The sequence below is a fragment of the Stenotrophomonas ginsengisoli genome, from assembly GCF_001431485.1.
In the GTDB taxonomy this organism is placed as follows: Bacteria; Pseudomonadota; Gammaproteobacteria; order Xanthomonadales; family Xanthomonadaceae; genus Stenotrophomonas; species Stenotrophomonas ginsengisoli.
The window spans coordinates 54,399-163,769 of the sequence record NZ_LDJM01000012.1 but is presented as its reverse complement, the minus strand read 5'-3'; the positions used below and the strand labels follow the sequence as shown (position 1 = coordinate 163,769).

General features: G+C 66.9%; 102 protein-coding genes, 4 tRNA genes and 2 pseudogenes (1 of these 108 cut by a window edge). 55 read left to right on the top strand and 53 right to left on the bottom strand.

From position 1 onward, the window contains the following. Positions 1–143: 143 nt before the first annotated feature. Complete coding sequence (locus ABB30_RS05675; protein ID WP_057637332.1) at positions 144–869, bottom strand: hypothetical protein; 726 nt, start codon at positions 867–869, stop codon at positions 144–146. 56 nt (positions 870–925) lie between these two features. Then, on the bottom strand, positions 926–1,582 hold the full coding sequence (locus ABB30_RS05670; protein WP_152980592.1) for a hypothetical protein: 657 nt from the start codon (positions 1,580–1,582) through the stop codon (positions 926–928). Between the two features lie 408 nt (positions 1,583–1,990). On the opposite strand from ABB30_RS05670, the gene proB reads away from it, so the two are divergent. Together proB and ABB30_RS05660 are read left to right on the top strand one after the other, a co-directional pair. Beyond that, positions 1,991–3,130: a glutamate 5-kinase gene (proB, locus tag ABB30_RS05665; RefSeq protein ID WP_057637330.1), complete on the top strand. Its 1,140-nt coding sequence runs from the start codon at positions 1,991–1,993 to the stop codon at positions 3,128–3,130. A 26-nt stretch (positions 3,131–3,156) separates the two neighbouring features. Further along, a complete protein-coding gene (locus tag ABB30_RS05660) occupies positions 3,157–4,404 on the top strand; it encodes a glutamate-5-semialdehyde dehydrogenase (RefSeq protein ID WP_057637329.1) in 1,248 nt (415 codons plus the stop codon). A gap of 50 nt (positions 4,405–4,454) precedes the next feature. Here the strand turns inward: ABB30_RS05660 and ABB30_RS05655 are convergent, their stop codons facing one another. From ABB30_RS05655 to hsdR, 7 genes and pseudogenes are all read right to left on the bottom strand, one after another. Next, positions 4,455–5,849 (bottom strand): hypothetical protein, encoded by a 1,395-nt coding sequence (locus tag ABB30_RS05655; protein ID WP_057637328.1) that lies wholly within the window; start codon positions 5,847–5,849, stop codon positions 4,455–4,457. A gap of 54 nt (positions 5,850–5,903) precedes the next feature. Further along, positions 5,904–6,089, bottom strand: coding sequence for a hypothetical protein (locus ABB30_RS16160; RefSeq protein ID WP_152980591.1), 186 nt, complete (start codon positions 6,087–6,089; stop codon positions 5,904–5,906). Between the two features lie 358 nt (positions 6,090–6,447). Then, a pseudogene (locus ABB30_RS16955) lies at positions 6,448–6,564 on the bottom strand (restriction endonuclease subunit S); the annotation flags it as partial. Positions 6,565–6,695: 131 nt separating this feature from the next. Further along, positions 6,696–8,234, bottom strand: coding sequence for a restriction endonuclease subunit S (locus ABB30_RS16155; RefSeq protein WP_152980590.1), 1,539 nt, complete (start codon positions 8,232–8,234; stop codon positions 6,696–6,698). Continuing rightward, positions 8,155–9,699, bottom strand: coding sequence for a class I SAM-dependent DNA methyltransferase (locus ABB30_RS05635; protein WP_057637324.1), 1,545 nt, complete (start codon positions 9,697–9,699; stop codon positions 8,155–8,157). The genes ABB30_RS16155 and ABB30_RS05635 overlap by 80 nt, the downstream gene beginning before the upstream one ends. Beyond that, a complete protein-coding gene (locus tag ABB30_RS05630; RefSeq protein WP_057637323.1) occupies positions 9,696–10,880 on the bottom strand; it encodes a Fic family protein in 1,185 nt (394 codons plus the stop codon). The genes ABB30_RS05635 and ABB30_RS05630 overlap by 4 nt, the downstream gene beginning before the upstream one ends. Positions 10,881–10,980: 100 nt before the next feature. After that, on the bottom strand, positions 10,981–14,460 hold the full coding sequence (hsdR, locus tag ABB30_RS05625) for a type I restriction-modification system endonuclease (RefSeq protein ID WP_057637322.1): 3,480 nt from the start codon (positions 14,458–14,460) through the stop codon (positions 10,981–10,983). A gap of 169 nt (positions 14,461–14,629) precedes the next feature. On the opposite strand from hsdR, the gene ABB30_RS05620 reads away from it, so the two are divergent. Then, entirely contained in the window at positions 14,630–14,836 is a 207-nt protein-coding gene (locus ABB30_RS05620) for a DUF3565 domain-containing protein (RefSeq protein WP_057637321.1), read from the top strand. A gap of 113 nt (positions 14,837–14,949) precedes the next feature. Continuing rightward, positions 14,950–15,540: a hypothetical protein gene (locus ABB30_RS05615; RefSeq protein WP_152980589.1), complete on the top strand. Its 591-nt coding sequence runs from the start codon at positions 14,950–14,952 to the stop codon at positions 15,538–15,540. Positions 15,541–15,612: 72 nt separating this feature from the next. On the opposite strand, the gene ABB30_RS05610 is transcribed toward ABB30_RS05615, so the two are convergent. Continuing rightward, the gene (locus tag ABB30_RS05610) at positions 15,613–16,908 is read right to left on the bottom strand and encodes a solute carrier family 23 protein (RefSeq protein WP_057637319.1); all 1,296 of its coding nucleotides are present in this window, start codon (positions 16,906–16,908) and stop codon (positions 15,613–15,615) included. Between the two features lie 397 nt (positions 16,909–17,305). Between ABB30_RS05610 and ABB30_RS05605 the strand changes: the two genes are divergently transcribed. Further along, positions 17,306–17,725 (top strand): hypothetical protein, encoded by a 420-nt coding sequence (locus ABB30_RS05605; RefSeq protein WP_152980588.1) that lies wholly within the window; start codon positions 17,306–17,308, stop codon positions 17,723–17,725. A 103-nt stretch (positions 17,726–17,828) separates the two neighbouring features. Here ABB30_RS05605 and ABB30_RS05600 read toward each other — a convergent pair whose 3' ends face one another. Together ABB30_RS05600 and ABB30_RS05595 are read right to left on the bottom strand one after the other, a co-directional pair. Further along, positions 17,829–18,194 carry a YajD family HNH nuclease gene (locus ABB30_RS05600; RefSeq protein ID WP_057637317.1) on the bottom strand — a complete coding sequence of 122 codons (366 nt, stop codon included), beginning with the start codon at positions 18,192–18,194 and terminating at the stop codon, positions 17,829–17,831. A 117-nt stretch (positions 18,195–18,311) separates the two neighbouring features. Then, positions 18,312–19,514: an MFS transporter gene (locus ABB30_RS05595; RefSeq protein ID WP_211263454.1), complete on the bottom strand. Its 1,203-nt coding sequence runs from the start codon at positions 19,512–19,514 to the stop codon at positions 18,312–18,314. Here ABB30_RS05595 and ABB30_RS05590 point away from each other — a divergent pair. Beyond that, a complete protein-coding gene (locus tag ABB30_RS05590) occupies positions 19,499–20,167 on the top strand; it encodes a TetR/AcrR family transcriptional regulator (protein WP_338062340.1) in 669 nt (222 codons plus the stop codon). The two genes, ABB30_RS05595 and ABB30_RS05590, sit on opposite strands and share 16 nt — an antisense overlap. 68 nt (positions 20,168–20,235) lie before the next feature. Continuing rightward, positions 20,236–21,333, top strand: coding sequence for a DNA glycosylase AlkZ-like family protein (locus ABB30_RS05585; RefSeq protein WP_057637314.1), 1,098 nt, complete (start codon positions 20,236–20,238; stop codon positions 21,331–21,333). A 104-nt stretch (positions 21,334–21,437) separates the two neighbouring features. On the opposite strand, the gene ABB30_RS05580 is transcribed toward ABB30_RS05585, so the two are convergent. The 8 genes from ABB30_RS05580 to ABB30_RS05545 form a co-directional block, all read right to left on the bottom strand. Next, positions 21,438–22,643 (bottom strand): MFS transporter, encoded by a 1,206-nt coding sequence (locus ABB30_RS05580; protein ID WP_057637313.1) that lies wholly within the window; start codon positions 22,641–22,643, stop codon positions 21,438–21,440. Positions 22,644–22,729: 86 nt separating this feature from the next. Further along, positions 22,730–22,806: transfer RNA gene (locus ABB30_RS05575), tRNA-Pro, on the bottom strand. 137 nt (positions 22,807–22,943) lie between these two features. After that, positions 22,944–23,020, bottom strand: a tRNA-Pro gene (locus tag ABB30_RS05570). Between the two features lie 60 nt (positions 23,021–23,080). Continuing rightward, positions 23,081–23,157, bottom strand: a tRNA-Pro gene (locus tag ABB30_RS05565). A gap of 128 nt (positions 23,158–23,285) precedes the next feature. Continuing rightward, a tRNA-Pro gene (locus ABB30_RS05560) sits at positions 23,286–23,362 on the bottom strand. 53 nt (positions 23,363–23,415) lie between these two features. After that, positions 23,416–23,517 (bottom strand): cytochrome bd-I oxidase subunit CydX, encoded by a 102-nt coding sequence (gene cydX / locus ABB30_RS05555; protein WP_057637312.1) that lies wholly within the window; start codon positions 23,515–23,517, stop codon positions 23,416–23,418. A gap of 24 nt (positions 23,518–23,541) precedes the next feature. Further along, positions 23,542–24,687, bottom strand: a complete 1,146-nt coding sequence (gene cydB, locus ABB30_RS05550; RefSeq protein ID WP_057637311.1) for a cytochrome d ubiquinol oxidase subunit II — start codon at positions 24,685–24,687, stop codon at positions 23,542–23,544. A 16-nt stretch (positions 24,688–24,703) separates the two neighbouring features. Then, positions 24,704–26,278: a cytochrome ubiquinol oxidase subunit I gene (locus tag ABB30_RS05545; RefSeq protein ID WP_057637310.1), complete on the bottom strand. Its 1,575-nt coding sequence runs from the start codon at positions 26,276–26,278 to the stop codon at positions 24,704–24,706. A gap of 175 nt (positions 26,279–26,453) precedes the next feature. Here ABB30_RS05545 and cydD point away from each other — a divergent pair, with 175 nt between their 5' ends. Next, complete coding sequence (gene cydD / locus ABB30_RS05540) at positions 26,454–28,184, top strand: thiol reductant ABC exporter subunit CydD (RefSeq protein ID WP_425477378.1); 1,731 nt, start codon at positions 26,454–26,456, stop codon at positions 28,182–28,184. Then, positions 28,181–29,881: a thiol reductant ABC exporter subunit CydC gene (cydC, locus tag ABB30_RS05535; RefSeq protein WP_057637308.1), complete on the top strand. Its 1,701-nt coding sequence runs from the start codon at positions 28,181–28,183 to the stop codon at positions 29,879–29,881. The genes cydD and cydC overlap by 4 nt, the downstream gene beginning before the upstream one ends. Here the strand turns inward: cydC and ABB30_RS05530 are convergent, their stop codons facing one another. The 12 genes from ABB30_RS05530 to ccmA form a co-directional block, all read right to left on the bottom strand. Next, entirely contained in the window at positions 29,882–30,499 is a 618-nt protein-coding gene (locus ABB30_RS05530) for a DUF1294 domain-containing protein (protein ID WP_057637307.1), read from the bottom strand. It abuts the gene before it with no gap. Between the two features lie 60 nt (positions 30,500–30,559). Next, a complete protein-coding gene (locus ABB30_RS05525; RefSeq protein ID WP_083489707.1) occupies positions 30,560–31,429 on the bottom strand; it encodes a DNA ligase in 870 nt (289 codons plus the stop codon). Between the two features lie 143 nt (positions 31,430–31,572). Next, on the bottom strand, positions 31,573–32,685 hold the full coding sequence (gene metX / locus ABB30_RS05520) for a homoserine O-acetyltransferase MetX (protein WP_057637306.1): 1,113 nt from the start codon (positions 32,683–32,685) through the stop codon (positions 31,573–31,575). Positions 32,686–32,748: 63 nt separating this feature from the next. After that, complete coding sequence (locus ABB30_RS05515; RefSeq protein WP_057637305.1) at positions 32,749–33,759, bottom strand: tetratricopeptide repeat protein; 1,011 nt, start codon at positions 33,757–33,759, stop codon at positions 32,749–32,751. Next, on the bottom strand, positions 33,756–34,190 hold the full coding sequence (locus ABB30_RS05510; protein WP_425477379.1) for a cytochrome c-type biogenesis protein: 435 nt from the start codon (positions 34,188–34,190) through the stop codon (positions 33,756–33,758). Before ABB30_RS05510 ends, ABB30_RS05515 begins: the two co-directional genes overlap by 4 nt. 5 nt (positions 34,191–34,195) lie before the next feature. After that, entirely contained in the window at positions 34,196–34,825 is a 630-nt protein-coding gene (locus ABB30_RS05505) for a DsbE family thiol:disulfide interchange protein (protein ID WP_057637303.1), read from the bottom strand. Then, positions 34,822–36,753, bottom strand: coding sequence for a heme lyase CcmF/NrfE family subunit (locus tag ABB30_RS05500; RefSeq protein ID WP_057637302.1), 1,932 nt, complete (start codon positions 36,751–36,753; stop codon positions 34,822–34,824). The genes ABB30_RS05505 and ABB30_RS05500 overlap by 4 nt, the downstream gene beginning before the upstream one ends. Next, positions 36,754–37,221 carry a cytochrome c maturation protein CcmE gene (gene ccmE, locus ABB30_RS05495; RefSeq protein WP_057637301.1) on the bottom strand — a complete coding sequence of 156 codons (468 nt, stop codon included), beginning with the start codon at positions 37,219–37,221 and terminating at the stop codon, positions 36,754–36,756. Beyond that, entirely contained in the window at positions 37,218–37,388 is a 171-nt protein-coding gene (gene ccmD, locus ABB30_RS15685; protein ID WP_083489706.1) for a heme exporter protein CcmD, read from the bottom strand. Before ccmD ends, ccmE begins: the two co-directional genes overlap by 4 nt. Then, positions 37,385–38,134 (bottom strand): heme ABC transporter permease CcmC, encoded by a 750-nt coding sequence (gene ccmC, locus ABB30_RS05490; protein ID WP_057637300.1) that lies wholly within the window; start codon positions 38,132–38,134, stop codon positions 37,385–37,387. The genes ccmD and ccmC overlap by 4 nt, the downstream gene beginning before the upstream one ends. Positions 38,135–38,203: 69 nt before the next feature. Then, complete coding sequence (gene ccmB / locus ABB30_RS05485; protein WP_057637299.1) at positions 38,204–38,899, bottom strand: heme exporter protein CcmB; 696 nt, start codon at positions 38,897–38,899, stop codon at positions 38,204–38,206. Then, positions 38,896–39,549 (bottom strand): heme ABC exporter ATP-binding protein CcmA, encoded by a 654-nt coding sequence (ccmA, locus tag ABB30_RS05480; RefSeq protein WP_057637298.1) that lies wholly within the window; start codon positions 39,547–39,549, stop codon positions 38,896–38,898. The genes ccmB and ccmA overlap by 4 nt, the downstream gene beginning before the upstream one ends. 110 nt (positions 39,550–39,659) lie before the next feature. Between ccmA and ABB30_RS05475 the strand changes: the two genes are divergently transcribed. Genes ABB30_RS05475 through ABB30_RS05465 form a run of 3 tightly spaced genes read left to right on the top strand, consistent with a single transcriptional unit; the run spans position 39,660 to position 42,096 of the window. Further along, positions 39,660–40,808: a pyridoxal phosphate-dependent aminotransferase gene (locus ABB30_RS05475; RefSeq protein ID WP_057637343.1), complete on the top strand. Its 1,149-nt coding sequence runs from the start codon at positions 39,660–39,662 to the stop codon at positions 40,806–40,808. Positions 40,809–40,818: 10 nt separating this feature from the next. Beyond that, the gene (locus ABB30_RS05470; protein WP_057637297.1) at positions 40,819–41,643 is read left to right on the top strand and encodes an amidohydrolase; all 825 of its coding nucleotides are present in this window, start codon (positions 40,819–40,821) and stop codon (positions 41,641–41,643) included. Between the two features lie 12 nt (positions 41,644–41,655). After that, positions 41,656–42,096 (top strand): hypothetical protein, encoded by a 441-nt coding sequence (locus ABB30_RS05465; protein WP_161808839.1) that lies wholly within the window; start codon positions 41,656–41,658, stop codon positions 42,094–42,096. Between the two features lie 109 nt (positions 42,097–42,205). On the opposite strand, the gene ABB30_RS05460 is transcribed toward ABB30_RS05465, so the two are convergent. From ABB30_RS05460 to ABB30_RS05450, 3 genes and pseudogenes are all read right to left on the bottom strand, one after another. Beyond that, a complete protein-coding gene (locus ABB30_RS05460) occupies positions 42,206–43,840 on the bottom strand; it encodes a pseudouridine synthase (RefSeq protein WP_057637296.1) in 1,635 nt (544 codons plus the stop codon). After that, positions 43,833–44,576, bottom strand: a complete 744-nt coding sequence (gene scpB, locus ABB30_RS05455; protein WP_057637295.1) for an SMC-Scp complex subunit ScpB — start codon at positions 44,574–44,576, stop codon at positions 43,833–43,835. The genes ABB30_RS05460 and scpB overlap by 8 nt, the downstream gene beginning before the upstream one ends. A gap of 5 nt (positions 44,577–44,581) precedes the next feature. Continuing rightward, positions 44,582–45,433, bottom strand: a pseudogene (locus ABB30_RS05450) (segregation and condensation protein A); the annotation flags it as partial. 318 nt (positions 45,434–45,751) lie between these two features. Between ABB30_RS05450 and ABB30_RS05445 the strand changes: the two are divergent. The 4 genes from ABB30_RS05445 (at position 45,752) to ABB30_RS05430 (ending at position 52,301) form a co-directional block, all read left to right on the top strand. After that, positions 45,752–46,051 (top strand): YciI family protein, encoded by a 300-nt coding sequence (locus ABB30_RS05445; RefSeq protein WP_057637341.1) that lies wholly within the window; start codon positions 45,752–45,754, stop codon positions 46,049–46,051. Next, entirely contained in the window at positions 46,048–46,329 is a 282-nt protein-coding gene (locus tag ABB30_RS05440; protein WP_057637293.1) for a BolA family protein, read from the top strand. Before ABB30_RS05445 ends, ABB30_RS05440 begins: the two co-directional genes overlap by 4 nt. Before the next feature lie 153 nt (positions 46,330–46,482). After that, positions 46,483–49,440 carry a TonB-dependent receptor gene (locus ABB30_RS05435; protein WP_057637340.1) on the top strand — a complete coding sequence of 986 codons (2,958 nt, stop codon included), beginning with the start codon at positions 46,483–46,485 and terminating at the stop codon, positions 49,438–49,440. Between the two features lie 101 nt (positions 49,441–49,541). Beyond that, positions 49,542–52,301: a discoidin domain-containing protein gene (locus tag ABB30_RS05430; RefSeq protein WP_152980585.1), complete on the top strand. Its 2,760-nt coding sequence runs from the start codon at positions 49,542–49,544 to the stop codon at positions 52,299–52,301. A gap of 21 nt (positions 52,302–52,322) precedes the next feature. Here the strand turns inward: ABB30_RS05430 and edd are convergent, their stop codons facing one another. From edd to ygfZ, 4 genes are all read right to left on the bottom strand, one after another. Further along, complete coding sequence (gene edd, locus ABB30_RS05425; protein ID WP_057637291.1) at positions 52,323–54,203, bottom strand: phosphogluconate dehydratase; 1,881 nt, start codon at positions 54,201–54,203, stop codon at positions 52,323–52,325. Between the two features lie 57 nt (positions 54,204–54,260). Then, positions 54,261–54,953: a 6-phosphogluconolactonase gene (gene pgl, locus ABB30_RS05420; protein ID WP_057637290.1), complete on the bottom strand. Its 693-nt coding sequence runs from the start codon at positions 54,951–54,953 to the stop codon at positions 54,261–54,263. Beyond that, positions 54,950–56,398 (bottom strand): glucose-6-phosphate dehydrogenase, encoded by a 1,449-nt coding sequence (zwf, locus tag ABB30_RS05415; RefSeq protein WP_057637289.1) that lies wholly within the window; start codon positions 56,396–56,398, stop codon positions 54,950–54,952. Before zwf ends, pgl begins: the two co-directional genes overlap by 4 nt. A gap of 81 nt (positions 56,399–56,479) precedes the next feature. After that, positions 56,480–57,331, bottom strand: a complete 852-nt coding sequence (gene ygfZ / locus ABB30_RS05410; protein ID WP_057637339.1) for a CAF17-like 4Fe-4S cluster assembly/insertion protein YgfZ — start codon at positions 57,329–57,331, stop codon at positions 56,480–56,482. Positions 57,332–57,442: 111 nt separating this feature from the next. Here ygfZ and ABB30_RS16950 point away from each other — a divergent pair, with 111 nt between their 5' ends. The 10 genes from ABB30_RS16950 to ABB30_RS05365 all read left to right on the top strand — a co-directional run bounded on the left by ABB30_RS16950 (position 57,443) and on the right by ABB30_RS05365 (position 64,265). Next, positions 57,443–57,544, top strand: a complete 102-nt coding sequence (locus ABB30_RS16950) for a DUF1674 domain-containing protein (RefSeq protein WP_245626427.1) — start codon at positions 57,443–57,445, stop codon at positions 57,542–57,544. 66 nt (positions 57,545–57,610) lie between these two features. Next, positions 57,611–57,997, top strand: a complete 387-nt coding sequence (gene sdhC / locus ABB30_RS05405) for a succinate dehydrogenase, cytochrome b556 subunit (protein WP_057637288.1) — start codon at positions 57,611–57,613, stop codon at positions 57,995–57,997. A 2-nt stretch (positions 57,998–57,999) separates the two neighbouring features. Continuing rightward, on the top strand, positions 58,000–58,383 hold the full coding sequence (gene sdhD, locus ABB30_RS05400) for a succinate dehydrogenase, hydrophobic membrane anchor protein (protein WP_057637287.1): 384 nt from the start codon (positions 58,000–58,002) through the stop codon (positions 58,381–58,383). Positions 58,384–58,388: 5 nt separating this feature from the next. Next, positions 58,389–60,179 (top strand): succinate dehydrogenase flavoprotein subunit, encoded by a 1,791-nt coding sequence (sdhA, locus tag ABB30_RS05395; protein ID WP_057637286.1) that lies wholly within the window; start codon positions 58,389–58,391, stop codon positions 60,177–60,179. 18 nt (positions 60,180–60,197) lie between these two features. Continuing rightward, positions 60,198–60,983 carry a succinate dehydrogenase iron-sulfur subunit gene (locus ABB30_RS05390; protein ID WP_057637285.1) on the top strand — a complete coding sequence of 262 codons (786 nt, stop codon included), beginning with the start codon at positions 60,198–60,200 and terminating at the stop codon, positions 60,981–60,983. A gap of 139 nt (positions 60,984–61,122) precedes the next feature. Beyond that, positions 61,123–61,371, top strand: coding sequence for an FAD assembly factor SdhE (locus tag ABB30_RS05385; RefSeq protein ID WP_057637284.1), 249 nt, complete (start codon positions 61,123–61,125; stop codon positions 61,369–61,371). 49 nt (positions 61,372–61,420) lie between these two features. Next, a complete protein-coding gene (locus ABB30_RS05380; protein ID WP_152980583.1) occupies positions 61,421–61,783 on the top strand; it encodes a hypothetical protein in 363 nt (120 codons plus the stop codon). A 19-nt stretch (positions 61,784–61,802) separates the two neighbouring features. Further along, positions 61,803–63,044 (top strand): lipoprotein-releasing ABC transporter permease subunit, encoded by a 1,242-nt coding sequence (locus tag ABB30_RS05375; RefSeq protein WP_057637282.1) that lies wholly within the window; start codon positions 61,803–61,805, stop codon positions 63,042–63,044. A 4-nt stretch (positions 63,045–63,048) separates the two neighbouring features. Next, entirely contained in the window at positions 63,049–63,744 is a 696-nt protein-coding gene (gene lolD, locus ABB30_RS05370) for a lipoprotein-releasing ABC transporter ATP-binding protein LolD (RefSeq protein ID WP_425477377.1), read from the top strand. Positions 63,745–63,803: 59 nt separating this feature from the next. Then, the gene (locus ABB30_RS05365) at positions 63,804–64,265 is read left to right on the top strand and encodes a DUF6491 family protein (RefSeq protein ID WP_152980582.1); all 462 of its coding nucleotides are present in this window, start codon (positions 63,804–63,806) and stop codon (positions 64,263–64,265) included. Between the two features lie 48 nt (positions 64,266–64,313). On the opposite strand, the gene ABB30_RS05360 is transcribed toward ABB30_RS05365, so the two are convergent. The 4 genes from ABB30_RS05360 to htpG form a co-directional block, all read right to left on the bottom strand. Then, positions 64,314–64,592 (bottom strand): oxidative damage protection protein, encoded by a 279-nt coding sequence (locus ABB30_RS05360; RefSeq protein WP_057637280.1) that lies wholly within the window; start codon positions 64,590–64,592, stop codon positions 64,314–64,316. Between the two features lie 40 nt (positions 64,593–64,632). Next, complete coding sequence (gene mutY, locus ABB30_RS05355; RefSeq protein ID WP_057637279.1) at positions 64,633–65,691, bottom strand: A/G-specific adenine glycosylase; 1,059 nt, start codon at positions 65,689–65,691, stop codon at positions 64,633–64,635. A 113-nt stretch (positions 65,692–65,804) separates the two neighbouring features. Beyond that, entirely contained in the window at positions 65,805–67,148 is a 1,344-nt protein-coding gene (gene ftsY, locus ABB30_RS05350) for a signal recognition particle-docking protein FtsY (protein WP_057637278.1), read from the bottom strand. Between the two features lie 129 nt (positions 67,149–67,277). Next, positions 67,278–69,191, bottom strand: a complete 1,914-nt coding sequence (gene htpG / locus ABB30_RS05345) for a molecular chaperone HtpG (protein ID WP_057637277.1) — start codon at positions 69,189–69,191, stop codon at positions 67,278–67,280. A gap of 156 nt (positions 69,192–69,347) precedes the next feature. Between htpG and rsmD the strand changes: the two genes are divergently transcribed. The 5 genes from rsmD (at position 69,348) to ggt (ending at position 73,179) form a co-directional block, all read left to right on the top strand. Next, positions 69,348–69,977 carry a 16S rRNA (guanine(966)-N(2))-methyltransferase RsmD gene (gene rsmD / locus ABB30_RS05340; protein WP_057637276.1) on the top strand — a complete coding sequence of 210 codons (630 nt, stop codon included), beginning with the start codon at positions 69,348–69,350 and terminating at the stop codon, positions 69,975–69,977. Between the two features lie 7 nt (positions 69,978–69,984). Beyond that, entirely contained in the window at positions 69,985–70,491 is a 507-nt protein-coding gene (gene coaD / locus ABB30_RS05335; protein ID WP_057637275.1) for a pantetheine-phosphate adenylyltransferase, read from the top strand. A gap of 49 nt (positions 70,492–70,540) precedes the next feature. Beyond that, positions 70,541–71,032 carry a hypothetical protein gene (locus ABB30_RS05330; protein WP_057637274.1) on the top strand — a complete coding sequence of 164 codons (492 nt, stop codon included), beginning with the start codon at positions 70,541–70,543 and terminating at the stop codon, positions 71,030–71,032. 94 nt (positions 71,033–71,126) lie between these two features. Next, positions 71,127–71,402 carry a YfhL family 4Fe-4S dicluster ferredoxin gene (locus ABB30_RS05325; protein WP_057637273.1) on the top strand — a complete coding sequence of 92 codons (276 nt, stop codon included), beginning with the start codon at positions 71,127–71,129 and terminating at the stop codon, positions 71,400–71,402. A 4-nt stretch (positions 71,403–71,406) separates the two neighbouring features. Further along, on the top strand, positions 71,407–73,179 hold the full coding sequence (gene ggt / locus ABB30_RS05320) for a gamma-glutamyltransferase (RefSeq protein WP_057637272.1): 1,773 nt from the start codon (positions 71,407–71,409) through the stop codon (positions 73,177–73,179). Between the two features lie 70 nt (positions 73,180–73,249). Here ggt and upp read toward each other — a convergent pair whose 3' ends face one another. Further along, positions 73,250–73,882, bottom strand: coding sequence for a uracil phosphoribosyltransferase (gene upp / locus ABB30_RS05315; protein ID WP_057637271.1), 633 nt, complete (start codon positions 73,880–73,882; stop codon positions 73,250–73,252). 225 nt (positions 73,883–74,107) lie between these two features. Here upp and ABB30_RS05310 point away from each other — a divergent pair, with 225 nt between their 5' ends. The 6 genes from ABB30_RS05310 (at position 74,108) to ABB30_RS05285 (ending at position 80,823) form a co-directional block, all read left to right on the top strand. Next, positions 74,108–76,606, top strand: coding sequence for a TonB-dependent receptor (locus tag ABB30_RS05310; RefSeq protein ID WP_057637337.1), 2,499 nt, complete (start codon positions 74,108–74,110; stop codon positions 76,604–76,606). Next, positions 76,606–77,724 carry an NHL repeat-containing protein gene (locus ABB30_RS05305; protein WP_057637270.1) on the top strand — a complete coding sequence of 373 codons (1,119 nt, stop codon included), beginning with the start codon at positions 76,606–76,608 and terminating at the stop codon, positions 77,722–77,724. Before ABB30_RS05310 ends, ABB30_RS05305 begins: the two co-directional genes overlap by 1 nt. Before the next feature lie 47 nt (positions 77,725–77,771). Further along, a complete protein-coding gene (locus ABB30_RS05300; protein ID WP_083489711.1) occupies positions 77,772–79,103 on the top strand; it encodes a purple acid phosphatase family protein in 1,332 nt (443 codons plus the stop codon). Positions 79,104–79,216: 113 nt separating this feature from the next. Next, the gene (locus tag ABB30_RS05295) at positions 79,217–79,717 is read left to right on the top strand and encodes an inorganic diphosphatase (protein ID WP_245626426.1); all 501 of its coding nucleotides are present in this window, start codon (positions 79,217–79,219) and stop codon (positions 79,715–79,717) included. A 129-nt stretch (positions 79,718–79,846) separates the two neighbouring features. Then, positions 79,847–80,185 carry a hypothetical protein gene (locus ABB30_RS05290; RefSeq protein ID WP_057637267.1) on the top strand — a complete coding sequence of 113 codons (339 nt, stop codon included), beginning with the start codon at positions 79,847–79,849 and terminating at the stop codon, positions 80,183–80,185. A gap of 290 nt (positions 80,186–80,475) precedes the next feature. Continuing rightward, positions 80,476–80,823, top strand: coding sequence for a hypothetical protein (locus ABB30_RS05285; protein WP_057637266.1), 348 nt, complete (start codon positions 80,476–80,478; stop codon positions 80,821–80,823). A gap of 82 nt (positions 80,824–80,905) precedes the next feature. On the opposite strand, the gene ABB30_RS05280 is transcribed toward ABB30_RS05285, so the two are convergent. Further along, entirely contained in the window at positions 80,906–81,328 is a 423-nt protein-coding gene (locus tag ABB30_RS05280) for a hypothetical protein (protein ID WP_057637265.1), read from the bottom strand. Between the two features lie 108 nt (positions 81,329–81,436). Continuing rightward, positions 81,437–82,918: an aminotransferase class III-fold pyridoxal phosphate-dependent enzyme gene (locus ABB30_RS05275; RefSeq protein WP_057637264.1), complete on the bottom strand. Its 1,482-nt coding sequence runs from the start codon at positions 82,916–82,918 to the stop codon at positions 81,437–81,439. A 121-nt stretch (positions 82,919–83,039) separates the two neighbouring features. On the opposite strand from ABB30_RS05275, the gene ABB30_RS05270 reads away from it, so the two are divergent. From ABB30_RS05270 to fabV, 10 genes are all read left to right on the top strand, one after another. After that, complete coding sequence (locus tag ABB30_RS05270; protein ID WP_057637263.1) at positions 83,040–83,471, top strand: Lrp/AsnC family transcriptional regulator; 432 nt, start codon at positions 83,040–83,042, stop codon at positions 83,469–83,471. Between the two features lie 58 nt (positions 83,472–83,529). Beyond that, positions 83,530–84,576 (top strand): tRNA preQ1(34) S-adenosylmethionine ribosyltransferase-isomerase QueA, encoded by a 1,047-nt coding sequence (gene queA / locus ABB30_RS05265; protein WP_083489703.1) that lies wholly within the window; start codon positions 83,530–83,532, stop codon positions 84,574–84,576. Between the two features lie 95 nt (positions 84,577–84,671). After that, complete coding sequence (locus ABB30_RS05260; protein WP_211263453.1) at positions 84,672–85,748, top strand: Fe(3+) ABC transporter substrate-binding protein; 1,077 nt, start codon at positions 84,672–84,674, stop codon at positions 85,746–85,748. Positions 85,749–85,806: 58 nt separating this feature from the next. Then, positions 85,807–87,480, top strand: coding sequence for an ABC transporter permease (locus tag ABB30_RS05255; RefSeq protein WP_211263452.1), 1,674 nt, complete (start codon positions 85,807–85,809; stop codon positions 87,478–87,480). Further along, positions 87,477–88,469: an ABC transporter ATP-binding protein gene (locus ABB30_RS05250; RefSeq protein WP_083489701.1), complete on the top strand. Its 993-nt coding sequence runs from the start codon at positions 87,477–87,479 to the stop codon at positions 88,467–88,469. The genes ABB30_RS05255 and ABB30_RS05250 overlap by 4 nt, the downstream gene beginning before the upstream one ends. A gap of 73 nt (positions 88,470–88,542) precedes the next feature. Then, the gene (tgt, locus tag ABB30_RS05245; protein WP_057637260.1) at positions 88,543–89,676 is read left to right on the top strand and encodes a tRNA guanosine(34) transglycosylase Tgt; all 1,134 of its coding nucleotides are present in this window, start codon (positions 88,543–88,545) and stop codon (positions 89,674–89,676) included. Positions 89,677–89,800: 124 nt separating this feature from the next. After that, complete coding sequence (gene yajC, locus ABB30_RS05240; protein WP_057637259.1) at positions 89,801–90,136, top strand: preprotein translocase subunit YajC; 336 nt, start codon at positions 89,801–89,803, stop codon at positions 90,134–90,136. A 61-nt stretch (positions 90,137–90,197) separates the two neighbouring features. Further along, positions 90,198–92,048 carry a protein translocase subunit SecD gene (secD, locus tag ABB30_RS05235; protein WP_057637258.1) on the top strand — a complete coding sequence of 617 codons (1,851 nt, stop codon included), beginning with the start codon at positions 90,198–90,200 and terminating at the stop codon, positions 92,046–92,048. A 13-nt stretch (positions 92,049–92,061) separates the two neighbouring features. Continuing rightward, positions 92,062–93,036: a protein translocase subunit SecF gene (secF, locus tag ABB30_RS05230; protein WP_057637257.1), complete on the top strand. Its 975-nt coding sequence runs from the start codon at positions 92,062–92,064 to the stop codon at positions 93,034–93,036. Between the two features lie 194 nt (positions 93,037–93,230). Continuing rightward, complete coding sequence (gene fabV, locus ABB30_RS05225) at positions 93,231–94,490, top strand: enoyl-ACP reductase FabV (protein ID WP_057637256.1); 1,260 nt, start codon at positions 93,231–93,233, stop codon at positions 94,488–94,490. 87 nt (positions 94,491–94,577) lie between these two features. On the opposite strand, the gene ABB30_RS05220 is transcribed toward fabV, so the two are convergent. From ABB30_RS05220 to ABB30_RS05210, 3 genes are all read right to left on the bottom strand, one after another. Continuing rightward, the gene (locus tag ABB30_RS05220; protein ID WP_057637255.1) at positions 94,578–96,653 is read right to left on the bottom strand and encodes an EAL domain-containing response regulator; all 2,076 of its coding nucleotides are present in this window, start codon (positions 96,651–96,653) and stop codon (positions 94,578–94,580) included. Positions 96,654–96,732: 79 nt separating this feature from the next. Continuing rightward, on the bottom strand, positions 96,733–97,917 hold the full coding sequence (locus ABB30_RS05215; RefSeq protein WP_057637254.1) for a BaiN/RdsA family NAD(P)/FAD-dependent oxidoreductase: 1,185 nt from the start codon (positions 97,915–97,917) through the stop codon (positions 96,733–96,735). Position 97,918: 1 nt separating this feature from the next. After that, positions 97,919–98,473, bottom strand: coding sequence for a YaeQ family protein (locus tag ABB30_RS05210; RefSeq protein ID WP_057637253.1), 555 nt, complete (start codon positions 98,471–98,473; stop codon positions 97,919–97,921). 290 nt (positions 98,474–98,763) lie between these two features. On the opposite strand from ABB30_RS05210, the gene ABB30_RS05205 reads away from it, so the two are divergent. The 5 genes from ABB30_RS05205 to ABB30_RS05185 all read left to right on the top strand — a co-directional run bounded on the left by ABB30_RS05205 (position 98,764) and on the right by ABB30_RS05185 (position 102,503). Then, positions 98,764–98,973 (top strand): cold-shock protein, encoded by a 210-nt coding sequence (locus ABB30_RS05205; protein ID WP_057637252.1) that lies wholly within the window; start codon positions 98,764–98,766, stop codon positions 98,971–98,973. Positions 98,974–99,104: 131 nt separating this feature from the next. Then, complete coding sequence (locus ABB30_RS05200; protein WP_057637251.1) at positions 99,105–100,664, top strand: protein adenylyltransferase SelO; 1,560 nt, start codon at positions 99,105–99,107, stop codon at positions 100,662–100,664. Between the two features lie 61 nt (positions 100,665–100,725). Beyond that, positions 100,726–101,262, top strand: a complete 537-nt coding sequence (locus ABB30_RS05195; protein ID WP_057637250.1) for an adenine phosphoribosyltransferase — start codon at positions 100,726–100,728, stop codon at positions 101,260–101,262. A 54-nt stretch (positions 101,263–101,316) separates the two neighbouring features. After that, positions 101,317–102,144, top strand: a complete 828-nt coding sequence (locus tag ABB30_RS05190) for a thioesterase family protein (protein ID WP_083489700.1) — start codon at positions 101,317–101,319, stop codon at positions 102,142–102,144. A gap of 47 nt (positions 102,145–102,191) precedes the next feature. Next, positions 102,192–102,503: a hypothetical protein gene (locus tag ABB30_RS05185; protein ID WP_152980581.1), complete on the top strand. Its 312-nt coding sequence runs from the start codon at positions 102,192–102,194 to the stop codon at positions 102,501–102,503. Positions 102,504–102,550: 47 nt separating this feature from the next. Here the strand turns inward: ABB30_RS05185 and dbpA are convergent, their stop codons facing one another. Next, complete coding sequence (gene dbpA, locus ABB30_RS05180; protein WP_057637247.1) at positions 102,551–103,927, bottom strand: ATP-dependent RNA helicase DbpA; 1,377 nt, start codon at positions 103,925–103,927, stop codon at positions 102,551–102,553. Between the two features lie 33 nt (positions 103,928–103,960). Next, positions 103,961–105,034, bottom strand: a complete 1,074-nt coding sequence (locus ABB30_RS05175) for a YeiH family protein (protein WP_057637246.1) — start codon at positions 105,032–105,034, stop codon at positions 103,961–103,963. Between the two features lie 101 nt (positions 105,035–105,135). Here ABB30_RS05175 and ABB30_RS05170 point away from each other — a divergent pair, with 101 nt between their 5' ends. Further along, on the top strand, positions 105,136–105,993 hold the full coding sequence (locus ABB30_RS05170) for a LysR substrate-binding domain-containing protein (protein ID WP_057637245.1): 858 nt from the start codon (positions 105,136–105,138) through the stop codon (positions 105,991–105,993). 44 nt (positions 105,994–106,037) lie between these two features. After that, positions 106,038–107,918 carry an ATP-binding cassette domain-containing protein gene (locus ABB30_RS05165; protein ID WP_057637244.1) on the top strand — a complete coding sequence of 627 codons (1,881 nt, stop codon included), beginning with the start codon at positions 106,038–106,040 and terminating at the stop codon, positions 107,916–107,918. 103 nt (positions 107,919–108,021) lie between these two features. Here ABB30_RS05165 and ABB30_RS05160 read toward each other — a convergent pair whose 3' ends face one another. Together ABB30_RS05160 and ABB30_RS05155 are read right to left on the bottom strand one after the other, a co-directional pair. Next, on the bottom strand, positions 108,022–108,459 hold the full coding sequence (locus ABB30_RS05160; protein ID WP_057637243.1) for a barstar family protein: 438 nt from the start codon (positions 108,457–108,459) through the stop codon (positions 108,022–108,024). Then, positions 108,459–108,992 (bottom strand): guanyl-specific ribonuclease, encoded by a 534-nt coding sequence (locus tag ABB30_RS05155; RefSeq protein ID WP_057637242.1) that lies wholly within the window; start codon positions 108,990–108,992, stop codon positions 108,459–108,461. The genes ABB30_RS05160 and ABB30_RS05155 overlap by 1 nt, the downstream gene beginning before the upstream one ends. A 183-nt stretch (positions 108,993–109,175) precedes the next feature. On the opposite strand from ABB30_RS05155, the gene ABB30_RS05150 reads away from it, so the two are divergent. Next, positions 109,176–109,371 carry the beginning of a superoxide dismutase gene (locus ABB30_RS05150; RefSeq protein ID WP_057637241.1) on the top strand. The gene runs 416 nt beyond the window's last position, so 196 of the gene's 612 nt are visible here — the first part of the coding sequence; it begins with the start codon at positions 109,176–109,178; its stop codon lies off the right edge, out of view.

Below are 109,371 nucleotides of genomic sequence, written 5' to 3'. Positions count from 1 at the left end.
GGACGTGTGGGCCACCTGTGGGGGGTGAGGGGGCTCAGGTCAATGGGTGACGAACGGGGGTAGGGCTGGCAAAACAATCGGGCGCATGGTTGAAGGCCTCCGGCAAGAAGTCATGGAAACTACGCGTCGGGTGTTGTTGAGGCTCAATCCAGCTCGTCCATGAAACCACCCTCGTACTCACGCATGCTGCGGCACTGGTCGGGCCATTGGCAGCCTTCAAATGGATCCAGTGTCCAGTCGTGTGTCAGGTACCAGCAATCGGCGCGTTTGCTGAAGGTGGTGATACGGTCGCGCGTATGCATTGCATACTCGGTCTGCGATACCTGGCGAATTTCTAGTTGTGTTGGCGAGTTGTCCGTGGATCTGCCGAAAGCATCGATCCCTGTCCACTTCTGTCCGGGCAAAAGCCAAGAGTCGCTGACATAGAGTTGCCGCTGTGCGTCATAGCGGTAGCGGTCATGCATGGGTCGATGGACTTCCACCGTCTCCCACTGTGGATTGGCCGGATCACCGGGCTCGGTGTTGTGCTGCAGGTAGTACGGGCCTTTGAGGACATAAGGCTTGGCGGTGTAAGCCACCTGCAGGTCGCCGTTGTTGAGGAAGGCGTGGAAGAATGCTTCGAACTCCTGCGAGGGGCAGGTGATCGGTCCTTCGGCCGGTGCGTAGATACGCCCTGGCATCATCGGGCCGGGGCTGTTGCCGCGGGTCTCGCCTGGAATCAAGGGCCATCGCTGCAGTGACGGGTTCTCACCGGCATCTGGCTGACGGGGTGAGGCACTGGCGGACTGGTCGGCCACCGTCTGCGGTGCAGGGGGCTCGGTGCAATGGGCGACGAACGGGAGCAGGGCGAGCAAAACAATCGGGCGCATGGTTGAAGGCCTCCGGCAAGAAGTCATGGAAACTACGCGTCGGGTGTTGTTGAGGCTCAATCCAGCTCGTCCATGAAACCACCCTCGTACTCACGCATGCTGCGGCACTGGTCGGGCCATTGGCAGCCTTCAAATGGATCCAGTGTCCAGTCATGCCTCAGGTACCAGCAGTCGGCGCGCTTGCTGAAGGTGGTCATACGGTCGCGTGTATGCATTGCATACTCGGCCTGCGATACCTGGCGAATTTCTAGTTGTGTTGGCGGGTTGTCCGTGGATCTGCCAAAGGCATCGACCCCTGTCCACTGCTGACCAGGCAGTAGCCTGGTGCTGTCCGAAACATAGGATGTCTGACGTTCGTTGTAACGCTGGTAACCGTGGATGGGCGTATAGATTTCAACCGTCTCCCACTGTGGATTGGCCGGATCACCGGGCTCGGTGTTGTGCTGCAGGTAGTACGGGCCTTTGAGGACATAAGGCTTGGCTGTATAAGCCACCTGCAGGTCGCCGTTGTTGAGGAAGGCGTGGAAAAATTCTTCGAACTGCTGCGAGGGGCAGGTGACCGGTGCTTTGCTGGGTGAGTAGATGCGCCCGGGCATCATCGGGCCGGGGCTGTCGCCGCGGGTCTCGCCGGGAATCAAGGGCCATCGCTGCAGTGACGGGTTCTCAGCGGCATCTGGCTGACGGGGGGAGGCACTGGCGGACTGGTCGGCCACCGTCTGCGCTGCAGCGGGCTCGGCGCAGCTGGCAAACAGGGCGAGCAAGCCAACAAAGGGGGCAAGGATGGGAGAGCGCATGCTTGACTACCTCCGGCAAGGACCGTGGATACAACCGTGGCGATCGTGTGGCTGGTGTGGATGCTGTGGTGGTGCCGGTACGCAGTCAGAATGGCGACATGGCGACTGCGGAGCCATCGGAATCATTCCACGTCACGGCAGGGGATTTTCTGACCCAGTGCCCATCTGCTGCCTTGTGATGCCGGCTGTCCCTCTGGATCGCCAGTCAGCGCCGGCTTTGCTGCAGCTGCGTTTGCCCGGGGCACGGTGGGTCTTGTATGTGCTGATTACTGCAGCGCAGGTGCAAATATCCGCATAATGGCTGTTCCCCACCAGAGTCGATGGATCATGACGCCGCCTGTTGCTTCCGCCTTTACCGAGCAACCCCTGCCCAGCTGGCGTCGTGCCGTGCTCAAGGTGGGGTCCAGCCTGCTGGCCGCTGATGGCGGGGGGCTGAGCCCGCGCTTTGCGCTGGGCCTGGCGCAGTTCGTGTCGGCCAATGTGCAGCAGGGCAGGGAGGTGGTGATCGTCTCCTCCGGCGCGGTGGCGGCCGGCCGCGCGATCCTGCCGCGGCATGTGGAGGCCGATGCCGCGCTGGCCGCCCGCCAGGCGCTGGCCGCGCTGGGCCAGGCACAGCTGATCGGCCTGTGGCAGCGCTTTTTCGAGCGACCCGTCGCCCAGGTCCTGCTCACCCATGATGACCTGCGCAACCGCCGCCGCTATCTCAATGCCCGCGCCACCCTCAACGAGCTGCTGGCCCTGGGTGCGCTGCCGGTGGTCAACGAGAACGACACCGTGTCGGTGGACGAGCTCAAGCTGGGCGACAACGACAACCTGGCCGCGATTGTGGCCGCGCTGGTGGATGCCGATGTGCTGTTCATCGCCACCGATATCGATGGCCTGTTCACTGCCGACCCACGCCGTGACCCGGCCGCGCAGCCGCTCAACCAGGTGGTCGAGCTGACCGATGCAGTGATGGCCATGGCCGGAGGCAGTGGCTCGGCGGTGGGCACCGGTGGCATGCGGACCAAGCTGGAAGCGGCGCGCCGCGCCGGTGCGGCCGGCATCGACACCGTGCTGTTCAACGGCCGCGATGGCGAGGTGGTGCGGGCGCTGGCCCAGGGGCGCCTGTTCGGCACCCGCGTGCATGCCGGGCAGAACAAGCTGGCCGCGCGCAAGTACTGGTTGCGCAATGCGCCGCTGGCCGATGGGGCGATCTGTGTGGATGCCGGCGCGGCCACCGCTCTGGTCAGCAAGGGCGCCTCGTTGTTGCCCGGCGGCATCACCGCGGTCAGCGGTGGCTTCCGTCGCGGCGACATGGTGGAGGTGCATGGCAGCGATGGTGCCGTGCTGGCCAAGGGCGTGAGCCAGTATGCCGCGGTGGACATCGCCCGCATCGCCGGCCACCACACCCGTGACATCCATACCGTGCTGGGCTACCACTATGGCCACAGCGTGATCCATCGCGATGACCTGGTGCTGCTGTGAGCGCGCCATCTGACAAGGAAGCAAGCATGACCGATATCCGTACCCAGGCCCTGGCCTGCCGCGAAGCTTCGCGCGCGATTGCCGCACTGGACAGCACCGCCAAGGCCGCGCTGCTGGAGGCCATGGCCGAGCAGTTGCTGGCTGATGAGGCCGCGATCCTGGCCGCCAATGTGCAGGACCTGGACAACGCCCGCGCTGCCGGTATTGGCAACGCGATGCTGGACCGCTTGATGCTCAACCCGGCGCGTATCACCGGTATTGCCGATGCCCTGCGCGAGGTGGCCGGCCTGCCGGACCCGGTCGGGCAGAAGACCCGCAGCGAAGTGCGCCCCAACGGCATTGTGGTGGAGCGTGTGCGGGTGCCGCTGGGCGTGATTGCGATGATCTACGAGGCGCGTCCGAACGTGACCGCCGATGCCGCCGCGCTGTGCATCAAGGCCGGCAACGGGGTGATCCTGCGTGGCGGCAAGGAGGCGATCGCCTCCAACCAGGCCATTGCCGCCAGCCTGCATACGGCCATGGCCCGCTTCGGCGTGCCGGCCGCTGCCCTGACCATCGTGGCCGACCTGCGCCGCGAAGCCATGCTGGAACTGTTGCAGCTGACAGATATCGTGGACCTGGCCATCCCGCGCGGTGGCGAGGGGCTGATCCGCTTCGTTGCCGAACATGCGCGGGTGCCGGTGATCAAGCACTACAAGGGCGTATGCCATCTGTTTGTGGATGCGGTGGCCGACACCGCCAAGGCACTGGACCTGCTGATTGACGGCAAATGCAGCCGGCCCAGCGCCTGCAATGCGATCGAAACCCTGCTGGTGCACCACGACATTGCCGCCGCCTTCCTGCCGCAGGCTGCCGAAGCCCTGCGCGCACGAGGTGTGGAGCTGCGCGGCTGCCCTGCCTCGCGCGCCATCGTCGCCGATCTGCTGCCCGCAACCGAGGCCGACTGGGATGCCGAATACCTGGACCTGATCCTGGCCGTTCGTGTGGTCGATGACCTTCAGGCGGCCATTGCCCATATCCAGTGCCACACCTCCGACCACACCGAGGTCATCGTCACCGAGGACGCCGCCAACGCGGAGACGTTCGTCGCAGCCCTGCGCAGTGCGGTGGTGATGGTCAACGCCTCCTCGCGCTTCTCAGACGGCGGCCAGCTCGGCCTCGGCGCGGAGATCGGCATCTCCACCACCCGCCTGCATTCCTATGGCCCGATGGGCCTGGAGGCGCTCACCGTCGAGCGCTTTGTGGTGCGTGGGGAAGGGCAGGTGCGGACGTAAGGTTCACCACGAACCGCGCGGACAAGGCCCGCATTGCGGGCCTTGTCCGTTCACGCCTGATGCGGCAGCAGCAGGATGTCATCATCGGCGTAGCGGTCACGCAGGATATCTACTGCTTCGCGCAGGGCCTGGTATTGCTCGCGGCGGGCGCGCCCCTTGCCGGCCAGCCAGTGCGAACCAACACCGGCCACCAGACCGATCCACCAGGTCTGGGTGGCCACCATCGCCACCTTGGCTGCAGCACCGGCAGCGCCGACGCGTGCGCTGCGTGAGCCGAATTCGCTGGCGCGTTCGGCCCAGCTCATGTTTTTGTCCAGCAACAGCGACAGGCTGATCACCGCCATGCCCAGAACCGAAGGCACCAGGTCACTGGCACTGAAGCCGATCTGTGCGCCACTGGCGGCCTGTGTCACCACGGCTTCCAGCGCGGCCTCGCTGATGCCGCTGTTGCTCACACCCTCGGCCATGCCCAGAGCCAGCAGCTGGGCGTGGACTTCGCTGGTAGTGACCACATCGATGCCCGGGTAGCGTTCCAGTGCCTGCTGGATGTACTGCACCGATTCGGTAGCCTTGGCCTGGAGCACATCCACCACCTGGTCGTTTTCATCCAGGATACGGATATCCCAGCCGGACTGGGTGGCCGAGCCGGCCAGGTCGGCATGCAGGCCGTCGGGCAGGCCGCCGTTGTTGAAATGCTCCACCAGTTCCAGCTCGAACAGCTTGCCTTTTACCCCGGAGACAAAACCGGGCAGTTGCTCGGTACTCAGGCGGCTGACCACATCGCTGAAGCTTTCGCTGGCAGCCAGGCCGGGGTAGGCCAGCTCAAAAGCCTGTTCGACCTCGGCCGGTACCTGGCGAGGATGGTCGACCACAAAGGCCAGCGAAACCCCGCCAACCACCAGCAGGTCGAGCATTTGCGCGCGGCGGCGCCCTTTGGCTGCGGCGGCTATGCGTCGTTGCAGTGCTTCCGATTCGTTGCGTACCTGCTCCCCGTAGTGGAGGAGCTCTTTGCGCAGGGCATCAATGTCGTGTTGGCTCAGGGCCACGCTGTCGATGATTTCCGAGGTGATGGAAGCACCGCCAAGCACAAAACCGCCGGTTGCCGCGCCGATGGCCGGGCCGGCCCTGTTGGTGAGCTCACCGCTTTTTTGCAGGCCGCTGCCGGTCAGCGCCAGGCCCTTGCCGAGCAGGGCTGCGGCCCTGGCACTGCCACGGTAAAGCGGCGCCTCGCTGCGTGTGGCGTGTTGCTGCATGCTGTGGGCGGCGGCATTGCCGGCCTTGGTGGTGGCTTTGCCGGCGGCGGCCAGGGTGCTGCCGGTGGCTTGCACGGCAACGCGGGTAGCGTTGGCAATGCTGTCCTGGTGTTTGCCGACAAAGCGCGCGGCGCCATAGGTGGCGTCAGCGGTGCCCTTGACCAGTTTCTTGCCGAGTTTGAGCCAGCTCATTGCCTTTCCCCTTGAGGCAGTTTGCGCAGTGCTGCCCAATTTAGCGCAAGGCGGTCAGGTAGTGGTCTGCGCCGGTTTGTTCCATGTGCTGGAAAAGGCGGCTTTCCGTTGCGGTTTTCTGGCCAGTTGGTCTTTTGTGCGTTTGAGCAAGGTTTGCCGCTCCTCCTTCATTTCCAGCAGGCGTTCGGCAATGGCTTCGGCAATGGTTGGGGGGACGTCGCGAGCTCGCTGCGACCCCATCGTCGGGAGCGATGGGGGACAGCCGCAGGCTGGGCCGGCAGGCCGCGCCCCAGGGAGGGGGCGCGCCAAGGCCTTGGCAGCTTGAGGTGATGGTCATGGCTGCCGCTTGCCGACGAATCAAGCGCTTTTACGGCCGCGCTTGGGCTTGGGGGCCGCAGCGCGTTGGGCCTTGATGCGCTCGAGCAGAGCGCTGGCCGGTTCGTCGGCCGGGTCCTGGGGCACGAGCTCGCCACGACCACATCGCCGGGAGCGATGGGGGACAGCCGCAGGCTGGGCCGGTAGGCCGCGCCCCAGGGATGGGGCGCGCCAAGGCCTTGGCTGCTTGATGCGATGGTCATGGCTGCCGCTTGCCGACGAATCAAACGCTTTTACGGCCGCGCTTGGGTTTGGGGGTGGCAGCGCGCTGGGCCTTGATGCGCTCGAGCAGTTCGCTGGCCGGTTCGTCGGCCGGGTCCTGGGGTACAAGCTCGCCACGACCACATCGCCGGGAGCGATGTGGGACAGCCGCAGGCTGGGCCGGCAGGCCGCGCCCCAGGGATGGGGCGCACCAAGGCCTTGGCTGCTTGATGCGATGGTCATGGCTGCGGCTCGGTCGTGAATCAAACGCTATTTACGGCCGCGTTTCGGTTTGGGCGCGGCAGCGCGTTGGGCCTTGATGCGCTCGAGCAGGACGCTGGCGGGTTCGTCGGCCGGGTCCTGGGGTACGAGCTCGCCACGGAACGCCTTGGCCAGGATGCTCTGGGTCAGGGCATGGACGCGGGCGCGGGCATCGCTTAGGCGGGTGTTCAGGATGTCAGCAAACTTGAGCAACTCATCAACACGTTGAGCAATGAATCGCTGTTCCTCAATATGGGGAAGAGCTACGTGTAGAGAAAGCCATTCTGGGAAATAAATTGTTGTGTGCGTTGTGCCTTTGCCGAATCTGTAAAGCGATTCCTTTTCGGCGACGAAAAGCCACTTTAGCCATTCGGCATCAACGTAATCAGTGGGTACCCAGTTGACGAAGTCTTGGCTCGTAGACATGGGTTTCCCCATCTTTACGACGTATCCAACAGAAGCGGTTCGACTTACGCAAATCGTTCCTTCTGGAAGAAGACGTGCTGCTGAGTTGTCTAGCCCCGATTGGTTGGTTTGCTGAAGGGTTTTGAAGATTGTTTTCTCGTGATTCGCATTGGCATCTTTGATGCCAATCCATGGGATGTCGCCATTCCAGTAGTTCGGGCTGGACTTGCTGGGCGTGTGCCCTGATTCCATCCGTGCAACCTGGATCAAAGGCAGCCATGTCCAGCTTTCAACGATTCGTTGTTCTGGTTTTCCGACGGCAGTTGCACATACGCCTGCAATGAAAGCATCCGAACGAGTTTTATAACGAGGAGGATCGGGCAGTGGCACGAAATCAACGAGCATCGCATCTGCTGTCAGCGTTGGATTTTTTTCGCGCCACTTCTTGGACAGATCACCCGACACAGCGGCACTCAACACCGACTGCCGGAAGCGCTTGATCAGGGCGGGCAGGGCGTCGAGGCGGGCCTTGAGGGTGTCGACCTGGGCGAGCAGGCCGTCGAGGGCCTGGGCGATGCGGGCTTGCTCGGCTAGCGGTGGGACGGGAATATCGATCTCACTGAAATTCGATGGTTTGAGATTGTTGATATTGACGCCAGCCGCCAGCTCCGTTGTCTTGTCCCGATAGGCCTTGCTGCGGCAAAAGTGTCCGATGAAACCCGCATGCACATCGGAAACAGGCCGAAGCACGCCGCAGAATGCGCCAAACGAGCCAGTCCACTGGTTAACAGACTGTGCTGCCTTGCCGACGACCGACCGACTTCCGCTAGACATGGCGATGACGATGTCACCTGCAGCGATCATCTGATCCGGAGAAACGCAACTTTCTGGCACATAGACCAAGTCCTCGTGGACTAATGCGGGAGGCTGGATATTGTTGGCCCGTAGGACAGGAATGTACCCAGGCTCTGGGGCGTCCGAAGCCTGTGCTTTGTTGTAGGTCACGCCTCTGACAATCCGACACACCTCAGCAAGTTGTGTGATTTCCCACCCCTTCGGCAACTCACTCACGGCCCACCTCGTCACCTTCAGCCTCCAGCCCCAGCACCTGGGCCAGCAACTGCTTCTGCTGGTTGGCCTCATCGCCGGCGCCCAGTGCCTGCATCAGGGCATCGAGCTCGCGCAGGGCTTCGCTCAGTTCGGCCATGGCCTGGCCGGCCAGCTCTTCCGGTGGGGGCAGGCTGGCGGCGTCGACGGCGTCGGCATCCTTGAGCCAGCTGATGTCCAGTGAGTCGCCGCGCTCGGCGATCTGGGCGCGGCTGAAGCAGCGGAAACGGCCTTGCTCACCTTCGTCCACGCGCGGGCTGGCACCGTTGGGGTCGGCGCCGTAGGCGGCCTCGAAGGCGGCCAGGTGGCTGGGCCCGAACGGGGTGCGCTTGCCGAAGGAGGGCATATTCGAGCGCAGGTCATACACCCACACGGCCTGGGTGCAGGCCTTGTCCTGGCGCGGGTTGGCGGCGCTGCCCTTGCGCAGGAACAGCACGTTGGTCTTGACGCCCTGGGCGTAGAAGATGCCGGTGGGCAGGCGCAGGATGGTGTGCAGCTCGCACTTGTCCATCAGGTCGCGGCGCACTTCGGTGCCGACGCCGGCCTCGAACAAGACGTTGTCCGGCAGCACCACGGCAGCACGGCCGCCGGGCTTGAGGTTGCGGTAGATGTGCTGCAAAAAGGCCAGCTGCTTGTTGCTGGTGGCAAAGGGCAGGTCATCACGGGTGGGCCCGCCGCCGCCCTTGGCGGTGCCAAACGGCGGGTTGGAGAGGATGACATCGGCCGCCGGCAGCTGCGCGCCGAGGCTGCCCAGGCTGCTGCCCAGGCGCACCACGCCTTCGCCGCTGCCCTGCATGCCGTGCAGCAGGCAGTTCATCAAGGCCAGGCGGCGGGTGGCCGGCACCAGCTCCACGCCCACATAGGCTTTGATGCGCTGGAACTCGCGCAGCTTGTCGGTCACGGCCGGGCCGTAGAGGTCATCGTGCTGGGCCTTGATCCAGGTATCGGCGGCAATGAGGAAGCCGGCGGTGCCGGCGGCCGGGTCCTGAATGGTCTCGCCCAGCTGCGGCTGCAGGCAGCGCACGATGGCGTCGATCAGCGGGCGCGGGGTGAAGTACTGGCCGGCGCCGGACTTGGTCTCGGTGGCGTTTTTCTGCAGCAGGCCTTCGTAGAGGTCGCCCAGGCCGTCCTGGCGGGCCGAGAACCAGTCAATGGCATCGAGGTTGCGCACCAGCTGGTCCAGGTGGCGCGGTTCCTTGAGGCGGGTCTGCGCATCGGCATAGATGGCCGCGACCAACGGGTTGGTGCTGTTGCCCAGGTCCAGCAGCAGCTGCCGGTAGTACTTGTGCAGGGTCAGGCCGGATTTGCCGGTGATATCCGGCCATCGCGCACCGGCGGGCAGGTGGCGCTGGTAGTTGGGGTCGGCCTCGGCCTGCTCGTGCTCCATCTTGATGAACAGCAGCAGCACCAGCTCGGCGACGTAATCGCTGTAGTTGATGCCGTCATCGCGCAGGATGTCGCACAGGTTCCAGAGCTTGCTGACAATGTCGTTGTTGGTCATGCGGTGCCGTCTCCTGACGGTGTGGCGTGCCCGGCGCTGCCGGGCAACAGAAGGTGGTAACGGGTGCTGCGGCCGCCGCCGGGCAGGCGCTGGATGCAGCGCTTTTCCAGCAGGTCGGCCAGGTGGCGGGTGGCGGTGGCCTTGGAGACCTTGGCCACGGCCTGGTATTGCGATGCGCTGATGCCGTCGGCAAAGCCGCGTGGCCCGCCGTCGAGCAGGCGGTTGAGTACCTTGCGCTGGCTTTCGTGCAGCTGATGGCCGGCGTGGACCTGCCAGAAGCGGGCCTTGTCCAGCACCCGGGCGATGCGGCCCTGGGCTTGCTGCAGGGCATTGAGCAGGGTGTGCAGGAACCAGTGCAGCCAGGCGGTGATGTCCAGGCTGCCGCGCTGGCTGCTTTCCAGAATGCGGTAGTAGCCGCTGCGGTCATCCAGGATGCTGGCGGACATGGCATACAGGCGGGCGATGTCCGGCGCGGCCTGGGCCAGGGCCAGGTCGGTGAGGGCGCGGGTGAGGCGGCCGTTGCCGTCATCAAACGGGTGCAGGGTGACAAACCAGAAATGGGCGATGCCGGCACGCAGCAGCGGGTCCAGTGCCGGGTCGTGGCGGCTGCTGGCAAACCAGGCCAGAAAGGCGTCCAGCTCGCGTTCCAGCCCTTCTCGTGGCGGGGCCTGGAAATGCACCACGGGGCGGTCGATGAGGCCGGACACCACCTGCATGGGTTCATCGCCACGCAGGGCGCCGATATGGATGCGCGGGCCGAGCAGGTCATTGCCTTGGGCAAACAACAGGCGGTGCCAGTGCAGCAGGCGTGGCAGGTCCAGTGGGCGCAGCACATCGCCGGTGGCATCGAGCATCAGCTCGGCCACGCCTTCGCTGCGCTCACTGCGGCCGGCTACCGGCGCCGGGTCGGGCAGGCCCAGGCGGCGGGCCAGCGAGGAGCGCACCGAGCCGGCGTTGAGGTTTTCCCCTTCGATGGCCGAGGAGGTGATGATGTTCTGCAGCAGGGTGTCCAGCGCCTGTTCGCCGGCCGGCACCGCGCCGGCTGCGCCAAGCAGCTGGGCCTGGGCCTGGTGACACTGGCGCAACGGTTCGGACAGGGCGCTGCTGTCGTGGCAAAACTCTGGCCAGGCGGGCTGTTGCCAGATCCAGTACGCAGGCTGCGGGGTATTTGTGGCGCTCATGAGCCGAATAATAGCCTTATTCGGCTCATTGGGCGAGCCGAATGGCGGGCTTATTCGGCTCAATGGCCACCTGAACAGGGATCGCTGGCACGCTGTCGGCTCAGGCCACCTGTTCCCAGACGGCGGTCCGGAGCTGGCTGACGACCTCATCCAGCTGCTGGTTGAACACCGCCTCGAGCAGCTTCAGGCCGCCGCTGGGTGCGGCGGCACGCTGCAGGAAATCACGGTCGATCACCACTTCATGCACCAGCTGGTTGCCCAGGCGCTCGATCCATTTGCGCTGGGCCGGGGTCCATGGTTGGCGTGCGAGGATGCGCTCCACCGCCGCATCAACGCGTTTGCCGTAGGGCATCAGCGCCTCACCCAGGGCGGCGCGACGGATATGGCCGATGATGCTGGCGGCAATATCGCGGTTGGAGCAATTGCGCTCGGCACTTTGCAGGGTGACTTCGTTGTAGCCGTGGCGGTCCAGCAGCAGGCGGATCTCGCGCAACTGCTCGCGGGTGAGGTCATGCGGACGGGTGGCAATGGCCAGCAGGGCGGCTGACTGGTTGATCTGCTCCTTGATGAAGGTGCTGAAGCTTTCCAGGTAGTCGCCCGGCGCCGGGTGGTTGCCGTAGTTCTGGTGGATGTCGCGGATGGCATCCGGGGCGGTGGAGATGATCGGGTGGTGCTCGGTTGCCAGCAGCTGGCGTACGCCCTGCAGCTGGTCCTCCAGACGTGGCAGCTGGCTGGCAATGAAGCTGGCCGCCTGGGCCGGGCCCAGGGCCTGCAGGTGCTGGTGCAGCTGGGCCGGGGCGATGCCCCACTGGGTTTGCAGCTGCTCCAGTTGCTCGGCGATGGCGGGGCGGTAACCGGCCTTGTGTTCGGCCCGGCGCAACACCCGCATGATCTTCTGGCTGATCTGGTCGAGCACATCCTGCGCATGCACGGTGTCTGGCGCAGTACCGGGTACTTGATGGCTGCGCGGGTCGTGCAGCTCGCTGATCAGCTCGCCCAAGGAAATGGCCGGGTTCTTGACCAGAGGCTGCATGGTGTCCACTTTTTCCAGTGCCTGGTACAGGCCGACCGGGTCGTGGATGTGGAACACGGTCTTGCCGATGTCATCGCAGCGGCGGGTGGCGCGGCCCTTCATCTGCTCATACAGGATGCGCGAGCGCACCCTGCGCATGAACACCAGGTGGCAGATCCGGGGCACGTCGATACCGGTGGTAAGCAGGTCCACGGTGATGGCGATGTTGGGCATCCGCTCGTACTTGTAGTGGCGGATGGCGGTATCGACCTTGTCGGTTTGCCCGGTAATGACGGCAATGCTGGCCTGGTTCCATGCCTGGCCGTAAATGTCGCAGAAGGCTTGGTCAAGCAGGCGGTGCACCCGTTCGGCATGCTTCTGGTTGACGCAGAAAATCAGCGTTTTCTCGTCCCCGAACGGGTCCAGCACCTTGGCCAGCTCGGTGCAGATGACCTGGTCGAAGGCTTCGGTGATGACGCGGCGGTTGAACGACTCGATATCGAAATGCAGCTCATCGGCCAGCTCGGCCGGGTTGACCTCGCCGGTGTGGATGTCCAGCACGTCCACCACCTCGCCCTTGTCGAAATGGATGCCTTGCTGGCTCAGTTCGGTTTCGTAGCGAATGGGCGGCTCATGGTCGATCAGCCAGTCATCGGCCACCGCTTCGCGGTAACTGTAGGTGTAGACCGGGTGGCCGAAGATCTGGCTGGTCTGCAGGGCGGGCGTGGCGGTGAGGCCGATGCGGCAGGCGTCAAACCAATCCAGCACACGCCGGTACTGGGACAGGTACAGGTTGTAGTCGCGCAGGCCCAGCTCGCCTTCGCTCATCTCCTGGTCCAGGGTGTAGCCGCGATGGGCTTCATCGACAATGATGCAGTCGAACTGGTCGATTGGTGGCGGGGTGTCGGACTGGAAGATGCGCCGCACCATCGCCTGCACGGTGGCGACCTGGACGCGGGTTTCGGCCTCGGTGGCCATGTCCCCCAGCTCGTTGATGTTGTAGATCTGGGCCAGGGTGAGGTTCTGTTCCAGGTGCATTTCGGCGAAGGCATCCAGTGCCTGGTTGCCCAGGCTGGTGCGGTCGACCAGGAACAGGATGCGGGTGAAACGTTCGGCCTTGAGCAGACGGTAGATCAGGCCGATGGTGGTGCGGGTCTTGCCGGTGCCGGTGGCCATGGCCAGCAGGCAGTGGCGCTGGCCGTTGGCCAGGGCATTTTCTACGGCGCTGATGGCTTTTTGCTGGTAATCGCGCAGGCCCAGGTAGGCAAGCGGTTCGTTGTGCAGCTGTTGCTGGGCCAGCGCCTGGTCGCGGGCGAGCAGCTCGAGCAGGCCTTGAGGCGAGTGGAAGCCCTGCAGCGGCCGGCGGCTGTTGGCAGGCGAGCGCAGGTCGCGGTACCAGATGCCGGATTGCTCGGCCAGCTGGGCAATATAGGGGCGGCCATTGCAGGCATAAGCGAACGGCACGATGAAATGCCCGTTCTGGCCGTCATCCCAAGGGCCGGCAGCGGCACCTTCGCCGGCGATGCGCAGGGGCGCTTGCAGGCGGAAATCGCGGGCATAGCGCTCGGCCTGGGGCAGATGGCTGGGGACATTGACCCGGCGGCGCTTGGCTTCGACGATGGCGACGGCCTGCAACCCGCAAAACAGCACGTAATCGGCGCAGGCGCGCGGGCTGGCAGTGGGCCATTCGGCAATGGCCTGGTTGCGGCCCTTGGCCGGGCGGCTGCCCTTGGCCCAGGTGAGCTGCAGTGAATCGGTTTCCCAGCCGGCATCACGCAGCTGCTGGTCGATCAGGATGCGGGTCAGCTCCTCGTCCGGATCAAACGCTGCGGCTGCCTGCCGGCTGCGACGGGCGAGCTGTTCGCCGCTGTTGGTATCAGCGTTGGCGTTGTCCTGCAGGGCCTTGAGCTGGGCCTGGAAGTGGTTGCGCTCGGTTTCCAGCTGGCTTTCCAGTTGTTCCAGCTGCGCCTTGAACTGGCGACTTTCCAGGTCCATTGCCGTAGCCAGCTCAAGCACCAGCGCGCTTTCGTCTGACTTGAGCTCAGCCAGTTTCTGGCTGTCTTGCAATGCCTGGTTGCGCTGCTGCAGCTCAGCTTCCAGCTGCGCAATCTGCAGCTGCAGGTTGCGCAGACTGGCACTGGGATCGACCGGGGCAATGAAGGGGCCGGGCTTGAAGCCTGCGGCCGCCTTGCCGGATGCGCGGTGATACCAGATGGCCAGTTCGCGGGCCACGCGCAGGCCGTCCATCGCCTCGCGGTGCTGGGTGACGAAACCATGGGTGGCACGGTTGCCTTCCACGCGCAGGGTGTGGAACAGGTTGCGGATGTCGGCATCCAGGTCCAGCTGGCGGCTGAGCTGCTGGATCAGCTCCAACTGGGTAATGGTGCCATCAACGGCAATGCCGGCTCGAGCGGCCAGGCCCTGGGCGATGGCCTCGCCGAGCTGGCGCAGCTTGATCAGGGTGGTGTTGGGATCAGCAGCAAAGACCTGCTCGGCGGTGCTGGCCAGGCGCAGCAATACCGGATCATGCGCAGTGAGAAAACTGAAATTCCCCATCAACTTCGACATCCCCTGTCTGTGCTGCCAGCGTGAGGCAGTGATTGGCCGATGTTACTGAATTCGCTGATGCCCTTCCATGCAACGGACGGGCCTGTGCTGGTGAGCCGTGAGCATGCACAAGCCACCTGCCGAGGGCATCATTGCCGGGATTTGTGGTTCAACTTAGCGGCGGGCCGTCATGCAACAACCCATCACCGGGTTCCATCAGGATGAGGAAGGGCACTGGGTGGCCGAGCTGGCATGCGGGCATTGCCGGCATGTGCGGCACAACCCGCCGTGGACCAACCGGCCATGGACGCAGACCCAGGCGGGGCGGGTCGGCATGCTGGGGCAGTGGGTGGATTGCCGCTTGTGCGAGCAACAAGCAACCGATGCGCAGGCCTGATGACCTGCAGTGGCGTTGCCCGGTATTGATGCCTTATCCCCCCGATGGTGGACTGTCTGCAAACGGTGGCGCCTGCCATCCTGCCGGCTGTTGATCATCAGTGGAGCAGGGCGATGGCAGGGATGCGCAATGTGGCAATGCTGGCGGCACTAGTACTGGGCACTGTGGCGTGCGGCAGCCCGGCCGTGGACGCAGCAGCGGCGGTATCGGCCATGCCGGATACGGCTGTGGCGGGCACGGATGCAGGCAAGGATGTGGCCGGCGCGGCGGTACGCCTGCTCGACGGGCAGGCCTCGGTGGACACCCGCTTCGGCACCGTGGGAGTGTTGCGCAACGAGGATGAGGGCATCAGTTACCTCACCTACAACGGCGATGCCAGCACCTTGGGAGTGGAGATGGACCACGTCAGCCTGATCGCCCTGGTGCGCCGGGCTGACCGGGATACGGTGATGTTCCAGACCGATTGCAGTGGCTCATCGTGCGGCTGGCCCAGCTATGGCCTGCTGGAGTTGCGCGCTGGTGCCGCCCCGCAGTTGCTGCCGGCCGACGATATCGGCTTCATGGCCCAGGACATGCGCTCCGGGCGCGATGAGGCGATGTCACCGGTGCTCAGCGTGCAGGGCGATGGCAGTGTGCTGATCGGCACCGCCGGCGATGAGCGTGCGTGGTTTGTTTATCGCCCGGGGCAGCTGGTTCCGCGCTGAGCCTGACGCAGCGTTTGTCGCGCCGGGAGGCGCTCCCTCGGGAGAGCCGCCGGGCTGGGGCAAGCCCGGATTTCAGCGCCGCTTGCCCAGCCCGAGCAGGGCATACAGGCCGATGGCGCCGAAGGTGGCGGTGCCGATGCCGCCCAGCGAGAACTCGCCAAAGCGCAGGGTGAACTCGCCGGTGCCCAGGATCAGGGTGATGCCGGCCACCATCAGGTTGCGCAGGTCGGAGAAATCGACCTTGTTGTCGACCCAGATGCGGGCCCCGGCAATGGCGATCAGGCCGAACACCACAATCGACACGCCGCCCATCACCGGCAACGGGATGGCCTGGATCAGGGCGCCGAACTTGGGCGAGAAGCCCAGCAGCACGGCCAGCAGGGCGGCGATCAGGAACACGGCGGTGGAGTAGATGCGGGTGGCGGCCATCACCCCGATGTTCTCGGCATAGGTGGTCACACCGGTGCCGCCGGCCGCGCCGGAGACCATGGTGGCCACGCCGTCGCCGATGAAGGCCCGGCCCATGTAACGGTCCATGTCCTTGCCGGTCATCGCGGTCACCGCCTTGATGTGGCCCAGGTTCTCGGCCACCAGGATCAGCACCACCGGCACGATCAGCAGCATGGCCTGGCTGTTGAACACCGGTGCATGCAGGCTGGGCAGGCCGAACCACGGCGCGTTGGCAATGCCGGACACATCAAACGGCTTGCCCAGGCCCAGGCCGTTGGTCAGGGCCACGTAGATCAGGCTGGCGATGAGCAGGCCGACCAGGATCAACAGGCGCTGCACCATGCCGCGCGTGTATACCGCCACCAGGGCCACGGCCAGGAAGGTGACCGCCTGCATCCAGGCATCGAAATTGTTGGCAGCCATGTTCTTGACCGGGATCGCGGCCAGGTTCAGGCCGATCACTGCCACCACCGCGCCGGTCACCACCGGCGGCATCAGACGTTCGATCCAGCCGGTGCCGATGAGCTGCACCAATACGCCGATGGCCGCATACAGCGCGCCGCAGGCGATGATGCCGCCCAGGGCCAGGCCGATGTTGGCGTTGGCGCCGTGGCTGGCGACGTAACCGGTGGCCACGTTGACCACGCCGATGAAGGCAAACGAGGAGCCCAGGTAGCTGGGCACCCGGCCGCCGGTGATGGCAAAGAAGATCAGGGTGCCGATGCCGCTCATCAGCACCGCCAGGTTGGGGTCAAAGCCCATCAGGATCGGTGCCAGCACGGTGGAGCCGAACATCGCCACCACGTGCTGGATGCCCATCAGCCCGGTCTGCGCCCAGGGCAGGCGCTCGTCCGGGCCGATGACCCCGCCGTTGGCCAGGGCAGAGGCAGGCTTGGGGATCCAGGACAGCAGGCCCATGGCAGGGGTTCCGGCAAATGAAGATGGCTGATTTTACGGCCTTGCCGGGGCGGCGTCCTGTCCGCTGCTGTCGGCAGACCGCGTAATCGATGCCAAGCGGTGTTGCGCAGGCTCAGGCAGTGGCTGCTTGTATGGCATCTGGCATCGGTGCCGCTATTGGCGCAGTGCCCCAAGGCAGGTTTCCTACCCATTGCGGATCACGTTCGGCCAACGTGGGCTGATAGCGGGGGGGCATGCAACTGGCGCAGCCGTACCGACACATGCACCCAAGGGCGCTCATCCAGCGCCCGCTGCATTGCCTGTCTGCCCTGTGAGCCGCTGGCGATGGTGCCTGCGCCTGTTGTCACTGCACCCGGCTCTGGGGAGTGTGTTGAGCGTATGCACTCCCCGTGGCACCGTGTCCGTCAAGCCGGTGCTGGAGCCAGCCATGGATGTCTCATCTGCACGTTTGTGTTTGTGCCTGCTGTGCGTGGCGGTTCTGGCTGCCTGTGTTCCGAGCAGTAGGCGCCAGGTTTCCTTGCCGCGTGGCTTGGCCACTGCGCAGCTGTTTGCCTGTACCGAAGAGGTACTCACCCATCTGCGGGCAGGCAATCAGGCGTGGCAGCCCGTCAGTCTTCGCGACGATGGTGCCGGGGTGCTGGAAAGTGGTGATTACCCGCAGCGCAACCGGATCGGCTTGCGTATCCGCCTGCAACACCGCTCCGGCAGCGACCGCGCGCAACTGTTGCTCAGGGGAGCAGGGCCTTACTTCATTGATCTGGGTGTGGATGCGGCGGCCGATGAGCTTGCCGCTGCCATCGCGGGCTGTGTGCGCTGAAGCCTGCGCACGTTCACAGCCATGTGTGCGCAAGAGATGGCGCCGCCGCCGGCGTACCGGCCTGCGGCAACCGATCCTGCGCCTGTGCTGCGCCCGGTCGGGCTCAGCGCTTGAGCAGGCTCTTAAGGTCGGCGAAGGGGTTGGAGGTGGCGGCGGCCACCGCGTCCTCGGCACGGTTGGCGGCCACACCGGTGTGGTCACCGTAGCGGCTGTGCTCGTTGTCGTGGCAATAGATGCACAGCAGCTCCCAGTTGCTGCCGTCGGCCGGGTTGTCGTCGTGGTTGTGGTTGCGGTGGTGCACGGTGAGTTCGGTGAGGTTGGCACGGGTGAACTCACGCGTGCAGCGGCCACAGATCCACGGGTACATCTTCAGGGCACGGTCGCGGTAGCCGTGGCCACGCTGTTCGGCCTCCTTGCGGGCCTGGGCAACGATGCGGTCCAGGGTGTTGGAAGCGGCGGGCTTGGACATGGGGCGGGCAATCAAGGAAAAAGATGGCGCCAGTCTGCGCTACGCAGCCGGTCACTGTCAGCAGGTATGCGGGCAAGCCGCTGGCGGCCGTTTGGGGCGGCCGCCAGACAATGCCGCTCAGTGCCTCGCAGGTTGCTGGCCGGGCCGGCTGCGCGGTACCGCCGGGGTGGCCAGCAGGGCCAGCAGGACCAGGCCCAGGACCACGGCAAAGGCGCCGCGCAGGCCCACGGCATTGGCCACGAAACCGAGCATCGGAGGGCCGACCAGCAGGGCCAGGTAACCCCCGGTGGCCACCAGCTTGACCCGCGCATTGCTGTCATCGCCGGAGACGGCGGCTGCCGACAGGGCCAGCGGAAATGCCACCGAAGCGCCCAGGCCCCAGAACACCACCCCGGCCACGGCCAGCAGCAGGTGCTGGCTGGTCACCACCACAGCCATGCCGGCGGCGGCCATCAGCATGCTGGCCACCAGCACGCTGCGGCGGTCCATGCGCTGCAGCAGCACGCCGCTGCCAAGGCGGCCGATGGCCATGGTGGTGGCAAAGCCGAGGAAGACCAGGGTGCCGGTCATCTCGCCGGTGGCGTAGGCATCGGCCATCAGCAGCGGCAGCCAGTCATAGGCCGAACCTTCGGACAGGGTCATGCTCAGGGTGATGGCGGCAATCATCAGCAGTGCCGGTTCACGCCACAGGCGTGGGCGCGGGGCGGCATCGGCCGTGGCCCCGGGCTGTGTGTCGCTGCGCCCAAAACCCGGCGCCAGGCCATTGATGAAGGGGCTGATCGCCAGTGCGCCGAGTACACACATCGCCAGCAGATGCCAGACCACCGGCACCTGAAGCTTGATCAGCAGCAGGCTGGTCAGCGCGCCGATCACCGTGCCGACGCTGAAACAGCCGTGCAGGGTCGGCAGGACGATCTTGCAACTGATCCGTTCCACCTCGGCGCCTTCCATGTTGATCGCCAGTTCCGCCCCGCCCATGCCCAGGCCGAACAGCAGCAGGGCCACGCTGGCCAGTGGCAGGACCTGCAGCACCGTGGCCAGGGCCAGGGTGAACATCGAGCTGATGATCAGGACCATGCCCAGCTGGGTCACCGGACGGGTGCCGAAGCGGGCGATCAGCGGCCCGGAGGCCAGCAGGCCGATCATCGAGCCGACCGACAGCCCAGCCAGGACCAGGCCCATCTCGGCCAGCGATGCGCCCAGGGTGTCGCGGATGGCTGGGGTGCGGGTGATCCAGGCGGCGAGCAGGGCGCCGGGAAGCAGGAAGAAGGCAAACAGGGTGCGTCGCCGGCGGGCGAGCAGGGCTGCGGGGGAAGACACAGGGAAATTCCAAGGATGCGTACGTTTGTACACTTGCGGCATACGCTACACTTCAAGCGTACATTTGTACACAAGAGCTGATTCAGGAGACTGCCATCGCCACCCGCCGCCACGACCCCGAACGCCGCCAGCGCATCATCCAGGCGGCGCTGGAGGTGATCACCGACAGCGGCATGGCCGCCTGCACCCATCGTTCGGTGGCGGCGCGGGCCGATGTGCCGCTGGGCTCGATGACCTACCACTTCGACAGCCGCGAGGCCTTGCTGGAAGAAGCCTTCGGCCTGCTCTCCGCCTACATGCTGGACAAGTGGCGTGAACAGCTGGAAGGCGTGGACAGCCCGGCGCAGGCCTGTGCGGCGATCGTGGACTGGGTCTGTGGTGACCAGCCGATGGCTGCCGATACCCTGATCCCGATGATGGAGCTGTACGTCTACGCCGCACGCAATGCGCCGGCCCGGCGCTTGATCGGTGACTGGGCAGCGCAGGTGCAGCAGACCCTGGGCCAGTATTTCGAGCCGGCCACGGTGCGGGCGCTGGATGCGGTGATCGAAGGCATCACCCTGCACAACATCTACAGCGGCGGCACCATTGCCCGCGCCGAGGTGGAGGCGATCGTGGCGCGCATCAGTGCCGGCGGTGAACTGCCGGGTTGAGGCGGCCGCTGGCCTGCGCAGGCGCAAGTACGGCGCGGGCGTGAAACGGTGCAGGTAAGCTGGCGCCGATGAGCCTGCACCTTGATGACCTGCGCCGTTACGCCATCGCCCGTTCGCTGTTCAAGCCGACCACCCTGATGCGGGCGATCACCCGCATGGGCTTTGTCCAGGCTGACCCGATCCGGGCTCCGGCGCGTGCCCAGGACCTGACCCTGCGCCACCGCGTCAGCGGCTACCGCGCCGGTGAGCTGGAGCGACGTTATCCGAGGTTGGCGCTGGAAGAGGATTTCTTCGTCAATTACGGCTTCCTGCCGCGGGCGACCCAGGCCTTGTTGCACCCACGCCAGGCGCGGCTGCAATGGCCAGCGCAAAGGCAGCAACAGGCCCTGCAGTTGCGTGCGCATGTGGCGGCCCAGGGGGTGGTGCATCCTCGCGATGTGGCCGCCGCGTTCGACCACGGCAAGGTGGTGACCTGGTTTGGCGGCAATGCGCACGCCACCACCGAGTTGCTCGATGGCATGCATTACCGCGGCATGCTGCGGGTGGCCGGGCGCGAGGGTGGTACCCGTCTGTATGCGTTGCACCTGGATGAGCTTGCGGCCAATGCGATGGCACTGGAGCAGCGCCTGGAGGCGCTGGTGCAGTTGATCGCCCAGGTCTACGCGCCCTTGCCCCTGGCCAGCTTCACCCAGCTGGTGGGCTATCTGGCCAATGGCGGGCCGCAGTGGAAGGCGGCCTGCCGTGTTGCCGGCAAGCGCGTTTGGTCACAGCTGGGCCAGGCCACGGTCGACGGTGTGAGCTGGGGTTGGCCGGCCGACGAGGCACCGGCCAGCAAGCGCTGGCAGCACGATGGGCAGGTGCGGCTGCTGGCGCCCTTCGACCCGGTGGTCTGGGACCGGCGGCGTTTCGAGCTGTTCTGGGGCTGGCGCTACCGTTTCGAGGCCTACACCCCCGCAGCCAAACGCCAGCTGGGTTACTACGCCATGCCCCTGCTCTGGCGTGGGCAGGTGATCGGCTGGGGCAACCTGACGGTGCGCGATGGCCAACTGCAGGCGCAGCTGCAGTACGTGGCCGGCAAGGCACCGGCCGATGCGGCGTATGCGCAGGCATTGGCGGCCGAGCTGGCGGCGATGGGCGATTTCCTCGGCCTGGGCGCAGCGGCCTGAGCGACTCAGGGCGTGATCGCAAATGCCAGACTGAACGAGCAACGAGGAACGAGGAACGAGGAACGAGGAACGAGTGTTTTACCACCCGTATCGCTGCTGGTTGTTCAAGACTGCCATTGGTCTTCCAGTTGCTGTGGCCGGCAGGCATGCCAGCCGGCCAGCAGGATGCAGGTGCTGGCCACCGCGAGCAGGGCAAACGGCGCGCCCCAGCTGCCGGTGGCCTGGAAGAGCAGGCCGAACAGCAAGGGGCCGAGGCAGGCCAGGGCATAGCCGGTGCCCTGCATGAAGCCGGACAGCGCGGCCGAGCCGGCCGGGCTGCGGGTGCGCAGGTTGATCAGGGTCAGGCTCAACGGGAAGGTGCTCGGGCCCAGGCCCATCAGCACTGCCCACAGGATCGGCGCCTTCATCGGCGCCAGCCACAGGCCGGCAAAGGCGGCCAGGCACAGCAGCCAGCAGGCCGCGACCAGGATGAAAGGGTTGCGCAGGCGGCTGGCAATGGCCGGTACCGCCAACGAGGCGATCAGGCCCATGGCCGAGAACACCGCCACCACCACCCCGCCAAAGGCGGCGTCGGCGCCGGCCTCGGTCATCAGCCGCGGCAGCCAGGTGAACATGGCATAGGAAATCAGCGAGGTCATGCCGAACATCAAGGTCATCGACCAGCCCAGCGGGGTGCGCCAGACCTTGCCGGGCCTGGCCATCGTGGTGGTTGACGCGCTGGCCTGGCCCGGAGCGGCCTGGCGCTGCAGCAGCCACAGCGGCAGCACGGCAGCGGCGGCCAGCAACGACCAGATGCCCAGCGAGACGCGCCAGCCGGCGGCGTCGGCCAGCGGTACCGCGGCCAGGGCCGGGCCCATGGTGCCCAGCTGCAGGGTGGTCAGGTACAAGGCGCTGACCGCGCCGATGCGCTGCGGGAAATAGGTCTTCACCAATGGCGGAATCACCACATTGCCGCAGCCCATGCCGGCCAGGGCCAGCAGCGAACCGAGCAGCAGCATCGTGGTGGAGCCGGCCCCGGCGCGCAGCAGCAGGCCCGCGCAGCTGATGGCCATGGCCAGCAGGGCGGTACGCTCGGCGCCGAGGCGGCCGATCAGGCGTGGGGTCAGCACGCCGGCCACGGCAAAGGCCGCGGTGGGCAGCATGCCGAACACCCCGGTCATGCCGGTGCCAAAGCCGAACTGCTCGCCCAGCCGGGCCAGCAACGGGGTGATCGAGGTGACGGCGGTACGCAGGTTGACCGCGGTGAGCACGATGGCGGCCAGGGCCAGCCAGTGGCCGTGGTGGGTAAGCGGGCGGGGGCTGCCGGGCATGACGTTCCTTGTAGACGGCTGCACAGGGCAGGGCCGCAGTGTAAGCCGGCAAACGCAAAAAACCGGCCAGAAGGCCGGTTTCTTGATGGTCGGGGAGACAGGATTCGAACCTGCGACCTCTACGTCCCGAACGTAGCGCTCTACCAGACTGAGCTACACCCCGAATAAGCTGCAAATTATAGGCTTGCAGGGCCTGTGTGGCAAGTACGGCAGCCGTTGTCGGGCTTGCCGAATCTGCCTGTTCAGTGTCTCCGCCGCGAGGCGTTGGCTGAACAAAAAACCGACCAGCGGCCGGTGTGATGGTCGGGGAGACAGGATTCGAACCTGCGACCTCTACGTCCCGAACGTAGCGCTCTACCAGACTGAGCTACACCCCGAAGGTGTGCCTCCACAAGGGAAGCGATGCGTGATTGCCATGACGATCCTGACCAGCAGGATGGTCGGGGAGACAGGATTCGAACCTGCGACCTCTACGTCCCGAACGTAGCGCTCTACCAGACTGAGCTACACCCCGAAGTTGGCATTCCCGCAAGGGAATTGTTGCAATCCTTGGCAGGCTTCGGACCTGACACGGACATCGGTTGGAAAACCGACCTTTCCACAAAAAAGCCCGGGAGATACAGCTTCCCAGGCTCTCTTGGATGGTCGGGGAGACAGGATTCGAACCTGCGACCTCTACGTCCCGAACGTAGCGCTCTACCAGACTGAGCTACACCCCGAAGGAGCTGCAAATGATACGTGGCAAATTCACTTGCAGCAAGCCTTTTTCACATCATTTTTCGGTTTGTGCGCTGCGCGCTTCAAACCACATGCCGTTGAGGATGGCGACCGTGCAGGCCAGGCCGGCACCGAGGATCCAGGCGAAATACCACATGTTGTTTCTCCTTGTTGATGCCGATCAGTAGGCGTTGGGGTTGTCGCCCATTTCATCGCTGGTGACCTTGCCCTTGAGGACGCGGTAGACCCAGGTGGTGTAGGCGATGATGATCGGCAGGAAGATGATCGTGCACAGCAGCATGATCCACAGGGTCAGGTGGCTGGAGGAGGCATCCCACACCGTCAGGCTGGAGTCCGGCGAGATCGAGGACGGCAGCAGGAACGGGAAGATGGCAAAGCCCACCGTCAGGATGATGCCGGCAATACCGGCGCCGGAGGCGATGAAGGCCTTGCCGCCGGCACGGGCACGCAGGAACAGTGCACTGAGCAGCATGCCGACAAAGCCCAGTACCGGAGCGGCGATGGTGGCCGGCATCTCACGGTAGTTGGCCATCCAGCCGCCACCGATTTGCGCCGACTTCAGCAGCGGGTTGGACGGGCCATCAACGCCGGCGCTCATGGTGATCTGGTAACCCGGCAGGCCGAAGGCCACCCAGGCACCGGCCACGGCGAACAGGGCCACGGTGACCAGGGCTGCGACCGAACCGATGCGCGCTGCGCGCTCAGCCACCGGGCCGTCCAGCTTGATCACCAGCATGGCCGCGCCATGGGCGATCAGCATGGCCACCGAGACCAGGCCGGCGACCAGGGCAAACGGGGTCAGCAGGCCGATCAGATGGCCGTGGTAGCTGATGCGGGCGGTGTCATCGATCTGGAACGGCACGCCCAGCAGCACGTTGCCCACCGCCACACCCATGATCAGGGCGGGGATGAAGCCGCCGACGAACAGGGCGCGGTCCCAGTTGTTGCGCCAGGTCTGCGAGGGCATCTTGCCGCGGTACTTGAAGCCGACCGGGCGCAGGATCAGGGCGAACAGGATCAGGAACATGGCCAGGTAGAAGCCGGAGAAGCTCACCGCGTACAGCGGCGGCCAGGCAGCGAAGATCGCACCGCCACCGAGCACCAGCCACACCTGGTTGCCTTCCCACACCGGGCCGATGGTGTTGAGCACCAGGCGGCGCTCCTCATCGGTCTTGGCCACGAACGGGAGCAGGGTGCCCACGCCGAGGTCGAAACCGTCCATCACCGCAAAACCGATCAGCAGGATGCCGAGCAGCAGCCACCAGATCACGCGCAGCGTCTGGTAATCAAGAAAAATGAAGTCCATGGTCGTTATCTCCTGCTCAGGACTTGCTGGCAGCGTTGGCGGGGACGTTCATGCTGGCCTGCAGGGCCGGCAGAACCTGTTCCGGACCCTTGCCGATGGCTTTGAGCATCAGCTTGATCTCGATGACCATCAGCACCGTGTAGATCAGCACGAAGCCGATCAGCGAGGCCAGGATTTCATACAGGGCCAGGCCCGAGGCAGCGTAGAAGGTCGGCAGCACACCATCCACGGCCCACGGCTGACGGCCGTACTCGGCGATGAACCAGCCACATTCGATGGCAATCCACGGCAGAGGCAGCGAGAACAGGGCGATCTTGAGGAAGGTGGTCTTGGACTCGAAGCTGTCCTTGCACGAGTACCAGAAGGCCAGGGCGAAGAAGCCGATCAGGTAGAAGCCGATGGCCACCATGATGCGGAAGGTCCAGAACAGCGGGCCGACCATCGGCACGGTGTCCACCGCGGCCTGGGCAATTTGTTCGACCGTGGCGTTTTCGATGTCATCGCGGTAACGCTTCAGCAGCAGAGCGTGGCCCAGATCCTGCCAATGGCGGTCGAACACGGCACGGGCTTCGGCATCGTCCTTGTTGGCCTTGATGCGTTCCAGGGCGGCGTAGGCGATCTGGCCGGTCTGGATGCGTTCTTCGGCGCGGGCCACCAGTTCCAGGATGCCCGGGATCTGCGTGTCCAGCGAACGGGTGCCGATCAGGCCCATCACATACGGGATGTGCACGGCGTAATCGTTGCGCTGTTCGGCCTGGTTGGGGATGCCGAAGGCGGTGAAGGCGGCCGGGGCCTCTTCGGTCTGCCACATGCCTTCGATCGCGGCCAGCTTCATCTTCTGGTTTTCCGCAGCGGCGTAGCCGGATTCATCACCCAGCACGGCCACCGAGATCGAGGCCAGCAGGCCGAAGGCCGCGGCCACGGCGAAGGAACGACGGGCCATCTCGCGGTGCTTGCCGCGCAGCAGGTAGAAGGCGGAGATCGACATCACGAACATCGCGCCAGTCACATAGCCAGCCGACACGGTGTGCACGAACTTGGCCTGGGCCACCGGGTTGAGCAGCACGGCGGCAAAATCCACCACTTCCATGCGCATGGTGTCCGGGTTGAACACCGCACCGACCGGGTACTGCATCCAGCCGTTGGCGATCAGGATCCACAGCGCCGACAGGTTGGTGCCCAGGGCCATCAACCAGGTCACGGTCAGGTGCTGCACCTTGGACAGGCGGTTCCAGCCGAAGAAGAACAGGCCGATGAAGGTGGCTTCCAGGAAGAAGGCCATCAGGCCCTCGATGGCCAGCGGCGCACCGAAGATGTCGCCCACGTAATGGCTGTAGTAGGACCAGTTCATGCCGAACTGGAACTCCATCACGATGCCGGTACCCACGCCCATGGCGAAGTTGATACCGAACAGCACGCCCCAGAACAGGGTCATCCGGCGCCAGACCTCCTTGCCGGTCATGACGTAGACGCTCTCCATGATCGCGATCATGAAGGAGAGCCCCAGCGTGAGGGGGACGAAGAGGAAGTGGTACATGGCGGTCAGCGCAAATTGCAACCGCGACAGTTCCACGACGGTTTGGTCGATCATGGCTGTGCTACCTCGTAGGGCATGGCAACGTTGTTGGGTGGGGGGAACGGTACGGCTGCACATTAGCGAACTGTTAAACCGGTCACCTTGATCTGGATCAAGGTTACCCCAAGGCCATTGGGTCACCGTGCAGACCCCGGGGCGATTACACTTCCGAGCCCTGTAATGCGCTTATTTGTCCACTGTGTCCAGTTCCAGCGTTGACAATCCTTCCCCGCAACAGCGCAAGGCGCGCCAGCAATGGCTCGATGCGCTGGCCGCACCTGCGCGCACCCAGCAACGCCTGGCGGCGGCCCTGGCCTGCCTGTCCGGGATCGGCCTGATTGCCCAGGCCGGTGCCATTGCCTGGTTGATCCAGCAGGTGCTGGTGGAAGGTGCCGGGCTGCAGGCGTGCTGGCCGGTATTGCTGGCCCTGGCGGCGATCCTGGCCCTGCGTGCGTTGCTGTCCACCGCGGCCACGGCGGCGGCCGGGCGGGTCGCCGATGCGGCCAAGCTGGGCCTGCGCCAGCGCATCTACCGCAGCCTGCAGGGCAACGGCCCGTTGTGGTTGCGCGGCCAGCGCAGTGGTGAGCTGGGTGAGCTGATGCTGGCCCATGGCGATGCAGTGGAAGGCTATTTCAGCGGCTTCCAGCCGGTGCGCAGCGAGATGGTGGTGGTGCCGCTGGCCATTGCCGTGGCCGTGGCCAGCGTGAACTGGGTGGTGGCCTTGATTCTGCTGTTCACCGGGCCGCTGGTGCCGGTGTTCATGATGCTGGTGGGCTGGGGCGCCGAAGCGGCCAGCCGTGGTCAACTCAGCGAAATGGCGCGGCTGGGGGGGCATTTTGCCGACCGCATCAAGGGCCTGGGCCTGTTGCGGGTGTATGGCCGTGGCCAGGCCGAGCTGGAGCGGGTGGGGCAGGCCTCCGAACAGCTGCGCGAGCGCTCGATGCGGGTGCTTCGCATCGCCTTCCTGTCCTCCACCACGCTGGAATTCTTCGCCTCGGTCAGTGTGGCCATGGTCGCGCTGTATTTCGGCCTGAGCTATCTGGGCCTGATGGAGCTGGGCCCGGGCCTGCCCAGCTTGGGGATAGGCATGTTCTGCCTGCTGCTGGCCCCGGAGTTCTATGCGCCGCTGCGCAAGCTGGCCGCGCATTACCACGACCGTGCCAATGCACTGGCGGCGGTGGCCGAGATCGAGCGCCTGCTCGGCAGCCTGCCGGCCGCCGATGCCGGCAATGCCCCGGCCGAAGCCGTTGGCCCGGTGCTGGCCCAGACCGAGTTCGGTATGGCCGCCGCACTGGATGCCCAGCAACTGAGCCTGCGCCCGCTGGGGGCGCCGGCCGATGTGGTCAGTGATTTTTCCCTGCAGCTGCAGCCCGGCGAGCGGGTCGCCCTGGTCGGGCCCAGCGGCAGTGGCAAGAGCACCGTGCTCGAAGCACTGGCTGGTTGGCTGCCGCCGCGCCAGGGCCGGCTGCAGTGGGCACCGGGCCTGCGCGTGGTGCATGCCAGCCAGCGCCCCTACCTGTTCCACGGCAGCATTGCCGACAACCTGCGCCTGGGTGAGCCCACTGCCAGTGCAGCGCGTCTGCAACAGGCAGCCCGTGCCGGCCAGGTGATGCGTTTTGCTGCCCAGCTGCCGCAAGGCCTGGATACCCTGGTCGGCGAGCGCGGGCTGGGGCTGTCCGGCGGCGAGGCGCGCCGGGTCGGCCTGGCCCGGGCCCTGCTGATGGAGGCTGATGTGCTGCTGCTCGATGAACCCACCGCTTTCCTCGATGCCGAGACCGAGGCCGACCTGCTGCAGGCGCTGAACGTGCATGCGCGTGGCCGCAGCGTGGTGGTGGCCACCCACAGCCCGGCCGTGATGGCCTGGGCCGACCGGGTGATCACCCTGCCGGCGCGGCCGCAGCAGCGGGAGGACCAGGCATGAGCCAGCAGGACATCAACCGTTGGCAGGGCCAGCCGCTGTCCGCTGTGTTTGCCGCCCATCGTGCGCGCCTGCTGGGTGCGGTCGTGCTGTTCAGTGTGACCATGGTGGCCGGCACCGCCTTGCTTGGCCTGTCCGGTGGCTTCCTCACTGCCTCGGCTTTGGCCGGCCTGGCCGGGCTGGGCGCCACCTTCAATTTCTTCAGCCCCTCGGCCGGGATCCGGGCGCTGACCATGGCCCGTATCGTCAGCCGCTACTTTGAAAAGCTGCTCGGCCACGATGCCACCCTGCGCATCGCCCGCGACCTGCGGGTGTGGTTCTTCGCCCGCGCCCTGCCGCTGGCCCCGGGCAAGCTGGGCAATACCCGCACCGGTGAGCTGCTGGCCCGCCTGATGGGCGACATCGGCGAGGTGGATGGCCTGTTCGTGCGGGCCATCGGCCCATTGCTGGCGATGGGCGTGGTCAGTGTTGCCGCCTTGCTGGCCGCAGTGCTGGTGTATCCGCCGGCCGCCGCCCTGCTGGCGCTGATGGCGCTGCTGATCGGCACGGCGATTCCGTTGCTGGCGGTGCGTGGTGGCAAGGCGGGGGAAACCGAGCGCGCGCAGCGTCGGGCCAGCCTGCGCACCCTGGCCTTCGAGGGTCTGGAAGGGGCGGCTGACCTGCTCGCCCAGCAGGCCCAGGGGCGCTGGATCGTGCAGGTGGACGAAGCCGCGCGCAAGGTCGCCGCCAGTGACCGCCGCCGCCGTCGCCGCCTGCTCAGCGCACAGTTGCTGCACGGCCTGTGTGCCGGTGCCGGGCTGGTGGCGATGCTGGCCCTGGCCCTGCATGGCCATGCCAGTGCCGGTCTGGCACCGGCGCTGGCGGCCAGCCTGGTGTTCATGACCGTGGCCTTGCTCGAGTTGTGGGCCGGTGCCGGCCTGGCCTGGCAGGCGCTGGTGGCCGGGCGGGTATCGGCCGGCCGCCTGCAGGCCATCGTCGAACAGGCACCTGCCGTGGCCGAGCCGGCCACTGCAACGGTGCTGGCCAATGCCGGCCAGGCCGCTACGCTGCGCCTGCACGACATCGTCTTTTCCTGGCCGGGGCAGCAGCGTCGGGTGTTGGACGGGCTGGACCTGGACATCGCGCCCGGGCAGCGGGTGGCCATTGGCGGGGACAGCGGCAGCGGCAAGAGCACGCTGTCGCTGCTGATCCTGCGCCAGGCCGATCCGCAGGCCGGCCAGATCCAGTTCAATGGCCAGGACATCGCCAGCCTGTCGCTGGCCCAATGGCACCAGCAACTGGCCTGGATGCCGCAGGGCGCACCGATCTTCGCCGGCACCCTGGCCGAAAACCTGCGCCTGGGCGATGCCGGGGCCAGTGACGCGCAGCTGTGGCAGGTGCTGCAGCGTGTGCGTCTGGATGGCTGGGCGCAGGACAACGGTGGCCTGGAAACCTGGGTCGGCGAGAACGGGGCGACCCTGTCCGGCGGCCAGGCCCGTCGCCTGGCCCTGGCCCGCGCCCTGTTGCGGCCCGGTCCGCTGGTGCTGCTGGACGAGCCCACCGAAGGACTGGATGTGGACACCGCGCATGCCTTGCTGCTGGATTTGCCCGCCGCACTGGCCGGGCGCAGCCTGCTGATGATCAGCCACGACGTGCTGCCGCCCGGCGTGGTGGATGTGCAGTACCGGCTGCGCGAAGGCCGCCTGCAGCCGCTGGGCTGATCAACCGGGCGCGAAGCGCTGCAGCAGCGCCGGCCCGGCCAGTACGGCCAGTACGTTGACCACCACACAGACCCAGAACTGGGCCTGGAAGCGGAATTTGGCCGTCTTGTGGCGGAACTGGCCCTGGGCGATCAGGGCCCCCGGCCAGCCGCCGAGCAGACCGAGCAACTGCAAGGTGGCCTCGGGGGTGCGGCGCTGGTCTTGTTGCGCGGCGCGTTTGTCCAGGCCATAGGCCGCCCAGGTCAGGGCGCTCAAGGCCAGGGCGGCGCCGACCAGCCACCACGGCAGCAGGGACAGGGCGCCAACCGAGACCTGGGCGCTGAGCACGAACAAGCCGATCAGGATCCGCCAGGCCTGGCTGCCCTTGCCCGGTTGCCCCTTGTGCACGCTGTTGCGCGGGCGCGCGGTGCTGCGCGCCGGTTTGACCGCCTCGGCGGTGGGCCGGCCCTTGGGGTTGGTCTTGACCTGGTAGGTGAGCTGGTCGCCATTGGCCGGCCGGCTGCCGCGCCCTTGCCAGGCGCTGATGTGCATCCAGGCACGCTCGCCGCCGCCATTGGGGATGATGTAGCCAAAACCGCGTTTGTCGTCCCAGTCACTCAGGCGTCCTTGCAGGCGCATCGTTGTCGTCCATCCAGGGCAGGGCGGTCATTGAAACAGATTGGCCGGCCGTTGCCAGCCTCACTGGCCGCTGGCTGGCGGTTCGTCATCGCGCACCCGTACAAAGCGCGGGAAACGTGGCAGGCCACGGCTGGTGCGTTCGGTATAGCGGTAGGTGATGCGGCTGCCGATGGCCGGCGGTGCGCGGCGTTGGGCATCGCTCAGGCCACTGCCCACGGCAAAGACCCGGCCCTGGGCATCGCGCACCTGCAGCGCCCCGGTGTGGCCGGCATGCCGGCCGCGCCCGGGCAGATGGGCGATCACGCTGGCCTCGGCATCGTGCCAGGGCTTGATCTTGTACAGCAGGGCACTGCGCCCCGGCACATAACGGGCATGGAGGTGATGGGCAATCAGGCCCTCGCCGCCGTCTGCCAGGACCTGCCCCAGCCAGCGCTGCAGGGCGGCGTGGTCAGCGAGCCGGCGTTGCTGCACCAGGCGCAGATGCGGCGCTGGCCGCGCCAGCAAGGTCTGCAGGGCGGCGTGGCGCTGGGCAAAATCGCCAGCATGGGCGGGCAGGTCGAAGACATGCAGGTGTACCTGGCGCCAACGCGGATCGGCGGGGTTGCGGGCGCGCACCAGGGTGCTGGTCAACTCGAACTGGCCGCGGCCGATCCACAGTTCGCCGTCCAGCGGCTGCACCGGCCAGCCGGCAGTGAAGCCGGGCGGAACCGCAATCGGGTTGCCATTGCGGGTGCTCAGGCGCTGGCCGTCCCAGCGGGCGCGCACGCCGTCGAGTTTTTCGCTGAACAGATAAGCGCCCGGGTCCGGCGCTGGCTGCGGCCAGGGGCTGGCCAGCATCGGTGCGGGGAGGGCCACGCTCATGCCGGTCGCAGCCAGCACCGGTGGCCAGAGCAGGGCAGTCAACAACACGGACAACAGGCAGGTACGCATGGCCGCAGCCTTGGGCGGTGGAACTGCCAGCTTGGCCGCGGCCCTGACGGTGGCGCTGTCAGGGATTGCCGGCCTGGCAGATGCGCCAGCGCCGCTGGCCGCTGTCTGTGTGCAGTGGCCGGCGGTGTGGCGGAGCCGTCGCGTTACAGGCTGTCGAGGAAGGCGCGGATCGGCGGGCAGAAACGCTCGAAATCGACCAGGAAGGCGTCATGGCCCTGTGGCGAATCCAGACCAACGAACTGTGCATCGCAGCCACCGGCGGCCAGGCCCTGGGCGATCTGCTCCTGCTGCTGCACCGGGAACAGGATGTCGGTGTTGGCACCGATGGCCAGGGCCTTGTCCAGCGACAGCGCGGCCAGTGCCGCATCCACGTTGCCGCCGGCATATTCGCCCAGGTCGAACCAGTCCATGGCCCGGCCCAGGTAGAGGTAGCAGTTGGGGTCGAAGCGGCGCACGAAGCGGCGGGCGTGGCCTTCCAGATAGCTTTCCACCTGGAATTCCATGCCGAACGGGTCATCGTCACCGGCTTCCGAATCCAGCCGCACGCGGCCGAAGCGGCCATCCCATTCCAGCGCCGAGCGGTAGGTGATCACCCCCAGCTTGCGGGCGATGCGCATGCCCGCTTCCGGGTACAGCGCATCGTCGTAATCGCCGTTGTTCCAGGCCGGATCCAGACGGATGGCCTCGCGTTGCAACGAGCGGATGGCAATGGAGAACGGCAGGGCCTGGGCCGAACCGGAAATGTTGATGTGGCTGCGGCTGATGCCGGGGTGGCGCTGCAGCACCGCCAGCGCGGTCATGCCGCCCATCGAGTTGCCGATCAGGCAGGCCAGTTGGTCGACGCCCAACCCGCGCACCGCGTCCACGGCGGCATCGGCGATGTCCTCGATGGACAGCGCCGGGAAGTCCAGCCGCCAGGGCTTGCCGCTGAGCGGGTTGATCGAGGCCGGGCCGGTGGAGCCCTTGCAGCTGCCCAGCGAGTTGACGCAGACCACGAACCAGCGGTCGGTGTCGATGGCCTTGCCCGGGCCGAGCATCTTTTCCCACCAGCCGGGGTCGGGGTTGCCCGGGTGGCTGGCGGCATGGGCGTCGGGCGAGAGCCCGGTGACGATCAGGATCGCATTGCTGGCAGCGGTGTCCAGCGTGCCCCAGGTTTCATAGGCCACGCGTGCGCCGTGCAGCTGGCCACCGCGCTTGAGCGGCAGTGGCGAGGGCAGCGCATGGAACCGGCTGCCGGGCGGGATGAATTCGGTCATGGCGGTATTTTACCCGGGGCCGGCATGCTGATCGTCGGCAGATCGGCCCACACAGTGTGCTGTTTACGGCTGCAAATGCAGGCGCAGCGGCGTGCTGCTGCCGACCTCGATGCTGCTTGCCGCCGTTTCGATGTCGCCCTCGCTGCGGCTGGCCGAGCCGGACACGGCGATGCGCGCGCTCACCCGCACCTGGGTGTGGCTGGACAGTGGCTGGCCGGGCATCACGCTGTTGCCGTCATCCAGGTGCACCGTCAGCGGCAGCTGCTCCAGGCGCAGGCGCAGGGCGGCCACCGGCATCGGGCTGCCGGCCAGATCGCGCACCTGTACGAACACCGGGGTATCGGCGGGCAGACGCGCGGCCAGGGCCGGGTCCACGCTCAGGCTGACTTTGACCTGGGCCGCAACCTCATTGGCGGGCGCGGCCTGGTCGGCCTGCAGTGGTGGCAGCCCGGCCTGGGCACGGGCGATGTCGATCTGCTCGCGCACGCTGCCGGCGGTGCTGCCATCAAGCAGGGCCAGCAGCTGCTGCCAGGTCTGCGCGGCGGCGGCCGGCTGCCCGCGCTGGCGCTGGGCAATGCCGATCAGCCACAGCGCCCGCTGTGCCTGTGGATCCAGGCGTCGGGCCTGCTCCAGCCAGGCCAGGCCGGTGTCATCGATGTGCCGCTGCGGGTCGGCATCGGCGCGCGCCTGGGCGGCCTCGACCAGCAGGGCCGGCTCGTCCGGGGCCTGGGTCAGGGCCTGCTGCCAGGCCGCTTCGGCCGCCGTTGTGTTGCCGAGCAGGGCTTCGGCACGGGCCAGCAGGATCCAACCTTCGGTCTGGCTCGGGTCGGCCTGCAGGGCCTGGCGCAGTTGCGCGGCATTGCTGGCCAGGTCCTGCGCGGCGCTCTGCGCCGGGCTGCCGGCCTGCACTGCGGCCGGGGTGCCGAGCAGGGCATACAGGCCCGCGCACGCCAGGGCCAGCACGCCGGCCAGCAGGCCGCTGCTGGCATAGCGCTGCTGACGCCACAGCGGCAGGGCAATCAACAGGCCGGACAGCGCGCCGGTGAGGGCGGCCAGGAGCAGGGCAAGGCTCACCAGTCATCTCCGTGGGAGGGGGTGGTAGGGCCGTGGTCCAACAGGGCCTGGCGACGGCGCACCAAGGGCACGGCCACGCCGGCAGCCAGCAACAGCAGGCCGGCCGGAATCAGCCACAGGGCGATGGTGCTGGCGTTGACGGCCGGCTTGTACAGCACGAACTGGCCATAGCGCTGGACCAGCCACTGGCGGATCTGCGCATCCGATTGCCCCTGCTGCATCAGGCTCAGCACCTGGCGGCGCATGTCCTGGGCGATCAGCGCATCGGAGTCGGCCAGCGACTGGTTCTGGCACTGCACGCAACGCAGCTGCGCGGTCAGGGTGTGGAAGCGGGCTTCCTCGGCGGCATCGGCGAAGGCCAGCGGCGCGGCCGCCAGGGCCATGCCCGTCATGCCCAGCAGCAGGGCGGTGGCGAGGAGGTGCCGGCGCAGGCCGGTCATGGCTGGACGCTGGCCGGGGCGGGGGCCGGGGTGTGGCCGGCGGCGACCGGGTCGGCATTGCCGTAGGTGGCCAGCAGCGGGCGCAGCTGCTGCTCGATCACCGCATCGGTCAGCGCACCGCTGTGCTTCCAGCGCACGATGCCTTCGGCATCGATCAGGAAGGTCTCCGGGGCGGCGGTGATGCCCCAGTCCAGCGCGATGTTGCCTTCGTAATCGGTGAGCACCACGAAATACGGGTTGCCCAGGCGTTCCAGCCAGGCCTTGGCATCGGCCGGCTCGTCCTTCCAGTTGTAGCCGACCACGCGCACGCTGCGCTGCAGGGCAAAGCGGCTGAGTACGGCATGTTCGGCCGCGCAGGCCGGGCACCAGCTGCCCCAGACATTGAGCACATAAGGCGCGCCGGCCAGCTCGCTGCTGCTGACGCTGATGGCCGGATCGTGCAGCACCGGCAGGCTGAAGGCCGGGGCCGGCTGGCCGATCAACGGCGAGGGCAGGGCATCGCGTTGGCTGTCGCCACTGCGCATCACCCCGAACAGCATCAGCCCGATCAGGCCGAGGAAGAACAGCACGCCGATGACGATGGCCACCGGCGGAATGGGTTTGCGGGTATCGGGGGAGGGGGTCATTGTGCAGTCTCCTTGCGCCGGCGCAGGCGCCCGGCAGTAGCAGTGAACAGCGCGCCAAGTGCCATCAGGATGGCACCGGACCAGATCCAGCGCACCATGGGTTTGTAGTGCAGGCGCAGCGCCCAGGCGCCATCGCCGAGCGGCTCGCCCAGGGCGGTGTAGAGGTCACCGTGCCAGCGCCGGGCAATGCCGGCCTCGGTCATCAGTTGGCCGCGCAGGTACAGGCGGCGCTCCGGATGCAGGCTGCCCTGGCTCTGGCCATCGCGCTGCAGCAGCACGGTGGCGCGCTGCGCCTGGTAGTTCGGGCCCTGGAAGGGCGTCACCTCGACCAGGGTCAGGCGGTAACCGCCCAGCTCGGCGTGTTGGCCCGGACGCAGGGCCAGTTCGCGTTGGACGTTGAGCGCCTCCACCAGCAGGGCGCCGACCAGGAATACGGCAATGCCCGCATGGCCCAGCCACATGCCGATGGTTTCGGCATCCGGGCGGCCATTGCCACGCAGGCGCTGGATGATGTGCACGGAGGTACCGCCGGCCACCCACAGCGCGGCGATGATGCCGGCGGCAGTCTTCAGCCGGCCCTGCGGGGCCAGCCAGAACGCCAGGGCGCCGGCCACCAGGGCCAGCACCGCCCACGGCAGCAGCAGGCGCAGGGCGCCGCTGCCACGCTGGCGCTGCCAGGCGGTGAGCGGGCCGAACGGGACCAGCAGCACCAGTGGCGTCATCAACACTACAAACAGGCTGCCGAAATACGGCGGGCCGACCGAGATCTTGCCCAGGCCCAGGGCATCGGCCAGCAGCGGGTACAGGGTGCCGAGCAGGACCATCGCCGCAGCCGCGGTGAGCAGCAGGTTGTTGGCCAGCAGCAGGGTCTCGCGCGAGTTGGCGGCAAAACCGCGCCGCGCATCGGTTGGGTCGGGAGTGATGCGCGGTGCGCGCAGGGCGTACAGCAGCAGGGCGCCGCCCATCACCAGGGCCAGGAAGGCGAGGATGAACATGCCGCGCGAGGGGTCGGCGGCAAACGAGTGCACGCTGGTCAGCACGCCCGAGCGCACCAGGAAGGCGCCGAGCAGGGACAGCGAGAAGGCGGCAATGGCCAGCAGCAGGGTCCAGCGCACGAACACGCCGCGCTTTTCGCTCACCGCCTGGCTGTGCAGCAGGGCCGCACCGACCAGCCACGGCAGGAAGCTGGCGTTCTCCACCGGGTCCCAGAACCACCAGCCGCCCCAGCCCAGTTCGTAATACGCCCACCAGCTGCCCAGGGCGATGCCGGCGGTGAGGAAGGCCCAGGCCACATTGGTCCATGGACGGCTGGCGCGCAGCCAGGTGCTGTCGACCCGGCCTTCGAGCAGGGCGGCGATGGCAAAGGCGAACGGCACCGAGAAGCCGACGTAGCCCACGTACAGCATCGGCGGGTGGAAGATCAGCCCCGGGTCCTGCAGCAGCGGGTTGAGGTCATGGCCATCGGCCACGGCCGGCAGCAAGCGCTCGAACGGGTTGGAGGTGAACACACAGAAGGCGGCAAAACCCAGCCCGACCAGGCCGAGCACACCCAGCACCCGGGCCTGGAAGGCAGCCGGCAGCTGGCTGCTGCGCCAGGCCACCGCCGCGCTCCAGCAGGCCTGGACCAGCAGCCACAGCAGCAGCGACCCCTCATGTGCACCCCATACCGCACTCAGGCGATAGACCAGCGGCAGGGCCAGGTTGGCGTTGTCGGCCACATAGCGCAGGGAAAAATCCAGCTGCACGAAGGCGGCTGTAAGCACGCCGAAGGCGGCGGCGACCAGCAGCAGGTGCACAAAGGCGGCGCTGCGCCCGATCTGCATCAAGGCGTGGTTGCCGCGCGCCGCGCCGAGCAGGGGCAGGCTGGCCTGCACGGCCACCGCCAGCAAGGCGGCAATCAGCAGCAGTTGACCGATCTCACCCAGCACTCAGGGCGTCTCCTGGGTGCTTGGGCCATCGATGACCTCGTGCTTGCGATGGGCCTGGCCCATCTTGTCGGCCACTTCCTTGGGCATGTAGGTCTCGTCATGCCGGGCCAGCACGTCATCAGCGACGAACACCCCGTCGGCCATGCGCCCGGTGGCGATCACCGCCTGGCCTTCGCGGAACAGGTCCGGCAGCAGGCGGTCGTAGTGCACGGTCAGCAGGGCATCGCCATCGCTGACATCAAAGCGCGCGCTCAGGCTGCCGCTCTCGCGCACGAAGCTGTCCTTGGCCACCATGCCGCCGAGGCGGAAACGCTGCTGCGCCGTGGTCTGCCCGGCCAGCACTTCGGACGGGGTGTACAGGTAGGTCAGGTTGCGCTGCAGGGCCAGGGTCAGCAGGCCGATGGCCACGGCAGCGGCCACGGCAATCAGGGCGATCCAGCCCAGGCGACGGCGACGGGTCGGGTTCATCGTTCCAGCTCCGTCGGCAGCGTGGGGCGGGCGCTGCGCCGGGCTGGTGGCCGCTGGCGGGCCTGGCGCAGGGCGCGGCGTACGGCCAGCAGACCGGCCAGCCAGTCGGCCAGCAGGACCAACGCAAACACAGCGTAGGCGGCAATCACATAACCCAGGTAGCTCATTGCTGGCCTCCGGCGCGCTCGCGCACCCAGTCACGCCCGGTCTCGCGGGCCAGGTTGTCGGCACGCGCGCGCATCAGCAGCGAACCGGCAAACACGAACTTGGTGGCAATCACGATCCACCACAGTGGCGGCAGCATCGCCGCATCCATCTTGCTGGTGCCGAACACCGAAATGGTCTGGCCCTGGTGCAGGGTGTCCCACCACACCACCGAATAGCGGATCACCGGCAGCAGGGCGACGCCGACGATGGCCAGCAGGCCGGCGGCACGGGCGGCGTTGCGGCGGTCATCGATGGCCCGGTACAGGGCGATCACGCCCAGGTACAGCAGCAGCAGGATCAATTCGGTGGTCAGGCGCGGGTCCCAGTCCCACCAGGTGCCCCACATCGGCTTGCCCCAGATCGAACCGGTGAGCAGGGTGATCAGGGTGAAGGCCGCACCGATCGGGGCGCAGGCCATGGCCAGGATCTCGCACAGCTTGATCCGCCAGACATGGGCAATGGCCGCGTACAGGGCCATCAGGGCAAACACCAGCAGGCTCATCCAGGCACTGGGCACATGGATGTAGAGGATGCGGAAGCTGTCGCCCTGCTGGTAATCGGCCGGCACCACGAACAGGGCCTGCCAGATGCCGATGCCCAGCAGGGGCAGGGCGATGAGCCAGCACAGCGGTGCCCAACGGGCGGCGAAGCGGTCAAAACTCGGCGGTGAACCCAATTGGTGGAACCAGCGCAGCAGGGGATTCATCAGGGTTGGATGCTCATCGTTGGCTTGCTTGTCGGCGTGCTCGTGCGTTGAAACTCACTGCCAGGGCGCTCATTCCAGGCTGATGCGCAAGGCGGCGGCGGTGGCCAGCGGTGCCAGCACCAGGCCGCCGACCAGCATCGCTGCCAGCATCAGCAGGGCGCCACCGGTATCGCTGCCGTTGCCGGCCGCCACCAATACCCCGGCGCCGAACACCAGCACTGGAACGTACAACGGCAGCGACAACAGCGCCACCAGGATGCCGGCCCGACCCAGACGCACGGTCAGCGCGGCCACCACGCCACCGATCAGGCTCAGCAACGGGGTCCCCAGTGCCAACGATGCCAGCAACAGGCCGATGCGGTCATGCGGCAGATGCAGCATGAGGGCCAGCAGCGGGGACAGCAGCAGCAAGGGCAGGCAGGTCACCAGCCAGTGCCCTGCCACCCGTACCAGGCACAGCCAGGCCAGTGGCACCGGTGCCAGCAGCCACTGCTCCAGGCTGCCGTCCTCGGCATCGGCGCGGAACAGGCCTTCGATGGACAGCTGCCCGGACAGCAGCACCGCCAGCCACAGTACCGCGCCGGCAACACCGGCCAGGGCCTGTGGTTCACGGCCTTGGGCCAGGGCAAACAGGGTCACCACCAGCAGGGCAAACAGCATCGGCTGGAGCGCATCGCTGCGCCGGCGCCAGGCCAGGCGCAGGTCACGCAGCAACAGGGCCTGCGCCGCCTGCAGGGGCGTGGGGCGGATGTCGGCCGGGCTCATGCGTGCTCTCCGTCGACCACCGCCATGTCGCTGTCCAGCGCGAGCAGCTGGTGCGGCAGGCGGCAACGGTTGAAATCACCGTGGCAGGTCAGCATCGCCGCGCCACCGCTGCGCAGGTGGGCGGCCAGCATGCGGTCGACCAGGTCCATGCCTTCGCCATCCAGGTTGGCGTAAGGCTCGTCCAGCAGCCACACCGGTGCCGGCGACAGCCACAAACGGGCCAGGGCCAGACGCCGGCGCTGGCCGGCACTGAGGCGGCCGGCGGCCACGTCCTCGTAGCCGGCAAGGCCGACGATGCCCAGCGCCCCGTGCGGGGTCTGGCGGGCGCGGCGGCCGAGCAGGCCGCAGGCGGCCTGCAGGTTGTGCAGGCAGCCCAGTTCGGCCTTGATCGCGCCCAGGTGGCCGAGGTAGGCCACATAGCGGCTGCGCGCATCATTGCTGGCCGGCTGCCCATCAAACTGCAGCTGGCCGCTGCTGGCCCGGGCCAGGCCGGCCAGTACCCGCAGCAGGCTGGTCTTGCCGGCGCCATTGCTGCCGCTGGCCTGGATCAGGCCGCCGGCAGTGAGGGAAAAACTCAGCGGCCCGAACACCGTCTGCCCCTGGCGTTGGAAACACAGGGCATCGGCAGCCAGCAACGGGGTCAGGTTCAAGGCGGCAGTGGCGCAGGAAAAGGTGGCTGATTGTAGCCTGCCGTTGGCGGTGTGCCAGCGGCGGTTGTGATTGCGTACACTGCCAGCCTTTGTCGATTTTGGAGCCGGCCATGCAGCCGCAGACCAAGCTGCCCAAGGTGGGCACCACCATCTTTACCGTGATGTCGCAACTGGCCGCCGAGCACAAGGCGGTCAATCTGGGCCAGGGTTTCCCGGACTTCCCGGCCCCGCAGCGTCTGCTCGATGCCACCGCCGCGGCAATGGCCGCCGGCCACAACCAGTACGCGCCGATGCAGGGTGCGGCCATCCTGCGCCAGGCCATCGCGGCCAAGGCCGCCGAGTGCTACGACGCGGTGGTGGATGCGGAAACCGAAATCACCGTGACCAGTGGCGGCACCGAGGCCATCTTCAATGCGATCCATGCGGTGGTGCGCCCGGGCGAGGAAGTGATCGTGCTCGACCCTGCCTATGACTGCTACGTGCCGGCCATCGACCTGGCCGGTGCGCGCTCGGTGCATGTGGCCCTGGACCCGGTGGATTTCTCGGTGCCGTGGGATGCGGTGCGTGCGGCAATCACCCCGGCCACCCGGATGATCATCGTCAACACCCCGCACAACCCGTCCGGGGCAATGATGAGTGCGGCCGACATGCAGACGCTGTCGGACATCCTGGACGGCACCGACATCTACCTGCTGGCCGATGAGGTCTACGAGCACATCATCTATGACGGGGCCCGGCATGAATCGGCCCTGCGCTGGCCGGCCCTGCGCGAACGCGCCTTCGTGGTGTCCAGCTTCGGCAAGACCTACCACTGCACCGGCTGGAAGCTGGGCTATGCGATTGCCCCGCCGGCGCTGACCGCCGAGTTCCGCAAGGTCCACCAGTACAACACCTTCACCAGCTTCGGCCCGGCCCAGTACGGGTTTGCGGCGATGATCAATGACGAGCCGGAGCATCACCGGCAACTCGGGGCGTTCTACCAGGCCAAGCGTGATGCCTTCCGCGCCAAGCTGGCGCAGACCCGCTTCAAGCCGCTGGCTGTGCCGGGCGGTTATTTCCAGCTGGCCGACTACTCGGCCATCAGCGACATGAACGACATGGACTTCTGCCGCTGGTTGACCGTGGAGAAGGGCGTGACCGCCATTCCGCTGTCGCCGCTGTATGCCAACCCGCCGGCCGGCCAGCGCCTGATCCGCCTGTGCTTTGCCAAGAGCGATGCCACCGTGGATGCGGCGATGCAACGCCTGCGTGCGCTGTAAGGAGCCTGCAATGAGCCAACCGCAACACGACCTGCGCATCTCCCTGGTCCAGGGCGATACCCGCTGGCATGACCCGGCCGGCAACCGTGAGCACTACGCGGCGCTGATCGCGCCGCTGGCCGGGCGCACCGATGTGGTGATCCTGCCGGAAACCTTCACCAGCGGCTTTTCCAACGAGGCCGGTGACGGCGCCGAAGGCATGGACGGGCCGTCGGTGGCCTGGATGCGGCAGCAGGCCGCGGCCCTGGATGCGGTGCTCACCGGCTCGCTGCAGCTGCGCGTGGACGGCAAGGTGTTCAACCGCCTGCTCTGGGTCTACCCGGATGGGCGCATCGCCCATTACGACAAGCGTCACCTGTTCCGTTACGGCGGCGAGCACGAGCGCTATGCCGCCGGCGGCACCCGCCTGAGCGTGGAGTGGAAGGGCTGGCGGATCAATCCGCAGGTCTGCTACGACCTGCGCTTCCCGGTGTTTTGCCGCAACCGTTACAACGTCGAGCGTGCCGATGCGCTGGACTTTGACCTGCAGATCTTCGTGGCCAACTGGCCGCAGCAGCGCGCCTACGCCTGGAACACCCTGGCCCGTGCACGGGCGATCGAAAACCTGTGCTACGTGGCCGTGGTCAACCGCGTCGGCACCGATGGCAACAAGCTCAGCTATGCCGGCGACAGTGCGCTGATCGACTTCCTCGGCCAGCCGCAGCTGTCCCTGCACGGTACTGAACAGGTCGCCACCAGCACGATCAGCGCGGCCGCACTGGCCGCGCACCGGGCACGTTTTCCGGCCATGCTGGATGCCGATCCGTTCACTGTGGACGGTATGGACGCGCTTTGAAGGAGAACTGACATGCGCAACACGCATGCGATGTACCTGTCGGCGGTGTTGATGGCCGCAGCCTTCGCGGCACCGGCACAGGCCGCCGGCAATGTGGACTGCGAGCTGCACTACCAGTTGTCGGGCTGGTCGGCGTTCTACAAGACGGCCAGCGGCAGTGGCACGGTCAGTTGCGATGACGGCAGCCGCTTTGGCGTGAGCATCCAGGCCAAGGGCGGCGGGCTGACCTTCGGCCGCACCCGTATTACCGATGGCCGCGGCCGTTTCAGCGGTGCCACCTCGGCCTCGGCCATCACCGGTACCTATGCCGCCGCCGAAGCCCATGCCGGTGCCGGCCGTGCCGGCAATGCCCAGGTGCTGACCAAGGGCAATGTGTCGCTGGCCCTGGCCGGATCGGGCGAGGGCTGGAGCCTGGGGGTGGGGTTTGGCAAGTTCGTGCTGACCCGCAACTGATCTGGCTGGAGTCTGCTGCACGCTGCGCCCGGCGCTGGCAGATACAAAAAACGCCCCGCAATGCGGGGCGTTTTTTTGTCAGCGCGTCATGCAGTCAGCGCTGGCTGGCTCAGAAGCCGCCGCGCGGGCCGCGGTTGCCGCCACCCGGGCCGCGACCGCCGCCACCCGGACGACCCGGACCACGGTTGCCACCCGGACGGTCACCGCCCGGACGCGGGCCACGGTTGCCGGCCGGGCGGTCATTGCCGCCACGGGCCGGACGGGCCGCGCCGTACGGGCTGTAACCCGGGTTGGCATGGTCGGACGGGAAGCTCGGGGCATTGCCCGGATGGCCGTACGGGTGACGCGGCGCGGCCGGCCGGCCTTCGCCGCCACCACGCGACTCACCGTAGGCCGGCTTGCCACCGGCGTAACCGCCCGGCTTGCCGCCACGGTTGCCACCCGGCTTGCCGGCGCCGCCCGGACCACGTGCGCCCGGGCCACCCGGACCGCGTGCACCCGGACCACCCGGGCCACGGGCACCTGGACCACGACCAGTACCCGGGCCGGCGTTGCGGTGGCCGCTCGGGCCGGTGCTCACGCCGTCCGGCACATACCAGGAGCGGAACGCGGCCGGGTTGCCTTCCGGCAGGGCACGGTCATTGCGCGGGGCGCGGGCCTTGAGCGGCTTGTTGATCTGCTTGGCAGCGGCATCACCGGTGACGGTCAGGCCACCCTTGAAGCCGCCCGGCTTGCCGCCGCGGCCACGACCACGATCTTCGCGCGGGTTGTCGAAGCGGCGCAGTTCACGGCCTTCGTCGGCGGTGGTGTTGCCGTTGATGTAGGCATTGCGCGGCTGGCCATCGCGGCCCACACGGACCGGGGCCTTCAGGGCGCGACGCTGGCCGATCACCGGCTGCAGGGTCAACGCCGGGGTGGCGCCGTCTTCCAGCTTCAGTTCCTTGCGCAGGGCGTCGACCTGGGCCGAAGCCAGTTCGCTGCTCTGGCCACGGGCCAGTTCGCGCGGCAGGGTGATCTTGCCGTAGCGGGCGCGCTTCAGGCGCGAGACCTGGCAGCCCTGGGATTCCCACAGGCGGCGCACTTCGCGGTTGCGGCCTTCCTTGACCACGACGCGGAACCAGTCGTGGGAGTCGGTGCCGCCGATGCGCTCGATCTCGTCGAACTTGGCCGGGCCGTCTTCCAGGGCCACGCCACGGGCGAGACGGTCAACGATGTTGTCCGGCACCTTCTCTTCGCCTTCCGGGGCGCGCACGCGCACCACGTACTCGCGCTCGACCTCGAAGGACGGGTGCATCATGGCGTTGGCCAGTTCACCGTCGGTGGTCAGCAGCAGCAGGCCGGTGGTGTTGATGTCCAGGCGGCCGATGCTGATCCAGCGCGCGCCCTTGAGCGGCGGCAGCGCTTCGAACACGGTCGGACGGCCTTCCGGATCCTCGCGGGTGGTCACTTCGCCTTCCGGCTTGTTGTAGACCAGCACGCGGGCCGGTTCGGTCAGGGCGCTGGCCACGAACTGGCGGCCGTCCAGCTCGACCTTGTCGCCGCTGCGGATGGACTGGCCGGTCTTGGCCACTTCGCCGTTGACCTTGACCAGGCCGTCGGCAATGCGCTGTTCCAGCGCGCGGCGCGAGCCCAGCCCGGCCTGGGCCAGAACCTTGTGCAGGCGTTCTTCGGTCTTGCTGGCATCGCCGGCTTCGCGGTTGAGCGAAAGCTTGTTCAACGACATCTTGGTTTTGGTGTCACTCATCTATTTGGCTCCGGCCGACCTGTATGGGGTGGCCTTCTGATTCGGAATCGGTTTGATCAACCGCCACGGACGTCATCTCGACGGCGTTGAATGGATTGGGGTCTTGCTCTGCCGCACGGGTTCCCGGCGCAGCCTCGGGTGCCTGCTGGACAGGCGTTGTTCGGGGGTAAAGCGGTGACGCATCTGCCTCGGCCAGGGCCTGGGCACTTTGTTGCAGGGTCTGCAGCGCTGGCAGTTGCTCCAGTGCCCTCAGGCCGAAATGGTCCAGGAACGCCTTGGTCGTTCCCAGCAGGGCGGGGCGTCCGGCAATCTCGCGATGGCCGACCACTTCCACCCAGCCACGCTCTTCCAGGGTCTGGATGATCTGGCTGGACACGGCCACGCCGCGTATCTGCTCGATCTCGCCGCGGGTGATTGGTTGCCGGTAGGCAATCAAGGCCAGCGTTTCCAGGGTGGCCCGCGAATAGCGCGTGCGTCGTTCGTTGAACAGCTTGGCCACCCACGGATGGAAGGCCGGTTTGACCTGGTAGCGCCAGCCACTGGCCACTTCCACCAGGTCCACGCCGCCATCGGCGCAGCTTTTCTGCAGCTCCTGCAGTGCCTGCTGCAGCTGCTGCCGGCTGACCGGCTCTTGATCGCCGAACAGCTCCAGCAACTGGCGCAGTGACAGCGGCTGCGGTGCGGCCATGATGGCTGCCTGGACAATGCTGCGCAGCTGCTCCGGGGCCATCGACATGCTCAGTGCAGCCTGCCGGCGGCAGACACGTCAATCGGGCCCAGTGGCACGGGCTGATTGATTTCCAGCAGCTGTTCCTTGGCCAGTTCCAGCACTGCCAGCAGGGTCACCAGAATGCCCTGGCGGCCTTCGGCAGGATCGAACAGGGCCACAAAGTCATGTACCTGGCCGTCGCCGATGGTGGCCAGTACCTGGCTCATGCGCTGGCGCACGCTCAGGGCCTCGCGGCTGACCAGGTGGCTGGACTGCAGCTGCGCCCGTTGCATGACCTGCTGCAGGGCCTGCAGCATCTGGGCCAGCTCCACCTGTGGCGGTGCCTGCACCAGTTCGCCCAGTGCCGCATCGGCATGGGCCAGGTCGGTGTCGCGTTCGAGCCGGGGCAGCGCATCCAGATCGCCCGCTGCCTGACGGTAGCGTTCGTATTCCTGCAGCCGGCGCACCAGCTCGGCACGCGGATCATCGTTGAAGGTGTCCTGGCCGTCGAAGGGTTCATCACCCGGCGGCGGGGGCAGCAACATCTGCGATTTGATCTGCGCCAGCATCGCGCCCATGACCAGGTAATCGGCGGCCAGGCCCAGGCGCAGTTGCTGCATCAGATCGATGTAATGCATGTATTGACGGGTGATCTCGGCCACCGGGATGTCCATCACATCCAGGTTCTGGCGCCGGATCAGGTACAGCAGCAGGTCCAGCGGCCCCTCGAACGCCTCCAGGATGACTTCCAGTGCATCCGGCGGGATGTACAGGTCACTGGGCAGTTGCAGCAGCGGCTGACCATGCAGCATCGCCAATGGCGGCTGCTGCCCGGATTCGGGCAGGTGGTGCAGGTTCGCGTCAGGCGCGGCTTGGGCTGTCATCAGTTCCAGATACGGAGGCTGCGCCCCTGGTTCGCGGCGCTGGCAGGCAGCGTTGCGACGTCGGGTACACACGGTTTGCACCGCCGTTGCGGTGCCGCCACACATCAAACATCAAGGCCATGCGCCGGGCGGTGCATGGTGGAGCAAGGGAAGGTGGTCATCACGGCGTTGCGCGGTGCGTCCCGGGGCAGGCCTGTGGGCGGCCGGGTGGCAGGTCACCAACGCGTGCAGGTGCCAAGACTAACGCTGTGGCGTGGCCCGTGTCCAGTACTGGCGGGCTACACTGGCCGCCTGTTCAACGTTTGTGTGGGGTTGGCCGTGTGGTATGTGATCGAGGGCTTTGACGGGGCCGATGTGCTGGCCGCACGGCTGCAGGCACGCAGCGCGCATCTGGCGCGCTTGCAGGCACTGGCTGATGCGGGGCGTCTGCTGCTGGCCGGACCTTGCCCGGCCATCGATGGCGAGGACCCGGGTCCGGCCGGTTTCAGTGGCTCGGTGGTGATTGCGCAGTTCGATGCGCTGGAACAGGCCCAGGTCTGGGCCGAGGCTGACCCGTATGTGGCTGCCGGTGTCTACCAGCGCGTGCTGGTGCGTCCGTTCAAGAAGGTGCTGCCATGAACGCGGCACGGGTGGCGAGGATGGAGCAGTTGCTGCAGGCAGCGTTGTCGCCGGTGCAGCTGGAGGTGGTCGATGACAGCGCGCGCCATGCCGGCCATGCCGGTGCCCGCGATGGCCGCGGTCATTTCAATGTGCGCATTGTCAGTACCGCCTTTGCCGGTCTGCGCCCGTTGGCCCGGCACCGGGCGGTGTACGCGGCGCTGGGGGACATGATGCAGACCGACATCCATGCCCTGGGCGTGCAGGCGCAGACCCCGGAAGAGGCCGGATTGGCTTAATTCGGGCTGACCAGGTGCCCTGATCGGCAAGGTTTCTGTCACAGGCTGTGATTGGGTACGCAATCTGTTCACGTTTGTTTGCGAACAATGCGCAGCGTACCGGGGGCCTGCGCCCCCGTGCTTCTTTCTTTCATGACCTTGATGGAGCGGCCGATGTCGCAGCGTAGCCTTACCCGATTGCCTTCCCGTCGTTTGTTGGTGCTGGCACTGGCTGCCGGTTTGAGTGTGGCTGCGCCGGCCATGGCCCAGAGCACCGCGGCCACCCTGCGTGGCCAGGTGCATGCCGATTCGGCGCCGGCCGCCGGCAGTCAGGTCACTGCCACCAACGTGGCCACCGGTGCGGTGCGCACCGCCCAGGTCGGTGCCAACGGCAGTTATGTGCTGCCGGGCCTGGTGCCCGGGCAGTACCGGGTCAGCGTGCAGGCCAATGGCCAGACCCAGGAGCGGCTGGTCAGTGTGGCGGTCGGCCAGGTCGCCACCCTGGACCTGGGCGTGGGTGGCGAGCGCGAAACTGCGGTCGCCGGCCCGGCGCAGGAGCTGGATGCTGTGCAGGTCACCGCCACCGCGATGGTGGAGACCAAGACCTCGGAAATGGCCACCTATGTCAGCAACCGCCAGATCGAGGCGCTGCCGCAGGGTACGCGCAACTTCCTGGCCTTTGCCGACACCGTGCCGGGCATGATCTTTGAGCAGAACCCGGGCAATGGCGCCACCAAGCTGCGCGCCGGCGCGCAGAGCGCCAACAACATCAATGTCTACATCGATGGCGTGGGGCAGAAGAACTACGTCATCAAGGGCGGCATCACCGGCCAGGACTCCAGTCGCGGCAACCCGTTCCCGCAGCTGGCCATTGGCGAGTACAAGGTCATCACCTCCAACTACAAGGCCGAGTACGACCAGATCAGCTCGGCGGCAGTGACTGCGGTGACCAAGTCGGGCACCAATGATTTTTCCGGCTCCTTCTTCTGGGATTACACCAACCAGGATTGGCGCACGCAGCGGCAGGACGAGCGCGGCGGGGACAAGACCCGCTCCAACGAAACCCAGTACGGCATGAGCCTGGGCGGGCCGCTCATCCGCGACCGCCTGCACTTTTTCACCAGCTACGAGGCCAAGGAATACAACTCGCCCAAGGACCTGGTTCCGGGCGAGGGCCTGAGCGTGGCCGACATGCCGGCCTGGCTGGCCGACCAGTTCGGCTCGGTCAGCGTGCCGTTCAAGGAAGACCTGTACTTCGGCAAGCTCAGCTGGACGGTGGATGAGTCCAACCTGGTCGAGCTGACCTTCAAGCGCCGCGAAGAGCTGGGCGTGGGCAATGTCGGCGCCCAGAGCGCAGCCAGCTTCGGCACCGATACCGGGGTGGACGAGGACCGCTATGACCTGCGTTGGCAGTACAGCAGCATGGACTGGCTCAACGATGCCCATCTGACCCGCGAAGAGGCCTACTGGTCGATGGCGCCGGTCAACTACGGCAATGGCTACCAGCTCACCGATGGCAGCCGCAACAATGGCAGGACCTTGTTCCGTACCGGTGCCGGCAGTGGCGGCCTGCAGGACAAGGGCCAGGAAGGCTGGTCCTTCCAGAATGACACCACTTACTTCGGTTTTGCCGGCCACACCCTCAAGTTCGGTGTGAAGTACAAGCAGGTGGACCTGAACACCACCGAGCAGCAGCCCTACAACCCGCAGTTCTACTACGACATCAATCAGGGCGGGCAGGTGCCGTATTACGTGTCCTTCGGCAGCCCGGCCGCCGGCACAGGCGGCGGCATCGCCCGTTCGTCCAACAAGCAGTTCGGTATCTATGTCCAGGACGACTGGGACGTGACCGACCGCCTGACCCTGAACCTGGGCCTGCGTTGGGACTACGAAAAGACCCCGGCCTGGTCGGACTTTGTGACCGGTGACGACGTGCTGGCCGCGCTGGCAGCGCAGGACCCGCAGGCCGGTGTGCCGGCCGGGCAGAGCTATGCCCAGACCTTGGCCGCCGGTGGCATCAACGTGGCCGACTTCATCAGCACCGGTTCCAACCGCAAGGCCTTCAAGAATGCCTGGCAGCCGCGCATCGGCTTTTCCTATGACCTGAGCGGTGACGAGCGCCACGTGCTGTTTGGCGGCATCGGCCGCGCCTATGACCGCAACCTGTTCGATTACCAGCAGCTGGAGCGGACCAAGGCGACGTTCCCCAACCGCCAGCTGGCGATCAACTCGCCCGGCCATGCCTGCGATACCAGCCAGCCCAGCTGCGTGGACTGGAGCGAACAGCTGCTCGACCGCGACTACCTGATGAGCCTGGTCAGCAGTGGCCAGGCCGGGCGCGAGGTGTGGATGTTTGCCAACGACCTGAAGGTGCCGTATTCGGACCAGTTCAGCCTGGGCATCCGCAACAGTTTCGATCTGGCCGGGCAGGCCTGGAACACCTCGCTGGCCTACCAGTTCATCGACTACAACGATGGCCTGCTGATGCAGCTGGGCAACCGACGCGCGGATGGCAGCTATTTCAGTGCCAGCGGCAGCCCGTGGGGTGGTGGTGGCGTGCCGGGGATGGGCAACCTGATCCTGGCCAGCAACAACCTGGAAAGCCGCAGCCACTCGCTGCTGCTCGGTGCCGACAAGCCCTACAGTGAGACCAGCCCGTGGAGCCTCAACCTGGCCTATACCTATACGGCCGCCGAGCAGAATGTGCATGAGCAGGACCCGGAATATGGCTGGTATTTCCCGGCCGGCGGCAGCTTCGGTGGGGCCTATACGCCGCGTCACCGCCTGGTGCTCAGTGGCTTTGGTGACATCGGCTATGGCATGAGCCTGTCGGGCAAGTTGACCCTGGCCAGCCACCTGCGCCGCTGGGGTGTGGACGGCACCGGTGGCTATGAAACCATCCGCAGCTATCAGCCTGACGGCAACATCGGCTTCAAGCAGTTCGACCTGTCGCTGGCCAAGACCTGGGACACCGGCAGCGACGTCAAGCTGAAGGTGCGTGCCGATGTGCTCAACGTATTCGACTGGCAGAACTGGGGCGGCTACGGCATGAACTGGGAGACCGGGGCCATCAATTCCTGGGACCAGTACGCCACCCGCACCTTCAAGCTGTCTTTCGGCCTGGATTGGTAAGGCGCATGCGCCGGCACCGTCGTCGATGACGGTGCTGGCCTTGCCTGCCGGCAATCGGGCAGGATGGGTTCCATGGATGTGATTGCGCTGGAGCAAGGCTTGTGAGGTCAGTGCTGGTGATGTTGCTGGGCAGCGCACTGTTGGGTGTGGCGGCCGGAGCGGCCGCGCAATCGGCAGTGCGGGTGGTGGAGGGCTTTGATGATCCGGGCCGCTGGCGCCTGCAGGTGTCCGAAGGTGCCCAGGCCCGTTTGAACCGGGTCGGCGGTGCTGACGGTGGCCGGGCCTTGTGCCTGCAGGCCGACTTTGGCGACCTGCCGGGCAGTGCCCGGTTCAGTGCGCCGCTGCCGCTGAGCCTTGCCGCAGGTGCACGCCTGATCAGCTCCAGCCGCGGCGAGGCCGCCCAGGCGCAGCTTTCGTTGCAACTGGTCGATGGCCAGGGCCGGCGCATCGGTGGTCATCGTCATGGCCGCGAGCTGGGCTCGCGCTGGCAACCGCAGTACTGGGCACTGGCCGATTTCAGTGATGCGGCCGGCAATGTCGCGGTGCTGCCGCAGGCCATCAGCCGTGTCGAGCTGCATCTGGCCGCACCTGCCGGTGGCAAGGCGCAGTGGTGCCTGGACAACCTGGCCGTGCAGGCCGGGGATGATGATGCGGACGAGCCGTTCAAGCCGGTGGCCCTGGCCGATACAGCCACCGCCCTGCAGCAGCGCATGGTGGATGGTCGCAGTGACACCCTGTGGGTCAGCAGCGGGGTCAAGCAGCAGACGGTGAGCCTGGACCTGGGCCGTGAGCGTGATGTGGGTGGCCTGCTGGTGCAGTGGGCGGCCGGCCTGCGTGCGGACCGTTACCGGGTGCAGGCTTCCAGCGATGGCCGGCGCTGGCAGCAGCTGCGGCGCATCGAGGGGGCCTCGGGCAATACCGACCGCCTGCGCCTGGGGCCGTTGCAGGCACGCTACCTGCGCCTGGACCTGGAGGACGGGCCGAACTGGCGCTACGGCATTGTCGACCTGCTGCCGCAGCCGGCGGCCTTTGGACGTTCCACCGAGGTCTTCCTGGCCGAGGTCGGCAAGCAGTGGCCGGCCGGCATCCTGCCACCGAGCCTGTCCGGTGGCCCGCTGGAATGGACCGTGCTGGGGGCGCAAGGGGCGGTTGCCCCGGCCTGGTTCAGTGCCCAGGGCAGTGTGGAGACCCTGCCGGGCAGTTTCTCGCTGGAGCCGCTGCTGCAGATCGACGGGCAGTGGCTGTCGGCCAGCCAGATGGAGCTGAGCCCGCAGTGGCAGGCCGGTGCGGCGCGCAGCCACTGGCTGCATGGCCAGGCGCGGCTGGAGATCGCCGCCAGCAGCGGCAATGATGGCCACGGCCGGCCGTGGCTGCGCCTGCGCTACCGCCTGTCCAACCCGGACCGGGCCAGCCATCGCTACGCATTGGCACTGGCGCTGCGTCCGTTCCAGCTGCATCCGGCCGGGCGTCTGGGCGATCTGGCCGGTGGTGCCGGCTGGATTGCCTCCATTGATGCTGCCCCGGGCCGGGTGGAGGTCAATGGCCGCACCGCGCTGCTGGCGATCACCCCGGCCGATGCGCAGTTTGCCAGCCACTTTGATGCCGGGCTGGCGATGAACCTGCTGCGTGGCGCGCAACTGCCTGCCACCCGACAGGCCGAGGACGAGCAGGGGCTGGCCTCGGCTGCCCTGATCTGGCGCAAGGAGCTGGCGGCCAATGGCAACCAGGAATGGGAGGTGTGGCTGCCGATGGCAGCAGCGGGTCAGGTGTCGGACAAGGTGCCCGGGCAGTTCCAGGCCAGCACGCTGGCCGGTGAAGGCTGGGTGCTGCCCGGCAGCCAGGGCCAGGCCCTGGTGATGGCATGGCAGGCCGCCGTGGGGCGGATGCGCGCCGAGCGCGCCGGGCCGTGGTTGCGGCGTGACAGCCGGCGCGCGATCGGTGCCGGCAACCGCGATGCCATGGCCATTGCCGATGCGCTGCTGCAGGCCGACCAGGTCGATGCGGTGGTGCCGTGGTTGCTGGCCCGTATCGGCTCGGGCAGTACCGGCAATTGCGACCTGCTGGCGCATTGGGCGCAGGCCGCGGCCCGGGTCCAGGCTGCGCACGGCTGGACGATTGACCAGCAGGCAGCGCTGCAGCCCTGGCTGCACGACTCGCTGGCCCGCTACCAGCCGGCCGGCGCGTGTGCGGCGCAGGCGCAGGCGCCTGCCGCGGCGGTGGCTCTGGGACGATTGTTGCCGGCGGCCGAACCGGCCGTGGAGGCCGTCGCCGATGAGCCGCCTGTACTGGCTGCCGTCAGCGATACCGGGAAAGAAGCGGTGCCGGCTCCGGTCACTGTCACGCCGGCAGCCACCGCGCTGGCCGTGATGGTGCCGGGCGAACCGGTGTCGCTGGTCCAGCGCCAGCAGATCTGGGAAGGGGCCCTGGCCCAGCTCGATGACCAATTGCCGGCAGGCTGGCAGCGCTGGGTGCGCGGGCAGTCACGCGGCCTGCTCGATGCCCGCCAGGCCGCGGCCCAGGTGCAGGCCATCGCCGCCATCGTGGCCGAAGAACAGGACGACCACCTGCGCCTGCTGCCCGGTTTGCCGGCCACGGCCTGGCGCGATGGCCGGCTGCAGGTGCCCGGCCTGCTGACCCGCTGGGGACGGCTGGGCGTGCAGGGGCGGCGTGAGGGTGATGACTGGGTGCTGCAGTTTGCCCCGGGCCTGCAGGCACCGCCGGCAGGGCTGGTGCTGGACTGGCCGTTCAACACCCCGCCGACGCCGGCCATGGCTGATGGCCAAGCGGTGGCATGGCAGGCTGGCCGCCTGCATCTGGCCACGCTGCCGGCCGAACTGCGCCTGCACCTGCCGGCACACTGAGATGCCGGCAGGTCGCGGTACTCAGCCGGCGCTGGCCGGATAAACCTCGCCGAACGGCCACGGCGCACCGTCGGCCAGCAGGGGGCCGGCATGGATGGACAGCGCGCCCTGGTCGGCACGTCCGACCACGGCCCGGTTCAGTGCGAACAGGTTGCGTCCCAGGCTCTGGCCTGCCGGCGTGGTGTCACGCGCCAGCGGGCGGGCGTCCAGCTCGGCCGGGTCCACATGCACGTGCAGCTGGCCGTTGTTGCCATCCACGCTGATCACATCGCCATCGTGCAGGCGGGCCAGGGCGCCGCCGCGTGCCGCCTCCGGGGTGACATGGATGGCGGCCGGAATCTTGCCCGAGGCGCCGGACAGGCGGCCGTCGGTGACCAGGGCCACCTTGCGCCCCTGGTTCTGCAGCATGCCCAACAGGGGCGCCAATGAATGCAGTTCGGGCATGCCGTTGGCCTGTGGCCCCTGGAAGCGGACCACGGCGATGAAGTCCTGCGGCAGGGCGCCGGCCGCATGCAGGGCACCCAGTGCGGCCGGGTTGTCCACCACCACGGCCGGCGCGGTGACGCTGCGGTGTTCGGGTTTGACTGCCGACAGCTTGATCAGGGCCTGGCCGAGGTTGCCATCGAGCAGGCGCAGCCCGCCCTGGGGCTCGAAGGGGGCGGCCACTGGGCGCACCACACTGGTATCGGCGCTGGTTACCGCGCCCTCCACCCAGTGCAGGCGCTGCCCGTCCAGGCGCGGCTCGCGGGTGTAATCGCCCATGCCACCGGGGGCAATGGTGGTGATGTCGGCATGCATCAGCCCGGCGCGCAGCAGCTCGCCGAACACCAGCTGGGTGCCGCCGGCGGCAGCAAAGTGGTTCACATCGGCCTGGCCATTGGGATAGACATGGGCCAGGGTCGGCACCACCGCCGAGATCGCGTCCATGTCCTGCCAGTCCAGCACGATGCCGGCGGCGCGGGCCACCGCGATCCAGTGGATGGTGTGGTTGGTCGAGCCGCCGGTGGCCATCAGGGCAACGATGGCGTTGACGATGGCATGTTCGTTAACCAGCTCGCCGATCGGCCGGTAATCCTCGCCGGCGGCCACCAGCTGCAGGGCGCGCTGGGTACTGGCACCGGTCAGCGCGGCGCGCAGTTCGGTGCCCGGGGCGATGAAGCTGGTGCCGGGCAACTGCAGGCCCATGGCTTCGAGCAGGACCTGGTTGGAATTGGCGGTGCCGTAGAAGGTGCAGGTGCCGGGTGAGTGGTAGCTGGCCGCTTCGGCGGCCAGCAGTTCGGCGCGACTGGCACTGCCGGCGGCGTAGCGTTCGCGCACCGCGGCCTTTTCCTTGTTGGGGATGCCGCTGGGCATCGGCCCGGCGGGAATGAACACGGCCGGCAGGTGGCCGAAGGACAGTGCGCCGATCAGCAGGCCGGGCACGATCTTGTCGCACACGCCCAGATACACGGCCGCATCGAACATGTCGTGGCTCAGACCCACCGCGGTAGCCTGGGCGATCACATCGCGCGAGAACAGCGACAGTTCCATCCCGGCCCGGCCCTGGGTGACGCCATCACACATGGCCGGCACGCCGCCGGCAACCTGGGCGGTGGCGCCCATGGCCCGCGCCGCGTCCCGGATCAGCTCGGGGTAGTGCTCGAATGGCTGGTGCGCCGAGAGCATGTCGTTGTAGGCGGTGATGATGCCCAGGTTGGGGGCATGGGCGGCCTTGAGGGTGGCCTTGTCCTGGAAGCCGCAGGCGGCAAAGCCGTGGGCCAGGTTGCCGCAGCTCAGGTGGGCGCGTGCCGGCGGCGCGCTGCGCGCGGCGCGGATCTGGGCCAGGTAGGCGGCGCGGCTGTGGGTGCTGCGGGCAATGATGCGGGCAGTGACCGCGGCAATGGTCGGGTGCAGGGCAGTCATGGCAAATCTCCGGTTACAACCGGCCGGAAGCGCGGGACGGCGCTGCCGGCGGCAAGGTCAGGCGCAGCACAGCACCTGCAGCGCTTGCTGCGGGTGCAGGGCATACAGGATCGGATAACGCTGGGCATCGTCGCTGGCCAGGGCAGCATGCAGGGTGTTCAGCTTGTCCTGGCCGCGCAGCAGCAGGATGCGGGTCTGGCAGGCGGCCAGGCCGGTGGGGGTCAGGCTGATGCGCAGCGGGAATTGCTGGGCGCCCGGGCAATCGCTGGCGTCGATGACGGCATAGGGCAGGGGGCTGTCGATGGCGGCCTGCAGGTTGCCGGCACCGGGGAACAGGGAGGCGGTATGGCCATCGTTGCCCATGCCCAGCACGGCCACGCTGGTGGCCGGATGAGCCTGCCAGCGCGCATTGGCCGCGGCCACGCAGGTGGCCAGTCCGTGGTCAAAGCGGGCCAGTGGCTGCAGCCGCGCCAGCGGTTGTTGCTGCAGCAGGTGCTGGCTTACCAGCAGGTCGTTGCGTTGGGCATCGCCGTCGGGCAGCCAGCGTTCGTCGGCCAGGCCCAGTTGCAGCCGCTCCCAGGGCAGGGGCATGCCGGCCAGTTGGCGGTACACCGGCGCCGGGGTGCTGCCGCCGGACAACAGCAGGCGTTGTGGCCCGGGTCCGTCCACGGCGCCGGCAATGGCTGCGCAGGCGGCCTGGACCCAGTCGTCTTCCTGCGCATGGAGATGGATCTGTACCTGCCCGTTCATGGGCGTGCCTGCGCGGCCAGCAGTGGCGGCAGGAACTGCGCGGCGCGTGCCGGGCCCCAGCTGCCGGCCGGGTAGCTGCCCATGACCAGGCCGGCCTGCTGCCAGGCCGCCAGCACGCTGTCGGTCCAGGCCCAGGCGGCGCGCACTTCATCGGCGCGCACGAACAGGGCGTTGTTGCCGGCCAGCGCATCCAGCAGCAGGCGCTCGTAGGCGATGCGGCGCTGCTGGCCGGTGGGCACCGACAGTTCCAGTTGCAATGGCTCCAGCTGCAGGGCGCCCCATTCCGGGCCGGCCAGCGAGCTGAGCAGGCCCAGTTCGATGTTTTCCTGTGGCTGCAGTTGCAGGGTGATGTGGTTGGGCTGGGCCTGGCCGCGGGCCGGGCTGTCAAACAGCCAGTGGCTGACCGGCTTGAGGGTGATCACCACCTGGGTACTGCGCCGCGGCAGGCGTTTGCCGGTGACCAGGTGGAAGGGCACCCCGGCCCAGCGCCAGTTGTCGATGTGGGCGGTGATCGCGGCGAAGGTTTCCGGCTCGGTACCTTCCGGCGGCTGGTAGCCCGGTACCGGCTGGCCGTCGATGTGGCCGGCGGCATAGCGCGCACGCAGGGTCAGCGGTGCGGCGTTGCGTGGATCCAGCGGACGCAGGCTGCGCAATACCTTGACCTTTTCATCGCGGATGCGGTCAGCCTCCAGCGAGGTCGGCGGCTCCATCGCCACCAGGGCCAGCAACTGCAGGATGTGGCTCTGGATCATGTCGCGCAGGGCGCCGGCGCGGGCGTAATAGGCGCTGCGCCCATCCACGCCGCCACTTTCGGCCACCAGGATGTGCACCGATTCGATGTAGTTGCGGTTCCACACTGCCTCCAGCAGGGTGTTGCCGAAGCGCAGGGCCATCAGGTTCTGCACCGCCGCCTTGCCCAGGTAATGGTCGATACGGTAGGTGCGCTGTTCTTCGATCAGTGTGGCGATCTGCGTCAGCAGGGCATCGGCGCTGGCGCCGTCGCTGCCGATCGGCTTTTCCAGCATCAGGCGCGAGGGGGCGGCCAGCGCGCCGGCCTGGGCCAGGCCCTGGGCGGTGCTGGGGTAAAGGCCGGGCGGGATGGACAGGTAACTCAGGCAGGCCTGGTCGGCCACATCGGCCACGGATGCGGCCACCGCCGCCGGATCGGACAGGTCCACGCTGCGGTAGTCAATGCGTTGCAGCAGGCCGTCGATGGCGGCGGCCTGTGCATCCGGTGCCGCCTGGGCCAGTTTTTCGCGCAGCAAGCCGGCAAAGCCGGCGTCGTCGTGCGCACTCAGGGCCAGGCCGCGGATGCGCAGGCCGGCCGGCAGCAGGCAGTCGGCATGCAGGCGCAACAGGGAAGGGAACAGGTAACGCTGGGCCAGGTCGCCGGTGGCGCCAAACAGCAGCAGGATGGTCGGGGAGCTGGCAGGCGCGTCAGTCATCAGGGGCAGGGCACATACAAGGGTATCTGCCCTCATCCTAACGTTGATGATGCACAGTGGCGCTTTTCTCACACTGCCGGTTCAGCGCAGCAATCCCTCCACCAGCGGCTGTGCCTGTACGGCGCTGCCGGCCACCAGCAGCGTCTGCTCGTCGCGCTCCAGTGGCAGCACGGCCAGGGCATACGGTGGGGCCACACAGGCCAGCTGGCCGATCTCGCGCTCCCCGGCCAGGACCGCGCTGCCGGCCGTGATGTCTGGTGCGACGCCGTGCAGCAATACGGTGGCGCGTTTGGCCTTGCCCAGGAAGTGGGTGCGGGCCACGATCTCCTGGCCGGGATAGCAGCCCTTGCGCACCGAATAGCCCTGCAGGCGGTCCAGGCCCAGTTGCTGGGCGGTCCAGGTCTCACGCTGCTGCGCTGTCAGGCGCGGCAGGCCAAGGCGCAGGTCGGCCTGCTGCCAGCTGCGGCAGGCCGCCGGGTCATCGGCGGCAAGGTCGGCACCTGCACCGATGCGCAGGGTGCGCGGCAGGGTGCTGCTGCCCCAGTCCAGTTCAATCACTTCGTCATCACTTATGGCCAGCTGGTTGCCGGCCGCGCCGGTCGCTGCGCCGAAATGGCCACTGACCGGGCGCAGGTCCAGTGCCAGGCGGACCTTGCGCCGGAACACAAAGCGCTGCAGGGCCTGGCCCAGGGCCTGGGCGCCGCCGTCGGGCAGGATCAGCAGCAGATCCCCTTCGGCCAGACGGGCCAGGGCGAACACATCCAGCACCCGTCCCTTGGCGTTGAGCCAGCAGCTCCACTGCCATTGGCCCGGTGCCAGGGCGGCCACGTCGTTGGCGAACTGGGACTGGGCGAAGGTCTCCGCATCGGCGCCCTGCAGGCGCAGCAGGCCGGTGTCGGGGAGAGTGAAATGGTTCGGAAGGTTGTCAGTCACGGTCGGCAGGTCTAAAATCAGCATGTTGCGAGACCAAAAATGATAGGCCAAACAACCCCCACTCCTGAAACTACTCCGGATACTGCGGTCAACGACCAGCAGGATTCCACCGTGCCCAAGCCCGAGGTTGCGACCGAGGTTGGTGGGCGCGGCGGGCTTGATCCGGTGCGCTACGGGGACTGGGAAAAAAACGGACGCTGCATCGACTTCTGAACGAAGTTGCAGTGACTAGCCAATGCGGCAATTCCGCCGCCCAGCCGAGACAACGAGCCCAGCGAAATGGCGAACCGATCACGCCCCCTCTCTCCGCATCTGCAGGTGTATCGCTGGCAGATCCAGATGGCCACCTCGATCCTGCATCGAGCCACCGGCATCATTCTGTCTGTCGGTGCCCTCATCATTGCCGGCGGCCTGCTCGCCCTGATGATGGGGCCGGAATCCTGGACCTGCTTCACTGACCACGCCGGTGCCTGGTATGGCAAGGCCTTCCTGTTTGCATGGACCTGGGTATTTGCCTACCACCTGTGCAACGGCATCCGCCACATCGTGCAGGATTTCGCCGTGGGTTATGCCAAGCCGACCTTCATCCGCAGTTCGTGGATGTCGGTGATTGCTTCGCTGGTCCTCACCGCCCTGGTTTGGGCCGCTGTCTGCCTGGGGGGCTGAAGATGAGCAAGTTCCGTACTCCGTTGAAGAATGTCCGCGGCCTGGGCAGTGCCAAGTCCGGTACCGAGCATTTCATCCACCAGCGCCTGACCGCCACCGCACTGGTCTTCCTGGGCATCTGGTTTTTGTGCCTGCTGGTGAGCCTGGTCGGCGCTGATTACGTCACCGCGGTGGAGACTGTCTCCAAGCCGTGGAATGCCGTGCTGCTGGTCGGCCTGCTGGTGGCCATGTTCTGGCACGCCCAGCTCGGCCTGCAGGTCGTGCTGGAAGACTACATCCACAACTCGCTGCTGGCGCTGGCCCTCCAGGTCATCGTGAAGTTCGTCGCCGTGCTCGGCGCAATCGTCAGCATTTTCGCGGTTGCCCGCATCGTGCTTGGGAACTGATATCCATGTCCGCTTACAAGATTACTGAACACAAGGTCGACATGGTCGTTGTCGGCGCCGGCGGCGCCGGCCTGCGTGCGACCTTCGGCCTGGCCCAGAAGGGCCTGCAGACCGTCTGCATCACCAAGGTCTTCCCGACCCGTTCGCACACCGTGGCAGCCCAGGGTGGTATTTCCGCCGCGCTGGCCAACATGGGTGAGGACGACTGGCGCTACCACTTCTACGACACCATCAAGGGGTCGGACTGGCTGGGCGACCAGGACGCCATCGAGTACATGTGCCGCGAGGCCATCCCGGCGATCATCGAGCTGGAGCATTACGGTGTTCCGTTCTCGCGTACCGAAGAGGGCAAGATCTACCAGCGTCCGTTCGGTGGCATGACCACCAAGTACGGCGAAGGTGCTCCGGCCCAGCGTACCTGCGCGGCCGCTGACCGTACCGGCCACGCGATCCTGCACACCCTGTACCAGCAGTCGCTGGCCCATAACGCCCGTTTCATGATCGAGTACTTCGCACTCGACCTGATCATGGACGAGGAAGGCGTGTGCCGCGGCGTGCTCGCCCTGGACATGGCAGAAGGCACCCTGCACCTGTTCCGCGCCCATGGCGTGGTGCTGGCCACCGGTGGTTACGGCCGCGCGTATTTCTCGGCCACCTCGGCCCACACCTGCACCGGCGACGGTGGCGGTATGGTGGCCCGTGCCGGCCTGCCGCTGCAGGACATGGAGTTCGTGCAGTTCCACCCGACCGGCATCTATGGCGCCGGCTGCCTGATCACCGAAGGTGTTCGCGGCGAAGGTGGCATCCTGCGCAATTCCAATGGCGAGCGCTTCATGGAGCGCTACGCACCGCATTACAAGGACCTGGCTTCGCGTGACGTGGTGTCGCGTTCGATGACCGTGGAAATCAGCGAAGGCCGTGGCGTGGGCGAGCACAAGGATCACATCCTGCTCGACCTGACCCACCTGCCGCCGGGCGCGATCGACGAGAAGCTGCCGGGTATTGCCGAAAGCGCCCGCATCTTCGCCGGCGTGGACGTGCACAAGCAGCCGATCCCGGTGATCCCGACCGTCCACTACAACATGGGCGGCATCCCGACCAACTACCACGGCGAAGTCGTGCGCAAGGTCGGCGACAACCCGGACGCCGTCGTCCCGGGCCTGTACGCCATCGGCGAAGCGGCCTGCGTCTCGGTCCACGGTGCCAACCGTCTGGGCTCCAACTCGCTGCTGGACCTGGTCGTGTTCGGTCGCGCCGTGGCCAACCGCTGCGCCGAGACCATCAAGCCGGGCGCGCCGCACAAGCAGCTGCCGTCGGACGCCTGTGACAAGGCCCTGGGTCTGCTGGACAAGCTGCGTCACGCCAATGGCGACACCCCGACCGCGGTCATCCGCGATCGCATGCAGCGCACCATGCAGGCCGATGCCGCCGTGTTCCGCACCAGCGAGAAGCTGGAAGCCGGCTGCAAGAAGATGGCCGAAGTGTTTGATTCGTTCCAGGACGTCAAGGTTTCCGACCGCTCGCTGGTCTGGAACTCCGACCTGATCGAAACCTACGAGCTGAACAACCTGCTGCTCAACGCAGTGGCCACCATCAACTCGGCCGAACAGCGCAAGGAAAGCCGTGGTGCACATGCCCACGAAGACTTCCCGGACCGCGACGACGTCAACTGGCACAAGCACACCCTGGTCAGCGTGGATGAGAAGGGCAAGTGCAGCTTCGATTTCCGCCCGGTCCACATGTACACGCTGTCTGACGACGTGTCCGTTGTGCCGCCGAAGCCGCGCGTCTACTGATCCGGGGAACTTATTAAAATGGCTGAATTCTCTCTTCCGAAGAACTCCCGGGTCACCAAGGGCAAGCACTTCGCTGCCCCGGCTGGTGCCAAGAACGTACGTACCTTCAAGGTCTATCGTTGGAGCCCGGACAGCGGCGAAAACCCGCGTACCGATACCTACGACGTTGATCTGGACAGCTGTGGCCCGATGGTCCTGGACGCCCTGATCAAGATCAAGAACGAGATCGACCCGACCCTGACCTTCCGTCGCTCGTGCCGTGAGGGCATCTGCGGTTCGTGCGCGATGAACATCGACGGCACCAACACGCTGGCCTGCACCCGCGCCATCGAAGACTGCGAAAAGAAGGAAGTGCCGATCTACCCGCTGCCGCACATGGACGTGGTCAAGGACCTGGTTCCGGACCTGACCCACTTCTATGCGCAGTACGCCTCGATCAAGCCGTGGATCCGTACCCAGACCCCGGCCCCGTCCGACCGCGAGCGCCTGCAGTCGCCGGAAGACCGCAAGAAGCTGGACGGCCTGTACGAGTGCATCCTGTGCGCCTGCTGCTCGACCAGCTGCCCGAGCTACTGGTGGAATGGCGAGCGTTACCTGGGCCCGGCCATCCTGCTGCAGGCCTACCGCTGGATCATCGACTCGCGCGATGAGGACACCGGTTCGCGTCTGGATGACCTGGAAGATCCGTTCAAGCTGTACCGCTGCCACACCATCATGAACTGCGCCCGTACCTGCCCGAAGGGCTTGAACCCGGCGCTGGCCATTGCCGAGATCAAGAAGCTGATGATGGCGCGCCGCGCCTGATCCAGTGGTTTGATCCGGCCATGAGGTGGCCTGCAGGCCGGCAGTGATGCCGGTCTGCACACCGCGGCACCGCGCCTGATGGCCGGTGCCGTTGTTGTTTTTGCCTGCTGCGCGAGCGCGTGGCATCAGGAGAAGGGAAATGGACGAGGCAACCGAACTGAAGCGGATCCGCTGGCGCAGCCGGCGTGGCATGCGCGAGCTGGACCGCCTGTTTGACCGTTATCTGGACAATGCCTGGGCCACTGCGCCGATGGCCGAGCGCGCGGTTTTCCTGCGCATGCTCGATTGCGAGGACGATAAGTTGTGGCGCTGGTCGATGGGTTATGAGGAGTGCCCGGATGCCGAGCTCATCGCGCTCATCCACAAGATTGCCGCCATGCCGGCTTGAATGGCGGCCGCAGCCGGCAGTTAGCGCGGCGCTGTTGCTGCTTGGCCTGTTGGCCATGCTGTCGCTGGTGCTCAGTGATTTGCCGCGGCCCTGGTTGAACCGGGCCGTGTGCCTGCCGGGCCTGCTGGCCGTGCTGCAGGCCTTGCGCTGGCAGCGCCAGCCCGCGCGCCATTTCATCTTTGACCGCAGCAATGGCCGGGCCTGCATTGATGGCCAATGGCAGCAGCGGCTGCGGATCAGCCAGCGCTGCGGCCTGCTGGTGCTGCACTGGCGCCGGCCGACGGGGCGGGGCTGGCTGCAGTGCGTGTTGTTGCCGGCCTGGCTGCCCGGGCCGGTCCTGAGTGAACTGCGCCAGTGGCCCCAGTCAGTTTCGCCATTCCACAAGCGCGGGCGCAGTGGCACCATAGCCTGATCTGACCGGGCAAGGCCTCATGTTCAAACCAGTACCCGTGGCCATCGGCCTGCGTTACCTGCGTGCCAAGCGCCGCAACGGTTTCATCTCCTTCATTTCCATGGCCTCGATCATCGGCATTGCCCTCGGGGTGATGGTGCTGATCACCACGATGGCGGTGATGAGCGGCTTCCAGAAGGAAATCCGCGATCGTCTGCTGCAGATGACCGCCCACGCCACGGTCACCGCCGAAGGCGAGCCGATGCGGGACTGGCAGCAGGCCGTGGATACGGCCAGCAAGGATCCGCGCATCATCGGCGCCGCGCCGTACATCGAGATCCAGGGCATGTTGTCCGGCCCGCGGGTGCAGGGGGCGGTGGTGCAGGGCGTGGACCCTGCGCTGGAGTCCAAGGTCTCGGTGATTGCCGAGAAGATGACCACCGGTAGCCTGGATTCGCTGGCCCAGGGCGAGTTCAACATCATCCTGGGCAAGGAGCTGGCGCTGTGGCTGGGCGTGGGTGTGGGCGACAACGTGGTGGCTACGCTGGCCGAAGTGCAGGGCACCCCGTTGGGGGCGATGGCGCGGACCAAGCGTTTCCACGTCAGCGGCATCTTCGAGGCCGGCTACAACGAGGTCGACCGTGGCGTGGCCTTCGTCAACCTGTATGACCTGGAGCGGGTATTGCGCAGTGAGGGCGTCACCGGTGTGCGCCTGAAGCTGCATGACATGGACCAGGCCTTCAACGTGGCCAGTGATCTGGCCCTGTCACTGGATGGCCTGTACCGGGTCAGCGACTGGACCCAGCAGAACGCCAACCTGTACCACTCGCTGAAGATGGAAAAGACGGTGATGGGCATCCTGCTGTCGCTGATCATCATGATGGGCGCCTTCACCCTGGTGAACTCCCAGGTGATGCTGGTCACCGACAAGCAGGCCGACATCGCCATCCTGCGTACCCTGGGTCTGAGCCCGGCCGGGGTGATGCAGGTGTTCATGGTCCAGGGCACCCTGATCGGCGTGGTCGGCACCTTGCTCGGCCTGCTCGGGGGCATCACCCTGACCCTGAACCTGGAGCGCCTGCTGCGCTTCATCGAAGGCACCTTCAATGTCGTGCTGCTGCCGCCGGACGTGTACTACATCACCGGCCTGCCCACCGACATGCAGCCGGCCGATGTGGCCTGGACGGTGGTGGTGGCCCTGCTGATGGCCTTCCTGGCCACCCTGTATCCGGCCTGGCGTGCGGCGCGCACCCATCCGGCCGAGGCTCTGCGTTATGAGTGATGCGATGAACCAAGAAGTGATCCGTGCCGAAGGCCTGGGCAAGACCTATGCCGAGGGCAAGATGCACACCCCGGTGTTCGATGGCCTGGAGCTGTCGGTGAGCCGTGGTGAAACGGTGGCCATCATTGGCGCGTCCGGTGCCGGCAAGAGCACCTTGCTGCACCTGCTCGGCGGCCTGGATGTGCCCACCGCCGGTGAGGTGTTTGTTGCCGGGCAGAAGATGAGTGGCCTGTCGGACACCGCACGCGGCGCATTGCGCAACCGCGAGCTGGGCTTCATCTACCAGTTCCACCACCTGTTGCCAGAATTCACCGCGCTGGAAAACGTGATGATGCCGGTACTGCTGGGGGGCGGTGAGCTGGATGCCGCCCGCAAGCGGGCGATGGACTTGTTGGAGTCGGTCGGCCTGGGTCATCGTCTGGCCCACAAGCCCGGCGAAATGAGTGGTGGCGAGCGCCAGCGTGCGGCCGTGGCGCGGGCACTGGTCAACCAGCCTGGCTGTGTGCTCGGTGACGAGCCGACCGGCAACCTGGATGACCGTACCGCGGCCAACGTATTCGGCCAGATGCTCGAGCTCAACCGGGCCCATGGCACCTCGCTGGTGCTGGTCACCCATGACCGCAGCCTGGCACGCAAGCTGGACCGTGTGCTGGAACTGCGCGAGGGGCGCCTGCATGCGATGGCGTCCAGCCAGGTTTAATGCCGGTACACCGCCTTGCTTTAATGATCGTTGGGTCGTTTCCCGTAAAGGAGGATGCAATGAAGTGGATGAGCAGTGCGTTGCTGGCGATACTGGTTCTGGCCGGTTGTGCCACGACCACGCGTCTGACCAGCCAGGAGCAGCTGCAGCTGCATCTGGCCCACGCCGGGGAGCCGGTACCCAGTTTCCGTTTCTTCGGCAGCCTGCACGGCTGGAACGAGCTGGGTGACCGGGCCATGGTGGTGCATACCCGGCCCAATGAATCGTGGTTGTTGCAGTTCGATGCGACCTGTCCGGGCCTGACCCATGCCACCACGATCGGCCTGAGCAGCCAGTTCGACCGGGTGTATGCGCGTTTTGACCGGGTCTATGTGCGCGACACCATTCCTTCCAGTTGCCGTATCTCCAGCATCCGTCCGCTGGACAGCAAGGCGATCAAGGCCGGGCAGGCGCAGCTGCGCCAGGCCAAGATCGAGCAGCGCCAGGCCGAGCAGGCCGACGGCGAGCAACCGGCAGGCTGATCCGGCAGCCGCTGATGGCAAAAGGCCGCCCTTGGGGCGGCCTTTTGTTTATCCGTTCTCCGGTGCCTGGTAGCCGGCGACGTTGTCGGCGGCGCCTTCGTTGAACAGGTACTTGACCATCTGTTCCTGCAGGTAGGCGCGGTGCTTGGGGTCGCGCGGGGAAAGCCGGTTTTCGTTGATCAGCATGGTCTGGTGGGCCAGCCAGGCCTGCCAGGCAGGCTTGCCGATGTGGTTGAAGATGCGCTGGCCCAGCTCGCCGGGCCAGGGCACGAAATCCAGCCCTTCGGCCGGTGCATTGCTGTGGTCGCAGTGGATGGTGCGGGACATGCGAGAACTCCTTGGGTGGCTGCCCGGCCTGCGGTGAGGCTCAGAGCGTATCGATCAATTTGCGGATGGGGGCCGGCAGGCCCAGTTCGGCCAGCTCGGCCAGGCCGAACCAGCCCGGTGCGTTTTCGCCGATCGCTGCGTTGCGGCCAGCGGCGGGCAGGCGCAGGCGATGCAGGTGCAGGTGCAGCCGGTAATGGCTGAAGGTATGCACGATATCAGGCAGGGCATCGGCACTTTCAAGGTCCGCGCCCAGCTGCTGTGCTGTCCACTGGGCCAGTGCGGCATGGGTATCGGCCTGGGGCAGGGTCCACAGCCCGGCCCAGATGCCTTGCTCCGGGCGCCGCAGCAGGGCGTAACGGCCCCGGCCGTCATCAATGAGCAGGGCATGGGCCTCGCGTTCGGGCAGGGTCTTGCTGGCCTTGCGCGTGGGCAGCTCGGCCACCCGGCCATCGCGCAGGGCGATGCACTGGCCCTGCAGCGGACACAGGGCACAGGCCGGCTTGGCCCGGCTGCACAGGGTGGCGCCGAAATCCATCTGCGCCTGGGTCCAGTCGGTCATGCGCCCGGCCGGCACCGCGGCCAGTTGCTGGCCGGCGATGGCCCAGAGCTGTTTCTCCACCGCCGGCTGGCCGGGGTGGCCGTCGATGCCGTAGACCCGGGTCAACACCCGTTTGACGTTGCCATCCAGGATGGCGTGGGTGTCGCCCCAGGCCTGGGAAAGAATGGCCGCGGCGGTGCTGCGGCCGATCCCGGGCAGCGCAACCAGGGCGTCCAGGTCGCGTGGCAGCTGGCCCTCGTGCTGTTCCACGCAGCGCCGGGCGGCGGCCTGCAGGTTGCGTGCACGGGCGTAGTAGCCCAGCCCGGCCCAGTGTGCCATCAGGGTGTCGGCGTCCGCGGCGGCCAGTGCGCCGATATCCGGGAAGCGGGCAACAAAACGCAGGAAGTACGGCACCACCGTGGCCACCTGGGTCTGCTGCAGCATCACCTCCGACAGCCATACCCGATAGGGCGTGCGCGGGTGCTGCCAGGGCAGGTCATGGCGGCCGTGCTGGTCAAACCAGGGCAGCAGTTTGCTCGGAAGCAGGGCAGGGCTGGACATGCTAAGGCAGGCTCATGTGGCTGCCGGGCAGCGCGGTGATGGGGCGGACAAACAAAAGGTGCCGGTGGGCAGAGCCGGCCGGCACCTCGGGGATTGCGACAATAACGCCAGGTTCAATGGCTGCCCAGGGCCTCGGGCAGCAGGGCATCGACGAAGGCTTCCGGCTCGAACACGCGCAGGTCTTCCGGGCGCTCGCCGATGCCGGCAAAGCGGATCGGAATGCCGAATTCGCGGGCCAGGGCGAACACCACGCCACCCTTGGCGGTGCCGTCCAGCTTGGTCACGACCAGACCGGTGACCTTGGCCACGGCATGGAACTGGCGCACCTGGTTGATCGCGTTCTGGCCGGTGGTGCCGTCGATCACCATCAACACCTCGTGCGGGGCAGTGGGATCGACCTTGCCCAGCACGCGGCCGATCTTGCCCAGCTCGTTCATCAGCCCGGTCTGGGTGTGCAGGCGGCCGGCGGTGTCGGCAATCAGGATGTCGGTGCCGCGGGCCTTGGCGGCCTGCAGGGCATCGAAGGCCACCGAAGCGGCGTCGGCGTTCTGGCCCTGGGCGATCACGGTGACACCGTTGCGCTGGCCCCAGGCCTGCAGCTGGGCCACGGCGGCAGCACGGAAGGTGTCGCCGGCAGCCAGCATCAGGCTGTGGCCTTCGTCCTTGAAGCGCTTGGCCAGCTTGCCGATGGTGGTGGTCTTGCCAACGCCGTTGACGCCGACGGTGAGCAGCACGAACGGCGCGGCAGTGCGGTCGATCACCAGCGGCTTGGCCACCGGCTCGAGCAGGGCGATCAGCTCGGCACGCAGGGCGGCCAGCAAGGCATTGGCATCGGCGAACTCGCGCGCCTTCATGCGCTTGCGCAGGCCTTCGATCAGGGCGGTGGTGGCCGGCACGCCGACGTCGGCGGTGATCAGGGCCGTCTCGATTTCGTCCAGCAGGTCGTCATCGAGCTTGGGGTTGCGGGCAAACAGGCTGCTCACCGACTTGGCGAACACGCTGTTGCGCAGGCGCTCGCGCCAGCCCAGCTTGCCTTCGGCTGCAGCCGGTGCGGCGTTGGCGGAAATCAGGTCGGCCTGGCTGTCATCGCTACGCCCGGCATCGGGCGTGGTCACGGCCTGGCTGGCAACGACGTCGATTGCCGCCGCCGTTGCGGCCGGCTCGACGCTGGCCGGGGCCTGGCTTGAATCGGCAACTGCGCTGGCTGCCGACGCTTCGATGACGGCCTGTACCGGCGCAGCAGGTTCAACAACCGGCACATCAATGGACGCAGCCGGAGCCTGGGCAACCGGAGCCGTCGGCGTTGTGCTGGCAGCAGGCGCTTGGGCGGGGGCGTTGTCGGACGCTTCGACGCGGGCCGGCTGCTGGAAGGCGGCAGCAATCTCTTCCGCGCTCAGGCGTGGCTTGGCGGCGTCCTGTGCGGTTTCGGTCTTTTTGCGGCGGAAGATATTGAACATGGATACTGGCGCTGTAATCAGGTGGATATGCTACCACTGACCGGCTTTTGGCCGATTGCCGGTGGCGGCCGGGGCTGAACACAAGCAAGGCCGGCGCGGGGCCGGCCTTGCCTGCAAACGTGGCTGCACTCAGGCAGACAGCTCGAGCAGCAGCTTGTTCAGGCGACGCACGTAGGCGGCCGGGTCCTTCAGGCTTTCGCCGGCAGCCAGGGCTGCCTGGTCGAACAGGACATGGGCCAGTTCGGCGAAGCGGTCGGTGTCGGCTTCATGGTCCAGCTTGCTGATCAGCGGGTGGGCCGGGTTGAACTCGAACACCGGCTTGGTCTCCGGCACCTTCTGGCCGGATGCCTCCATGATCTGGCGCATCTGCAGGCCCAGGTCACCCGCGCCCAGGGCGAGGATGGCCGGTGAATCGGTCAAGCGGTGGGAAACGCGCACTTCGGACACGTTCTGGCCCAGGGCCTCGCCCAGACGCTTGGCCAGGCCTTGCTTGTCCTTGGCTGCTTCTTCGGCGGCCTTCTTGTCCTCTTCGCTTTCCAGCTTGCCCAGGTCCAGGTCGCCACGGGCGATGTCGACAAAGGACTTGCCGTCGAACTCGGTCAGGTAGCCCATCAGCCACTCATCGATGCGGTCGGTGAGCAGCAGCACTTCGATGCCCTTCTTGGCGAACACTTCCAGATGCGGGCTGTTGGCCGCCTGCAGGTGGGTCTCGCCGGTCAGGTAATAGATCTTGTCCTGGCCTTCGGCCATGCGGCCGATGTAGTCGGCCAGCGACACGTTCTGGGTATCGCCTTCACCCTTGGTCGAGGCAAAGCGCAGCAGGCCGGCGATCTTCTCGCGGTTGCCGTAGTCTTCGGCCGGGCCTTCCTTGAGCACCTGGCCAAATTCCTTCCAGAAGGTGGCGTAGTCGTCGGGCTTGTCGGCGGCCAGCTTGTCCAGCATGTCCAGGCTGCGCTTGGTCAGGGCCGACTTCATCGAGTCGATCACCGGGCCGGTCTGCAGGATTTCGCGCGAGACGTTCAGCGCCAGGTCGTTGGAATCGACCACGCCCTTGATGAAACGCAGGTACAGCGGCAGGAACTGCTCGGCCTGGTCCATGATGAAGACGCGCTGCACGTACAGCTTCAGGCCCTTGGGGGCCTCGCGCTGGTACAGGTCATACGGGGCCCGGCCCGGCACGTAGAGCAGGGAGGTGTATTCCAGCTTGCCCTCGACCTTGTTGTGGCTGTGGGCCAGCGGGTCGCTGTAATCGTGGGCGATGTGCTTGTAGAACTCGTTGTAGTCCTCGGCCGAGATGTCGCCCTTGGCGCGGGTCCACAAGGCGTTGGCCTTGTTCACCGTTTCCCATTGCGGGGCAGCGTCGGCGGCTTCGCTTTCGCCCTCGGCGGTGTGCTTTTCCACCGGCATCTGGATCGGCAGGCCGATGTGGTCGGAATACTTCTTGATGATCGAGCGCAGGGTCCAGCTGTCGGCAAAGCTTTCCTCGCCGTCCTTCAGGTGCAGCACGATGCGGGTGCCGCGGGCCGGCTTTTCAACCGTGGCGATCTCGAACTCGCCTTCGCCCCGGCTGGACCAGCGCACACCCTGGTCGGCGGGCAGGCTGGCGCGGCGGCTGTACACATCGACCTGGTCGGCGACGATAAAGGCCGAATAGAAGCCCACGCCGAACTGGCCGATCAGGTTGGAATCCTTGCGCGCATCGCCGCTGAGCTTGCCCAGGAACTCGCCGGTGCCGGACTTGGCGATGGTGCCGAGGTGGGCAATGGCCTCCTCGCGGCTCATGCCGATGCCGTTGTCCTCGATGGTGACGGTGCGGGCGTCCTTGTCGAAGTACACGCGCACGGCCAGCTCGCCATCGCCTTCCAGCAGGGCGGCATCGGTCAGCGCTTCAAAGCGCAGCTTGTCGGCGGCGTCGGCGGCGTTGGACACCAGCTCGCGCAGGAAAATTTCCTTGTTGGAATACAGCGAATGGATCATCAGCTGCAGCAGCTGCTTGACCTCGGTCTGGAAGCCAAGGGTCTGCGTGCTCGATTCGTTGGTCATCGTCGAAGTGCTCCATGTTGCAGATGCCGCGTCACTGCGGCGCTGGCACAACAGTTGTGGTTGGCCGGCGCGGTTTTCAAGGCCTGCCCGCGCACATCGTCGGGCCCGGCGGGCTTGCTACCATGTCGGCCCGATCCACTGCCCCTGGTCTGCCTGATGTCGCGCCGCCTGCCGCCTGCTCCGCCTTCCGCCGCCCCGGCCCGCACAGCAGCTGCCGGCCAGGTGCGCATCATTGGTGGGCAGTGGCGCAACACCAAGCTGGCGGTGCCGCAGCGTCCCGGCCTGCGGCCAACCAGTGACCGCGTGCGCGAGACCCTGTTCAACTGGCTGATGCCCAGGCTGCCCGGGGCGCAGGTACTGGACCTGTTTGCCGGCAGCGGGGCACTGGGCCTGGAGGCGCTCTCGCGCGGGGCGGCCGGCGCCACCCTGATCGAGAAGGATGCCGGCCTGGCACAGGCCATCAGCGCCGTGGCCACGCGCCTGCAGGCGCCGGCCAGCGTGCTCAATGTCGATGCCCTGGCCTGGCTGGCGCGGCCGCCGGCCCAGCGTTTTGACCTGGTCTTTGTCGACCCGCCGTTTGCCGATGGCCTGTGGCAGCAGGTGCTGGCCGCCTTGCCGGCGCACCTGGCCGACGACGCCTGGCTGTACCTGGAGGCCGGCAGCAACCAGATGCCGGCGCTGGGGCCGGGCTGGCAGCTGCATCGTGAAGGTAGCACCCGTGAGGTCCGCTATGCCCTGTACCGGCGTCAGGGGACTGCTACACTTGGGACCGATTCCACGCCGTGAACCCCGCATGACCGGTGCCAACCGCCGTATCGCCGTATACCCGGGTACCTTCGACCCGATCACCAACGGCCACATTGACCTGATCAACCGCGCTGCGCCGTTGTTCGAGAAGATTGTCGTGGGTGTGGCCAAGAGCCAGACCAAGGGCCCGATCCTGCCGCTGGAGCTGCGTGTGGAGCTGGCCCAGGCCGCCACCGCCCAGCATGCCAATGTGGAAGTGGTCGGCTTTGACAGTCTGCTGGCCAACTTCGTGCGTTCGGTCAACGGTGGCGTGCTGCTGCGCGGCCTGCGCGCGGTGAGTGACTTTGAATACGAATTCCAGATGGCTTCGATGAACCGCCATCTGATCCCCGAGGTCGAGACCCTGTTCTTGACCCCGGCCGAGCAGTACAGCTTCATTTCCTCCTCGCTGGTGCGCGAAATCGCGCGACTGGGCGGCGATGTGTCCGGTTTCGTGCCGGGCAACGTGCTGGAGGTTCTGCGGCGTGCCCGACAGGCGCGTGACGATGCCTGAACGGTTCCACCATCCCCGTCACAGCTTTGGTAATGGAGAATCCATTCTCATGAACACCCTCAAGAGCGTGCTCGCTGCCGCTACCCTGGCCGTCGCCCTGACCGCCTGCTCGAAGGAAGAAACCCCGGTTGTCGAAGAAGCCGCGGTGGCCCTGGTCGCTCCGGCCAAGGAAGACGATGCCGGCTGGCGCCAGTACCTGCAGGCCGTGGTCCGCGAGAACCTGGGCACCATCTCCAACCCGCCGTTCCTGTACTACCTGCCGCCGGAAACCGATCCGGAATTCGCCGACAAGTACGAGCGTCAGGTTGAATCGGCCACCACCGCGATGAGCCGTGGCGTGCAGCCGGGCAACATGCTGGCCTTCGGTTCGTCGGCCTCGACCAAGATGGCCGACCTGATCGAAGCGGCGTTCAAGCCGGTTGATGCCGACACCCTGAAGGGTGTGCGCGTGCTGTTCATCGGCGATGCCGCCGACAACGCCCGCGTGATGTCGATCGTGCAGGCCACCGGCGCCGAGTACATCTTCGTCGAAGCCAAGTAAGTCACGCCGGCCGGGACGGGCACTGCCCATCCCGGCCGCGTTTTTGTTGTGCGGCGTCTGCGCCGCGGCGTCGAAGTCCGACGCGGAGCCTGCCATGTCGCTGAAAATCAACGATCTGTGTGTCAATTGCGACGTGTGTGAGCCGGCCTGCCCGAATGCGGCCATCGCCATGGGCGAAACCATCTATGTGATCGACCCGGCGCGCTGCACCGAATGCGTCGGTCACCATGACGAACCACAGTGCGTGGTCGTCTGTCCGGTCGAATGCATCGACCCGGACCCCGACATCGTTGAATCCGAACAACAGCTGCTGGCCAAACTGGCCGCCCTGCAGCTGGCGCATCCCGAGCTGTACACCCCGGAGAGTTGAGGCCATGAAGCTGTTTGCCAGCCCGTTGCTGTTGTGTGCCCTTGCATTCACCCCGACGGTCTGGGCCGACAGCCCGGCTGCCGTCACCACACCTGTCGCCACCGCCCTGGCCGCAAAGCCGGAGGGCGCGGTGATTGCCAGTGCCCACCACCTGGCCACCGAAGCAGGGCATGAAATCCTCGCCGCCGGCGGCAACGCCTTCGATGCGGCGGTTGCCGTGTCCTCGGTGCTGTCGGTGGTCGAGCCGATCAGCTCGGGCCTGGGCGGCGGCGGCTTCTTCCTGCTGCACGATGCTGCCAGCGGCAAGCAGACCCTGGTCGATGCGCGCGAGACCGCGCCGGCTTCCGGCGTGCCGACGGCCTATCTGGACAAGGACGGCAACCTGGACCGCGACCGTTCGGTCAACGGGCCGTGGGCGGCGGGCATTCCCGGCCTGCCGGCAGCGCTGGTCCACCTGTCGCGCAACTACGGCAAGCTGCCGCTGGCGCGCTCGCTGGCCCCGGCCATCCGTATCGCCCGTGACGGTTTCCCGGTATACGGGCGGATGGCGCGTGGCTATGCCAGCCGCGCCGAAGTGATGGAGCGCTACCCCGGCACGCGCGAGGTGTTCCTGCGCAACGGCCGCGCCATTGCCGAAGGCGACAACTTCATCCAGCCCGAACTGGCCGGCACCCTGGAACGCCTGGCTAGTGATGGCTTTGACGGCTTCTACAAGGGCCGCACCGGGCGCCTGCTGCTGGCCGGGGTCAAGGACGCCGGTGGCGTGTGGACGGCCGCCGATCTGGCCGGCTACACGGTGGTCGAGCGCGAGCCGGTGCGTTTTGGCTACCGCGACTGGCAGATCACCACCGCCGCGCCGCCGTCCTCCGGCGGTATCGCCCTGGCCTCGATGCTGCAGATCCTGGAAGGCTGGGACCTGCAGGCGCTGAGCCCGGCCCAGCGCACCCACCTGGTGGTGGAAGCCATGCGCCGTGCCTACCGCGACCGCACCTTCTTCCTGGGTGACCCGGATTTTGTGCAGATCCCGCAGCGTACCCTGACCAGCCACGATTACGCCCAGGGCCTGCGCGCCACCATCCATCCGGACAAGGCCACGCCCAGCGACAGCCTGAGCGGCAACCCGACCCCGCTGGAGGATGAGGAAACCACCCATTTCTCGATCATCGATGCCGATGGCAACCGCGTCGGTGGCACGCAGACGGTGAACCTGCTGTACGGTTCGGGCCTGGTGCCCAAGGGCACCGGGGTGCTGCTCAACAACGAGATGGACGATTTCGCCCTCAAGCCGGGCACCCCCAATGCCTTCGGGGTGATGGGCTACGAGGCCAATGCGCCGGCCCCGGGCAAGCGCATGCTGTCCTCGATGACGCCCACCTTCATGGACAACGGCCACGAGGTGGTGGTGATCGGCACCCCGGGCGGCAGCCGCATCATCACCATGGTGCTGCTGGGCATCCTGGGCTATGACGCCGGGCTGGACGCGCAGGCCGTGGCTGCGCTGCCGCGTTATCACCACCAGTGGTACCCGGACGTGATCGAGGCCGAGGCCGGCACCTTCGATGCGGCCACCGTCAGCGCCCTGCAGGCGATGGGCCATGCCCTGAAGCTGCCCGGTGACGAGGCTGCCGGTGGTCGTGGTTCCTCGCATGTGTGGGGCAACCTGCAGACCGTGCATTGGGACCGGGCCAGCAACACCCTGAGTGCCGGCAGCGACCCGCGCAACCCGGTCGGCTCGGGCCAGGTGGTCAAGGCAGGTGAGCCTGTCAGCCCGCCCTGAAGGTCATCGCTTCAGACAACAAAAAACCCAGCGCATGCTGGGTTTTTTGTTGTCTGACGTATGCGTGCTGTCAGCCGGCGCGGGTGCCGAAGATGCGGTCGCCGGCATCGCCCAGGCCGGGCAGGATGTAGCCCTTCTCGTTCAGGCGCTCGTCGATGGCGGCGGTGAAGATCTCCACATCCGGGTGCACGGCCTCCAGGGCCTTCAGGCCTTCCGGTGCGGCGACCAGGAAGATGCCCTTGATGCGCTTGGCCCCGGCACGCTTGAGCATGTCGATGGTGGCGATCAGGGTGCCGCCGGTGGCCAGCATCGGGTCCAGGATCAGGGTGTCACGTTCTTCCAGGCGGCCGGTCAGGCGCTCGAAGTAGGGCACCGGCTGCAGGGTTTCCTCATCGCGCTGCAGGCCGACCACGCTGACCCGGGCCGAGGGCAGCAGGTCCAGCACGCCGGTCAGCATGCCCAGGCCGGCGCGCAGGATCGGCACCAGGGTGATCTTGGCCCCGGCCAGGCGTTCCACCGCGACGGGGCCGGCCCAGCCGGGCACGGTGACCGTTTCGGTGGGCAGGTCGGCGGTGGCCTCGTAGGCCAGCAGGGTGCCGATCTCATTGGTCAGCTCGCGGAACTCGCGCGTGCTCAGCTCCGGGTTGCGCAGCAGGCCGATTTTGTGGCGTACCAGCGGGTGGCGGGCTTCAACGATCTTCATGGGGGCGGGGTCCGTTTGAGTTGGACGATTGTAGGCCGCCACGGTCTTGCCCGTCTTGCCGGTGATCGTGCAGTGGCAATGACGGGGTGCTGCGTGCACCGCCCGAGCTGTCATCTGCACGCTATGTGGCTGTCATCGGGCTGAAAAGGCACAGAAATATCGTGCAGCCATTCATCAATCAGGGGATGGCCCGTGCGGAAGCAGGTGTTGTGCAAGTCGGTGTCGATGGCGTTGCTGGGCTGGGCCAGTGGACCGGTGCTGGCCAGCGGCGGGGCGCTGGAGGCGGCCGTGGCCCTGGATCGGGTCGAAGTGCGTGCCCAACGCGAGGCACAGGTCCGTGCGGTGGACCTCAAGCGCAGCAGTGATGCCATCCAGGACGTGGTCTCGGCCGATGCCATCGGCAACTACCCGGACATGAACGTGGCCGAGTCGCTGCAGCGCCTGCCCGGCGTCAGTGTCACCCGTGACCAGGGCGAAGGGCGTTATGTCGTGGTGCGTGGCCTGGATGCGGCATTGAACACTGTCTCGGTCGACGGCATCGCCATCGGCACGCCCGAAGCGGACAGCCGCGCCGCGCCACTGGATGTGATTCCTTCCGATTCCACCGAACGCCTGCGCGTGGTCAAGTCGGCCACGCCGGACATGCCCGGCGACGCCATCGGCGGCAGCGTGATCGTGGAATCGGCCTCGGCCTTCGACCGTGATGGGCGCAGCCTGCGCGGCAAGCTGGAAGCCAGCCACCAGGCGCTGTCGGGCAAGACCAGCCCGAAGGCCGCCTTCAACTACAGCGAGGTGTTCAATGACACCTTCGGTGTGGCGGTGGGCATCAACCACCAGCAGCGCGAGTTTGAATCGGACAACACCGAGGTCGAATACGACACCTTTGACGGCGGCAGCAACGCCGATCTTGCGGCCATCGACGTGCAGCACCGCAAATACAGCATCGAGCGCGAGCGCAGCGGGGCCAACCTCAACCTGGACTGGCGCCCGGATGCGGACAACCGCTACTTCCTGCGCACCCTGTACAGCCGCTTCAATGATGCCGAGACCCGCCAGCGCACCATCTTCGGCTTCGGCGATGGCGACATCACCGCCCTGCGCGATGGCCGCTACCAGGTGGACGGACTGCCTGCCGACGCCATTGCCAAGCGCCTGCGCTACCGCACCAAGCAAGAGGACACCATCGCCGCCAGCTTCGGTGGCGAACACAGCCTGAGCGCGGCCGTGGTGGACTACCGGCTGGGCTGGACCAAGACCCGCGAGCGTGTGCTGGACGAGATCGAGGCGCGCTTTGACTACGATGCCGATGACCTGACCGCGCTGATCGACCAGCGCACTGCGCTGCCGACCTACCGGATCAGCGACGATGGCTGGAAGGACCTGGCCAATTACGCCTTCGACCGCATGGTGGTGGCTCCCACCGTGGTGGATGACAAGGAGCACTCAGCCCAGGTGAACCTGCGCTTTGATGCGGACAATGCCAGCTACAAGTTCGGCCTGCTCGGGCGCTGTCGCGAGCGCAGCGCCGATGTCAACGAGTCGGAGTTGCGCCGCGGCCCGGACGTGGACCTGGCCGGCTGGGCCGGCAAGGCGCTGGAGCACCGGCATGCCGACCTCGGCCAATGGCTGGATTCGGCGCGCATGAACCGCTGGTGGGCCGCCAACAAGGGCGATTACAGCGCCCGCCCGCAGGATGTGGTCGGGAACACCGCGTTGATGCTGGAGGAGGATTACCGTGCCAACGAGGACATCTTCGCTGCCTATGCCATGGGCACCTGGGACATCGACAAGCTGCGCCTGATTGCCGGCGTGCGGGTGGAGAATACAAAGTTCGCTGCCGATGGCTACCAGGTGGACATCGACCAGGATGGTGTGGCCCAGGTCAGCGGGCGGCGCGTGGCCAGCCGTTACACCAACGTGCTGCCGGGCCTGCATGCCCGTTACGACACCGACAACGGCTGGGTGCTGCGTGGCTCGGCCAACCAGACACTGGCCCGGCCGTCCTTTGCCGACATCTCCCCGCGCCTGGGCATGAACCGCGACGAGGGCGAGGTGCGCGTGGGCAACCCGCAGCTGGACCCGTATGAATCCACCAATCTGGACCTGAGCCTAGAACGTTACCTGGGCGACACCGGACTGGTCTCGGTGGGGGTGTTCCACAAGGTCATCGATGGCTACATCGTGGAGACCGTGACCGACAGCCATGCCGGTTTTCCGGGCTTTGAGGTGACCACGGCGATCAACGGTGACAAGGCAACCGTGCGCGGGGCGGAGGTGAACTGGCAGCAGCAGCTGGCCATGCTGCCGAATGCCTGGTCGGGCTTGCTGATCGGTGCCAGTGCCACCTGGCTGGATACCGAATTTGATGCCGGCATTGCCGGCCGGCAGGGCGAGGGCTTCATGCTGCCGCGCGCGTCCCGGCAGGTGTACAGCGGCCACATCGGGTACGAATACGGCCCGGTCAGCACCCGTCTGGCCGCCGTGTACCGCTCCGCATATCTGGACAGCATCGGCGACAGCCGCGACTTCGATGTCTACGTAGCCCCGCATACCCAGCTGGATTTCAGCCTGGACTTCAAGCTCAGCAGTGCGGTCAGCCTGTACCTGGAGGCCTCCAACCTGCTCGACGAGCCACTGCAGCTGTACCAGGGCAACCGCAGCCGCAAGCTGCAGCAGGAGGAGTACGGTCGCAGCTTCGCCGTCGGCGTGAAGGTGGCCCTGTGATGTGCGCGCCGATCCGCCCGTTCCTGGGCCTGGCCGGCATCGCGCTGCTGGCCGGCTGCAGCGCACCGGTTGCCGATACCACCGCCACACCGCCGGCAGCTGGCAGCCATGAGGTCACGGCCGCGCCGGTGGCCCGCATCGGCGAGGCCTTCCTGACCCCGATGACCCCGGAGGACAACATCGATTCCCCGGCGTCCTGGGTTGCCGCCGATGGCAAGGTCTGGTTGATTGCCACGGCCAAGGCCAGCGACAAGCTGGTCGTTTACGACGGCCAGAGCGGTGTCCATCTGCGCGATGTCGGCAGTGCCGGCACCGGTGACGGTCAGTTCGATCGCCCCAACGGCATTGCCGTGGTCGATGACCTGCTGCTGGTGGTGGAGCGTGACAACCGCCGGGTGCAGGTGCTGACCCTGCCCGATTTCACTCCGGTCGGCCATTTCGGCCAGCAGGAACTGCGCAAGCCGTATGGCCTGTGGGTCAACAAGACCCGGCAGGACACATACGATCTGTATGTCACCGACTCCTGGGACAACGGCGAGGATGCGCAGGGCAATGACATCCTGCCGCCCCTGACCGAACTGGACCGGCGCGTGCGCCGTTATGCGCTGAGCATCATCGATGGCAAGGCCCGGGCACAGCTTGCCGCCAACATCGGCGACACCAGCGAACGGGGTGCCCTGCGGGTGGTGGAATCGCTGTGGGGGGATCCGGCCAATGACCGTCTGCTGATTGCCGAAGAGGATGAAACCTGGGCCAATGAGTTCAAGGTCTACAACCTGGACGGGAAGTTCACCGGCCAGGTCTTTGGTGGCGAGAAGCTGGCCGCCCAGGCCGAAGGCATCATGCTGCGCACCTGTGGCGAGGCCGGCTGGTGGATCACCACCGAGCAGGGCAAGGCGCGCAGCACCTTCCATCTGTTTGACCGCCACACCCTGGCCCATGTCGGCGCCTTCGAGGGCAAGGTGGTGGCCAACACCGATGGCATCTGGAACAGCCAGCAGGCCAGTGCGCGTTTCCCCAATGGCGCGCTGTATGCCGTGCATGATGACCAGGGCGTGGTGGCCTTCGACTGGAATGACATCGCCAGGGCGCTGTCGCTGCCGGAGTGCGGGCTGTGAGTGCGCAATGGCGTCATCGGCTGCTGGCCGCCGTGCTGGTGCCGGGCATGGCACTTGCCACGCCCGGCGGTGCTGCGCAGCCGCCCGAAGCCAATACCCAGGTGCCGATGGGGCAACTGGCCTACCAGCCGGGGCCGGCGCCGGATCGCCTCGTGGTCAGTCCGCTGGCCGATGCATCCAACGGCTTTGCCGTGTCCTGGCGCACCGATGCCAATGTGCAGGCGCCGGTGCTGGAGCTGGCCGCGCAGGACGATTCACCAGCCTTTGCCGCAACACGCCGCCTCACCGCCACCACCACAGCCTTGACTGCCGAGACCGGTGTGGCCCACTACCATCAGGTAGTGGTGGATGGCCTGGCGGCCGATACGGCCTGGCTGTACCGGGTGCAGGGCAATGGACGCTGGAGCAGCTGGAACCGGGTGGTCACCGCCGCCGGCGTGGATGCACCGCTGACCCTGCTGTACTTCGGCGACACCCAGAACAAGAACGTCTCCCATGTCACCCGGGTGATCCGTCAGGCCATGCGCCAGGCACCGCAGGCACGCCTGGCCCTGTTTGCCGGCGATCTGGTCAGTGGCGGCGATGGCCAGGACGACATCGAATGGGGCGAGTGGCACGCCGCCGCGGCGCCCTTGCTCGAAGAGGTGGCCACAGCGCCGGCTGTGGGCAACCACGAATATGCCGAGCTGCACGAGGACACCCCGCAGCAGATCAAGGTGCTGGGCGTCCACTGGCCACGGTCCTTTGCCTTGCCGGACAACGGTGCGGCGGTGGTGCCGCATACCAGTTACTGGTTTGACCACCAAGGCGTGCGGATTGCCGTGCTCGATGGCACCTCGGCGCTGGAACATGACAGTGGCGCCGAGCAGGCGCGTTGGTTGGACGGTGTGCTGGCCGCCAATACGCGGCCATGGACCATCGTGGTCGTGCACCAGCCGCTGTACGCCCTGCGTACCGGCCGCGACAACCGCGCGCTGGTCACCCATCTGGCTCCGGTGCTGCGCCGGCACCGCGTGGACCTGGTCCTGCAGGGGCATGATCACGCTTACGGGCGGCGGCTGCTTGACGGGGCCGGCAGCACGGTACTGGTCTCTTCGGTGGCCGGGCCCAAGCAATACCGCCTGTCCGAACAGGCCAGGGCAAGCATGGCGCCGGTGGGCGAGGACACCCAGTACTACCAGGTATTGCGTATTGCCAATGACGGTTTGAACTATGCCTCCTATACGGCCAGCGGCCGGCTGTATGACCAATGGCGCATCGCGCGTGATGCGGATGGCAGCAAGCGCCTGATCGAGCAGATGGACGGGCGCATCGCCCCTCGTACCTGTGACCACCGCGCAGCGACGGCCACCGGGCGTACGGACCGGTGCTGGGAATGACACGCCAGAGAGTTTTGTGGCCGGCAATTCTGCTGGCCGGGTCGGCAGGCACGGCCGTGGCCGGCACCGGAACTGCACAGACAGATGCCGCACAGGCAGATCCGGGGATCTGGATGCAGGTGGAGATCCCGGCCGGAAGCCGCATCAAGTACGAGATCGATGCCCAGGGGCGGCTGTTCGTGGATCGTTTCCTGCCCGGTGCGGAAAGCTATCCGGCCAACTACGGCGGCCTGCCCGGTACTGTGGCGGGCGATGGTGATCCACTGGATGCGCTGCTGGTTACCCGTGAGCCGCTGCCGGCCGGTGTGCGCATTGCTGTCCGCCCGATCGGACTGCTGCGTATGCGCGATGGCGGCCAGGCCGACGACAAGCTGATTGCGGTGCCGGCGGCCGGCGTGGATGCTGATTACGCCCAGTGGCAGGATCTGGCGGACCTGCCACCTGGGCTGCGACTGCGCATCAAAGCCTTCTTCGCCGGTTACAAGAGCACCACCTGCACTGCTGAGTGTGGGGTGGCAGCCGGCACCGTCAATCCGGTCCAGCTGCGCGGGTGGGGCGGTGCGGCCGAGGCGATGCAACTGTTCCGGCAGGTGCAGCAACGGGCCGGGCAGTGATCTCTACCGGGCCGGTGCGGGCGAGGCACCTCCCCCAAACGGGGGGCTACTGGGCAGGCGGGCCATTGCCTAGTGTGTGGCCTCTGCGCGGCGCCGGATGCGCCGCTTGTTCTTTCAACAGGGGGTTACATGTTCAAGTCTGCTCAGATCATCGTCCTGGCTGCACTGCTGTTGCTGGTCAGCGTTGCGGCCCACGCCCAGCAGCGGTACCTGCGGGTCACCAACAACACCGGGTTCGACATCATCACCCTGAATGTCAGCAGCAGTTCCACCGGTGACTGGGAAGAGGATGTGCTGGGTACGCGCATCCTGCGCAATGGGCAGACCCACCAGGTCAACTTCTCCGGCAAGGGCTCGCCGGTGTATGACATCAAGGCGGTGGACGAGGATGGTGATACGTACTACCGCATGGGGGTCAATGTGCTCACCGAGGATGTCACCCTGACCCTGGGCGACCTGTCCCATTGATCAAGCCTGTGCATCGGTGGAAAGGCTAAAGAAACCGGCAGTCTTTCCGCTAAAGCTGATGACCGGCAAACATGCAACGGGCCGCCAGTGCGGCCCGTCTTGCATCAGCCGGCGGCTGGCTTGATGACACAACGGGTGATCGTGTTCACAATCTGGCGGCTGTACAATAATCCGGCCCTTTTGCCGCCCTGTGACCTGTGTCGCAGCTTCGGTGGAGGCATGAAAACACCGGCGCCATGACGCAGCTGCCGGCTGCACATGGACGTCTGGCCGAAATGGTTAAGGAGAGAATGATGGTACGCAAGTGGATGGGCCGTTTGGCGCTGGTGGCAATGCTGGCTGTGATGAGCCCGATGGCCATGGCCCAGCAGATGTATGTGGATGTGACCAACAACACCGGGTTCCCGATCTGGCACCTGTATGTCAGCCCGGCATCGGCCTCGGATTGGGAAGAGGACCTGCTGGGCGAGAGCGAAGTGCTGGAAAACGGCCGCACCAAGCGCATCACCCTGACCGGTTACAAGTCGCCGCGTTTTGACGTGCGCGCTGTCGACAGCGATGGTGATTCCTACACCCGTATGAACATCAACGTGCGCGAGTCGGACGTGGTGTTCCGTCTGGATGACATCGACGTCTGATTGTCGGGGCCTTCCCGTGCAATCCCCGGACAGCCGCCTAGTGCGGCTGTCTGTATTTTGAGGTCCCGCAAGACGGGGCCGCTCAGCCCGGCGCGCGTCGTTGTCGGGCCAGCCAGTAGCCCAGGGCGGCCATCGGCAGGTAGGCCAGCAGCAGATCGGCCAGCTCGAACCAGCGGGGTGCCGGCAGCTGCCAGGCCATCATCGTCCCGCCAGCCAGGAACAGCAGGCCCACCACCAGGGCACCGGCCCATTGCCGCGGTGGCAGCAGGCGGCTGGCCAGCCAGGCGCCGGCCAGGGTGCCGCCGGCATGGGCCAGCCAGGGTCCCAGAAACTGTCCGGCCGGCAGGGCGGGCAGGGCAGCCTGCAGCCCGGCCATGCTGTGCATGTCCACCCCGGTGGGCGCAGGCAACAGCCAGGCAACGAGTTTGAGGATGCCGCCATTGACCAGGCTGCCGGCAACCACGCCTGCCAGGCAGGCGGCAATCAGACGCAATACGGCGCGCATGTCAGGCTCCAGAGGCAAGGGCAGGGTCCTGCCACAGCGTAGGGCAAAAAAGAACCCGCTTCACAGCGGGTTCGGTGCATTGTGCAGCGGCACGTACGTGCCCGCCGCTCAGCTGCGGCGCGGGCCTTCGAGCAGGGCGCGGCCGACCATCTCCACCAGCAGGTCCAGTTCGGCCTCGTCGATGCCGAAGTGCGGGGTGAAGCGCAGCGAGTTCTCGCCGCCGTGGATCACGTTGACCCCGTGCATGCGCAGCCACTCCTCGGTGGAGCCGGCGCCGTAGCACTTGTACTGCGGGGCCAGCTCACAGGAGAACAGCAGGCCGGTGCCCTGGACCTTGGTGATCGCCCCGCCCAGTTTGTCCTTGAGCGCTTCCAGCTTGGCCACGGCCTGCTGCCCGCGCAGGCGGATGTTGGCGCGCACGCCCTCGTCCAGGTGGGCCAGGGTGGCGCAGGCCACATCCAGCGCACGCGGGTTGGTGGTCATGGTGTTGCCGTATACGCCCTTGCGGTACAGCGCGGCGGCGTGGTCGGTCACGGCCAGCACCGAGAGCGGGAACTGGGCGCCATTGAGGGCCTTGGAGTAGGTCTCCATGTCCGGGGCATCCAGCTCCTGGTGGCCCGGGTAGTCGACAAAGGACAGGGTGCCGTGCACGCGCAGGGCGGCCTGGATGGAGTCGATCAGCAGCAGGGCACCGTGCTCGCGGGTCAGTTCGCGGGCCAGCTTGTAGAAATCGGCCGGCACGGCGCGGCCCGGGTCGCCTTCGCCCATCACCGGCTCCAGGAACACTGCCTCGATGAACCAGTGGTTGCTGGCGGCATCGGCAAACACCTGGCGCAGCGCGGCCTGGTCGTAAGGCTCGATCGCAATGACGCTGTTCTCGCCGCGGTAGCTGGCCAGATGGGTGTCATAGGCCTTGCGGGTGGAGTCCGAATACAGCGCCGGACGGTCGGTACGGCCGTGGAAGCTGCCCTTGATCACCACGCGCTTGATCGTGGCCCCGGCATGGCGGGCACCCGGGTCGGTCATCAGCTTGGCGTTGATGTCGGCGATGCGCGCGGCCAGGCCAACTGCTTCGGAACCGGAGTTCAGGCACATGAAGTGCGAGAACGGGCTGCCGCCACGGCTGTGGCCGATTTCCTTGCGCAGGGCGGCGATGAAGCGGCCCTGGGACAGCGAGGGGGTCATGATGTTGGCCATCACCTGCGGCTTGCCGGCAGCGGCAAGGATGTCGGCCGGGGTATGGCCGAAGCCGAGCATGCCGTAGCCGCCGGCGTCATACAGCACCGCCCCCTTCAGGCTGACCACCCACGGGCCGCAGGCGGCCAGGGCGATGTAGGGCACCACCGCATCGTCGGCGTAGAAGTTGACGAAGCCATCCTGCATCGCGGCGATCTGCGCGCTTTCGTCCAGGTCCAGCAGGGCTGCGGCGCTGTCCTTGATCCGGGCGTACTCGCTGGCAGCGGCTGTGATGGCCGCGCCCAGATCCGGATGGTTGACGGCCAGGGCCAGCACCTGGTCATCGGTCAGACCCTGGGTCAGGCGGGTGCCGGCATGGGCGCGAAGCGGGGCGAGCGGGGCAAGAACGGACATGCTGAATCCATCATTATTTTGTCTGTAGATAGTTGTAACCGTTCAGACACTACAAATGGCAGAGCTATTCTGCTCAAATCACCGGCATGTTTCGGCAAAGTGACGAAAGGAATCTGGCAAAGTGACGATTTCCAGCGCAGACATTCAATTGCTCGACCTGCTGCGTGCCGATGCACGTGCTTCCACCGCTTCGCTGGCCCGGCGGCTGGGCGTTTCGCGCACCACGGTGCAGAGCCGGATCGAGCGCCTTGAGCAGGCCGGGGTGATTGCCGGTTACACCGTCCGTCTGGGCCAGGCCCACGAGCGCGGCCAGGTGCGTGCGCATATCTCCATCACTGTGCTGCCCAAGAAGATGCCGGCCGTGGTGCGCGCGCTGCAGGCCATCGCCGCGGTGCACAGTCTGCATTCGGTCAGCGGTGTGCATGACCTGGTGGCGATGGCGGCGGTGGACGGGGTGGCGGCGATGGATGAACTGACTGACGCGATCGGTGCCATTGACGGGGTAGAGCGCACCACCACGGCGGTAATCCTGGGCACCAAGTTCGAGCGCTGAAGGCGGCAGCGGCGCAGGGGCGTAAACTGATGCCCCCTGTTGTCCTGAGTTGCCGGCGTTGAAGAAGTCCGATTTCGATTACCACCTGCCCTCCGAACTGATCGCCCAGGCCCCGTTGGCCGAGCGCTCGGCCAGTCGCCTGCTGCTGGTGCCGCCAGCGCCGCAGGCCTTTGATGACCGGCATGTGCGCGATCTGGACCAGCTGCTGCAGCCCGGTGACCTGCTGGTGTTCAACAACACCCGGGTGATCCCGGCGCGCCTGTTCGGGGCCAAGGCCACCGGCGGCCGGGTCGAGATCCTGATCGAACGCCTGCTTGGCGAGCACGATGTACGTGCCCAGGTGGGGGTGAGCAAGTCGCCCAAGCCCGGCAGCTTCATCGACCTGGATGCCGGCGGCCAAGCCGAGGTACTGGGCCGCGATGGCGAGTTTTACCTGCTGCGCCTGCATGTGCCTGGCGACCTGCAGGATTGGCTGGAGCAGGCCGGCCGCCTGCCGCTGCCGCCCTACATCACCCGTGATGTGGAAAACGCCGACAAGCAGCGCTACCAGACCGTGTTTGCCAAGGAGGCCGGTGCGGTGGCTGCACCCACGGCCGGCCTGCATTTTGATCAGGCTCTGCTCGAACGTCTGCGCGTACGCGGGGTGCAGGTCGGCCACATCACCCTGCATGTGGGCGCGGGTACCTTCCAGCCGGTGCGCGTGGATGACCTGGCCCAGCACCAGATGCACAGCGAGCGGGCCTGGGTCAGCCAGGAGCTGGTGGACCGGATCAAGGCCACGCGTGCGGCCGGTGGGCGCGTCATCGGTGTGGGCACCACGGTGGTGCGCGCGCTGGAAAGTGCCACCAGCGACGGTGTGCTGTCAGCGTGGCAGGGCGAGACCCGGATCTTCATCACCCCCGGTTACCGCATCACCAGCGTCGATGCGATGGTGACCAACTTCCACCTGCCCGAGAGCACCCTGCTGATGATGATCAGCGCGTTTGCCGGACGCAGCCGGGTGTTTGCCGCCTACGCGCACGCGATCGAGCAGCGCTATCGCTTCTTCAGCTACGGCGATGCGATGCTGTTGTTCCCCGGCCCGCAGGATGCACAAGACGCCTGATCCGGTCAGGGTTGATGGCCTGGAAATGATATAAGTTCTCATCTGCAGGTCCGGCCAAGGTGGCCGGGCCGACGACCACTTCCGGAGATAAGTCCATGCTGCATCCGAAGCGCGCCGCCGGCCTGATGGCTGCCATTACCACCGCCTTGCTGCTCAGCGCCTGTGGCGACAAGGCCCCGGCCGACAGTGCCGCGGCCCCGGCCGCCACGGCGGGCAAGGGCGAGTTGAACCTGTACACCACCCGCGAGCCGGGCCTGGTCCAGCCGCTGCTGGACGCCTTTACTGCCGAAACCGGGATCAAGGTCAATACCGTGATGTTGCGTGATGGCCTGACCGAGCGCCTGGCCGCCGAAGGTGAGCGCTCACCGGCCGACGTGCTGATGACCGCGGACACCGGCCGCCTGCTCGACGTGGTCGAAGCCGGCCACACCCAGGCCATCGATTCGGCCGTGCTCACTGCCGCCATTCCGGCCCATCTGCGCAGCGCCGACGGCCAGTGGTTCGCCCTGTCACTGCGCGACCGCGTGGTGTATGCCGACAAGGACCTGGACCTGAGCGGTTTCACCTACGAAGACCTGGCCGATGAAAAATGGAAGGGCCGGGTGTGCATCCGCTCGGGCCAGCACCCGTACAACACCAGCCTGTTCGCGGCGATGATCGCCCACAACGGCGCCCAGGCCACCGAGAGCTGGCTGAGCGCGGTCAAGGGCAACCTGGCCCGCAAGGCGGCAGGCGGTGACCGCGATGTGGCCCGCGACATCCTGGCCGGCATCTGCGACATCGGCATTGCCAACGCCTATTACGTGGGCCGCATGAAAAATGCCGAGGAAGGCAGCGAGCAGCGTGCCTGGGGCGATGCGATCCAGGTCGTGCGCCCGGTGTTTGCCGCCGACAACGGCGGTACCCACGTCAATATCTCCGGTGCGGCCGTGGCCCGGCATGCGCCCAACCGCGACAACGCGGTCAAGCTGCTGGAATACCTGGTCGGCGAGCAGGCGCAGAGCCTGTATGCCCGGGCCAACTACGAATACCCGGTGCGTGCCGGGGTCGAGCTGGACCCGGTGGTGGCCAGCTTCGGTGCGATGAACATCGACCCGTTGCCCTTGGCCGAGGTGGTGGCCAACCGCAAGCTGGCCAGCGAGCTGGTGGACAAGGTCGGTTTCGACAACTGATGGCTTGATGCAACGTCGGTGCTGTCCACCCGGGCAGCACCGTCACCGGTGGATGTGCATGCCTGCTTCGCGTACCCGTTGGCTTCTGGCCGCCCTGATCATTGCCGCCGTGGCCCTGGCCCCGGTGCTGTCCCTGGCCTGGGCCGGGGCGCAGGTGCGCACCGATCTGTGGCAGCACCTGTTGGCCAGCGTGCTGCCACGGGCTGCCACCAATACCCTGCTTGTGCTGGGCGGGGTCGGGGCGCTGGTGGCGGTCATCGGTACCGGTTGTGCCTGGCTGGTCACCGCCTATGACTTTCCCGGCCGTCGGCTGCTGTCCTGGGCCTTGCTGCTGCCACTGGCAGTGCCTACCTATATCGTGGCCTACGCCTACCTGGACCTGCTGCACCCGCTGGGCCCGGTGCAGGGTGCCCTGCGCTGGGTGCTGGGTCATGACAGTCCGCGTGACTGGCGCCTGCCCGACATCCGCCACCTGGCCGGCTGCATCGTGCTGCTGGCCCTGGTGCTGTACCCCTATGTCTACCTGACCACCCGCGCGCTGTTTGCGACCCAGGCCGCCAGCCTGCTGGAGGCTGGGCGCAGCCTCGGTGCCGGGCCGGTAGCGGTGTTTTTCCGGGTGGCCTTGCCGCTGGCACGCCCGGCCATTGCCGTGGGCGTGGTGCTGGTGCTGCTGGAAACCCTCAATGACATCGGCGCGTCGGAATTTCTCGGCGTGCAGACCCTGACCGTGGCCATCTACACCACCTGGGTGACCCGTTCGGACCTGGCCGGTGCAGCGCAGATCGCGCTGTCGATGCTGGTCATCGTGCTGGCCCTGGTCGCGCTGGAACGTTTCGCCCGGCGCCGCCAGCGCTATGAAACCACCCTGCGGCCGCGGCCGATGCAGGCGCAACGCCTGCGCGGAGGGCGCGCCGTACTGGCCCTGGGGCTGGGCAGCGTGCCGGTACTGGCCGGTTTCGCCGCGCCGGCCGGCTACCTGATGTGGGAAGCGTGGCAGCGCCTGCGCAGTGACGGGGCCTCGGCGCAGTTGCTGCACGCGCTGGGCAACACGCTGATGATTGCGCTGCTCACCACGGCAGCGGCGCTGCTGCTGGCCGTGGTGGTGTGCTGGGCGGTACGCCGCAATGCCCGCAGCCGCAGCGAGCTGCTGGCCGGCATTGCCAACCGCAGCGCCAGCCTGGGCTATGCCATCCCGGGCACGGTGATGGCCATTGGCCTGTTGCTGCCGCTGGGCGGCCTGGACCGGATGCTGTCCGATCTGCTGATCAGCTTCGGCGGCCAGGCGCGCTTGGTGCTGATGGGCACGCTGTGGGTGCTGGTGCTGGCCTGCACCCTGCGTTTTCTGGCCGTGGCCATCGGCAGCATCGAGGCGGGGATGAGCCGGATCCCGCCGTCGCTGGATGCGGCATCGGCGGCATTGGGCGAGGGGCCGCTGGCTACCCTGGGCCGGGTCCACCTGCCGCTGCTGCGCCCCTCGCTGGCCGCCGCTGCCTTGCTGGTGTTTGTCGATACGATGAAGGAACTGCCGGCCACCCTGGTGTTGCGGCCGATGAATTTCGAGACCCTGGCCACCTGGCTGTATGCCGAGGCGGCGCGGGGAACCTATGAGGAAGGCGCGCTGGCGGCGCTGCTGATCGTGCTGGCCGGCCTGTTGCCGGTGATTGCCCTGGCCCGTGCCGGTGGCCAGCCGGCAGCAGGGCAGGTGCCGGCGCCGCCGAGGGCAGGACAATGAACGCACAGGCACAACTGCAGTTGCAGGATCTGGAACTGGGGTATGGCAGCGGGCGCGGTTACCGGCCCGTGGTCAGCGGGGTCAGCCTGGCCCTGGAGCGCGGCCAGATCGGCTGCCTGCTGGGGCCTTCGGGTTGCGGCAAGACCACGGTGCTGCGTGCGATCAGCGGCTTTGAGCCGGTGCGTGGCGGGCGCATCCACATTGCCGGGCGGGTTGTGGCCGATACCGCCGGCCAGCAGCCGCCCGAACAGCGCCAGGTCGGCCTGATGTTCCAGGATTACGCCCTGTTCCCGCATCTGGATGTGGCGGCCAATGTCGGTTTCGGCCTGCGCCGGCAAGCGCCCGCCGTGCGCCGGCAACGGGTGCATGAGCTGTTGCTGCAGGTGGGCCTGGAAGACCATGGCCGGCGCTACCCGCATGAACTGTCCGGTGGCCAGCAGCAGCGCGTGGCCCTGGCCCGTGCGCTGGCGCCGGCGCCGGAGCTGCTGTTGCTGGACGAGCCGTTCTCCAACCTGGATGTGGACACCCGCCAGCGCCTGGCCGGCGAGCTGCAGCAGATGCTCAAGGCCGCCGGCACCACGGTGCTGATGGTCACCCATGACCAGGCCGAGGCGTTTGCCATGGCCGACCGCATCGGGGTGATGGCCGACGGGGCGCTGCTGCAGTTCGATTCCCCGCAGCAGCTGTACCGGCGTCCGGCCACGGCCGAGGTGGCCGGTTTCATCGGCCGCGGCAGCCTGCTGCCGGCCGCCTTGCTGGGGCAGGGCAACGACCGGGTGCTGGTGCGCCCGGAGCACCTGCGCCTGGCAGATGACGGTCTGCTGGTGGCGATGGTGGAAACCGTGCATTTCCGCGGCCCGGACCATGTCGGCATGCTGCGTCTGGCCGATGGCAACCGGGTCGAGGCACTGCTCGGGCTGCAGCCGCCGGCACCGGGCAGCACCGTGCGCCTGGCCTGGGAGGACCCGTCACCGGTCTTTTTTGACTGAACCGGGACAGCGGCAGGCTGGGCGTAGCCGGCGCGCTGGGCGACAATGGCGGCATTAGAAGTGAATGATGCCCATGTCCCGACTGACTTTCTCCCTGTTTTCGCGCGATGGCCGAGCCCGTCGCGGCCAGCTCAGCTTCCCGCGTGGCACCGTGCAGACCCCGGCCTTCATGCCGGTCGGCACCTATGGCACGGTCAAGGGCGTGCTGCCCGAGCAGATCCGCGCCCTCGGCGCGGAAATCATCCTCGGCAACACCTTCCACCTGTGGCTGCGCCCGGGCCTGGATGTCATCGGTGACCACGGCGGCCTGCACGGCTTCTGCCAGTGGAACGGCCCGATCCTGACCGACTCCGGTGGCTTCCAGGTGTTCTCGCTGGCCCACCGGCGCAAGATCACCGAAGAGGGCGTGACCTTTGCCGCCCCCACCGATGGCGCCCGGGTGTTCCTGAGCCCGGAAGTGAGCATGCACATCCAGAAGGTGCTCGATTCGGACGTGGTGATGATCTTTGACGAGTGCACCCCGTACCCGGCCACCGAGCAGGTGGCGCGCACCTCGATGGAGCTGAGCCTGCGCTGGGCCCAGCGCTCGCGCAACGAGCATGACCGGCTGGGCAACGATGCGGCGCTGTTTGGCATCGTCCAGGGCGGTGTGCACCCGGAGCTGCGGACCCGCTCGATCGATGGCCTGCGCGAGATCGGCTTTGATGGCTATGCCATCGGCGGCCTGGCCGTGGGCGAGCCGGAGCACGAGCGCAACGCCATGCTCGAGCACCTGGACCCGCAGCTGCCCGAGGAGCGCCCGCGTTACCTGATGGGCGTGGGCCGCCCGGAAGACCTGGTCGAGGGCGTGGCCCGCGGTGTGGACATGTTCGATTGCGTGATGCCGACCCGCAATGCGCGCAATGGCCATTTCTTCACCTCTACCGGCACCATCCGCATCCGCAACGCACAGTACGCCCGGGACATGGACCCGATCGAACCGGGCTGCGGCTGCCACGCCTGCACCGGCGGTTACACCCGCAGCTACATCCGCCACCTGGACCGCTGCAACGAGATGCTGGCGCCGATGCTGGGCACCCTGCACAACCTGTTCTATTACGAAAAGCTGATGGCCGACATCCGCGCCGCGATCGAGGCCGGCAACTTCCAGCAGTTCCGCGCCGAGTTCTACGCCAAACGTGGCGGCATCGCGCCGGAACTGCCCTGAATGCATGCCACCCCTTGAAAGGCTGCGGCCACGCCGCTATATCGGCGTGGCATACTCAGTGGCTGTAAATTTTTCGTGACCGCCGGTGCCTGAGTGCCGACGGCCCAACCCAAGGAAATACCCAATGACCCTGACCGCTTCCCTGATTCCTGTCGTCGCCGCTGCTCCGGCTCCGGCTGGCGCCGGCTTCGGCACCCTGCTGTTCCCGATCGTGCTGATCGCGATCATGTACTTCCTGATGATCCGCCCGCAGATGAAGCGCCAGAAGGAACACAAGGCGATGCTGGAGAAGATCAGCAAGGGTGATGAAGTGCTCACCGCCGGCGGCATCGCCGGTGTGGTCACCGACATCGGCGACAACTTCGTCTCCGTCGAAGTGGCCGATGGCGTGCGCATCCGCGTGCAGAAGGCCTCCATCGGCAATGTCCTGCCCAAGGGCACCCTGAAGTCGGCTGTCTAAGCGTCATACCTCCTTACTGGACGCGGTCCCGGCGCGGCTGGGGCCGCACGGGACCAAAGCAATGCTTGAATTTCCCCGCTGGAAGTACTTTGTCATCCTGCTGGTGCTGGCCATCAGCGCGATCTACGCGCTGCCCAACATCTATCAGAAAGACCCCTCGGTACAGATCACCGCCAACCGCGGCGCCACCTTGGACCAGGCCCTGGTCACCCGTGTGGAAGGCCTGCTTGACGGCGCTGGCGTCAGCGCCAAGTCGGTGGCCGTGGAAGGCCAGAGCCTGCTGGTGCGCCTGCCGGACCTGAAGGCGCAGACCGCTGCCAATGAAGCCCTGCGCCAGCCGCTGGGCGAGCAGTACATGGTCGCCCTGAACCTGGCCTCCACCGTGCCGGACTGGCTGGCCAACCTCGGCGCCAAGCCGATGGTGCTGGGCCTTGACCTGCAGGGCGGTGTGCACTTCGTGTTGGAAGTGGACCAGAAGGCCGCCCTGGAAAAGCGCATGGAGGCCTATGCCGAAGACGTGCGCGTGGCCCTGCGTGAGGCCCGGGTGCCGTACCAGTCGGTGGAGCGGGTGGAGCACAGCATCGTGGCCACCCTGAGCCCGTCGGCCGCCGCCGATGCCGGAGACCGTGGCCGCCAGGCCTTGTTCAAGTCGCAGCCGACCTTCAGCTATGACCTGCAGGACAACCGCCTGACCATGCAGGTGCCGGATGCGGAAATCGCCACCATTACTGCCGGTGCGATCGAACAGAACATCCTGACCCTGCGCAACCGCGTCAACGAGCTGGGCGTGGCCGAACCGATCATCCAGCGTCAGGGCGAGAACCGCGTCGTGGTGCAGCTGCCCGGCGTGCAGGACACCGCCGAAGCCAAGCGCATGATCGGCGCGACCGCCACCCTGGAATACCGCGCCGTGGTCGACGGCAATGCCGCCGACGCCCTGGCCACCGGCCGGGTGCCGCCGGAAGCGAAGATCTACCAGCAGCGCGACGGCCGTGGCCCGATCCTGCTCAACAAGCGCGTGATCGTCACCGGTGACCAGATGGTGGCCGCGCAGAGCATGCAGGACCAGAACGGCCAGCCGGCCGTCAGCGTGACCCTGAACTCGGCCGGTGGCCAGCGCATGTTCGACTTCACCAGCGCCAACGTCGGCAAGCCGATGGCGGTGGTCTACACCGAGCGCGTGCCGCAGGTCAGCGTGGTCGACGGCAAGGAAGTGCGCAGCTTCCGGGTCAAGGAAGAGGTCATCTCGGTGGCCAACATCAACGGTGTGTTCGGCAAGAACTTCCAGACCACCGGCCTGGAAAAGGCCGAGGCCGAAGGCCTGGCCCGTCTGCTGCGTTCCGGCTCGCTGGCCGCGCCGATGGACTTTGTCGAAGAAAAGATCGTCGGTCCGTCGCTGGGTGCGGAGAACGTGGAGCGGGGCGTCACCGCCGTGCTGTACGCCTTCCTGTTCACCCTGCTGTTCTTCCTGATCTACTACCGCATGTTCGGCATCTTCACCTCGATCGCACTGCTGTTCAATCTGCTGATCGTGGTGGCGGTGATGTCCCTGTTCGGGGCCACCATGACCCTGCCGGGCTTTGCCGGTCTGGCCTTGTCCATCGGTCTGTCGGTGGATGCCAACGTGCTGATCAACGAGCGTATCCGCGAGGAGCTGCGTGCCGGCATGCCGGCCAAGAAGGCCATCGTGGAAGGTTATGAGAAGGCTTCGGGCACCATCCTGGACGCCAACGTCACCGGCATCCTGGCCGGCGTTGCCCTGTACGCCTTCGGTACCGGCCCGCTGAAGGGCTTCGCCGTGACCATGGTGGTGGGTATCTTCGCCTCGATGTTCACTGCAATCACCGTTTCGCGAGCCCTTGCCGTGCTGTGGTACAGCCGTCGCAAGAAGCTCAAGAGCCTGGCCATCTGACGGGAGCACCGACATGACCATTTTCCCGTTGCACCTGATCCCGGTCGGCACCAACTTCAACTTCATGCGCCTGCGCTGGCCGGCGGTGATCCTGGCGGCCCTGGTGTTCATTGCCTCCATCGGCCTGATTGCGACCAAGGGCTTCAATTACGCACTGGATTTCACCGGCGGTACCGTGGTGGAAGTGCGTTTTGACAAACCCGCCGACATCGATGGCGTGCGCGAGCACCTGGAGGCAGCCGGCTATGCCGGTGCCCAGGTGCAGAGCTTCGGTTCCGGTTCGGACGTGCTGATCCGCCTGCAGCCGCAGCAAGCCGGCGAGGGCGAGAGTGCCGGTGATGCCAACAACCGGACCGCGGCCGACGTGCTGCGTGCGGTGTCGATGGAAGGCAATGCGGCCACGGTGATGAGCACCGAGTTCGTTGGCCCGCAGGTGGGCAAGGAGCTGGCCATGAACGGCGTCTACGCGGCGCTGTTTGTGATGATCGGCTTCCTGATCTACATCGGCTTCCGCTTCGAGACCAAGTTCGCCATCGTCGCGATCCTGACCACCCTGTTCGACGTGCTGGTGGTCACCGCGTTCTTCTCGCTGACTGGCCGTGAGTTCGATCTGACCGTGCTGGCCGGCCTGCTGTCGGTGATGGGCTTCTCGATCAACGACACCATCGTGGTCTTCGACCGCGTGCGCGAGAACTTCCGCTCGCTGCGCGAAGAGCCGATGGAGATCATGAACCGTTCGCTCAACCAGACCCTGTCGCGCACCATCATCACCTCGGTGGTGTTCTTCCTGTCGGTGCTGGCCCTGTACCTGTACGGTGGCGGTTCGCTGGAAGGCCTGGCCCTGAGCCAGATGCTGGGCGCGGTGATCGGTACGCTGTCCTCGATCTTCATTGCCTGCCCGCTGCTGACCATGGGCATGCTGGCGGTGACCAAGGCCGACCTGCTGCCCAAGGCGCGTGATCTGGAAGAGCTGGAGCGTCGCCCGTAAGGCTGGCGTTGCCCGCACATTGCAGGCTGTAACCGACAAGGGCCGCTCGATTGCGGCCCTTGTCCTTTGTCAGTGGCAAAACCCTACGCCGGCGTCGGTTGCCGTACGGCACGCAGATCACTAGCATCGTCGCACCGCCGCGCGACTGCAGGGTCTGCGCCGGCTTTCATTCCAAGCGTCGTTTCGAGGTAAGCATGGTCATCAAACCGCGTGTACGCGGCTTCATCTGCGTCACCACCCATCCGGCCGGCTGCCGCGCCGCGGTCAAGGAGCAGATTGATTACATCAAGGCCCAGCCGGCGCGTCCGCAGGGGCCCAAGCGTGTGCTGGTGCTCGGCGCCTCCACCGGGTATGGCCTGGCTGCCCGCATCACCGCCGCCTTCGGCAGTGGCGCTGCCACCCTGGGCGTGTTCTTCGAACGCGAGGGTACCGACAGCAAGCCCGGCACCGCCGGCTGGTACAACAGCGCCGCCTTCCATGAGTTTGCGCAAGCTCAAGGCCTGTACGCCCGCAGCGTCAATGGCGATGCCTTCTCCGACGAGGTCAAGGCACGGGTCATCGAGATCATCAAGGCCGATCTGGGCCAGGTCGACCAGGTCGTTTACAGCCTGGCCGCGCCGCGCCGCAAGCACCCCAGGACCGGTGAGGTGATCAGTTCCACCCTCAAGCCGATCGGTGCGCCGATTACCCTCAAGGGCCTGGACACCGACAAGGGCGTGCTCACCGAAACCACCCTGCAGCCGGCCAGCCAGGAAGAAATCGACGGCACCGTGGCGGTGATGGGTGGCGAAGACTGGCAGATGTGGATCGAGGCCCTGCTGCAGGCCGGCGTGCTGGCCGACGGTGCCACCACCCAGGCCTTCACCTATGTCGGCGAGGAAATCACCCAGGCCATCTACTGGAACGGCTCCATCGGTGCGGCCAAGAAGGACCTGGACAAGCGCGTGCTGAGCATCCGCGAGCAGCTGGCCGGTATTGGAGGCGACGCGCGCGTGGCCGTGCTCAAGGCCGTGGTGACCCAGGCCAGTGCGGCCATTCCGACCATGCCGCTGTACCTGTCGTTGCTGTTCAAGGTGATGAAGGCCGAAGGCACCCACGAGGGCTGCATCGAGCAGCTCGATACCCTGTACGACATCCTGTACGGCGGCCCGGCCGGTGGTGCCGGTGCGGCCAGCCACCTGCGTCGCGAGCTGGTCGACGGCAAGGGCCGTGCGGTGGCGCTGCTGGATGGCGAAGGCCGCCTGCGTGCCGATTACAAGGAAATGGCCGCCGAAGTGCAGCAGGCCGTGGTGGCCCTGTGGCCGCAGGTCACCGATGCCAACCTGACCGAGCTGGCTGACCTGGATGCCTACAAGAGCGAGTTCCTGCGCCTGTTCGGCTTCGGCATTGCCGGGGTGGATTACGACGCCGATGTGGCCACCGAGGTGGCGATCAGCCCGCTGGACGCGCTGTAAGTCCCAGCGACGGTTGCACAACAAGACAGGCCGCCCACCGGGCGGCCTGTCTTGTTTGTACGCGGGGCTGGCCGGGCAGGGCGGCGGTCAGCCGAACTCGAAGTCCATCTGCGCCTGCACCGGGCCGACAAAGTCGCCCTGCACGTAGTGCACGCCGGCAGTGAACAGCTGGCTCATCGACTGTGCATCGGCAACGAACTCGGCCACGGTATGGATGCCCAGCTCGGTGGCGCGGCTGGCGATGGCCTCGATCTTTTCCTGTTGTTCGCGTACCTGGCTGTACTCGGCAGTGAAGCTGCGATCGAGCTTGATGAAGGCCGGGTGGAAGTGGCTGAGCAGCTGGGCCGAGTCCAGGCCGGAGCCGAACTGGTCCATGACCACCTGGCAACCGTACTGGCTGACATCGGCCAGGAACTGCTGGGCTGCGCGCAGGCTGGTATAGACCTTGGCTTCGGAGACCTGCAGGCTCAGCTGGCGGCCTTCCACGCCCTGCTGGGCCAGCTCCTGGCTGATGGTGAGCAGGTATTGCGGGTCGTTGAACGATTCCGGGCCGACACGCACGGTGATGTGGGTATCGTGGCCGGCCCGCTTGCGCTGGCCCATCACCCGGATCGCCTGGCGTACCACCCAGCAGTTGATCCGGGCCAGCAGGCCGTGCTCCTCGGCCAGGCCGATGAAGTTGGCCGGTGGCACCAGTTCGCCGTTGTTGTCCAGGCGCAGGAAGGCATCGTAGCGCTCGGTCGGTTCGCCCATAAGGCTGAGCACCGGCTGGTAATGCAGCACGAAGCCGTCGCCGCTGATGGCCTGCTCCAGCAGCAACAGCCAGCGCTGCACGCGCTCGACCTCGGCGCGGTCCACCGCGGCCGGGTCGAACAGCTGGATGTCATTGCCGCCCAGAGCCGTGGCCGAGCCCAGGCATTCGGTGGCGCGGCTGAGCACCTGCGGGATGCCGCTGATCTTCTCGCCGATCTGCACACCACCGATGGAAACGGTGACGCTGGCCGAACGGCTGCCCACCCCGACCACCTGGCTGGCGAAGGCACCGGTGATGCGGCGGGCCAGGGCATTGGTCTGCTCCCAGTTGCCACGGGCCAGGACGGCGAAGTTGTTTTCGCCCAGACGGCCGAGCTGGGCCTGGTCACCAACGGTGGCGCTGAGTACATCGGCCAGTGCGGCAATCAAGGCATCGGCCTCGTCCAGACCGAACTCGGGCAGCAGGCGGGCGTAGTGGTCCGGCTGCACCAGCAAAAAGCCGTACTGGTGGTCGCTGCGGCTGACCTCGGCCAGGGCCTGTTCCAGCTGCAGCATGAAGGTGGGGCGGTTGAGCAGGCCGGTGACCTGGTCGCGCTGGCGCAGGGCCTCGACCTCGCGGGCCAGGTCCGGGTCGACGATGTCACTGCGGCGGCGGAAGATCACCTGCAGGCACTGCTCGCCCTCGTAGGTGGCGCCGGTGAACTCCATGGTGGCCGGGAACAGCTCGCCATCCACATTGCAGGCATCGAGCTGGTACTGCGGCGGCGGTGCCTCGCCCTTGGACAGGGACTTGAGCAGGGCCTTGAAGTCATCCACATATTGCGGGGCGACCATGTCCAGCAGGGAGATGCCTTCGATGTCCTCGAAGCCGTCGTAGCCGAACATTTCCAGGTAGGCATCGTTGGCGCGGATGTGCATGCCTTCATGCACATAGGCAATCGGCTCGCGCGAGGAGGCGATCAGGGCATCGCAGCGGCGCTCGGTCTCGCGCATCTGGCTTTCGATCCGACGCATGCCGCGGCGGGCCTGCAGGTCGGTGAACTCGCGGCGGATCACCGACAGGGTGTGCTCGGGATGCTTGCGCAGGGCGACGCCGCGCACGCCGTTGCTCATTGCCGCGACCAGGCGGGTTTCATCCAGTGCGTCCGCCAGCAGGATCAGCGGCACATCCTTGCCGCTGGCGGCGATCACCCCGGCCGCCGAGACCGGGTCCAGGCCCTGGCCTTCGGCCATCAGCACCAGGTCGATCGGCTGCCCGGCCAGCAGCTGTGCCAGTTCGGCGGTGGAGGTGGGGCGCTGCGGACGCACGGCAATGCCGCTGTTGCGCAACAGGCTGACCAGGGCCTCTGCGTTCTCGGCGCTGTCATCTATGATGGCCAGGCGCAGGGTGATTTCGTTGGCGGTGTGCATGCAGGCTCCCTCGGAGGGGTTTTAATACACGAAGCGACGCAGGGCGTCCATGTTCAGCATCAAGAACTGACCGGTTGCGTCACGCCGCCTGGCCGGCGGCATGTCCCGAAGCCCAGGCCCACTGGAAGTTGTAGCCGCCCAGCCAGCCGGTGACATCGAGCACCTCGCCGACCAGGAACAGGCCCGGCTGCAGTTTCGATTCCATGCTGGCCGAGGAGACCTTGGCCGTATCCACCCCGCCCAGGGTGACTTCGGCGGTGCGGTAGCCCTCGGTGCCGGAAGCGGTGAGTGGGAAGTCATTGAGCAGGCTGGCTGCCGTTTGCAGCTGGCGTTCGTCGAACTGGCGCACCGGCTTGTCGCCCAGCCACTGTTCGCACAGGCGCTGGGCCAGGCGCTTGGGCAGGATCTCGCCCAGTACCGTGCGCAGCTCGCTGGCGCCGCGCTCGGCCTTCATCTGCTGCAGCCAGGTCAATGCATCGGTTCCGGGCAGCAGGTCCAGACGCAGTTCCTTGCCCGGCTGCCAGTAGTTGGATATCTGCAGGATGGCCGGGCCGGAGATGCCTCGGTGGGTGATCAACAGCTGGTTGCGGAAACTGGCCTTGCCGCATTGCGCCTCCACCTCAAGGGCCACGCCGGACAGGCCGTCGAAGCGTTCCAGTGGCTTGCCGGACAACGTCAGCGGCACCAGCCCGGCACGGGTGGGCAGCACGCTGTGGCCGTAGCGCTTGGCGATCTCGTAGCCGAAACCGGTGGCGCCCATGGTCGGCACCGACAAACCGCCGGTGGCCACGATCAGCGAGCGGGCGGTGTACACGCCGTTGCTGGTGCGCAGCTGCCAGCCATCGGCAATGGTTTCGATTGCCTCCACGGCGGTGTCGGTGCGTACCTGCACCCCGGCCTGGGCGCACTCGTCCAGCAACAGGCGCACGATCGCCTTGGACGAGGTGTCGCAGAACAGCTGGCCCAGTTCCTTCTCGTGGTAGGCGATGCGGTGCTTTTCCACCAGGGCGATGAAGTCGGCCGGGGTGTAGCGGGCCAGCGCCGACTTGCAGAAGTGCGGGTTGGCCGACAGGTAGTTGGCCGCGGTGGTGCCGGTATTGGTGAAGTTGCAGCGCCCACCGCCGGACATCAGGATCTTCTTGCCTACCTTGTTGGCGTGGTCGATCACCTGCACCCGGCGGCCACGCTGGCCGGCGGTCAGGGCCGCGAACAGGCCGGCGGCGCCGGCGCCGATGACCAGCACATCACTGTCAATGACCGCCACTTCAGGCCTCGCGCTTGCGCCAGTGGGGAATGATGGTCAGCGGCTCGAACTGTTCGTCGCCACCGATCAGCTGCATCTCGCCGTCCTGGATCAGCACGTCAAAGCGCATGCTGCGGGCGATGCGCTGGCCCAGGGCCTGGACCGTGGCGCCGTCGAAACCGACCACGGTCAGGTTGTCATGCCGCGACAGGGCATTGTGGTTCTTGTCCCACCACACCTGTGCACCCTGGTCACCGTAATTGACCACCACCACATGGGTGGCGCGGTTGCAGGCCTTGCGTACGCGGGTCGGGTCCGGCTGGCCCAGGTCCAGCCAGGTATCGATCTGGCCGCTGTAGTCGTGCTTCCACAGGTCCGGCTCGTCCTCGTTGCTCAGGCCGGCGCCGGCCAGCAGGCGCTCGTCGGCGAGCAGGGCGAAGGCGGCAATGCGCACCATCAGGCGCTCATCGGTCTCGGAAGGGTGCTGGGCGTAGGTGAGCTGGTGCTCGTTGTAGTAGCCGCGGTCAATGTCGCTGATGTTCAGCGCAACTCGGCGCACGGTGGCGGTCAGGGCCATGAAAGGTGGATCCAGATGACAGGTGCCAAGTGTACCGGGCAGGCCCGGCGAAAGCCGGTGCAGCGTGATATTGGCTGAACAAACCAAATTCTTTGCCCCCGGTTGTCGCTTTTTCGATAAAAGCCGCGTATGGTGCACTTACTGTGTTTGTCAGGGTCACCGTAAATCGTGGCCTGGTGTCGCACCGCTCACGCGGCTGAACATCGATCCGCTTTGCCAACCTGCAACTCAGTCTCGGCCATCTGTCGATGGCTGCGATTTTTTTTCAACCAAGTTTCAGGAGTTTGCAAATGTCTGATCGTCAGACCGGCACCGTCAAGTGGTTCAACGACGCCAAGGGCTTCGGCTTCATCACCCCGGAAAGCGGCCCGGACCTGTTCGTGCACTTCCGCGCCATCATGGGCAACGGCTTCAAGTCGCTGCAGGAAGGCCAGAAGGTGACCTTCGTCGCCGTGCAGGGCCAGAAGGGCATGCAGGCTGACCAGGTTCAGCCGCAGTAATATTGCAGTTCATCTGCAATGTTCGGAACGCCGGCGCTTGCGCCGGCGTTCTTTTATGGCAGATTTGCGCGTAGCGTAATTCACTTTATGAAATACGTAATACACAAGTAGCAGGCAGTGCCGGAGGGCCCATGCAGTGGCAACAACAGGGCCGTTTCATTGATCAGGTGAACGGGCAGCAGGACCGTCTGCCTGGCGTACGCCAGGTGCATGGCGCTGCCTGGGCGGCTGTCTGGCCGACACCGGTGCCGTCTGCGCGCCTGCTTGCCTTTGATCCTGCCGTGGCAGCGCGTCTGGGCCTTGAGCCGGCGCTGTTGCGCGAACCCGGGTTTGTCCAGGTCATGGGCGGCAGTGCCCTGTATGAAGGCATGACTCCGTGGGCGGCCAACTACGGTGGCCATCAGTTCGGCCACTGGGCCGGTCAGCTCGGTGACGGGCGGGCCCTGAGTCTGGGGGAACTGGCTGATGCACAGGGGCAGGGCTGGGAGATCCAGCTCAAGGGAGCCGGTGCGACACCGTTCTCGCGTGCCGGTGACGGCCGTGCCGTGCTGCGCTCATCACTGCGCGAATATCTGTGCAGCCTGGCCATGGCCGGCCTGGGCGTGCCCACCACCGATGCCCTGTGCCTCCTGGGCACTGGTGCCCCGGTGGTGCGTGATGTGCTGTATGACGGCCATCCGCGCCCTGAGCCGGGCGCCATCGTTTGCCGGGTGGCGCGCAGTTTCCTGCGCTTTGGCAGCCTGCAGCTGCCTGCCTCGCGCGGCGACCGCGCCCTGTTGCAGAGCCTGCTGGATTTCTGCATTGCCCGCCATTACCCGCATCTGGCCGGCAATGCCGAGCCGGCTGCCGCGCTGCTGGCCGAGGTGGCGGTGGCCAGTGCCGAGCTGGTTGCGCATTGGCAGCGGGTCGGCTTCGTCCACGGTGTGCTCAACACCGACAACATGCATCTGGCCGGGCTGACCATCGATTACGGCCCGTTCGGCTGGATGGAAAGCTTCGACCCGCTGTACACCCCCAACACCAGCGATGCGGGCAGCCGCTATTGCTATGCCGCGCAACCGGCGATGGTGCGCTGGAACCTGGCTGCACTGGCCCAGGCCCTGTCGCTGCTGTGCACCGATGGCCAGGCCCTGGCCGATGGCCTGCAGGCCTATGACCGCCACCTGGCCAGCTGCCGCCTGCGCGATGCCGGCGCCAAGCTGGGCTTGCCCCCGGATGCGGCCGCCCTGCAGCTGCAGCGGCGTTGGGAGGTATTGATGGCGCAGGCGGAGCTGGACATGAGCATGGCCTACCGGGCACTGGCGCGGGTGCGTGGCGACAATGCCCTGGCCAGTACCCCGTCACTGCTGCTGGCCAGTGCCACCGCGGCGCCGGCCGCACTGGCCGACAGCCAACAGGCCCTGTCGGCCTGGTTGGCCGATTACCGCGATGCCATTGCCGCCCAGGCGATGGAGCCGGCGCAGCGGGCCGCCGGCATGAATGCCGTCAATCCGTGGTTGCTGCCGCGCAACTGGTTGCTGCACCGCGCCGCCCAGGCGGCAGGCCGTGGTGATCTTGGGCCATTGCAGCGGTTGCAGCAGGCCCTGCAGCAGCCTTACCAGGAAGATCCCGCGCTGGCGGATCTGGTCGCAATCTGTCCGCCAGGCCTGCGCCAGCAGCCCGGATGCAGCCTGTTGTCCTGCAGTTCCTGACTGGGCCTGCATACATCCAGGGCTGGGTACACTGCCGCTTCATTCCCTGTGACCACGACCGATGAAGACGATGCAGGACATGCCCGCCTGGGCGGCGCAGTTGCGTGATGTCGCTGATTTCCCCAGACCCGGTATTGTCTTCAAGGACATCAACCCCTTGCTGGCCCATCCGCAGGCACGCGCACAGGCGCTGACCTCGATGGTGGCGCCGTGGCAGCGCGTCGGCATCGGTGCGGTACTGGGCGTGGAAGCGCGTGGTTTCATCCTGGGCACCGCGATGGCCATGCAGATGGCCCTGCCGTTCGTGCCGGTACGCAAGCCGGGCAAGCTGCCCGGTGCGGTGGTCAGCCAGCACTATGCGCTGGAATACGGCAGCGATTGCATCCAGATCCAGGCCGATGCGCTGCCGGCGGGCACCCGCGTGCTGATCGTGGACGATGTCCTGGCCACCGGCGGCACCCTGGCCGCAACCGTGGCGCTGGCCCGCCAGTTGCAGCTGGAAGTGGTCGGCGGTGCGGTCCTGATCGAACTGGATGGCCTGGGTGGGCGTGCACGCTGGCCGGTGGGCGTGCCCTTGCACGCCAGCCTGGTGGTGTAAGCCCGGCGCCATTGGTTAGTCTGGCAGGCCTGCCGCCATCTACCCGGTGCCGTGATGCCGACCCTACGAGAGCTGTTGCTGGATTTTGACCCCGTGCAAGGCCTGCGCCTGCCGCCGCAATGGCTGCAGGGGCGCACCGCGTATGGCGGGATCACCACCGCCACCGCCTTGGCGGCAGCCCACGCATTGACTGCCGATGGCCTGCCGCCGCTGCGCTCGGCCCAGGTCAGCTTCATCGGCCCGGCCAGCGGCCAGCTGCGCTACCAGGTGCAGCCATTGCGGATGGGCAAATCGGTCAGCCATGTGGCTGTGGATGTCAGCGGCGAGGATGGCCTGGCCGCACGGGTATCGCTGGTGTTTGCGCAGGCCCGGGCCAGTGCGGTGGTGCACGATTTTTCCCAGCCGCCGCCGGTGCGCGGCCCTGAATCGTATCCAGCCATGACCAGCCAGGGGCTTGCCGCGGCGATCAAGCGGCCGCCGTTTGTCGAGCTGGATGTGGGCGCCGTGGTGCCGGCCTTCCTGGCCAATTTCGAGTTGCGTCCAGCTGCCGGTGCGTTGCCGGTGACGGGAGCCGACAATCCGGAGACCGTGGCCTGGATCCGGCATCTGGATGCGGCCGATGTCGACCCCGTGGTGGCCCTGGTGGCACTGGCCGATGCCTTGCCGCCGGCGGCATTCACTGCCTATCAGCGCCCGGCGCCGGTGAGCTCGATCAACTGGTCCTTCGACCTGCTCGGTGCACCGCCGGCCGGGCAGTGGTTCCTGTTGCGCAGCAGCAGCCAGTACGCCGCTGACGGTTACTCCAGCCAGCAGATGCAGGTCTGGGATGTCGATGGCCGCCTGCTGATGCGTGGCCGCCAGTGCGTGGCACTGTTCCAGTGAGCAGGCCGGGTACGCGGGCGGTACGGATACTGGGGTGGGTGCTGCTGTTGGCGTCCCTGTTGGGCTGGAGTGCCTGGTGGCTGGTCTGCAACGTCTACGAGTTTGCCCCGGCCCTGGCCTCCACGGCATTGGCCTGCGCCTGGCTGACGCTGTTGCCGGCGGTGGCGCTGCGCCGTGCACATCCCGGCCTGGCCTGGTGGCTGGCCGCGATCAACGCCCTGTACCTGCTCGCCGTGCATCGCCAGTTTGACCACGGTGCGGGCGTGCCGCTGTACGTCGGCGTGCTGCTGTTGGTCTGCGGCCTGTGCTGGGTGGAACGCCATCGCCGGCAAGGCCTGAAACAACAACAGCCGGCGTAAGGCCGGCTGTTGTCATGCGCTGCCACTGATGCGTGTCAGCGGCAGGTTCAGAGCTTGCGCACGCGGAAGCGCTTGCCCTTGATCTTGCCGGCTTCCAGCTTGCCCAGGGCACGGCCGACCTGCTCGCGGGCAATGGCCACGTAGGAGCGGGTGGGCTGGATCACGATCTTGCCGATCGCCTTGCCGGCCAGCCCGGCCTCGCCGGTGAGTGCACCCAGGATGTCGCCGGCACGCAGCTTGTCGGTCTTGCCGCCATCGATGCGCAGGGTGACCATCGCCGCCTGCGGCAGTTCGGCCGGGCGGGCGGTGGCCAGTGGGGTCTTCTGCCAGTTCAATGCTTGCCCGGCCAGCTCTTCAAGCGCGGTGGCGCGATGGCGCTCACGGGCGGCAACCAGGCTGATCGCCATGCCGGTGGCACCGGCGCGGCCAGTGCGGCCGATGCGGTGGCGGTAGCTTTCCGGGTCGGTCGGCAACTCGTAGTTGATGACCATGGCCAGCTCTTCCACGTCCAGGCCGCGGGCGGCAACGTCACTGGCCACCAGCACGTTGCAGCTGCGATTGGCCAGGCGCACCAGCACTTCCTCGCGGTCACGCTGTTCCAGCTCGCCATGCAGGGACAGGGCCGAGAAACCAAACTCCTGCAGCGAGCGGGCCACCTCGTCCACATCCTTGCGGGTGTTGCAGAACACCACCGCCGATTCGGGGGTGTACTTGAGCAGTACGCCGGCCAGCGCCTTCTGCTTGAGGGCCGGTTCGGCCTCGCAGAACAGCTCGGTGATGTCCGGTGCGTGCTGGTCGCCTTCCACGGTCACTTCGACCGGCTCGTTGAACAGGTCACGGGCCAGCTCGCGGATTTCCTCGGGGAAGGTGGCCGAGAACAACAGGCTCTGGCGCTCCTTGTGGGTACGCCCGGCCAGCTCGGCGATCGGCTCGGCAAAGCCCATGTCCAGCATGCGGTCGGCTTCGTCCAGGACGAAGGTGCGCACCTGTCCCAGGTTGAGGAAACGCTTGCGCGCCAGTTCCTGCACACGGCCGGGAGTGCCCACCACCACCAGCGGATCATGCGCCTGCAGCGAGGCGATCTGCGGGTCCAGCGAGACACCGCCGGTCAGTACCGAGAGCTTGAGGTTGGCAATGCCGGTAGCCAGTTTGCGCAGCTGGGCGCCGACCTGGTCGGCCAGCTCGCGGGTCGGGCACAGGACCAGGGCCTGGGTGCGGCTGACGCCCAGGTCCAGGCGGTTGAGCAGGCCCAGGCCGAAGGCCGCGGTCTTGCCGCTGCCCGTCGGGGCCTGTGCGATCAGGTCACGGCCTTCAAGGATGACCGGCAGTGCATTGGCCTGCACCGGGGTCATGGAGGTATAGCCCAGGGCATCAAGGCCGGGGCGCAGCGCTGGGTTCAGCGGAAGGGAGGAGAAGTCGCTCATGGCCCATTTTCGCAGATGACGGGCTGCCGTGCTTCACCACAGGCAGTTGATTGCACGGGCAAGGGCCAGACCGCCGGCCAGCAGCCAGACAAACAGCAGCAGGGCCAGCAGCAGCGGGGCAGCGCCGGCCCGGCGCAGGGCGCTGACGTGGGTGGTCAGGCCCAGGGCAGCCATGGCCATGGCCAGCAGCAAGCCATCCAGCTGCAGCAGGCCCTGCACCCAGGCAGCGGGCAGCAGATCCAGAGAATTGAAGCCGACCATGGCCAGAAAACCGAAGGCAAACCAGGGGATGTGCAGACGGGTGGAGGCATTGGCCGGGGTGGCGGACGGGCTGCCCCGGCGGCGGGCCAGATACAGCGACAGGGCCAGCAGGAACGGGGCCAGCATCATCACCCGCACCATCTTGGCAATCACCGCGGTATCGGCCGCTTCGGGCCCGACGGCGCGGCCGGCGGCCACGACCTGGGCCACTTCGTGGATGGTGGCGCCGGTGTACAGGCCGAAACCGGACGCGTCCAGGCCCAGCCAGCCGGCGCTGCTGCCCCAGTGCCACAGCAGCGGGTAGCAGAACATGGCCAGGGTGCCAAAGATGACCACGGTGGCCACGGCCACTGCCACCTGTTCGCTGCGCGCCTTGACCACCGGTTCGCTGGCCAGCACCGCGGCGGCACCGCAGATCGAGCTGCCGGCGCCGATCAGCAGCACCGTCTGCAGGTCCAGCTTGAGCACACGGCGGCCCAGCCAGCAGGCCAGGGCGAAGGTGCTGGTCAACATCAGCGCATCCAGCACCACCCCGGCCACCCCGATGCCGGCAATGTCATCCAGGGTCAGGCGCAGGCCATACAGCACGATGCCGGCCCGCAGCAGCCATTGCTTGGCCACACCCACGCCGGCCTGGGCAGCGTCTGCCCAGCGTGGGTAGACAGTGTTGCCCAGCACGATGCCGGCCACGATGGCCAGGGTCAGTGCACCCAGCCCATGTGCCTGCAGCCAGGCCACGTTGGCCAGGGCCGTAGCGGCCAGGGCGAGCAGGCCGGTCAAGACCAGGCCCGGCAGGTAGCGGAGCAGGGGCGATGGCAGGAGCTGGCTGCGGCTGGAATGTGGCATGACGATTCTCACGCTTGAGGAGTGGGGCAGCCTGCGCCCGCACAATCAACCTGTAAAACGAATATATTTTCTGATACCTACCTTTTATTTTGGTTGATTGCATGCGCCTTACCCTGCGCCAGCTCCAGGCCTTTGTTGCCATCGCCGATCACCACAGCACCACGGCGGCGGGTCAGGCGCTGGGCCTGTCACAGTCCGCCGTCAGTGCGGCCTTGAAGGAGCTGGAGGGGCATTGGGACAGCCCGTTGTTCGACCGCATCGGGCGCGGCCTGCAGATCAATGCCCAAGGCCGTGGCCTGTTGGCCGGCGCGCGCGGCCTGCTCGCCGATGCACAGGCCCTGGAGCAGTCCATGGCCGATCCGCTGGGCGCGGTGCATCTGCAGCTGGCGGCCAGCAGCACCCTGGGCAACCACCTGCTGCCACCGCTTCTGGCCGCGTTCCTGCAGGCACAACCGGACAGCCGGCTCTCACTGCAGATCGCCAATACCGCGCAGGTGGCCCGCGCCGTGGCCCGGATGCAGGTCGATGCCGGCCTGGTGGAAGGGATCAGCCCGCTGCCTGAGTTGAAAATGACCCCGTGGCGGCACGACAGCCTGCAGGTGGTGGCCGCGCCGGCACGGCTGCCCGGCAGCCTGGACGCGCTGGGACGGATGCGCTGGCTGCTGCGCGAGCCCGGCTCGGGCACCCGGCAGTTGTTCGACCAGCAATTGCTGCCCCTGCTCGGTGGCCGGGTGCAGGCGTTGACCCTGGCCAGCACCCCGGCAATCGTGGCCGCCGCGCAGCAGGGGGCCGGGGTGGCCTGTGTGCCCGAATCGGCCGTGGCCGGCGCGTTGGCCGATGGCACCCTGGCCACCGTTGCGTTGCCCCTGCCGCCGTTGCGGCGCACCCTGTGGTTGCTGGAGCATCCGCAGCGGCAACGCCCGCCCGCCCTGGCCCGCTTGCTGGGCCTGGACCACTGACGCCAACGGCGCGCATCGGCTGCCCAACCCGTACAATGGCGCCCATGCCTTTGATCACTCTCCAAAACGTCGACTACAGCGTCGGCGGCCCGCTGTTGCTGGAAAAAGCCGAACTGTCGATCGAACCGGGCGAACGTATCGCCCTGATCGGCCGCAACGGCGCCGGCAAATCCACCCTGATGAAGCTGATGGCCGGCGAGCTCAAGCCCGATGACGGCGAGATCCGCGTCCAGCACGGCGTGCGTGTCACCCGCCTGGAGCAGGAAGTGCCGCACGGCGCGGCCGGCAGCGTGTTTGACGTGGTGGCCGACGGCCTGGGCGAGCTGGGCCAGTGGCTGGCCGATTTCCACCGCCTCAGCCATGCCGAGGAATTTGACGCCGATGCCATGGCCGAGGTCCAGGGCAAGATCGAAGCGGCCGACGGCTGGGCCCTGGACCAGCGCGTGACCGAAACCCTGACCAAGCTGGAACTGGACGGTGAGCTGCAGTTCGAGCGCCTGTCCGGCGGCATGAAGCGCCGCGTGCTGCTGGCCCGTGCCCTGGTGGCCGCGCCGGACGTGCTGCTGCTGGACGAGCCGACCAACCACCTGGACATCGAGGCCATCGACTGGCTGGAAGCCTTCCTCAAGGGCTGGAATGGCTGCGTGGTGTTTGTCACCCATGACCGCCGCTTCCTGCGTGCCCTGGCTACCCGCATCGTCGAGATCGACCGCGGCCAGGTCACCAGCTGGCCGGGCGACTGGGCCAACTACGAGCGCCGCCGCGAAGAGCGTCTGAACGCCCAGGCCCAGGAGAACGCCCGTTTCGACAAGCTGCTGGCCCAGGAAGAAGTGTGGATCCGCCAGGGCATCAAGGCCCGCCGTACCCGTGACGAAGGCCGCGTGCGCCGCCTCAAGGCGATGCGTGTGGAGCGCGGGCAGCGCCGTGAACTGGGCGGCAATGTACGCATGGAGGCCGCCGTTGCCGAGAATTCGGGCAAGAAGGTGATCGAGCTGAAGGACGTCAACTTCGCCTTCGGTGCGCGCACCATGGTCAAGGACTTCTCCACCCTGGTGATGCGCGGTGACCGGATCGGCCTGATCGGCCCCAACGGCAGCGGCAAGACCACCTTGCTCAAGCTGATGCTCGGCGACCTGCAGCCGGCCAGCGGCGAGGTGCGTACCGGCACCAACCTGCAGATCGCCTATTTCGACCAGTACCGGGCCACCTTGCGCGAGGACTGGAGCGCGATCGAGAACGTGGCCGAGGGCGCGGACTTCCTGGAGATCAACGGCAAGCGCAAGCATGTGCATGCCTACCTGCAGGACTTCATGTTCACCCCCGAGCGCGCACGTGCGCCGATCACCCGCCTGTCCGGTGGTGAGCGCAACCGCCTGCTGCTGGCCAAGCTGTTCGCCCAGCCGTCCAACCTGTTGGTGATGGACGAACCGACCAACGACCTGGACGTGGAAACCCTGGAGCTGCTCGAAGAGCTGCTGGGCGAGTACACCGGCACCCTGCTGCTGGTCAGCCACGACCGTGACTTCATCGACAACGTGGTCACCTCGACCATGGTGATGGAAGGCGACGGGGTGATCGGCGAATACGTGGGTGGCTACAACGACTGGCTGCGTCAGCGCAGCCAGGCCAGTGCCGCCCCGGCCGCGCCCGCTGTGGCCAAGCCGGCCGCCGCGCCGGCCGCCGCTGCCCCGGCGCCGGCCGCAGCGAAGAAGAAACTCAGCTACAAGGATGCGCGTGAGCTGGAACAGCTGCCGGCGCTGATCGAGCAGCTGGAACTGGATGTGGAAGGGCTGACCGCGGCCATGAATGACCCGGCCTTCTACACCCGCTCCAGCGCCGAGGTCACCGCCCACACCCAGCAGATGGCCAAGGCCCAGGAAAAGTTGGATGCCGCCTACGCCCGCTGGGAACAGCTGGACGCCTGACCCCGCCCAGCCTCTGGCTGCAGCAAACACAACAACGGCCCGGGCAGTCACACTGCCGGGCCGTTGTTTTTTGTCCGCCGTTCAAGGCGCGGTGCAGGCCGTCTCAACCGGCCTGCGTGGGCATCGGCTCATCGCACAGGAACACCTGGAAGGGCAGGCCGGCGGCGGCACGCTGTGCGGCCACCTCGGCGATGATCTGCGTCAGCGTGGCCAGTACCTGCGGCGCCTGCGCGCGCAAGGTCGCAGCCCCGTCGATCAGGATGGCGTGGTGGTCGCCGTCCAGCCAGGACAGGTCGTCCAGGGCATCGGCCAGGCCATCCCAGTTGCCGCCCAGCCCGGGCGGGAAGGCCAGGCCATCGGCACAGGCGGCCAGCAGGCCGGCCTTGTCATCCACCCCGGCCAGGGCCACGTGGCTGATCAGGAAGCCGGCGCGCCAGGCCGCGTCGGCCAGTTCAGGCAGCAGGGCCAGCGGCACCTGGCGCAGGCCGTTGCCGGCCACAGGCTGCGGCGCATCGGCTGGATTGAAGGTATCGGTGGACATCAATGGCTCCGGGCGGCAGGCGGGGTGAACTGGCGGAAGCTGTCGTAATGGTCTTCGGTGTAATACCACTCGGTGGGGGGATGGCCGCCGGTGACGATGCGGCGCGGGCCACGGTGGCTCAGGCCGGGGGTATCCACGGTGTACTCGCGGTACCAGCCGCGCTGGCGCTGCGGCAGGCGTTTCTCGCGGTTGCCGAAGGTGGTGCCGTCCTGGCGGTAGGGGTAGGGGCCGCCACGCTGGATCAGCCCGACTGTCTGGCGCGCCTGCTCGCTCAGGAAGGCCGGCCAGTCCTTGGCATCGGCCGCCGTATCGTCGCCGGTGCCCGCCTCGGTGGCAGATGTCGATTGGGTGGCGGCATCGGCCTGGCGGCCCTGGCTGACGGCCTGGCCGATCTGCTCCACTGCCTGCCCCGGGTTGTTGCGCAACTGGTCCGGGTTGACCCCGAGCCAGAGCGCGGCCAGGCCGATGATGGCGGTGGCAGCCAGTGCCAATGGGCTCTTGCGGCCCTTGTTGTGGTTGGATCGTTTGCCCATGACGGTACCGTGGTGCGGAATACCGGGGATTATCGGCAAATCGGTGTCCTGCCGTCTTGCCCGGCCGGGGGGAACAGAACTTTCCTTGATCCCACCCTTGGTAAGTTGGCCCGTCATCCCTACCATTGGTAGGCACGAATCGGCAGCCTGCCGATGTCACCCGCACCACCAGGAGAATTCCCCATGGCACATAGCCTGCCCGCATTGAAGTTTGCCAGCGACGCCCTTGAGCCGTTCATGGATGCCCAGACCGTGGAAATCCACCACGGCAAGCACCACCAGACCTACGTCAACAACCTCAATGCGCTGCTGGAAGGCACCGAATACGCCGACATGGCCATCGAAGACCTGCTGCGCAAGGTCGCCGAACTGCCGCAGC

Bases quoted from the DNA above. Each gene is read 5' to 3' on its own strand.
- ABB30_RS05675 (WP_057637332.1), bottom strand. From the start codon at position 869: ATGCGCCCGATTGTTTTGCTCGCCCTGCTCCCGTTCGTCGCCCATTGC.
- proB (WP_057637330.1), top strand. From the start codon at position 1,991: ATGACGCCGCCTGTTGCTTCCGCCTTTACCGAGCAACCCCTGCCCAGC.
- ABB30_RS05660 (WP_057637329.1), top strand. From the start codon at position 3,157: ATGACCGATATCCGTACCCAGGCCCTGGCCTGCCGCGAAGCTTCGCGC.
- ABB30_RS05655 (WP_057637328.1), bottom strand. From the start codon at position 5,849: ATGAGCTGGCTCAAACTCGGCAAGAAACTGGTCAAGGGCACCGCTGAC.
- ABB30_RS16160 (WP_152980591.1), bottom strand. From the start codon at position 6,089: ATGGGGTCGCAGCGAGCTCGCGACGTCCCCCCAACCATTGCCGAAGCC.
- ABB30_RS16155 (WP_152980590.1), bottom strand. From the start codon at position 8,234: ATGAGGCCAACCAGCAGAAGCAGTTGCTGGCCCAGGTGCTGGGGCTGG.
- ABB30_RS05635 (WP_057637324.1), bottom strand. From the start codon at position 9,699: ATGACCAACAACGACATTGTCAGCAAGCTCTGGAACCTGTGCGACATC.
- ABB30_RS05630 (WP_057637323.1), bottom strand. From the start codon at position 10,880: ATGAGCGCCACAAATACCCCGCAGCCTGCGTACTGGATCTGGCAACAG.
- hsdR (WP_057637322.1), bottom strand. From the start codon at position 14,460: ATGTCGAAGTTGATGGGGAATTTCAGTTTTCTCACTGCGCATGATCCG.
- ABB30_RS05620 (WP_057637321.1), top strand. From the start codon at position 14,630: ATGCAACAACCCATCACCGGGTTCCATCAGGATGAGGAAGGGCACTGG.
- ABB30_RS05615 (WP_152980589.1), top strand. From the start codon at position 14,950: ATGGCAGGGATGCGCAATGTGGCAATGCTGGCGGCACTAGTACTGGGC.
- ABB30_RS05610 (WP_057637319.1), bottom strand. From the start codon at position 16,908: ATGGGCCTGCTGTCCTGGATCCCCAAGCCTGCCTCTGCCCTGGCCAAC.
- ABB30_RS05600 (WP_057637317.1), bottom strand. From the start codon at position 18,194: ATGTCCAAGCCCGCCGCTTCCAACACCCTGGACCGCATCGTTGCCCAG.
- ABB30_RS05585 (WP_057637314.1), top strand. From the start codon at position 20,236: ATGAGCCTGCACCTTGATGACCTGCGCCGTTACGCCATCGCCCGTTCG.
- ABB30_RS05580 (WP_057637313.1), bottom strand. From the start codon at position 22,643: ATGCCCGGCAGCCCCCGCCCGCTTACCCACCACGGCCACTGGCTGGCC.
- cydX (WP_057637312.1), bottom strand. From the start codon at position 23,517: ATGTGGTATTTCGCCTGGATCCTCGGTGCCGGCCTGGCCTGCACGGTC.
- cydB (WP_057637311.1), bottom strand. From the start codon at position 24,687: ATGGACTTCATTTTTCTTGATTACCAGACGCTGCGCGTGATCTGGTGG.
- ABB30_RS05545 (WP_057637310.1), bottom strand. From the start codon at position 26,278: ATGATCGACCAAACCGTCGTGGAACTGTCGCGGTTGCAATTTGCGCTG.
- cydC (WP_057637308.1), top strand. From the start codon at position 28,181: ATGAGCCAGCAGGACATCAACCGTTGGCAGGGCCAGCCGCTGTCCGCT.
- ABB30_RS05530 (WP_057637307.1), bottom strand. From the start codon at position 30,499: ATGCGCCTGCAAGGACGCCTGAGTGACTGGGACGACAAACGCGGTTTT.
- ABB30_RS05525 (WP_083489707.1), bottom strand. From the start codon at position 31,429: ATGCGTACCTGCCTGTTGTCCGTGTTGTTGACTGCCCTGCTCTGGCCA.
- metX (WP_057637306.1), bottom strand. From the start codon at position 32,685: ATGACCGAATTCATCCCGCCCGGCAGCCGGTTCCATGCGCTGCCCTCG.
- ABB30_RS05505 (WP_057637303.1), bottom strand. From the start codon at position 34,825: ATGACCCCCTCCCCCGATACCCGCAAACCCATTCCGCCGGTGGCCATC.
- ccmE (WP_057637301.1), bottom strand. From the start codon at position 37,221: ATGAACCCGACCCGTCGCCGTCGCCTGGGCTGGATCGCCCTGATTGCC.
- ccmD (WP_083489706.1), bottom strand. From the start codon at position 37,388: ATGAGCTACCTGGGTTATGTGATTGCCGCCTACGCTGTGTTTGCGTTG.
- ccmC (WP_057637300.1), bottom strand. From the start codon at position 38,134: ATGAATCCCCTGCTGCGCTGGTTCCACCAATTGGGTTCACCGCCGAGT.
- ccmB (WP_057637299.1), bottom strand. From the start codon at position 38,899: ATGAGCCCGGCCGACATCCGCCCCACGCCCCTGCAGGCGGCGCAGGCC.
- ABB30_RS05475 (WP_057637343.1), top strand. From the start codon at position 39,660: ATGCAGCCGCAGACCAAGCTGCCCAAGGTGGGCACCACCATCTTTACC.
- ABB30_RS05470 (WP_057637297.1), top strand. From the start codon at position 40,819: ATGAGCCAACCGCAACACGACCTGCGCATCTCCCTGGTCCAGGGCGAT.
- ABB30_RS05465 (WP_161808839.1), top strand. From the start codon at position 41,656: ATGCGCAACACGCATGCGATGTACCTGTCGGCGGTGTTGATGGCCGCA.
- ABB30_RS05460 (WP_057637296.1), bottom strand. From the start codon at position 43,840: ATGAGTGACACCAAAACCAAGATGTCGTTGAACAAGCTTTCGCTCAAC.
- scpB (WP_057637295.1), bottom strand. From the start codon at position 44,576: ATGTCGATGGCCCCGGAGCAGCTGCGCAGCATTGTCCAGGCAGCCATC.
- ABB30_RS05440 (WP_057637293.1), top strand. From the start codon at position 46,048: ATGAACGCGGCACGGGTGGCGAGGATGGAGCAGTTGCTGCAGGCAGCG.
- ABB30_RS05435 (WP_057637340.1), top strand. From the start codon at position 46,483: ATGTCGCAGCGTAGCCTTACCCGATTGCCTTCCCGTCGTTTGTTGGTG.
- edd (WP_057637291.1), bottom strand. From the start codon at position 54,203: ATGACTGCCCTGCACCCGACCATTGCCGCGGTCACTGCCCGCATCATT.
- pgl (WP_057637290.1), bottom strand. From the start codon at position 54,953: ATGAACGGGCAGGTACAGATCCATCTCCATGCGCAGGAAGACGACTGG.
- zwf (WP_057637289.1), bottom strand. From the start codon at position 56,398: ATGACTGACGCGCCTGCCAGCTCCCCGACCATCCTGCTGCTGTTTGGC.
- sdhC (WP_057637288.1), top strand. From the start codon at position 57,611: ATGGCGAACCGATCACGCCCCCTCTCTCCGCATCTGCAGGTGTATCGC.
- sdhD (WP_057637287.1), top strand. From the start codon at position 58,000: ATGAGCAAGTTCCGTACTCCGTTGAAGAATGTCCGCGGCCTGGGCAGT.
- sdhA (WP_057637286.1), top strand. From the start codon at position 58,389: ATGTCCGCTTACAAGATTACTGAACACAAGGTCGACATGGTCGTTGTC.
- ABB30_RS05390 (WP_057637285.1), top strand. From the start codon at position 60,198: ATGGCTGAATTCTCTCTTCCGAAGAACTCCCGGGTCACCAAGGGCAAG.
- ABB30_RS05385 (WP_057637284.1), top strand. From the start codon at position 61,123: ATGGACGAGGCAACCGAACTGAAGCGGATCCGCTGGCGCAGCCGGCGT.
- ABB30_RS05375 (WP_057637282.1), top strand. From the start codon at position 61,803: ATGTTCAAACCAGTACCCGTGGCCATCGGCCTGCGTTACCTGCGTGCC.
- lolD (WP_425477377.1), top strand. From the start codon at position 63,049: ATGAACCAAGAAGTGATCCGTGCCGAAGGCCTGGGCAAGACCTATGCC.
- ABB30_RS05365 (WP_152980582.1), top strand. From the start codon at position 63,804: ATGAAGTGGATGAGCAGTGCGTTGCTGGCGATACTGGTTCTGGCCGGT.
- ABB30_RS05360 (WP_057637280.1), bottom strand. From the start codon at position 64,592: ATGTCCCGCACCATCCACTGCGACCACAGCAATGCACCGGCCGAAGGG.
- mutY (WP_057637279.1), bottom strand. From the start codon at position 65,691: ATGTCCAGCCCTGCCCTGCTTCCGAGCAAACTGCTGCCCTGGTTTGAC.
- ftsY (WP_057637278.1), bottom strand. From the start codon at position 67,148: ATGTTCAATATCTTCCGCCGCAAAAAGACCGAAACCGCACAGGACGCC.
- htpG (WP_057637277.1), bottom strand. From the start codon at position 69,191: ATGACCAACGAATCGAGCACGCAGACCCTTGGCTTCCAGACCGAGGTC.
- rsmD (WP_057637276.1), top strand. From the start codon at position 69,348: ATGTCGCGCCGCCTGCCGCCTGCTCCGCCTTCCGCCGCCCCGGCCCGC.
- coaD (WP_057637275.1), top strand. From the start codon at position 69,985: ATGACCGGTGCCAACCGCCGTATCGCCGTATACCCGGGTACCTTCGAC.
- ABB30_RS05330 (WP_057637274.1), top strand. From the start codon at position 70,541: ATGAACACCCTCAAGAGCGTGCTCGCTGCCGCTACCCTGGCCGTCGCC.
- ABB30_RS05325 (WP_057637273.1), top strand. From the start codon at position 71,127: ATGTCGCTGAAAATCAACGATCTGTGTGTCAATTGCGACGTGTGTGAG.
- ggt (WP_057637272.1), top strand. From the start codon at position 71,407: ATGAAGCTGTTTGCCAGCCCGTTGCTGTTGTGTGCCCTTGCATTCACC.
- upp (WP_057637271.1), bottom strand. From the start codon at position 73,882: ATGAAGATCGTTGAAGCCCGCCACCCGCTGGTACGCCACAAAATCGGC.
- ABB30_RS05310 (WP_057637337.1), top strand. From the start codon at position 74,108: ATGGCGTTGCTGGGCTGGGCCAGTGGACCGGTGCTGGCCAGCGGCGGG.
- ABB30_RS05305 (WP_057637270.1), top strand. From the start codon at position 76,606: ATGTGCGCGCCGATCCGCCCGTTCCTGGGCCTGGCCGGCATCGCGCTG.
- ABB30_RS05300 (WP_083489711.1), top strand. From the start codon at position 77,772: ATGGCACTTGCCACGCCCGGCGGTGCTGCGCAGCCGCCCGAAGCCAAT.
- ABB30_RS05295 (WP_245626426.1), top strand. From the start codon at position 79,217: ATGCAGGTGGAGATCCCGGCCGGAAGCCGCATCAAGTACGAGATCGAT.
- ABB30_RS05290 (WP_057637267.1), top strand. From the start codon at position 79,847: ATGTTCAAGTCTGCTCAGATCATCGTCCTGGCTGCACTGCTGTTGCTG.
- ABB30_RS05285 (WP_057637266.1), top strand. From the start codon at position 80,476: ATGATGGTACGCAAGTGGATGGGCCGTTTGGCGCTGGTGGCAATGCTG.
- ABB30_RS05280 (WP_057637265.1), bottom strand. From the start codon at position 81,328: ATGCGCGCCGTATTGCGTCTGATTGCCGCCTGCCTGGCAGGCGTGGTT.
- ABB30_RS05275 (WP_057637264.1), bottom strand. From the start codon at position 82,918: ATGTCCGTTCTTGCCCCGCTCGCCCCGCTTCGCGCCCATGCCGGCACC.
- ABB30_RS05260 (WP_211263453.1), top strand. From the start codon at position 84,672: ATGCTGCATCCGAAGCGCGCCGCCGGCCTGATGGCTGCCATTACCACC.
- ABB30_RS05255 (WP_211263452.1), top strand. From the start codon at position 85,807: ATGCCTGCTTCGCGTACCCGTTGGCTTCTGGCCGCCCTGATCATTGCC.
- ABB30_RS05250 (WP_083489701.1), top strand. From the start codon at position 87,477: ATGAACGCACAGGCACAACTGCAGTTGCAGGATCTGGAACTGGGGTAT.
- tgt (WP_057637260.1), top strand. From the start codon at position 88,543: ATGTCCCGACTGACTTTCTCCCTGTTTTCGCGCGATGGCCGAGCCCGT.
- yajC (WP_057637259.1), top strand. From the start codon at position 89,801: ATGACCCTGACCGCTTCCCTGATTCCTGTCGTCGCCGCTGCTCCGGCT.
- secD (WP_057637258.1), top strand. From the start codon at position 90,198: ATGCTTGAATTTCCCCGCTGGAAGTACTTTGTCATCCTGCTGGTGCTG.
- secF (WP_057637257.1), top strand. From the start codon at position 92,062: ATGACCATTTTCCCGTTGCACCTGATCCCGGTCGGCACCAACTTCAAC.
- fabV (WP_057637256.1), top strand. From the start codon at position 93,231: ATGGTCATCAAACCGCGTGTACGCGGCTTCATCTGCGTCACCACCCAT.
- ABB30_RS05220 (WP_057637255.1), bottom strand. From the start codon at position 96,653: ATGCACACCGCCAACGAAATCACCCTGCGCCTGGCCATCATAGATGAC.
- ABB30_RS05210 (WP_057637253.1), bottom strand. From the start codon at position 98,473: ATGGCCCTGACCGCCACCGTGCGCCGAGTTGCGCTGAACATCAGCGAC.
- ABB30_RS05205 (WP_057637252.1), top strand. From the start codon at position 98,764: ATGTCTGATCGTCAGACCGGCACCGTCAAGTGGTTCAACGACGCCAAG.
- ABB30_RS05200 (WP_057637251.1), top strand. From the start codon at position 99,105: ATGCAGTGGCAACAACAGGGCCGTTTCATTGATCAGGTGAACGGGCAG.
- ABB30_RS05195 (WP_057637250.1), top strand. From the start codon at position 100,726: ATGAAGACGATGCAGGACATGCCCGCCTGGGCGGCGCAGTTGCGTGAT.
- ABB30_RS05190 (WP_083489700.1), top strand. From the start codon at position 101,317: ATGCCGACCCTACGAGAGCTGTTGCTGGATTTTGACCCCGTGCAAGGC.
- dbpA (WP_057637247.1), bottom strand. From the start codon at position 103,927: ATGAGCGACTTCTCCTCCCTTCCGCTGAACCCAGCGCTGCGCCCCGGC.
- ABB30_RS05175 (WP_057637246.1), bottom strand. From the start codon at position 105,034: ATGCCACATTCCAGCCGCAGCCAGCTCCTGCCATCGCCCCTGCTCCGC.
- ABB30_RS05170 (WP_057637245.1), top strand. From the start codon at position 105,136: ATGCGCCTTACCCTGCGCCAGCTCCAGGCCTTTGTTGCCATCGCCGAT.
- ABB30_RS05165 (WP_057637244.1), top strand. From the start codon at position 106,038: ATGCCTTTGATCACTCTCCAAAACGTCGACTACAGCGTCGGCGGCCCG.
- ABB30_RS05160 (WP_057637243.1), bottom strand. From the start codon at position 108,459: ATGTCCACCGATACCTTCAATCCAGCCGATGCGCCGCAGCCTGTGGCC.
- ABB30_RS05155 (WP_057637242.1), bottom strand. From the start codon at position 108,992: ATGGGCAAACGATCCAACCACAACAAGGGCCGCAAGAGCCCATTGGCA.